At 53.9% G+C, this 115,092-nt stretch carries 104 protein-coding genes, 4 tRNA genes and 1 pseudogene (1 of these 109 only partly in view); 64 read left to right on the forward strand and 45 right to left on the reverse strand.

Annotation, left to right across the window (positions count from 1 at the left end; translation table 11 throughout):
* Positions 1–201 precede the first annotated feature (201 nt).
* From B7994_RS08270 to B7994_RS08280, 3 genes are all read right to left on the reverse strand, one after another.
* On the reverse strand, positions 202–957 hold the full coding sequence (locus tag B7994_RS08270; protein ID WP_088638000.1) for an EI24 domain-containing protein: 756 nt from the start codon (positions 955–957) through the stop codon (positions 202–204).
* A gap of 68 nt (positions 958–1,025) precedes the next feature.
* Positions 1,026–1,550 (reverse strand): hypothetical protein, encoded by a 525-nt coding sequence (locus tag B7994_RS08275; protein WP_088638001.1) that lies wholly within the window; start codon positions 1,548–1,550, stop codon positions 1,026–1,028.
* Between the two features lie 106 nt (positions 1,551–1,656).
* Positions 1,657–1,965, reverse strand: a complete 309-nt coding sequence (locus B7994_RS08280) for a hypothetical protein (protein WP_088638002.1) — start codon at positions 1,963–1,965, stop codon at positions 1,657–1,659.
* A 94-nt stretch (positions 1,966–2,059) separates the two neighbouring features.
* On the opposite strand from B7994_RS08280, the gene B7994_RS08285 reads away from it, so the two are divergent.
* Positions 2,060–2,133, forward strand: a tRNA-Arg gene (locus B7994_RS08285).
* Here B7994_RS08285 and B7994_RS08290 read toward each other — a convergent pair.
* Together B7994_RS08290 and B7994_RS14185 are read right to left on the reverse strand one after the other, a co-directional pair.
* The gene (locus B7994_RS08290) at positions 2,134–2,676 is read right to left on the reverse strand and encodes a TlpA disulfide reductase family protein (RefSeq protein ID WP_088638003.1); all 543 of its coding nucleotides are present in this window, start codon (positions 2,674–2,676) and stop codon (positions 2,134–2,136) included.
* Between the two features lie 133 nt (positions 2,677–2,809).
* Positions 2,810–4,201, reverse strand: a complete 1,392-nt coding sequence (locus tag B7994_RS14185) for a TonB family protein (protein WP_198957840.1) — start codon at positions 4,199–4,201, stop codon at positions 2,810–2,812.
* Positions 4,202–4,276: 75 nt separating this feature from the next.
* Here B7994_RS14185 and B7994_RS08310 point away from each other — a divergent pair, with 75 nt between their 5' ends.
* From B7994_RS08310 to B7994_RS08320, 3 genes are all read left to right on the forward strand, one after another.
* A complete protein-coding gene (locus tag B7994_RS08310) occupies positions 4,277–5,404 on the forward strand; it encodes a fibrobacter succinogenes major paralogous domain-containing protein (RefSeq protein WP_088638004.1) in 1,128 nt (375 codons plus the stop codon).
* Between the two features lie 185 nt (positions 5,405–5,589).
* Positions 5,590–6,711 carry a hypothetical protein gene (locus B7994_RS08315; protein ID WP_144063808.1) on the forward strand — a complete coding sequence of 374 codons (1,122 nt, stop codon included), beginning with the start codon at positions 5,590–5,592 and terminating at the stop codon, positions 6,709–6,711.
* 10 nt (positions 6,712–6,721) lie between these two features.
* Positions 6,722–7,060: a hypothetical protein gene (locus tag B7994_RS08320; protein ID WP_088638006.1), complete on the forward strand. Its 339-nt coding sequence runs from the start codon at positions 6,722–6,724 to the stop codon at positions 7,058–7,060.
* A gap of 466 nt (positions 7,061–7,526) precedes the next feature.
* Here B7994_RS08320 and B7994_RS08325 read toward each other — a convergent pair.
* The 5 genes from B7994_RS08325 to B7994_RS08345 form a co-directional block, all read right to left on the reverse strand.
* A tRNA-Pro gene (locus B7994_RS08325) sits at positions 7,527–7,600 on the reverse strand.
* 81 nt (positions 7,601–7,681) lie between these two features.
* Positions 7,682–8,173 carry a Smr/MutS family protein gene (locus B7994_RS08330; protein ID WP_088638007.1) on the reverse strand — a complete coding sequence of 164 codons (492 nt, stop codon included), beginning with the start codon at positions 8,171–8,173 and terminating at the stop codon, positions 7,682–7,684.
* Between the two features lie 32 nt (positions 8,174–8,205).
* Positions 8,206–9,069, reverse strand: a complete 864-nt coding sequence (locus B7994_RS08335; RefSeq protein WP_088638008.1) for a lauroyl acyltransferase — start codon at positions 9,067–9,069, stop codon at positions 8,206–8,208.
* A 42-nt stretch (positions 9,070–9,111) separates the two neighbouring features.
* Entirely contained in the window at positions 9,112–10,443 is a 1,332-nt protein-coding gene (locus B7994_RS08340; RefSeq protein WP_088638009.1) for a UTP--glucose-1-phosphate uridylyltransferase, read from the reverse strand.
* Positions 10,444–10,470: 27 nt separating this feature from the next.
* The gene (locus B7994_RS08345; protein WP_088638010.1) at positions 10,471–11,841 is read right to left on the reverse strand and encodes a hypothetical protein; all 1,371 of its coding nucleotides are present in this window, start codon (positions 11,839–11,841) and stop codon (positions 10,471–10,473) included.
* Between the two features lie 222 nt (positions 11,842–12,063).
* Between B7994_RS08345 and B7994_RS08350 the strand changes: the two genes are divergently transcribed.
* Complete coding sequence (locus B7994_RS08350) at positions 12,064–13,185, forward strand: hypothetical protein (RefSeq protein WP_144063809.1); 1,122 nt, start codon at positions 12,064–12,066, stop codon at positions 13,183–13,185.
* Positions 13,186–13,188: 3 nt separating this feature from the next.
* Here the strand turns inward: B7994_RS08350 and B7994_RS08355 are convergent, their stop codons facing one another.
* A complete protein-coding gene (locus tag B7994_RS08355; protein ID WP_088638012.1) occupies positions 13,189–14,337 on the reverse strand; it encodes a hypothetical protein in 1,149 nt (382 codons plus the stop codon).
* A gap of 123 nt (positions 14,338–14,460) precedes the next feature.
* Here B7994_RS08355 and B7994_RS08360 point away from each other — a divergent pair, with 123 nt between their 5' ends.
* Together B7994_RS08360 and B7994_RS08365 are read left to right on the forward strand one after the other, a co-directional pair.
* Entirely contained in the window at positions 14,461–14,844 is a 384-nt protein-coding gene (locus B7994_RS08360) for a hypothetical protein (protein WP_088638013.1), read from the forward strand.
* A gap of 59 nt (positions 14,845–14,903) precedes the next feature.
* Positions 14,904–15,509, forward strand: a complete 606-nt coding sequence (locus B7994_RS08365; RefSeq protein WP_088638014.1) for a LysE family translocator — start codon at positions 14,904–14,906, stop codon at positions 15,507–15,509.
* 2 nt (positions 15,510–15,511) lie between these two features.
* Here B7994_RS08365 and B7994_RS13920 read toward each other — a convergent pair whose 3' ends face one another.
* Together B7994_RS13920 and B7994_RS08380 are read right to left on the reverse strand one after the other, a co-directional pair.
* Complete coding sequence (locus B7994_RS13920; protein WP_144063810.1) at positions 15,512–16,723, reverse strand: hypothetical protein; 1,212 nt, start codon at positions 16,721–16,723, stop codon at positions 15,512–15,514.
* Positions 16,724–16,835: 112 nt separating this feature from the next.
* Entirely contained in the window at positions 16,836–17,795 is a 960-nt protein-coding gene (locus B7994_RS08380) for a bifunctional oligoribonuclease/PAP phosphatase NrnA (RefSeq protein ID WP_088638017.1), read from the reverse strand.
* A 146-nt stretch (positions 17,796–17,941) separates the two neighbouring features.
* Here B7994_RS08380 and B7994_RS08385 point away from each other — a divergent pair, with 146 nt between their 5' ends.
* From B7994_RS08385 to B7994_RS08400, 4 genes are all read left to right on the forward strand, one after another.
* Entirely contained in the window at positions 17,942–18,682 is a 741-nt protein-coding gene (locus B7994_RS08385) for a lysophospholipid acyltransferase family protein (RefSeq protein ID WP_233143125.1), read from the forward strand.
* Between the two features lie 272 nt (positions 18,683–18,954).
* A complete protein-coding gene (locus B7994_RS08390) occupies positions 18,955–19,524 on the forward strand; it encodes a DUF6363 domain-containing protein (protein WP_369832766.1) in 570 nt (189 codons plus the stop codon).
* 242 nt (positions 19,525–19,766) lie between these two features.
* A complete protein-coding gene (gene gdhA, locus B7994_RS08395; RefSeq protein WP_072801230.1) occupies positions 19,767–21,116 on the forward strand; it encodes an NADP-specific glutamate dehydrogenase in 1,350 nt (449 codons plus the stop codon).
* A 205-nt stretch (positions 21,117–21,321) separates the two neighbouring features.
* Positions 21,322–23,313, forward strand: a complete 1,992-nt coding sequence (locus B7994_RS08400) for a bifunctional diguanylate cyclase/phosphodiesterase (RefSeq protein WP_088638019.1) — start codon at positions 21,322–21,324, stop codon at positions 23,311–23,313.
* On the opposite strand, the gene B7994_RS08405 is transcribed toward B7994_RS08400, so the two are convergent.
* Positions 23,310–24,104, reverse strand: a complete 795-nt coding sequence (locus B7994_RS08405; protein WP_088638020.1) for a TatD family hydrolase — start codon at positions 24,102–24,104, stop codon at positions 23,310–23,312. The two genes, B7994_RS08400 and B7994_RS08405, sit on opposite strands and share 4 nt — an antisense overlap.
* Positions 24,104–24,574, reverse strand: a complete 471-nt coding sequence (gene greA, locus B7994_RS08410) for a transcription elongation factor GreA (RefSeq protein ID WP_088638153.1) — start codon at positions 24,572–24,574, stop codon at positions 24,104–24,106. Before greA ends, B7994_RS08405 begins: the two co-directional genes overlap by 1 nt.
* A gap of 95 nt (positions 24,575–24,669) precedes the next feature.
* Here greA and B7994_RS14455 point away from each other — a divergent pair.
* A pseudogene (locus B7994_RS14455) lies at positions 24,670–25,167 on the forward strand (DUF2062 domain-containing protein); the annotation flags it as partial.
* 99 nt (positions 25,168–25,266) lie between these two features.
* Positions 25,267–26,511, forward strand: coding sequence for a DUF1015 domain-containing protein (locus tag B7994_RS08415; protein ID WP_369832767.1), 1,245 nt, complete (start codon positions 25,267–25,269; stop codon positions 26,509–26,511).
* Positions 26,512–26,584: 73 nt separating this feature from the next.
* Here the strand turns inward: B7994_RS08415 and lexA are convergent, their stop codons facing one another.
* Positions 26,585–27,232 carry a transcriptional repressor LexA gene (gene lexA / locus B7994_RS08420; RefSeq protein ID WP_088638022.1) on the reverse strand — a complete coding sequence of 216 codons (648 nt, stop codon included), beginning with the start codon at positions 27,230–27,232 and terminating at the stop codon, positions 26,585–26,587.
* A 220-nt stretch (positions 27,233–27,452) separates the two neighbouring features.
* On the opposite strand from lexA, the gene B7994_RS08425 reads away from it, so the two are divergent.
* Positions 27,453–28,772, forward strand: coding sequence for a carboxypeptidase-like regulatory domain-containing protein (locus B7994_RS08425; RefSeq protein WP_144063811.1), 1,320 nt, complete (start codon positions 27,453–27,455; stop codon positions 28,770–28,772).
* A gap of 71 nt (positions 28,773–28,843) precedes the next feature.
* On the opposite strand, the gene B7994_RS08430 is transcribed toward B7994_RS08425, so the two are convergent.
* From B7994_RS08430 to B7994_RS08455, 6 genes are all read right to left on the reverse strand, one after another.
* The gene (locus tag B7994_RS08430; RefSeq protein WP_088638024.1) at positions 28,844–29,143 is read right to left on the reverse strand and encodes a hypothetical protein; all 300 of its coding nucleotides are present in this window, start codon (positions 29,141–29,143) and stop codon (positions 28,844–28,846) included.
* Between the two features lie 31 nt (positions 29,144–29,174).
* A tRNA-Pro gene (locus B7994_RS08435) sits at positions 29,175–29,248 on the reverse strand.
* A gap of 41 nt (positions 29,249–29,289) precedes the next feature.
* Complete coding sequence (gene trmFO, locus B7994_RS08440) at positions 29,290–30,618, reverse strand: methylenetetrahydrofolate--tRNA-(uracil(54)-C(5))-methyltransferase (FADH(2)-oxidizing) TrmFO (RefSeq protein WP_088638025.1); 1,329 nt, start codon at positions 30,616–30,618, stop codon at positions 29,290–29,292.
* The gene (locus tag B7994_RS08445) at positions 30,618–31,073 is read right to left on the reverse strand and encodes a hypothetical protein (protein ID WP_088638026.1); all 456 of its coding nucleotides are present in this window, start codon (positions 31,071–31,073) and stop codon (positions 30,618–30,620) included. The genes trmFO and B7994_RS08445 overlap by 1 nt, the downstream gene beginning before the upstream one ends.
* 13 nt (positions 31,074–31,086) lie before the next feature.
* Complete coding sequence (locus B7994_RS08450; protein WP_369832768.1) at positions 31,087–32,211, reverse strand: IMP cyclohydrolase; 1,125 nt, start codon at positions 32,209–32,211, stop codon at positions 31,087–31,089.
* A gap of 102 nt (positions 32,212–32,313) precedes the next feature.
* Positions 32,314–35,031, reverse strand: coding sequence for a CIA30 family protein (locus B7994_RS08455; protein ID WP_088638028.1), 2,718 nt, complete (start codon positions 35,029–35,031; stop codon positions 32,314–32,316).
* A gap of 191 nt (positions 35,032–35,222) precedes the next feature.
* Between B7994_RS08455 and B7994_RS08460 the strand changes: the two genes are divergently transcribed.
* From B7994_RS08460 to ribD, 7 genes are all read left to right on the forward strand, one after another.
* A complete protein-coding gene (locus tag B7994_RS08460; protein ID WP_088638029.1) occupies positions 35,223–35,984 on the forward strand; it encodes a Nif3-like dinuclear metal center hexameric protein in 762 nt (253 codons plus the stop codon).
* A gap of 128 nt (positions 35,985–36,112) precedes the next feature.
* Positions 36,113–37,033, forward strand: coding sequence for a M23 family metallopeptidase (locus B7994_RS08465; protein WP_088638030.1), 921 nt, complete (start codon positions 36,113–36,115; stop codon positions 37,031–37,033).
* Positions 37,034–37,105: 72 nt separating this feature from the next.
* Positions 37,106–38,518 (forward strand): lamin tail domain-containing protein, encoded by a 1,413-nt coding sequence (locus tag B7994_RS08470; protein WP_144063812.1) that lies wholly within the window; start codon positions 37,106–37,108, stop codon positions 38,516–38,518.
* Entirely contained in the window at positions 38,502–39,269 is a 768-nt protein-coding gene (locus B7994_RS08475; RefSeq protein ID WP_088638032.1) for a hypothetical protein, read from the forward strand. Before B7994_RS08470 ends, B7994_RS08475 begins: the two co-directional genes overlap by 17 nt.
* Before the next feature lie 40 nt (positions 39,270–39,309).
* Positions 39,310–40,602 carry a hypothetical protein gene (locus B7994_RS08480; RefSeq protein WP_144063813.1) on the forward strand — a complete coding sequence of 431 codons (1,293 nt, stop codon included), beginning with the start codon at positions 39,310–39,312 and terminating at the stop codon, positions 40,600–40,602.
* Between the two features lie 22 nt (positions 40,603–40,624).
* Complete coding sequence (locus tag B7994_RS08485; protein ID WP_233143126.1) at positions 40,625–41,077, forward strand: rhodanese-like domain-containing protein; 453 nt, start codon at positions 40,625–40,627, stop codon at positions 41,075–41,077.
* Positions 41,077–42,327: a bifunctional diaminohydroxyphosphoribosylaminopyrimidine deaminase/5-amino-6-(5-phosphoribosylamino)uracil reductase RibD gene (gene ribD / locus B7994_RS08490; RefSeq protein WP_088638035.1), complete on the forward strand. Its 1,251-nt coding sequence runs from the start codon at positions 41,077–41,079 to the stop codon at positions 42,325–42,327. Before B7994_RS08485 ends, ribD begins: the two co-directional genes overlap by 1 nt.
* A gap of 14 nt (positions 42,328–42,341) precedes the next feature.
* Here ribD and B7994_RS08495 read toward each other — a convergent pair whose 3' ends face one another.
* Both B7994_RS08495 and B7994_RS08500 read right to left on the reverse strand, forming a co-directional pair.
* Complete coding sequence (locus B7994_RS08495; protein ID WP_088638036.1) at positions 42,342–42,905, reverse strand: manganese efflux pump; 564 nt, start codon at positions 42,903–42,905, stop codon at positions 42,342–42,344.
* Between the two features lie 66 nt (positions 42,906–42,971).
* Entirely contained in the window at positions 42,972–43,772 is an 801-nt protein-coding gene (locus B7994_RS08500; RefSeq protein WP_088638037.1) for a hypothetical protein, read from the reverse strand.
* Between the two features lie 154 nt (positions 43,773–43,926).
* Between B7994_RS08500 and B7994_RS08505 the strand changes: the two genes are divergently transcribed.
* The gene (locus B7994_RS08505) at positions 43,927–44,577 is read left to right on the forward strand and encodes a hypothetical protein (protein WP_144063814.1); all 651 of its coding nucleotides are present in this window, start codon (positions 43,927–43,929) and stop codon (positions 44,575–44,577) included.
* A 3-nt stretch (positions 44,578–44,580) separates the two neighbouring features.
* Here the strand turns inward: B7994_RS08505 and tsaE are convergent, their stop codons facing one another.
* Both tsaE and nspC read right to left on the reverse strand, forming a co-directional pair.
* Complete coding sequence (gene tsaE / locus B7994_RS08510) at positions 44,581–44,991, reverse strand: tRNA (adenosine(37)-N6)-threonylcarbamoyltransferase complex ATPase subunit type 1 TsaE (protein WP_088638039.1); 411 nt, start codon at positions 44,989–44,991, stop codon at positions 44,581–44,583.
* A complete protein-coding gene (gene nspC / locus B7994_RS08515; RefSeq protein WP_088638040.1) occupies positions 44,988–46,115 on the reverse strand; it encodes a carboxynorspermidine decarboxylase in 1,128 nt (375 codons plus the stop codon). Before nspC ends, tsaE begins: the two co-directional genes overlap by 4 nt.
* A 105-nt stretch (positions 46,116–46,220) precedes the next feature.
* Between nspC and B7994_RS08520 the strand changes: the two genes are divergently transcribed.
* The 3 genes from B7994_RS08520 to B7994_RS08530 are packed head-to-tail and all read left to right on the forward strand — an operon-like array spanning position 46,221 to position 48,714.
* Positions 46,221–46,982, forward strand: coding sequence for a hypothetical protein (locus tag B7994_RS08520; protein ID WP_144063815.1), 762 nt, complete (start codon positions 46,221–46,223; stop codon positions 46,980–46,982).
* A gap of 8 nt (positions 46,983–46,990) precedes the next feature.
* On the forward strand, positions 46,991–47,974 hold the full coding sequence (locus tag B7994_RS08525; protein ID WP_088638042.1) for an iron ABC transporter permease: 984 nt from the start codon (positions 46,991–46,993) through the stop codon (positions 47,972–47,974).
* Positions 47,971–48,714 carry an ABC transporter ATP-binding protein gene (locus B7994_RS08530; protein WP_088638043.1) on the forward strand — a complete coding sequence of 248 codons (744 nt, stop codon included), beginning with the start codon at positions 47,971–47,973 and terminating at the stop codon, positions 48,712–48,714. Before B7994_RS08525 ends, B7994_RS08530 begins: the two co-directional genes overlap by 4 nt.
* Here the strand turns inward: B7994_RS08530 and B7994_RS08535 are convergent.
* The 3 genes from B7994_RS08535 to rho form a co-directional block, all read right to left on the reverse strand.
* The gene (locus B7994_RS08535) at positions 48,707–50,029 is read right to left on the reverse strand and encodes a sigma-54-dependent Fis family transcriptional regulator (RefSeq protein WP_088638044.1); all 1,323 of its coding nucleotides are present in this window, start codon (positions 50,027–50,029) and stop codon (positions 48,707–48,709) included. The two genes, B7994_RS08530 and B7994_RS08535, sit on opposite strands and share 8 nt — an antisense overlap.
* A gap of 12 nt (positions 50,030–50,041) precedes the next feature.
* The gene (gene proC / locus B7994_RS08540) at positions 50,042–50,848 is read right to left on the reverse strand and encodes a pyrroline-5-carboxylate reductase (RefSeq protein WP_088638154.1); all 807 of its coding nucleotides are present in this window, start codon (positions 50,846–50,848) and stop codon (positions 50,042–50,044) included.
* Positions 50,849–50,933: 85 nt separating this feature from the next.
* Positions 50,934–52,877: a transcription termination factor Rho gene (rho, locus tag B7994_RS08545; RefSeq protein WP_369832765.1), complete on the reverse strand. Its 1,944-nt coding sequence runs from the start codon at positions 52,875–52,877 to the stop codon at positions 50,934–50,936.
* Between the two features lie 208 nt (positions 52,878–53,085).
* Between rho and folK the strand changes: the two genes are divergently transcribed.
* From folK to panC, 3 genes are read left to right on the forward strand one after another with little or no spacing between them, the layout of a single operon-like run.
* Positions 53,086–53,595 (forward strand): 2-amino-4-hydroxy-6-hydroxymethyldihydropteridine diphosphokinase, encoded by a 510-nt coding sequence (folK, locus tag B7994_RS08550; protein WP_088638045.1) that lies wholly within the window; start codon positions 53,086–53,088, stop codon positions 53,593–53,595.
* Positions 53,595–54,245: a deoxynucleoside kinase gene (locus B7994_RS08555; RefSeq protein ID WP_088638046.1), complete on the forward strand. Its 651-nt coding sequence runs from the start codon at positions 53,595–53,597 to the stop codon at positions 54,243–54,245. Before folK ends, B7994_RS08555 begins: the two co-directional genes overlap by 1 nt.
* Positions 54,246–54,254: 9 nt before the next feature.
* Complete coding sequence (panC, locus tag B7994_RS08560; protein ID WP_088638047.1) at positions 54,255–55,106, forward strand: pantoate--beta-alanine ligase; 852 nt, start codon at positions 54,255–54,257, stop codon at positions 55,104–55,106.
* On the opposite strand, the gene B7994_RS08565 is transcribed toward panC, so the two are convergent.
* Entirely contained in the window at positions 55,107–58,151 is a 3,045-nt protein-coding gene (locus B7994_RS08565) for a CHASE2 domain-containing protein (RefSeq protein ID WP_088638048.1), read from the reverse strand.
* Between the two features lie 61 nt (positions 58,152–58,212).
* Here B7994_RS08565 and B7994_RS08570 point away from each other — a divergent pair, with 61 nt between their 5' ends.
* From B7994_RS08570 to B7994_RS08620, 11 genes are all read left to right on the forward strand, one after another.
* Positions 58,213–61,206, forward strand: coding sequence for a DNA translocase FtsK (locus B7994_RS08570; protein WP_088638049.1), 2,994 nt, complete (start codon positions 58,213–58,215; stop codon positions 61,204–61,206).
* 5 nt (positions 61,207–61,211) lie between these two features.
* A complete protein-coding gene (gene ispE / locus B7994_RS08575) occupies positions 61,212–62,081 on the forward strand; it encodes a 4-(cytidine 5'-diphospho)-2-C-methyl-D-erythritol kinase (protein ID WP_088638050.1) in 870 nt (289 codons plus the stop codon).
* A 97-nt stretch (positions 62,082–62,178) separates the two neighbouring features.
* A tRNA-Gln gene (locus B7994_RS08580) sits at positions 62,179–62,250 on the forward strand.
* 37 nt (positions 62,251–62,287) lie between these two features.
* Positions 62,288–62,926 (forward strand): 50S ribosomal protein L25, encoded by a 639-nt coding sequence (locus B7994_RS08585; protein ID WP_088638051.1) that lies wholly within the window; start codon positions 62,288–62,290, stop codon positions 62,924–62,926.
* Positions 62,927–63,068: 142 nt separating this feature from the next.
* Positions 63,069–64,607, forward strand: coding sequence for a PEGA domain-containing protein (locus tag B7994_RS08590; RefSeq protein WP_088638052.1), 1,539 nt, complete (start codon positions 63,069–63,071; stop codon positions 64,605–64,607).
* A 10-nt stretch (positions 64,608–64,617) separates the two neighbouring features.
* The gene (locus B7994_RS08595; RefSeq protein ID WP_088638053.1) at positions 64,618–66,447 is read left to right on the forward strand and encodes a fibrobacter succinogenes major paralogous domain-containing protein; all 1,830 of its coding nucleotides are present in this window, start codon (positions 64,618–64,620) and stop codon (positions 66,445–66,447) included.
* A 24-nt stretch (positions 66,448–66,471) separates the two neighbouring features.
* Positions 66,472–67,689, forward strand: a complete 1,218-nt coding sequence (locus B7994_RS08600) for an FISUMP domain-containing protein (protein ID WP_088638054.1) — start codon at positions 66,472–66,474, stop codon at positions 67,687–67,689.
* Between the two features lie 17 nt (positions 67,690–67,706).
* Positions 67,707–68,261: an aminoacyl-tRNA hydrolase gene (gene pth / locus B7994_RS08605; protein ID WP_088638055.1), complete on the forward strand. Its 555-nt coding sequence runs from the start codon at positions 67,707–67,709 to the stop codon at positions 68,259–68,261.
* 56 nt (positions 68,262–68,317) lie between these two features.
* Positions 68,318–70,921 (forward strand): hypothetical protein, encoded by a 2,604-nt coding sequence (locus B7994_RS08610; RefSeq protein ID WP_088638056.1) that lies wholly within the window; start codon positions 68,318–68,320, stop codon positions 70,919–70,921.
* Between the two features lie 20 nt (positions 70,922–70,941).
* The gene (locus B7994_RS08615; RefSeq protein ID WP_233143128.1) at positions 70,942–71,685 is read left to right on the forward strand and encodes a hydroxymethylpyrimidine/phosphomethylpyrimidine kinase; all 744 of its coding nucleotides are present in this window, start codon (positions 70,942–70,944) and stop codon (positions 71,683–71,685) included.
* Between the two features lie 22 nt (positions 71,686–71,707).
* On the forward strand, positions 71,708–73,072 hold the full coding sequence (locus B7994_RS08620) for an FISUMP domain-containing protein (RefSeq protein ID WP_088638058.1): 1,365 nt from the start codon (positions 71,708–71,710) through the stop codon (positions 73,070–73,072).
* A gap of 361 nt (positions 73,073–73,433) precedes the next feature.
* Here B7994_RS08620 and typA read toward each other — a convergent pair whose 3' ends face one another.
* Positions 73,434–75,269 carry a translational GTPase TypA gene (typA, locus tag B7994_RS08625; RefSeq protein WP_088638059.1) on the reverse strand — a complete coding sequence of 612 codons (1,836 nt, stop codon included), beginning with the start codon at positions 75,267–75,269 and terminating at the stop codon, positions 73,434–73,436.
* Between the two features lie 94 nt (positions 75,270–75,363).
* On the opposite strand from typA, the gene B7994_RS08630 reads away from it, so the two are divergent.
* The gene (locus B7994_RS08630; protein ID WP_088638060.1) at positions 75,364–75,813 is read left to right on the forward strand and encodes a hypothetical protein; all 450 of its coding nucleotides are present in this window, start codon (positions 75,364–75,366) and stop codon (positions 75,811–75,813) included.
* 76 nt (positions 75,814–75,889) lie between these two features.
* Here the strand turns inward: B7994_RS08630 and B7994_RS08635 are convergent, their stop codons facing one another.
* Complete coding sequence (locus tag B7994_RS08635) at positions 75,890–77,137, reverse strand: lamin tail domain-containing protein (protein WP_088638061.1); 1,248 nt, start codon at positions 77,135–77,137, stop codon at positions 75,890–75,892.
* Between the two features lie 154 nt (positions 77,138–77,291).
* Positions 77,292–77,783, reverse strand: coding sequence for a peptide chain release factor-like protein (locus tag B7994_RS08640; protein WP_088638062.1), 492 nt, complete (start codon positions 77,781–77,783; stop codon positions 77,292–77,294).
* 24 nt (positions 77,784–77,807) lie between these two features.
* Here B7994_RS08640 and B7994_RS08645 point away from each other — a divergent pair, with 24 nt between their 5' ends.
* From B7994_RS08645 to B7994_RS08660, 4 genes are read left to right on the forward strand one after another with little or no spacing between them, the layout of a single operon-like run.
* The gene (locus B7994_RS08645) at positions 77,808–78,509 is read left to right on the forward strand and encodes a hypothetical protein (protein ID WP_233143130.1); all 702 of its coding nucleotides are present in this window, start codon (positions 77,808–77,810) and stop codon (positions 78,507–78,509) included.
* A 12-nt stretch (positions 78,510–78,521) separates the two neighbouring features.
* Positions 78,522–79,406, forward strand: coding sequence for a hypothetical protein (locus tag B7994_RS08650; RefSeq protein WP_144063816.1), 885 nt, complete (start codon positions 78,522–78,524; stop codon positions 79,404–79,406).
* Between the two features lie 29 nt (positions 79,407–79,435).
* Positions 79,436–83,530 (forward strand): C25 family cysteine peptidase, encoded by a 4,095-nt coding sequence (locus B7994_RS08655; protein ID WP_088638065.1) that lies wholly within the window; start codon positions 79,436–79,438, stop codon positions 83,528–83,530.
* 2 nt (positions 83,531–83,532) lie between these two features.
* Positions 83,533–84,438 carry a hypothetical protein gene (locus B7994_RS08660; RefSeq protein ID WP_088638066.1) on the forward strand — a complete coding sequence of 302 codons (906 nt, stop codon included), beginning with the start codon at positions 83,533–83,535 and terminating at the stop codon, positions 84,436–84,438.
* A 76-nt stretch (positions 84,439–84,514) separates the two neighbouring features.
* Here B7994_RS08660 and B7994_RS08665 read toward each other — a convergent pair whose 3' ends face one another.
* A complete protein-coding gene (locus B7994_RS08665; protein WP_088638067.1) occupies positions 84,515–85,396 on the reverse strand; it encodes a YicC/YloC family endoribonuclease in 882 nt (293 codons plus the stop codon).
* 102 nt (positions 85,397–85,498) lie between these two features.
* Here B7994_RS08665 and thiS point away from each other — a divergent pair, with 102 nt between their 5' ends.
* The 4 genes from thiS to thiH are packed head-to-tail and all read left to right on the forward strand — an operon-like array spanning position 85,499 to position 88,441.
* Entirely contained in the window at positions 85,499–85,693 is a 195-nt protein-coding gene (gene thiS, locus B7994_RS08670; protein WP_173843363.1) for a sulfur carrier protein ThiS, read from the forward strand.
* Positions 85,693–86,343, forward strand: coding sequence for a thiamine biosynthesis protein ThiF (gene thiF, locus B7994_RS08675; protein ID WP_233143131.1), 651 nt, complete (start codon positions 85,693–85,695; stop codon positions 86,341–86,343). Before thiS ends, thiF begins: the two co-directional genes overlap by 1 nt.
* A gap of 40 nt (positions 86,344–86,383) precedes the next feature.
* Positions 86,384–87,151 carry a thiazole synthase gene (locus B7994_RS08680; protein WP_088638068.1) on the forward strand — a complete coding sequence of 256 codons (768 nt, stop codon included), beginning with the start codon at positions 86,384–86,386 and terminating at the stop codon, positions 87,149–87,151.
* A gap of 24 nt (positions 87,152–87,175) precedes the next feature.
* Positions 87,176–88,441: a 2-iminoacetate synthase ThiH gene (gene thiH, locus B7994_RS08685; RefSeq protein WP_088638069.1), complete on the forward strand. Its 1,266-nt coding sequence runs from the start codon at positions 87,176–87,178 to the stop codon at positions 88,439–88,441.
* Between the two features lie 3 nt (positions 88,442–88,444).
* Here the strand turns inward: thiH and B7994_RS08690 are convergent, their stop codons facing one another.
* Positions 88,445–89,281 (reverse strand): type II secretion system protein, encoded by an 837-nt coding sequence (locus B7994_RS08690; RefSeq protein ID WP_173843288.1) that lies wholly within the window; start codon positions 89,279–89,281, stop codon positions 88,445–88,447.
* Between the two features lie 142 nt (positions 89,282–89,423).
* Here B7994_RS08690 and thiE point away from each other — a divergent pair, with 142 nt between their 5' ends.
* Positions 89,424–90,056 (forward strand): thiamine phosphate synthase, encoded by a 633-nt coding sequence (gene thiE, locus B7994_RS08695; RefSeq protein ID WP_088638070.1) that lies wholly within the window; start codon positions 89,424–89,426, stop codon positions 90,054–90,056.
* Between the two features lie 54 nt (positions 90,057–90,110).
* Here thiE and B7994_RS08700 read toward each other — a convergent pair whose 3' ends face one another.
* Genes B7994_RS08700 through B7994_RS08710 form a run of 3 tightly spaced genes read right to left on the reverse strand, consistent with a single transcriptional unit; the run spans position 90,111 to position 91,965 of the window.
* The gene (locus tag B7994_RS08700) at positions 90,111–91,034 is read right to left on the reverse strand and encodes a M23 family metallopeptidase (RefSeq protein ID WP_088638071.1); all 924 of its coding nucleotides are present in this window, start codon (positions 91,032–91,034) and stop codon (positions 90,111–90,113) included.
* A complete protein-coding gene (locus tag B7994_RS08705; protein WP_088638072.1) occupies positions 91,031–91,402 on the reverse strand; it encodes a DMT family protein in 372 nt (123 codons plus the stop codon). The genes B7994_RS08700 and B7994_RS08705 overlap by 4 nt, the downstream gene beginning before the upstream one ends.
* Positions 91,399–91,965 (reverse strand): DUF4416 family protein, encoded by a 567-nt coding sequence (locus tag B7994_RS08710; protein WP_088638073.1) that lies wholly within the window; start codon positions 91,963–91,965, stop codon positions 91,399–91,401. The genes B7994_RS08705 and B7994_RS08710 overlap by 4 nt, the downstream gene beginning before the upstream one ends.
* Before the next feature lie 38 nt (positions 91,966–92,003).
* On the opposite strand from B7994_RS08710, the gene B7994_RS08715 reads away from it, so the two are divergent.
* A complete protein-coding gene (locus B7994_RS08715) occupies positions 92,004–92,729 on the forward strand; it encodes a glutaminyl-peptide cyclotransferase (RefSeq protein WP_233143132.1) in 726 nt (241 codons plus the stop codon).
* A gap of 12 nt (positions 92,730–92,741) precedes the next feature.
* Here the strand turns inward: B7994_RS08715 and B7994_RS08720 are convergent, their stop codons facing one another.
* Both B7994_RS08720 and metG read right to left on the reverse strand, forming a co-directional pair.
* Complete coding sequence (locus B7994_RS08720) at positions 92,742–93,515, reverse strand: hypothetical protein (protein WP_088638075.1); 774 nt, start codon at positions 93,513–93,515, stop codon at positions 92,742–92,744.
* A 108-nt stretch (positions 93,516–93,623) separates the two neighbouring features.
* Entirely contained in the window at positions 93,624–95,693 is a 2,070-nt protein-coding gene (metG, locus tag B7994_RS08725) for a methionine--tRNA ligase (RefSeq protein ID WP_088638076.1), read from the reverse strand.
* Positions 95,694–95,871: 178 nt separating this feature from the next.
* On the opposite strand from metG, the gene B7994_RS08730 reads away from it, so the two are divergent.
* From B7994_RS08730 to B7994_RS08740, 3 genes are read left to right on the forward strand one after another with little or no spacing between them, the layout of a single operon-like run.
* Positions 95,872–96,393 carry a nitroreductase family protein gene (locus B7994_RS08730; protein WP_088638077.1) on the forward strand — a complete coding sequence of 174 codons (522 nt, stop codon included), beginning with the start codon at positions 95,872–95,874 and terminating at the stop codon, positions 96,391–96,393.
* Between the two features lie 19 nt (positions 96,394–96,412).
* Entirely contained in the window at positions 96,413–97,492 is a 1,080-nt protein-coding gene (locus B7994_RS08735; RefSeq protein WP_088638159.1) for an ABC transporter permease subunit, read from the forward strand.
* Positions 97,485–98,537, forward strand: a complete 1,053-nt coding sequence (locus B7994_RS08740; RefSeq protein WP_233143133.1) for an ABC transporter ATP-binding protein — start codon at positions 97,485–97,487, stop codon at positions 98,535–98,537. The genes B7994_RS08735 and B7994_RS08740 overlap by 8 nt, the downstream gene beginning before the upstream one ends.
* On the opposite strand, the gene B7994_RS08745 is transcribed toward B7994_RS08740, so the two are convergent.
* The 5 genes from B7994_RS08745 to aspS form a co-directional block, all read right to left on the reverse strand.
* A complete protein-coding gene (locus B7994_RS08745) occupies positions 98,521–99,582 on the reverse strand; it encodes an acyltransferase (RefSeq protein ID WP_088638079.1) in 1,062 nt (353 codons plus the stop codon). The two genes, B7994_RS08740 and B7994_RS08745, sit on opposite strands and share 17 nt — an antisense overlap.
* Positions 99,582–99,752 (reverse strand): hypothetical protein, encoded by a 171-nt coding sequence (locus tag B7994_RS14190; RefSeq protein WP_198957841.1) that lies wholly within the window; start codon positions 99,750–99,752, stop codon positions 99,582–99,584. The genes B7994_RS08745 and B7994_RS14190 overlap by 1 nt, the downstream gene beginning before the upstream one ends.
* Positions 99,753–99,943: 191 nt before the next feature.
* A complete protein-coding gene (locus B7994_RS08750) occupies positions 99,944–101,608 on the reverse strand; it encodes a diphosphate--fructose-6-phosphate 1-phosphotransferase (protein ID WP_088638080.1) in 1,665 nt (554 codons plus the stop codon).
* A gap of 149 nt (positions 101,609–101,757) precedes the next feature.
* The gene (locus tag B7994_RS08755) at positions 101,758–103,968 is read right to left on the reverse strand and encodes a CotH kinase family protein (protein ID WP_088638081.1); all 2,211 of its coding nucleotides are present in this window, start codon (positions 103,966–103,968) and stop codon (positions 101,758–101,760) included.
* Positions 103,969–104,235: 267 nt separating this feature from the next.
* Entirely contained in the window at positions 104,236–106,023 is a 1,788-nt protein-coding gene (gene aspS / locus B7994_RS08760; protein ID WP_088638082.1) for an aspartate--tRNA ligase, read from the reverse strand.
* Between the two features lie 381 nt (positions 106,024–106,404).
* Between aspS and B7994_RS08765 the strand changes: the two genes are divergently transcribed.
* The 11 genes from B7994_RS08765 to B7994_RS08815 form a co-directional block, all read left to right on the forward strand.
* Complete coding sequence (locus B7994_RS08765; protein ID WP_088638083.1) at positions 106,405–107,007, forward strand: ATPase; 603 nt, start codon at positions 106,405–106,407, stop codon at positions 107,005–107,007.
* 7 nt (positions 107,008–107,014) lie between these two features.
* A complete protein-coding gene (locus B7994_RS08770) occupies positions 107,015–107,572 on the forward strand; it encodes a DUF2764 family protein (RefSeq protein WP_088638084.1) in 558 nt (185 codons plus the stop codon).
* Positions 107,573–107,589: 17 nt separating this feature from the next.
* Positions 107,590–109,347, forward strand: coding sequence for a V-type ATP synthase subunit A (locus tag B7994_RS08775; protein ID WP_088638085.1), 1,758 nt, complete (start codon positions 107,590–107,592; stop codon positions 109,345–109,347).
* On the forward strand, positions 109,340–110,641 hold the full coding sequence (locus tag B7994_RS08780) for a V-type ATP synthase subunit B (protein WP_088638086.1): 1,302 nt from the start codon (positions 109,340–109,342) through the stop codon (positions 110,639–110,641). Before B7994_RS08775 ends, B7994_RS08780 begins: the two co-directional genes overlap by 8 nt.
* Position 110,642: 1 nt before the next feature.
* Positions 110,643–111,275, forward strand: a complete 633-nt coding sequence (locus tag B7994_RS08785; RefSeq protein WP_073192090.1) for a V-type ATP synthase subunit D — start codon at positions 110,643–110,645, stop codon at positions 111,273–111,275.
* Positions 111,272–113,200, forward strand: a complete 1,929-nt coding sequence (locus B7994_RS08790) for a V-type ATP synthase subunit I (RefSeq protein WP_088638087.1) — start codon at positions 111,272–111,274, stop codon at positions 113,198–113,200. Before B7994_RS08785 ends, B7994_RS08790 begins: the two co-directional genes overlap by 4 nt.
* A 39-nt stretch (positions 113,201–113,239) precedes the next feature.
* Positions 113,240–113,695: a V-type ATP synthase subunit K gene (locus B7994_RS08795; RefSeq protein ID WP_083532182.1), complete on the forward strand. Its 456-nt coding sequence runs from the start codon at positions 113,240–113,242 to the stop codon at positions 113,693–113,695.
* Positions 113,696–113,713: 18 nt separating this feature from the next.
* Entirely contained in the window at positions 113,714–114,169 is a 456-nt protein-coding gene (locus B7994_RS08800) for a V-type ATP synthase subunit K (protein WP_072799628.1), read from the forward strand.
* A 111-nt stretch (positions 114,170–114,280) separates the two neighbouring features.
* Positions 114,281–114,496, forward strand: coding sequence for a DUF3791 domain-containing protein (locus tag B7994_RS08805; protein ID WP_073116476.1), 216 nt, complete (start codon positions 114,281–114,283; stop codon positions 114,494–114,496).
* The gene (locus B7994_RS08810) at positions 114,493–114,978 is read left to right on the forward strand and encodes a DUF3990 domain-containing protein (protein WP_088638088.1); all 486 of its coding nucleotides are present in this window, start codon (positions 114,493–114,495) and stop codon (positions 114,976–114,978) included. Before B7994_RS08805 ends, B7994_RS08810 begins: the two co-directional genes overlap by 4 nt.
* Before the next feature lies 1 nt (position 114,979).
* Positions 114,980–115,092, forward strand: the 5' portion of a protein-coding gene (locus B7994_RS08815; RefSeq protein ID WP_073054022.1) for a hypothetical protein. Its footprint extends 103 nt past the window's final position; 113 of the gene's 216 nt are visible here — the first part of the coding sequence; it begins with the start codon at positions 114,980–114,982; its stop codon lies beyond the right edge, outside the window.

Genomic DNA, 115,092 nt, shown 5'->3' on the forward strand with positions numbered 1-115,092 from the left:
TCGATGCATGCAGCAGATGCTTCCTTGAGTGCCTGTTCCGGCAAGACCGACGGTCATGCGCTAAAGTTATAGACTTTATTTGCCATTGTTGTGTTCCTTTTTGTTTTGCCCCGCATGGTTTACGGGACTCTTAAATTACGCGCGTAAAAATAGCAAAATACGCCATGCTCGGCAATGGTCTACAGGTGCTACTTGTCGCCTCTATTTTCCCTTTATCTCGATTTGTGAGATTGTCGCGGCGACTGCCGAAACGCCCCCGATAAAGGCTGCGATAAATGTCCCGCAGAACAGGTATAGCGGTAGTGAATACACTGCCCCGTTCGCAATAGCCAGGTACTTCAACTCGCTTGTGCCCTTGAGACTTTCCTTGACGGAGTACCGCCAGCGCTCGAAGGTATAGTCCATGAAACCGCTCCCGAAGTAGTAGGCGTTGATGATGAAGATGAGGCAAATCGAGATGACGCTCCCGACGACGGGAATCAGGTTCAGGAGCAGGCACAGTGCGGTCAGCAGCAACTGCTTGGCAGTGTTCCTGATGGCGATGCGCAGTGCCCTCCAGATATCCTTTACGGTCTGTTTTGCATCGAAGGGGAATTCCTTCCCGGTGAGGATAGTTTCGGTCTTTTCCGAAAGCATCGTGTATATCGGCGACATCAGGACGTTCACGATGGTCCCGCCGATGAAAATGAAGACGATGAAGAAAATGATGGGGAGCACGATCTTGATGGCAACCATCGCGGCCTGGATCCAGCCGTTCATGTTCTCGGTGTGCCGCTCGATGATGCCGTTAATCCAGTCCCCGATGCCGATACCCGAGAATATGAGCGCGAAGACTACGATGATGTTGAATACGACTGGCAGTGCAAGGTACCTGCCGAGTTTGTTTTTCCATATCAGGCGAATTGCCTTGGGGTAGGAGGTGAGTCCGCTTACGACCTGTTCCTTTATTCGAATCATTCCTGGAAATCCTTTCTTATAAAAAATGCCCCGCAATGCGGGGCGAAAAATGCGCCTTTGTGGCTGTACTACACGCCGAGCGCCTCGATGGCGGCCTGGTACTTCTTGAGGCGGAACTTCGTCTTGAGTTCACGACGTTCCTGGCGCTTGATGTACTTGTCTTCGAGGAGCACGTTCAGGATGGCGCTCTTGGCCTTTGCCGCAAGCGGGTTATCCTTGAGGGTTTCGACGAAGCGGACGAAATCCTTCTCGCGGGCTTCGTATGTAGCCTCTTCGGCCGGGACTCCCTGCGCCATGAGGTTACAGCTGTATTCGTCAATCCAGCCCTGGTTCTTGTGATAGGTCATCCTTTCGATAAGGTCGACTACGTCTTGAGGAACGCCCATCTGGGAAATTTCTTCGGCGCTTTTCTTGGTGGCACCGGTGGTAAGGTCCTGCAAAATGGCGAGGGTCTGAACGTCCTCGGGTTCGCCCTTGTTCTTGAGGTAGTCGGCGACATTCTTCAAAAAGTCAATGTAGGGGCCGCCGGCCTTGTCTGTCTGGTTCTTGTGGACTTCGGCGGCGATTTTGTAGGCTTCTGCGAAAGAGAGCATGATTTTTCCTTGTGATTAAAAACTTGTTAGCCCTGTGGGCTCTTGCACAATATATATAAAATATGCCGGTGAGTTTGGTGGAATATCGTCCAAAATGGAATGTTTGTCAGATTTCATCTATTTTGAGAGGTTTTCCCGAGAAGGTCTTGATGTAGATCTCGTTCGTGATGCTGCCCTTCCAGTTGTCCGGAATCTTAGTTCCATCGACAAACTTGCCAATGTCCTCGATAGCGCCGGCGAGGCCGCCTTCTTCCTGTAACGGAATGTTTTCGGTGGTGCGGGTCTTGCTCAGGCTGAGTGCGGTATTTAGGACCATGGCGTTCTTGAGCTTCGTAAGCGCTTGGGTCTGTGCCTGTATCGCTTCGGTCTGCGCCTGCATCATTGCCGCAAATTTTTCGAACTGTTCGTCAGTCATCAGCAATTCCTTTGGAGAATGTTTCCTCTCTTAATATAACATAAATACAAACCGTTGAAGAAATCCGTAAAATTTTTTATATTACCCCCCGCACGCTCGAGTAGCTCAGTTGGATAGAGCATCTGCCTTCTAAGCAGAGGGTCGTGGGTTCGAATCCCGCCTCGAGTATTACTTCTTTATCTTGTTCAGCATTGTCCGGAGGTGGTTCATGTGCGCCTCGTCGAGAGATTCGTAGCGGTAGAACGTGCCGTCGGGCTGTACAAGATAGAGCACCGGTACGTACCCGTTGCCATAGATAGGTCCGAACTTCTGCGAGCCGTCCTGGAATACCGGTATGACGACCTTGAACTGGTCGATGAACATGCGAATATCGTTTTTCTTGATATTGCCGCCGATGGCGATGGCGATTCCTGTGACACCTGCGGACTCGTATTCCTTCATGACACCCTGGACTTCGGGAAAGTGCTTCTGGCAGTGCGGGCACTTGGGACTGAAGTAGTAGACAATCAGGGGGCGCTTGGCGAAGTGGCTGAACAGGATGCCTGGGTCGCTCACGCCAGAAAGCGGGAGGCTAAAGTCCATCTTCATGGGGGAACCCGTGGAATCCTGCATGAGAGGGACGTCCGCTGACTGTGGTTCGGGGGCTAGCTGGGCAAAGGTCGCTGATGCGGCGATAGTCAAAAACGCGAGAATACGTGTTGCAAAACGCATAGAAGAAACTCCTAGATGGGAAAACCGCATTTTTTGGTTTCCACGCCATGTAAAATACCAAAAAACACGGAAAAAAGTGTCACGGAGGTCCAATAAAGTGCGTTTTTTTTCGAAAAAGAGGCCTAAATCACATTTATTCCGAGAAGACAAACGGGATTGTCACCGTGGTGTTGCCGGCACCGGCCGCACCAAAGTTCCATTCACTGACTTTCTTCTTGATTTCCTCGTCAAACTTGGCGTTGTTCGACGTAGAAGACTTGATTGACATCGAAACGACCTTGCCATCCGGGCCAATCGTGAACTTCAGGACAACCCTGCCCTCGAAACCGGGATTTTTCTCCCTGTACTTGTTGTAGATGTTCCTCAGCGAGGGAGTGCGGTGTTCCACGACCTTCATGACATCCGCCGCGGAACGGGGGCCCTTGGCCTTGACTTCATTTTCCTGCGCAGTCGCGTGGCCATCGGCGATACCACCGCTGCCGTTGCTGGCCGAAGCCTGCTTCTCATCGTCCTTGAAACTGAACGGGACAATGATGGTCTTGTTGTTGCTTCCCGGAATTTCGCCGAAGTCCCAGGTACTGACAGCCTGCTTAATCTGCTGGTCAAATTCGAGTTCGTTCGTTGTAGTCGACTCGATAGAGATATCAATGATTTTTCCGCTGGCAGCAATAGTGAACTTAAGCGCAACCTTACCCTCGAATCTCTTCTTGTTGTCTTCCATGTACTGCTTGTAGATGTCGTCGAGTTCCCCGTAATGCTGGTTCATGACCGCATCGAGAGACTTGCTGGACCGGATGGCGTCATCCTCGTCTTCCTCGAAATTGCTCTCGAAGCCGCCAAACAGCGGTGCCCAGTAATAGTTGTAGAGTTGGTCGGGATCCACATAGGGAACTTCGTTGTCGCCCTTCCAGGCCTTGTACTTGGTCACCTTGATGGTACATGTTTTCTTGTCGCCCTTCACGTCGATGTAGTAGCGGTGCGAAACCGCGCCAATCGTCCCGTACCCGGCATAGAGCATGGCGATGTGCCTTTCCGTCACGATTCGGCCCGCCATGGGGTCGGCCTTGGTAAGTTCCACACCCCTGCCCGCGAAGGTCCTGATAACCGCGTTGTAGCACGCGTCGTGGGGCTGGTTGTAGGTCCTGGTGAGGTACTGGTCGTAAAGTGCGGGGTCGTTCAGCTGCATGGTCTTTGCGCAGCCGGTGAGGATGGCGAGTACGGCTCCAAGGATAAGTATAGATTTCTTCATGGCGAGTCCTTCTTGTGTCTGTACTCTCCAAAATAATAAAAAGAAGGGGAAAAATTTCGAAAATAGGAAAAAAATCCGGCCTTGCGACCGGATTTCTGTTATTTCGTCAACCATCGGCGGGTTGCCGTCATCATATAGCGTGCTCTTCGTGACCTTCCCGCCTTCGACAGTCCATGTCCTAGTAATCAGGCCGACGGCCGTTACTTCGAACTCGGTCATGGCAGTAGCATCGGAGGTGTACCAGCAACCCTGATATGCACCGTTCGGTTCCGGCACGGAGAAACAATCTCCGCCAGAAGGAGTGTCCGCATCTTTTTCGGTTTGGGTCTCAATATATTATATATTTGTGTTATGACGAAAAGACTTGTTTACATCTTGGTTGCGCTTTTGGCGGTCTCTGGGTTTGCGGCAACGCAAGAATCTTTAGTTGACAAGCGTGACGGGAAAAAATATAAGACAGTAAAGATTGGCGACCAGACCTGGATGGCGGAGAACCTTAACTACGGGATGCAGGATAGCTATTGCTATAATGACGACGAATCAAATTGCAAAAAGTATGGCCGTTTGTACTCTTGGAAGGCTGCACTATATGCTTGCCCAGTAGGTTGGCACTTGCCGGGCAATATTGATTTTAAAACATTGTACGAATCTGCCGGCGGTAAACAGGTCGCAGGCAAAAAATTAAAGAACAAGGAAGGCTGGAACAATAACGGCAACGGCACAGATGATTTTGGGTTCTCGGCGCTCTCTGCTGGCGCAAAGGACAACAATGGACGTTACATCGTTGAGGGCTACCTCACGCTCTTCTGGGGTTCTATGGAGAAAGATTGCGACAAAGCGTTCGGCTTGCTGTTGAACTTTGGCGCCGACAGTGTGAACCTGGAATTCGGTAGTAAGGATTTCAGGTGGTCAGTCCGTTGTATAAAGGACGAAACTGTTGTTTCTGCAACCGAAGTGACCGTGGACTCGGTGACTGATTCTCGCGATGGTCAAACCTACAAGACTCTTAAAATCGGTACGCAGACTTGGATGGCGAAGAACCTGAACTACAAAGCGGACTCTAGTTTCTGCTACGATAACGAGGAAAGCAACTGTGCCAAGTACGGTCGCTTTTATACATGGCAAACTGCTTTAAAGGCTTGTCCGAGCGGTTGGCACTTGCCGAGTAAGGCAGAATTTGAAACATTGATCGGATCTGTTGGCGATAAGCAGGTCGCAGGCAGATATTTTAAGTCCAAGGAAGGCTGGAACTATAGCGGCAACGGCACGGATTCTTTCGGGTTCTCGGTACTCCCTGCTGGCTATACGGACGACAAAGGAAAATCTGGCCGGGAGGGCTCTAGCGCGTTCTTCTGGAGTTCGGCCGAGAACAATAGCAGCAAGGCGTACTACATGAGCTTGAGCTGCTTCGGCCTCAATGCGTCCTTGAGCGACACCGGTAAGAACATCGCGTTCTCGGTGCGCTGTGTGAAGGACTAGAAAGCTCTGTTTGATATAATATAAAACCTAAATTCGGAAAAACTGGTCATGCCCGCCATTGTGCGGGGCTTTTTTGCTATTTTATCCTACAAATAGTTTGATGTGAATTTTATTCTAGGAACAATAAAAAAATGCGTATGAAATTTCCATTGTTTGTTCTGTGTAGCGTAATATTGCTTTCATTCGTGGCCTGCACAACAAATGAGAATGCTGAAACTCGGTCTCCTGTTGAACTTGCTCGTAACTATCTCTTGGAAAAAGGTGCCGAAAATCCAACGTTGTATGAGGAAAAATATCTGCCGTTTTACGATTATATAGCAAGAGATGCCGTTGATGGCAAAATTGAAGATTTTACAACTAAGTATGATGTTTATTCTCTTGAAAAACTTTGCTTAAGAAATGAGACTTCTTATTGCAGACAAATTTTTCTTACAAATGGCTCTGTTGCCTTTGTGCCTTTTTACTCGCCTGAAAATTCAGAGAAAAATGATTCAAATGTAACGATTGTTATTGTTGATAAAAAAGAACAGTGTGTACATGGAGAAATACGAAATTATCGTAAAAAAGGTGATGTTACTGAAAGCTATAGAGTGTGTAAAAGCCCGGAAATGATTAATGATGAAAAAAATGCTAAGGTACAAATGTATGTTTTTATAGCTGTATTATGTCTTGTCGTGTGCTATCTGTTGTTTTCTTTGACAAAAAAATTAATAGCCTTTATAAAAAAAGGCAAAAGATTTGAGTCGCTAAATCAAAATTTAAAAAGTTTCTTGAAAAGAAAAAAAGATTCATTTGAACAGAATATTCCAAAAAATGAAATAAAAATTAAAACGTTTATTACGGTCCTTTTTGCTTTCTTATTGCTTGGTTATTACCTTTTTTGTGGACATGGGCATGAAAAAAGTGTTATAAACAGGTATCCTATTTTTTGTAAATCACCTTATAACAAATCATATTTCGACCATAGTCGTGCATGTAAAATAGATGGAAATGTGCTATATACTGAAATGGATTCGTTGGATGTTCCCTTCTTGCATTTGTTTGTCTTAGACTCCTATGGAATATACGAAACGCACCACCTAAAGTGTATAAATAAAAATGGAGAAGATGTAACTATATTAACTTATAAGGAAGACTATGTGTGGGGTATGCGTGAACGAAATCCTGTCCGTTTTTGGATAAATGAATCTGCCGATTCGGTTAAAATCCTTTATGATCCGGAGCCTATAGGTGGATTTGTTGTTGAAAATAATCCTTTTTCAAAGAACTTTGTGATTGAAAAGCAAGATATGAACGATTTAAAATAAAGGGGGAGTTATGAAAATCTGTAGTCTGTTAATTAACCGTTTTTTATCCTTGACCTCCTCTTTGCTTTTGCTCCTGTTCTCGTTATCTGGAATTATGGATTTTATCCATGGCAGAATAGATTTTTTATCCGTTTTAAGCGGCTTCGCATCGGTCCTCTATTTTGTCGCAGCGGTATTGCTGATATTTGATTTCTTGAACTTGGAAATGGCAATAGTTAAAAAAAGGGTTTGGATACCATTCTTTTTTATTGGATTTGCGATAAAAATATCCCCTTTTGTTTTCGTTATGGTATATTCTTTTCTCGAATCTATTTATGATTTTTGTCGTCATGGCGGAGCTTTTTACTAAATAAAAGGGAAATTGAACTTCTGTGCTTTTAATGGAATGCTGACGGCTCTGTCGGGTAAAACTGTACACTTGTGCACGGCTGGCAGAATTTTCCCGTTTCGTAAGCCCCTAGAAAATTTTTTTTAGCGTCGTAATCGATTTTTTTACACTGAAATCGTCATTTGGTGGTCGGCAGCGAGTTCGCAACTATACGGCCTGGCCCGACGAAGTCATTCTTTTTTAGAATAATGAATGGCATTCCTATCAGAATAGGCTCTGCTCTTCCTATCGGAATAGCGAGATAAGACAAAAGTTTCACGGTGTTCAACTTTTGCCCTTCGGGTTACGCCTGGCGGCGTAATCTCTAAATCGCCTAAATTCACTGCGTTCAAATGGCGATTTAGTCGAACTCACTTCGTGAGTTCTCATCTCGCGTTATATTCCGAAATAAAAAGAAAACCACCCTGATGGGTGGTTTTTCTTTTTATCGGAATAGCGAGATTCGAACTCACGACCTCTTGCTCCCGAAGCAAGCGCTCTACCAGGCTGAGCTATATTCCGGTTTGGTGGGCACAATTATAGATAAAAAGTGAATGTTTTTAAAGGGGTTGGGGGCGAAAAAAATGAAAAATTGCCCAATTTTTACTTTTTGCGGGCGGTTTTCGAGGGCTTTTTGGGGGCGGGGCGTGCAGGTGCGTCGCTGTTGGCTGGTTTTCCGATGATCAGGATGCTCGAGCCGGCGTTGTCGGGTTCGACCTTGTACAGGCGGATGCGGTTGCTCCATTCGGACCTGACCTTGCGGTCGATGATGCGTTTCACGTTCCCGTAACTAGGGTTTCCGCCGCCGTGGATGACCCGGAGCACCTTGAGGCCTGCGATGGTGAGGTCATCGATGCGCCGTTCGACGGCTTCCGCGGCTTCGTCAGCGGTCATGCCGTGCAGGTCAATCTCGTCTTCGGGCATGGGGAGGTCCCAGGCTGCGGGGTTGCGGCGCATCTTGCGCCCGCGCATCATGCGCACGGGCCTCGCGGCGGCGTCTGCTTCCGCCTGCTTCTGCATCTGCTCGTCCTTGTCTTCCATGCGGTGGTTCATTATCCACTGCATCTGGAATTCTTCTTCAGCATTCAGGGGCATCTCAATTCCTCAACCCAAATATAGAAACTGGGCTAGGCCCTAAAATTCCCATGGTAGTTCCAGCTCCACTGGTCGGGGTGCTCGGCTATCCAGTGCTCGGTTTCACGGGCGATGTCGCTCACGAGGTCGCGCCCCTGCGCACAATATTTCGGCGGGTAGAACGTCTCGAAGTGGATGACGATGCGGCGTTCGGGCGTGTTTTCGGTCCAGGTGCGGAAGGTGACGATGCCCGCTCCCATCCGGTTGATTTTCTCGATGAGCCGCAGGTAGAGTGTGGTTTGCCGGCCGAACAGTTCGACGGTGTTTCCCTTCGTGTTTTTCCCCTGGTCAAAGACCATCGCTAAAATTCCCTTGGTGCGGAAGAGCTCGCGGATGAGCCTGCCAGTTTCTTCGGGGTGGTATTCGGTGAGGTGCGGATCGCTGCGGAGCTCCCTGAGCACTTCGCGGAAGGCAACGTCCCCGACGGAATCGGTGATGAGGTGGACGTGCTCGCTGTAGCGGCAGAGGATGCGGTGCATCAGTTCGAAGGAACCCTGGTGGATGCTGATGCCGGCGATAGGCATCCCGATTTTTGCGCATTCGGCGACGGCGTTCTTGATGATGTCCTCGTTCTCGAACACGATGCGGCGTTCCACGCTTTTGAAGCGGGCGAGGCCGCGGTACGAATCGAGCGCGTTCCAGTAGATGCCCTTGAACACGTCGCGCGCAGTCACGTTCTGCTTCAAATATCCCCTTGCCGCGTCCAAGTGCTTTACGACACGCCCGTAGGCGCGCTCGGTGTGGAGCGCCTTGTATATGGGGAATGCGATGGTGAAAAGGAATGAGTAGAAAAAGTCCGGCAGCCGCAGCAGTACGTGCAGCGCAACTTTATATATGCCGAACTTTATTTTCTGCATTGGAACGGTGATGCCGCAACAAGTGCGGCATGACAACTGGCGCTATTCGTCGAACTCCAGGATGTTCTTGCCGAGTTCTCGCTCGAAAAGCCTGCGCGAGAGATTTTCGCCGGCGTAGCTGATGGTGGGCGACACTTCGTAAAGTTTGTTGGGCTTCACGGCGATGTGAGCCTTCACGAGCCATTCGCGGTGGAGCTTGCCGATCATCGTGCGGGCTGTCTTCGGGCTGTCCGTGCCTTCCGCGTTCTTGACCGGGCTAAATTCCTCCTCGCGGATGACGCCGAAGGGGAGCATGGAGCCGAGCTGCGGGAAGGCGTCGAAAAGGAACTGCTCGAACTTGAAGCAGTTTTCGATGCCGCATACGGTCTTGCGGGCGGTATGCCACGGGAGCTTACTGGTCTGCAGCTTGCGAAGCCCGCTCACCTTGAACAGGTGGATTGCGAGGTTGCCGCCGTCGAAGACGAGGCTTCCGTCCGGGTTCGTCATGTCGCGGTATTCCTCGGGCAAGTCGCTGTATTCGACCACGCCGGGCTTGTTGTTCTGGAAGGCGAAAATGCCCACGCGTTCTTGCGCGTTCGCCTTGTGCACCACCTTCGATGCGCTGGAGGCCATGCCGTTGTCGGCGAGTGCCCCGATGAATGCGGGGTCGCAGATGCGGCAGAGCGCGTTGTCGACGCTGTAGAGGAACACGTATTCTATGCCTTTTTCGACGAGCCATGCGAGCGAACCGCTCTGGGCGAGCGCGCGGAAGCAGCCGCCGTTACCGTCGGGTACGAGTGCGAGCCTGTCGCCATCGAGTACTGCCTTGCCGTCGGGCGTGAGCGCGCAGATGGTGCCCTGCTCAAAGAAGCGGATGTTGTCGCGGTCCATCCCGAAGAAGTTGTGTTCGGTAAAGAAGTTGACGGTCGCCTCGTGATTCAGCGGACTCGTCATGATGCACCACGGAATCGGGTGGCCGACCTGTGCGGAAAGGTTCTGCAGGCGTTCCGCCTGAAGTTGGAAGAGGCTCTTGTGACTCGGGAGCCCGATGTCGAACATACCCTTGGGGCCGTCGAAGCCGAGGCGCGAACCCTGGCCGCCCGCGACGAGGAACGCCGCCACCTTGCCCTTCCCGAGCAGCATCTCGCCGATTTCCTTCCAGTAGTTGTACTTGAGGTCATCTTCGGCAATGCGGAAAGGCATGGGCTTCAGGTCGGCGGAGACGTTGTCCGCCTTGCTCGCGTTCGATTTTTCGGTATAGAGCGCCTTCAGTTCTTCCCAGTCCTGGCTTGCGATGTCGCGTTCGAGGAGCTTGCGTGCATCCCCGGAGAGTTTTTCAAGGTGCGCCGCCAAATCCTGCTGGCCGGCCGCGTTCAGAGTCTCGATAATATCCATGCGCTTTAATATAGAAACGTCAATGTCTCATTTCAGCGGGTTGGCGACCTGTTTTACGTCGAAATTCCTGAAGTTGTCCCTGAATTTCCCGTTGGAATCAATCACTTCGGCTATTGCGGAATCGATGACCGATGTGTCTTTAGGGAATTCAAGATTGCTCGGGACAAAGACACGGTACTCGCTTAAGCTTGATGCGGGTTGCCCGGCAAATTGTGCAATGATTAACAGGGAATCGAAGTTTTGTAGGCAGTTTTCCCCGCAAATATCTTCCATCGCATAGGAGAACTGCTTGTAGAAGATGCAGTCCGAGCCGTAGCAGGATTCCTCGTCAAGGATGGTTTGCAGGTTTTGCGGCTCTAGCCTAAAGCGCGTGTATTCGCCGTTGTTCTTGACTCTTCCGTAGAAATAATTCACGATATGGCGCCCACTAACTTGGACTCGGAGCGAATCGTCTATGGAGACAGCCTGTATGGAGTGGATTTCGCATTCCTGGAAAGTAATTTCCTTTTCACCGTAGGTCAGTTTTTCAACCTTGGCGGGAACAAGGCCGCTTTGATAGACAAGGGCGCATTTTAAGGTGGCCGAAGTATCCTTGCCGATAAAGTCGATGATGTGGGGATTGTCGTACAGGTATGCCTGGGCGTGGGATGCTTGGACGAGCGAGCGAACCTCCGGGTTGATAAAACTGAGATTCACCCGTAGCGTATCAGCCCCCTTTTGCAGGTAGCAGTTGGATTGGAGGCTGTCGCCGTATGCCGCCAAGGCCGATGACGAATAGTCCCATACAAAATCGAAGTTCGGGTGTATATATGCGAAAAAGTTGTCGGTGCAGCTGGAGCGTGTGCTGATATCGGGAGATGCGGTATTGTAGAATGCGGAGGGCTCGCCGGGGATAAAGTGGATTGTCTGCGAAATGTTGGCACACTTGGTGGAATCCATCTGGATTGTGAGCACGTGTTCCTGGGTGTAGATTGTTTCGGGAACCTTGATTCCCAGGTGGTGCATGGCGCGCGGGTCCGACGTCTCGTAGGTCTCGGCTTGGGCGCCATCCCAGAAGGCGGTGATGTCGGAGAGGCTGCAGTCCGTGTCCTTGCGTAATTGTGGGTTGTAGTAGATGTCGGTTACGCGGGACTTGACTTCGATGGTGTCTTCGTGATGGTTGTTTGCCCAGTCATGGAAAAACGCATTCGTCTGTATCGGGCACTTCTGCAGCCCCGCGTTTTCAACATAGAAGCATACGTCCGGTTCCCATTCAAGGGTGCTTTCCAGTGCAAGCAGGTCCTCGTAGGCTTTCTTCTGTTCTTCCGTCAGTTCAGGCTCGCTGGAGGAATTGCCGGAATCGCAGGCGGCAAGTATGCTAGCTAGTATTGCAGATAAAGTTGTAAAACGGTATTTCATACAAATAAATATATGTTTTTCCCTATGCTGCGAACCTTTGATGACCAATATTGTTCAAAGTCTTGATAAAGCCCTCTTTTTTTATGATAGAAGTATCGAAATTTCAAGAAATAACGCGAAATCGGCTCCGTTTGGGCTGATTTTTTGAATGCGGATGCAAAATTGTAAACTTTCCGTTACTCTTTGGTAAAAAAAGCTTATATTAGGGGAATGGAGGCCCGCATGAATTTTTTAACTAGAATCCTTGCTCTTGGCGCCGCTGCGCTTGCGCTTTCGGCGTGCAGTGTCGCGCGCGTCAACAACTTCGAGTTTGGCGCATCGGAGGCTCCGGAAGTCCGAGGGCCGTCTACCTATATCGAGCCCAATGAGAATATAGCCCGTGTATCGGCGTCGCTCATTGCTGCCGACGAGGACGAGGTCCTTATGCCGGTAAAGAGCCGCAAACTAGATGAAAGGGTGGCGGTCAAGTTGTCTGATGTGACGGTATCGACTGCGCCCAAAAAGGTTCAAGAGAATTATGCCCGTCTCGATATCGGGGGTTACAGCTTTGCCGCTTCGGTAGATTTCATTTTGAAGTGGGATGCCATTTTCTTCCAGTTGGGTCTGGCGTACTACGACGGAGCCTATTACTATGCTTCATTGGGCACGAACCACAAGTATTACGAATATGGCGTGTTCGTCGGAGAATTCCATCAGATTACCCGCGTCAAGTATTATGGCTATTGGTGCAGTGTGGACGGCTGTACTCAGGATGACAGGGACGATAAGTACGAGTCGACGCAGTTGCGCATGCTTTCGGATGTGTTCTTGGGTGGCTATGCCGGATTACATTTCTGGCGGCTTTCTCTCAACTATACCTTGAGCCTGTACACGCCGAGCCTGGATGTCCCGGACCTCTCCTATACCATGCCGATGATTGTCTCGAACTACCTGTCGGCCGGAATCAAGATTACAGATAACTTAATGGTGCGGGGAGGCGCTGTGGCGAGCCTTGTCCGCACGTGGAGTAAACCCCATCTGGGATTGAAGTTCTCCATTGATTACAATATTGGCGAGTCCAAATCGTCGAAAAATAAATATGAAAGTAGCGAGGAAGCGGAACCCGCGGCAAAATCAGAAACTTTTGCTGCGCCCGCACCTACGGTAGAAACTGAAATTCCTGCGGAAACGGAACCTGCAGCGGAAACTGAAAGCGCTACAGAATCGGAACCGACGACGGAAGCAGAAACTGTGGCAGAATCTGAAACTGCGGCAGAGGCTGAACCTGTGGCAGAAAATGAAACTCCTGCAGAAAACAGCGCGGAGGAGCCTGCCGAGGCCCAGACGGAAGAATCTGCAGAATAGCTTTTAGCGCAGACCGAAGAATATCACCATGCTCACGATAAGCGCGAAGATGCTTATCAGGTGCATGCGCCACACGATTTTCGAGTTCATCAGGGGCTTGCTGGGGAACTTGCCTTCCCATTTTTTCTGGTAGTGGTGGTGGAGCGGTGCGCACAGGAATATGCGCTTGCCTGTACCGGTAGTCTTCTTGGTGAACTTGAACCAGAGAATCTGGAGGAGCACGGAGCAGGCTTCGGCGATGATGATGATGCACACGATGGGGAGGAACAGCCCCGCCTGCACCAGGATGAACATGATGCCGATGGTGGCGCCAAAGCCCACGGAGCCTGCGTCGCCCATGTAGATTTCGGCCGGAGGGCTATTGAACCACAGGTAGGCGAGCAGTGCGCCCGCGATGGAGAGCGCTATCGGGAAGAGTTCGTCACAGCCGGGCAGGTACGGCACGTGCAGGTACGTACTGAAGATGAAGTTGCCGCTCACGTAGGCGACAAGGCCCACGAAGATCATGCTGGTAAGGATAGGCACCGAGACAAGGCTGTCGAGGCCGTCGGTAAAGTTTGTCCCGTTCGCGCTGGCCGCGATGACGAACGTCATGAAGGCGACAAAGATCCAGTTGGGGAGGTGGATCTGGAATACGTCGATGGGGCAGAAGGGGATGGTCAGGTCGCCCTTGAGCTCGGGGATGAACTTGTAGCAGAAAATCGCGACGATGAAACTGAATAGGAAGTAGAGGAACAGGCGTAGGCTGCTGGAAATACCGTCCGCCTTGTCCATGTAGTCGGCGGCCTTGAGCTTGCCGAGCTTGATGAGGCGCTTGGCACGGACTTTCGCGATGTCGTCGATGGCGCCCACGGCAGAAAATGCCGCGAGAATCACGAGGGTCGATATGGTGTAGCCGTTCATCTTGCAGACGAGGAGCGAGACCACCTCGACGACCACCACCAGGAGGAGCCCGCCCATAATCGGGGGGGATTTGGTCTTGCCGTCCTTGTCGAAGTCGCTGGTGGCATCGAGCCCCTGCAACAGTCGGATGTACTTGGGCATGAAGAACAGCACGAGGATGATGGAGAGCATGGCGGCGACGCCTGCACGGAAGAGACGCCCGTCGAAAAGGTCAATACTGGTAATGTGATAAAGCCAATGACAGAGCATAGTTATCAAAATCTCGGGGCTAGATTCCCGTTAGGTTTAAAGTTTCGGGTCCCATACACACCAAAAATAAAATTTTGGGCGGGACTTGGCATTGGATGGACTGAAATTTCTACATTATGGGACATGAGTGAATTGCGTATCGACTGCCCCCATTGCGGATCCACCTTCAACGTCATGCTGGACGGGGAACCCTCGTCCATGATGGTCTTTGCCTGTGCCAAGTGCAAGACCCCGCTGATGTATTGCGGTGGGGTGACTTCGGAACTCGACCGCGATGAATTTCAGAAACTGCGCGAGCGGCTGGTACGCGTGCTGAACGGCGTGATGAACCGCGAGGGGTCTATGAGCGAGGTTGCTGCCTCCCTCAAGCACCTAGTCGAGGACTCGAACGCCCTGGCCGAAAGCAGGCACGAATCCGAGAAGCCGGTGATTTCGGACGATGCTCTCGAAAGTTTGCAGAAGGGCCTCGCCGAACTCGACGTGGACAGTTTCCTCGAGAAGATGTAATGTTTCCTTCGTGTCATCCTGAGCGGAGGGCGCAGCCCGTAGTCGAAGGATCTACTTAGATGTTTAACTTTTTCATAGCAGCTCTCGTGGTGGCGCTTGCTCCCGGCCCCGACAACTTGTTCGTGCTCGCTCAAAGTGCGGCACACGGCGCAAGGGCGGGCTTTAGCGTGATTTGCGGGCTGTGCACGGGCATTTGCGTGCAGACAGTACTCCTGATTGTGGGAGTGTCTGCGCTGATTGCGGCAAGCCCGATTGCGTTCTTTGTACTGCAGTGCTGCGGGGCGGCGTACCTGCTTTACCTCGCGTACAAGAGCTTTCAGGTCCGTGCCGGCGTCGTGAAACTGGACGATGGCGCGGGTCTTCCGTTCCGCAGGCTCTACCTGCGCGGCATCATCATGAACCTCACGAACCCGAAGGCGGTGCTTTTCGCGCTTTCGTTTATCCCGCCGGCGGTCGACATGAGCCGCGACATGAGTCCGACACTCCAGATGGTTGTCCTCGGTGCGGAATTCGTGACGGCGACCTTCATCGTGTTCGGCTCCATCGCGCTACTTGCGGGCGCCGTGAAGAAATTCATGCTCAACAGCCCGAAGGCGAACCGCAACCTCAACTGGTTCAGCGGCTGCGTGTTTATCGCCCTCGCGGTCTTGCTGTTCGTTGTTTAACGTTACTTGAGTTGCGTCGTGATGTCGATTGTGCCGCCACGGCCAAACTGGTCCATGTAGGTCAGCTTCCACGTGAACGATGCCGGGGTTTTGCCCGAGGTGTTGATGAGGCGTACTGAGAACGTTTTGGCGAGTTCGGGGAGGAACCAGCCTTGGCAAGGGCCTGTGGCGCCTGTTGGCGCGGGGTTATAGGATTGCGATACGATGCCGCAACCCTGATCGTTTACATAGGTGTCGTATTCTATGGAACTCTTGCCGAAGCCGGATTGCCTGACATAAAATGTTTCGTCAAATAGTTTGTAGCCGTGTTCAGCGCGCTTTTCGGAGTCGGCGATGTTCGCCTTGACGGTGTCCAGTTCCTCCTTAGGGAATAACATGGAATAGGGTTCCGTTACGCGCTCCAATTGGTTGAACGTGAAATTGGCGTCTAGGTGCAAGACAATGCCTTCGGGGAGCCCGCTTGCTCGCATTTTGTAGTTGCTGACAAACTGTACCAGCGTGGTGCAGGTTGCTGCCGGAAGTGTCGAAAGCTTGCTCTTGATGTCATCTATGTCGAATTCAGGGATGTCGGCATAGGGAATGTACGATGTGAGGGCGCTGTCGCCCAGGTTGATGTCGATGAGCCTTGTCTCGTCGGTGCTGCCTTGGAAATACTTGGAGTAGTGCTCGTCATTGGGGAACATTCCTTCGCTATGGAGGCTAATGTACCCTCCGACATATTCTATGCAACTGCTTTGACGGCACGTAAAGGATCCGTCTGTCTTGATGTCGCAACCGCCCTGGTCAAAATAGCCCGTGTCGAGCGCTCCGTTGTCGACAGGGTAGAGCAGGCGGTAAATCTTATGGCGTTCATCTTGGGGTTCGTCAAGTAATTTGCTGTAACTGCTTGATGAACGTGCAATCGGTTCGAAAAAAGAGGAATCGGCGTTGCTGCCGTCTGCGGAACTGGAAGGATTTTCTGCCGAACTAGAAGGGTTTGCTTCAGAACTTGTGGGATTCTCTGCCGCACTAGATAAAACTGCTGCAGAACTGGAGAGGCTTGAACTGAAATTCTGACTTGCGGAACTCGATGTCGCAGTACTAGAGATTTCGGAACTTGAAACCTTGGAATCCGAAGAACCTTGTGCAGAACTGGTGACTTGATCGCTTGAACTTTCACCTGATGCGTCAGGTACATCGCTTACGTTGTCGGAGCATCCTATTAGAACGCCCATTGTAAGAATGATTGTTGCCGGTAGCTTGTGTATGAATTTGCCCTTCATGAAAGGTCCCTCCTTCTTGTTTTTAATATAATCAAAAATGGGAGGGACTGACCGTAAATTTATTTTAGAGCTGCTTTTCGATCAGTTTCAGGATTTTCTCGATGGCCACTTCGGGTGCGTCGCTGGTATCTCCGCCGGCGGCACGGGTGTGGCCGCCACCGCCGAACTCGCGGGCAATCGCGTTCACGTCTACGATGTAGTTGCTGCGCAGGCTAATCTTGTACTTGCCGTTTACCGGATACAGGAACAGGGCCACTTCGGTGCCGCCGACTTCGCGCACGGTGTCGATGACGTTGCTGAGTTCCACGGGCGAAACGCCGAAGCGGTCCATGTCTTCGGGGGTGATGTGGGCGTAGACCACTTTACCCCCGAGTCCGAGCTTGCAGTTTTCCATCACGAACCCAGTCACGAGTGTCTGCTTGTAGGTGCGCGTGTAGTAAGTCTCGTTCACGATTTTCGCAAAGTCGATACCCTTCTCGATAAGGTCGCCGACCACCTGCATGGTGCGCTTGCCGGTGCTGCTGAACTTGAAGGCACCCGTGTCATGCACGATTCCCAGGTACAGGCTGTTTGCTGTCTCGCGGCTTACCTTCGCCTTATCGATGTTCACGTACACCACCTCGCATGCGGAACTCGCCTCGGGTTCCACGATGTTCATCGTGCAGAGGTTGAGCGGGTTAGAAATGTGGTGGTCGATGTTTATCGTCTTTTTCGCGGCACGGATGCATTCCGCGCCGTTCGCCCCCACGCGCTCGAAACTCGGCGTATCCATCAGGAAAGCGAGGTCGTAGGGTTGCCCGCCGTTGCAATCTGCGGTGTAGGCTTCGCGCGCATCGCTTGCCCCGCGAAGAATCTTGTAACTCTCGGGGAACTTTTCGAGGAACAGGTTCGCACGGATTCCAGGGAAGTTGTCGCGGATATAGTTGTATATTGCCGTGGTGCTGCCCACGCAGTCGCCGTCCGGCCTCACGTGCCCAAAAATCGCCACCGTCTTCGCTTCGCCCAGAAATTCGTCAATCGTCATGTTCAATCCTTTTTGCGTGGAATATAATAAAAACTGTAGGAACACTTCTGCGCAAATATCCATAAAAAAGCGGTGTTCATCCGCCTTTTCGGTTGTATGATATCAAAAGGCGCTTTGAATGGACAGATTTTTGTTATATTTGGCGCGTGATTGAAAAGAAGAAAAAGAATCCTTTGTTTGAACTTTTCATGAGATTCGTCATGGTGGTCGTGATATACACCGTGCGCGTTTACCTGTTTGTGGCCTACCGCCCGAAGATCGAGTACGTGGGGGAGACGGTGAAGTCCCCGCGCCTCAAGACTCCGTCGATAATCATTGCGAACCATACGAGCATGCTCGACCCGCTCATGATGCTTGCCATATTCTTTTACAAGAAGAGCATCGTCGTGGCGAAGGACCAGGTGGAAGACCCGCATTTCAGCTGGGCTCTCACTCGCGTCAAGTGTGTAATTCCTTGCGACCGCTTTAACCTGGATACCGAATGGGCGCTCCTGGCCAAGCGCGAACTCGAAAAGGGCAATTCGGTGATTATTTTCCCCGAAGGCAAGTGCCGCTACGATGGCCTGCTGAACGAATTCAAGACTGGTTTTGCTTTTTTGGCCCGCAGTACCGGCGCTCCTGTGCTTTCCGTGGGGCTTGAAGGCGTCTATAAGATTGGACACCGCACCCGCGTGATTGTAGGCGAATCCGAAAAGATTGAGCGCGTGAAAGGGATTCCTTCCTCGCAGCATCTCGCGGAACGCAGCGAATACTTCCGCCAGAAGGTTTGGGCGCTTAAGCAGAAGGCTCTCGGCGTTGCCGAACCGCCTGCATTGCCCGTGGCCGCAGAAACTCCTGCTGAACAGATTCCCGGCCAAGCCGGGAATGACGATAGGGGGAATACGTGAAGACGGGTTTGGTGTTGGAAGGCGGCTCTCGCCAGACGATGTTTAGTGCCGGTGTGCTCGACACCTGGCTCGACGAGGGTATCGATTTCAATTACGTTGCCGGCGTTTCTGCCGGTGCGCATGCCGCGGTAAACTTCGTTACGCGCCAGCAGGGGAGACTCAAGTTTATTGTACTCCCGACCCGCCTGCAAGAGGGCAAGAAGTGGGCGAGCAAGTTTATCGGCGTGCAGAAGGAATATCATGCGCTGAACTACCTCTCGGCGGACGGCAAGATGCCGCTTGATTTTGAGGCTTACAGTAATTCCAATATCGAGTGCGAGTTCGGGCTTACCTGCTGTGAGACGGGCCGTGCCGAATTCATGTCCGAGAAAAACGACAAGAAGCGCCTTCTCGACATAATAAGCGCGAGCTGTGCCCTGCCCATGATATTCCCCATGGCGCCGCTCGATGGCAGGCACTATGCCGATGGGTGCATTACGGTGCCGATTCCCTTCGAACGTGCCTTCGAGAAGGGGTGCGACAAGGTCGTGGCCGTATCGACGCACTATCCGGGCGAGGCGGTGACGGACTTCCGCAAGTACCGCGCCATTCTGAACCCGATGTACAAGCGCAAGTATCCGGACCTGTTCCGTGCGCTCATGGTACGTCTCAAGCGCTATGACAAGATGTTCATCCAGATGGAAAAGCTCGAGAAGGAGGGCCGCCTGTTCCTGATGCGCCCGCTTATCGAGTTGTGCGATCAGTTCGATACCGACATGGATAAGATGAACGAATCTTATGACCACGGCGTCGAAATGGCAAAGCGCCGCATGGACGACCTGAAGGCTTTCTTGGAAATTTAAGTAAAATTTTCGTTACAAAATAAAAAGCAAAGCCTTGACTTACAAAAATGTAGGTTTTGACTTGTTGCCCTAGCAAAATTTGACGAAAAAAGGCAATTTACAAAACTTGCAAAAAACTAACTTACAAAAATGTAAGTTTTTGAAGATTTTTGCCCGTTTTTCACTATTTGTCATGCCCCTTTGCTATCTTTAAACCCGTTAAAAACTTTAACAATCTAAACTCTCAACGGAGATATATAAAAATGGCAATCAAGAATGCTTACCTTCAGAAAGTCTATGACAAGGTCGTCGCCCGTGATCCGGACCAGGCCCTCTTCCACCAGGCTGTCCGCGAATTCCTCGAATCCCTGGACCCCGTCCTCGAACAGGACAAGTCTTGGGAAACCAACGGCGTTATCGACCGTCTCGTCGAACCGGAACGCGTGATTACCTTCCGCGTGCCTTGGCTCGATGACAAGGGTAACGTTCAGGTGAACCGTGGCTACCGCGTGCAGTTCAACTCCGCCATCGGCCCCTACAAGGGCGGTATCCGTCTCCGTAACGAAGTGACGCTTTCCATGCTGAAGTTCCTCGGCTTCGAACAGATTTTCAAGAACAGCCTCACCACGCTCCCCATGGGCGGCGGCAAGGGCGGTTCCGACTTCGATCCTAAGGGCAAGAGCGACAACGAAGTGATGCGTTTCTGCCAGTCCTTCATGACTGAACTCTGCAAGCACGTCGGTGCCGATACGGACGTTCCGGCTGGTGACCAGGGTACTGGCGCTCGCGAAATCGGTTACATGTTCGGTCAGTACAAGCGCATCCGCAACGAATTTGTGGGCGTTCTCACCGGTAAGGGCCTCTCCTACGGTGGTTCTCTCGCTCGTACCGAAGCTACCGGTTACGGCCTCTGCTACTTCACTCGCGAAATGCTCAAGGACCTCGCTAACGACTCTTTCCAGGGCAAGACCGTCGTGATTTCCGGCTCTGGTAACGTTGCTCAGTTCGCTTGCCAGAAGGCTACTCAGCTCGGTGGCAAGGTCGTGACCATGTCCGACTCCAACGGCTACATCTACGACCCGAACGGCATCAACCTCGACATCGTTCTCGACCTCAAGAACGTGAAGCGCGCTCGTATCAGCGAATACGCCAAGCTCGTCCCGGGTTCTGAATACCACGAAGGTTCTAAGGGTGTTTGGACGGTCAAGTGCGACATCGCTCTTCCGTGCGCTACCCAGAACGAACTCGACCTCGAAGGTGCCAAGGCCCTTATCGCTAACGGCGTGAAGGCCGTTGCCGAAGGTGCAAACATGCCTTCTACTCCGGAAGCTATCGAAGCCTTCCAGAAGGCCGGCGTCCTCTTTGGACCTGCCAAGGCTGCTAACGCTGGTGGCGTTGCTACCTCCGGCCTCGAAATGTCCCAGAACTCCGAACGTCTCTCCTGGACCTTCGAAGAAGTGGACAAGAAGCTCGAAGGCATCATGAAGAGCATCTACGCCGCTGCTTCCTCTGCCGCTGTCAAGTACGGCCAGAAGGGCAACCTCGTGATGGGTGCAAACATCGCCGGCTTCCTCAAGGTTGCCGATGCCATGAAGTGGCAGGGCGCAGTGTAATTTCCGAAGGAAATTACCACTCTAAAAAGTCTCCGGTCAAAAGCCGGGGGCTTTTTTTTGACTTTTTGGGCCTTTTTTGTACGCATCCAAGTTGGAATACTCGTTCTTAGAGTGTGTTTTTTTTCTTAAATAATGTTTTTTTGGATTTGGAATAATCCAAATCGTAATTTTTAGGTTATTTTCAGAGGGTATTGGTATACCTAGTATGAAATTATTCGATGAGCACATTGTCCTGCGTTTTGCGCTGTTGTTCGCCTGTTTTCTTTTTGCGGCGTTTGTCCCGGAAATTCTGAATCTTTCGAACAGCGTTCTCGGGTTTATCCCGTATTTTGCTGCGATTATCTTCGTTGCCTACATTTCGCTTTTCTACAAGTTCCCTGTCGAGGGAACGCGCCGTAAAATCCGCAACGACGTGGTTATCCCCACAACGGTGGGCGGTGAGCCGGTCCGCGATTTCGAGAAGGACCTGAACGAGCAGAACGAACTTCACCAGATGATGATTGATGTCTCGCAGGAAGGCTTCTGGACGTTTGACGTGCCGACAGGGAAGGTGTACTGGTCGAATCGTGTTGCCGTGCTGCTTGGCGCAAAGGGCGTACTCGAGGATTCTCTTTCTGCTCTCCAGTCCTATGTGATGGAAAAGGACTGGGAGAAGTTCAAGAAGGTCGTCATGAAGTCCCTGGACGAGGGCCGCGATTTCTCCGAGGTGTTGCGACTCTCCTCGCCTTCGAAAAATGGACCTTCCGAAATTGTTGTCGCTGGCCGAATGCAGATGGATGCCGAGAATCGGCCTATCCGCGTCATTGGTTCCATCAGCCAGTCTCTCGACCGTTCCAGTTCCGAGCGAGAGAAGTATTTCTATGCCTACCAGGATGCCCTTACCGGAGTGTACAACCGAAAGTTCTTCCTCGAAAAGCTCAAGGTCGATGTGGAACTTGCCGCACAGAAGCCGGATTATTTCTTTGGTGTCGCCTTGTTGGATATCGACAGTTTCGGTGCAATCAACGCTTCCTATTCCATAAATTTCGGCGACAATGTGCTCAGGGTCGTTTCGGAAAGGATCAAGGCGTCGGTTGGCGAGAATGACGTGGTGGCCCGCATCGGTCCCGATGTCTTTGCGGTCATTCTGCATAACATCGAAGGCGCCGATGCTCGCGATAACCTTCTTTCCATTGTGAAGCAGATTCACTCGAAGGTCAAGGCCCCCATTCAGCTCGATGGTCAGGAACTCTTTATCAGCGTGTCGATGGCGGTCGTCGTGAACAGCGATGTAGACTGCGTCGAGGATGTGATGGCGAGCGCGAACGCGGTGTTGCGCAACCTCAAGAAGACGGGTAGCCATGGCGGTATCCAGTTCGTGACGGGCGGTATTCGCGAGAAGGCGATGAAACTCTACAAGCTCGAGTATGAAATCCGTCGTGCTATCCAGGCTAAGGAATTCGTGCTGATGTACCAGCCCATCGTCGACATATCCAATTCTGACAAGATTGTGGGCTTCGAGGCGCTTGTCCGGTGGAACAATTCCGAGCAGGGAATCATCTCCCCGGCAGAATTCATCCCGCTGGCAGAAGAGACCGGGCTTATCGTCCCGATGGGTGCGCTTATCCTGAAGATGGCGTGTATCCAGACGAAGAAGTGGGTCGACATGGGGTTCACCGATATCCGCGTGGCGGTGAACTTCTCTGCACGGCAGTTCGCGATGGAATCCATGGTCGAGGACGTGAAGCGCGTTCTTGCGGAAACGAACCTGAATCCGCGCAACCTGAAACTCGAGATTACCGAGTATACGGCGACATGCGAGGTGGAAAAGGCCGCGGACATCATGCGCAAGCTTTCGAATATGGGGCTGCAGATTTCGATAGACGATTTCGGAACGGGTTACAGCAGTCTTTCGTACCTCAAGCACCTGCCGGTGCATACGCTCAAGATGGACAAGTCCTTCGTGGATCACGTGGCAGACGACGAAGAGGATGCCGCATTTGCGAAGATGGTTATCGGGATTGCGAAGTCGCTACACCTGGAACTCATTGCGGAAGGTGTCGAGACTGCAGAACAGCTCGAGTTCCTGCGCAGCGAAGGCTGCCATCATATCCAGGGATTCTATTTCAGCATGCCGCTTACACCCGACGATGCGCTTGAGTACATGAAGGCGCACTACGCGGGGGGCGTGGCGCCCGCTGAGGCGGTAATCGCCTAGATACCGTAGCAACGGCGCGTATTTTCACGACAGAGCCTGTAGATTTCTTCTACGGGCTTATTTCTTGTCTCGGCGAGCGTTTTAGCGATGTAGGGGATGTAACCGGAATGGCAGGGCTTGCCGCGGTAAGGAACGGGCGCCATGTAGGGAGCGTCGGTTTCCAGGAGCAGGCGTCCGTCGGGGACGATTTCGGCGGCTTCGCGCACGTTGGCCGCGTTCTTGAACGTGATTATGCCCGTAAATCCTATGAATATGTTGGCATCGAGGGAGAGGAGATGCTCGGCGAATTCGCGTGTGCCGGTAAAACAGTGAACGTGTATGTTGACGCCTTTCAGCTGGGCGTTGCCGAGGATGGCGAGCGCATCGTCATCGGCTTCTCGCAGGTGGAGTACGAGCGGTTTCCCGCTATCCAATCCGAGCTGCAGGTGTCTTTCGAACAACTTTGTCTGCGCTTCGCGCGTGTCGGCCCCGTAGTGGTAGTCGAGTCCGAATTCCCCGCATGCGACACATTTGGGGTGCTTAAGTAGTTCGAGCATTTTTGCTTCGTCTTCGGATGTCTCCGTTTCCACGTATTCCGGGTGGATGCCGTAGGCGGCGTATACGTTGCTGTATTTTTCGGAAAGTTCCCGGGCGTAGTTGAAATCTGCCGGGTCGCATGCCACATGGATAAACGCCTCGGGCGATTTTATGGCTGGGTCTTTATCGTGGGGGAGGCGTGCGAGCAGTGCATCGAAGGTTTCTCCGGCGTGTCGCTCATAGGAGTCTATGTGACAGTGCGTGTCGATGAACATCACTCGTACCGGACTTCCAGAATCTCGTACGTGATGGTTCCGCGGGGGGCCTCGACCTGCACGGTTTCGCCTTGCTTCTTGCCGACAAGAGCCGTGCCGATGGGGGATTTTAGGCTGATGCGGCCCTGCAGCGGGTCGATTTCCTTTTCGCCCACGATGCTATACTGCTTTTCTCGCTTGGTTCTCTTGTCGAGAAGCCTGACGCGTGCACCGAACCGGATGGAGCCGTCTTCGGTGGGCTTTGTCTCGATAATCTGCGCTCCGTCGAGGATGCGGTCGAGTTCGCGCAGCCTGCGGTCGATTTCGCGTACGCGCATGCGTCCGTAGGTATAGGCTGCGTTCTCGCTACGGTCGCCTTCGGCCGCAGCCGCCTGCACCTGGTTTATCATGGCGGGCCGCTCCACGTACTTGAGCTGCTCCCATTCCGCCTTGAACTTTTCAAAGCCTTCTTTCGAAATCATGTGCTTCATGCCGCAAAAATACAAAAAAACGCCGTTTTCGTGCGTGAGAGAAATCATGTTTCCCTTTGCAGATCTGCTGAAATTTTTTATCTTTGAGCGCGCCTATGAAAGTAAAAGATGATTCGCCGCGGAGAAGGCAGGAGTCCAAGTACAAGCGGCTCAGCCGTATCTACTATAACCGCATGTTCCCTCGCAGGCAGGATGCGCTGAAGGTTGCATGGTCGGTGTTTATCGGTGTATTTATCGGCGTGTGGCCGACCATCGGTTTTGCCATTATCCTTACTGTTGCTCTCTGCGCTTTGTTCCGCCTGCCCAAGGTTCCGGGTGTCGTGGCCGATTTTGTCGCCAATCCCGTGACGCAGTTCGGTATCTTCTACCCGTCGGGTTACTATATCGGTTGCAAGATTGTCGACCCTGATCCGATCAAGTTTGACTTCTTGGGTGAGTTCGAACGCATGTCTATTCGCAACTGCCTGGAAATCCTGAGGAACCTCTGGGAAAATGCTGCCGGACATCTGCTCGCATTCATGGTGGGAATCACGATTGTCGCGGCCATTACGGGTTTTGCGTTCTTCTTCCTGGCCTATTTTGTGGTCAGCTACCGCAAGAAGAAGTGGATTGAAGGTAAGACCGGCTATATCCATAACCTCATTTCTGAGGACGAAGTTTTAATCAAGGAATCACACAAAGGAAAGAAGCCCATGATGCATATCTATCCGTTCAAGGCCCTTCGCCCCGTCAATCCTGCCGAGGCCAAGGACATTTCCGCTCTCCCTTACGACGTGATGAACCGCGCCGAAGCCAAGGCCATGGCCGAGGGCCTGCCGCATTCCTACCTGCGCGTGACCCGCGCCGAACTGGAACTTGACGACAGTGTCGACGCTTACGACCCGAAGGTCTATGCCCATGCCCGTGCGAACCTCGAGAAGATGATTGCCGAGGGCGTCATCGCGCACGACAAGAAGGACTGCCTCTATGTCTACCGCCAGACGATGAACGGCCGCGAACAGTACGGCCTCGTTTGCACCGTGCCTGCCGCTGACTACTTCAACGGCATCATCAAGAAGCACGAACTCACCCGCGCCGACAAGGAAGAAGACCGCCTGCGTCATGTGCTCGACACCAACGCCAATACCGGTCCGGTGTTCCTGACTTACCGCGACAACGGCCAGTTCGACCTGTTCGGTGCCGTTACCAAGCGCAAGCCCGTCTATGACTTTGTGAGCGACGGCGACGGATTCGGCCACACCGTGTGGATTATCGATGACGATGCCGAGATTGCCGCCATCCGCAAGAGCTTCGAGGAAGTGCCCGTCAGCTACATCGCCGACGGCCACCACCGCAGCGCTGCCGGTGCCCGTGCCGCTAGCTACCGCGCCGAGCAGAATCCGAAGAACACGGGCGAGGAAGAATACAACCGCTACCTGGCCATCCTTTTCCCGAGCACGCAGCTCAAGATTCTCGACTACAACCGCGTGCTGAAGGACCTGAACGGCCGTACGCCGGAACAGCTCATGGACGAACTGAAGCTCGTGTTCGACATCGAGCAGCTCGCCGAGATGCAGCACCCGGCAAAGCAGAACCAGGTGAATATGTACCTGGGCGGCAAGTGGTACGCCTGCACGTTCAAGGACAAGTTCCTCAAGAACCTGGGCCCGGTCGACAGCCTCGACGTGGCCTTGCTCCAGAAGCTCGTGCTGAAGCCGATTTTCGACATCGACGACCCGCGCACCTCCAAGCGCATTGACTTCGTCGGAGGCATCCGCGGTCTCGGCGAACTCGTGAAGCGTGTCGACAGCGGTGAATGCGCCTGCGCGTTCGCGATGTACCCGACTACGCTCGACCAGCTCATGAACATCGCCGATGCGGGCGAGATCATGCCGCCGAAGAGCACCTGGTTCGAACCCAAGCTGCGCGACGGCCTGCTGGTCCACACGCTCGACTAGTAAAGGTCTTTGACGGAATTAGAAAAGCCCTGCCGTTATCGGCAGGGCTTTCTGCATAAAAGGACTGTTTCGCTTAGTTCACCTTGCGCATCACGCCGATGACGCGGCCCGCGATGGAGAAGTCGTTGCCCTTGTTCACGATGATGGGGCGGTACTTCGGGTTTGCAGGCCTGAGTTCGATATGGTCGTGCTGCGGCTGGTAGTACTTGACTGTCGCCTCGTTATTGACCTGCGCCACGATGATTTCGCCGCGTTCGGCGGATTTCTGCTGGCGGGCGAAGATGAGGTCGCCGTCGAAGATGCCGGCGTTAATCATGGAGTCGCCCTTGACGCGGAGCGCGAACACGTCGGAACGGCAGGCGAGGAAGTCGCGGTCGATTGTGACGGTGCCTTCGAGGTTCTGGACGGCAAGAATCGGCGTACCGGCGGCAACGCGGCCGACAATGGGGATCTCAATCGTATTGCTCGGGGCGGCTTCTGCAGTCGAGGCGTCGGTATTGACGATTTCGATACCGCGGCTCAGGCGCGGGGAGCGGTTGATGTAGCCCTTCTTGATGAGGGCGGCGAGGATGGAACGCACGCCGTTCGTCGAGGAAATCTCGAAGTGGTTGCCGATTTCGCGGACGGTGGGCGGCATGTGGTTCTCTTTCGCGTACTTCTTGATGTACTCGTAGATTTCAAGTTGACGGTCTGTCAATTCCTTGCGCTTGCTGTTTTCCATTTTAAACCTCGCAATGTAATTTATACTTCCTAAATATAATGCACAATTGGGCAATTGTCAATAGGTTCACTGCACAAAATTGCATTTTTTTTTCATGGCCCAGCCAAGTCTGATTGATTTCGGACCTTTTTTATGCGTTTTTACTACATTTCTTCATATAAATTCAATTGATGCGACAGGAGACGTTATCAAAATGGGCTTTTTCAAGAAATTATTCGCTTTGGCCGTAATTGCTGCTCTTGCCGGTTGCGGCGACGATTCCAGCGACAAGGGTGTTGCTGCAACAGACACTGACGATCACATAAGTGCAAACGATAGTAGCTCCTCGGGCAAGAACGGCGCAAAATCTTCCAGCAGCATAAGCAAGGACGCCCGCTCCTCCAGTAGCGGGAAAAATATCGGCAGCAGCTCGAGCAGCGAGAACGGTTCCAGTAGCAACGACTACGAACACGGATATATCGGCTTCATGGACGACCGAACCGTCGACTTGATTGCAAATGAACCGGTCCGCATTTGGGCTCCTACGGCAGACGGCCTCAAGCTTATCTCGACCGACACGCTCGACAGCGAGGGTAAACTTGCGCTGAATGCCTCCTTAAGCGGGTTCCATCTTGTCGAAATACGCTACGACGGCCTTGCCGCCATGAGGTGGCTCAACTTCAGTGACAACATGGAAAGTGGAATTTACGCGACAAAGCCGGCTGCCATGGTAACCGGAGTCATCAAGAACAGGGGCGTGGGTATCGAGGGCGCCAAGCTCAGCATTCTAGATATCGAATCGCAAACGAACGCCAACGGTGAATTCGAAATCGACGGCCTTCCTGACGGTGTGCATTTTATGACGGTCGAGTATAGCGGTGAATTTCGCATTTACCAGGTGCAGGTTTCGCGTACCGTAGGGTTCAGGGAAGAGCAGATCATGAACCAGATTGAATGGGACAATGGGGTCTATACGCTCCTGACCGATTTCGAGGATTGGCAGAGCGGTCGCACCGTTGTTGGCAATATGTTCGATTTCGTGGGTCCGTACTACTTCTTTACCGACTCCTTGAATGGTGGCGGTAGCCGCTGGATTGGCAAGGGTGAATTCGCCAATGCCGACAAGTTCCGGAACGACGACGTTATGGGTACTTGCATGTACCTCCACGCCAACATTGACGAAGAAACCGAAGATCATTTTGCGGGTGCCGGATTCCTTTTGGGCGAAGACGAGCGCGATGTCAAAGACAACAACTACGCTTTCTTTGACATTAGCGGTGCTACAGGGCTTTCGTTCGATGCGAAAGGTTCTGGCAGTTTGTTCCTACAGATTGTATCGCGCAAGGCCGACGGTAGCAGCGACTATATTTCGCCGAACTCCATAGAACTCACTGAAGAATGGAATACTTACACGTATTCCTTCGAAAAAGTTAGTTCCAGGCTTACCGCAGCTTCAGCCATAAACTTCATGTTCAAGGAAGATGCCGAAATCTACATTGATAACGTAAGGCTCGACGGGCTTGTAGCCACTACGTGGCCAAGCCTCGGCAAGAAATTTTAAATAGCAAAAAGAGACCCTCAAGGGGCCTCTTTTTATATCGGGGTAACCAGATTGCAAAATGTCGCTTTGCTCTATTTTGCCCTTCGGGCTTGCGCAGGGCGCAAGCTCAAAAACACCTTTGCCTTCGCTTTGCTCAGCGGTGTTTTTGTCGAACTGACTTCATCAGTTCGATCTGGCCCTAAGATATAAAAAGAGACCCTCAAGGGGAACCTTTGTTCATCGGGGTAACCAGATTGCAAAATGTCGCTTTGCTCTATTTTGCCCTTCGGGCTTGCGCAGGGCGCAAGCTCAAAAACACCTTTACGTTCGCTGCGCTCACCGGTGTTTTTGCCGAACTGACTTCGCAGTTCGATCTGGTCCCCGTAATACACAAAAGACCCCCTGATGGGGGTCTTTCGTGTATCGGGGTAACCAGATTCGAACTGATGACATTCTGCTCCCAAAGCAGACGCTCTACCAGGCTGAGCTACACCCCGAGTGCGACAAATATAGTAAATGTCGCTGAAAAGTGGGACTTTTAAATCTTTCTTTCTGCAATCCACTTGCGGACGGCTTCTTCGGCGCGGGCGGCAAGGATTTCCTTCTTGTTCTTTTTCTTGAGGCCTTCGTGGTGGGGGAGAAGCCCAAAGTTGAAGTTCATGGGCTGGAAGTTTTCGTTCTCTTCCACAAGGCGGTTCATGAGGGATGCGATGCAACTTTCTTCGGGGAGCGGGTCTGCGTGCCCGTGCAGAATCGTCTGCGCCATGTTCCAGGCGGCATACCAGCCGGTGGCGACTGCTTCGGTATAGCCTTCGCTGCCGGTAATCTGGCCTGCAAACCACGTGGGCGGGATTCCCTTGGCGCATTCGAGGTCCGGGCGCAGGCGTAGCGTAGCGTCCAGGAACTTGGGCGATTCGATGAAGGTGTTGCGGTGCATGCAGCCGAGGCGAGCGAACTTTGCGTTGCGCAGCGCGGGCACCATCGTGAAGATTTCCTTCTGCGTGCCCCACTTGAGGCGCGTCTGGAAACCCACCATATTGAACAAAGTCTTCTGCTTGTTTTCGGCGCGGAGCTGGATGACCGCGTACCACAATTTTCCGTTGTTGCCGAGTCCGAGTCCGATGGGGCGCATGGGGCCGTGACGGAGCGTCTCGTAGCCGCGGCGGGCCATTTCTTCGACGGGCAGGCAGCCTTCGAACAGTTCGTTCTTCTCGAAGGGTCGCGGCTCCACGGCTTCGGCCTCGCACAGTTTGCGGACAAACTCGGCGTAGGTCTCCTTGTCGAGCGGGCAGTTGATGAAGTCTGCCGTCTCGCCCTTCTCCCAGCGGTTCATGTAGAAGGCGTGGTCGAAGTCGATGCTGTCAGTCTCTACCACAGGGGCGATGGCGTCGAAGAAATGGAGGCGCTCGCTACCCAGGCGCTTGAAGATATCGTCGGCGAGCGCGTCGCTGGCCAGCGGCCCCGCCGCAACGAGGGTAGGGCAGTCGCCTTCGAGGCTTGTCACCTCTTCGCGGTGTAGCGTGATGTTTGGGCTCTCCGCAATCTTCTTCTCGACCGATTCGCTAAAGATGTCGCGGTTTACGGTAAGCGAATCGCCTGCGGGCACGGCTGCTTCGCGGGCAGAATCCAGCAAGAAACTCCCGAGCATCGTGAGTTCCTGCTTTAAGAGCCCGTGGGCGCTTGTAATGCCCAAAGCCTTGAAACTGTTGGAACAGACAAGCTGCGCCAAGTGTCCGTCTTTGTGGGCGGGCGTAGGCTTGACAGGCCGCATTTCGTACAAATCGACCTTGAACCCTCTAGAAGCAAGCTGTAGCGCGGCTTCGCAGCCTGCGAGGCCGCCACCAATAACACGTACGCGTTCGTTCATCAATTAGCCATCATCTTACGGTAGCTCTTGGCATTCCCGATCCAGAGCTTTACCAGCAGTTCCTCGAGCGATGCGGTCGATACGCAGTCCGGGTCGGCATCCTGGATTTCGTCAGAAATCAGGTTCGCCTGAGTCAGGTTCAGCATACCGTAATACATGGCTTCCATAAGCTGCGAAGCAAATTTCGGGGAGAGGTTCGCGACGTAGTCCATGTCGTTCAGGGGCGGCAACTGCTTGTTGTCGGGGCTGAATTGGTCGAGGTTGTCCATGGTCCACATGTCGGCAGCCTTGCCCATGTCGGGGGTGGGCGCTATCTTCTGGAGTTTTTCCTGATAGGCCTTCCATTCGACATCGGTAGTCTTGCCTGCCTTGCGTACAGACTTCAAGAAGGACAGGACCGCGTAGTAGAGGTCCTTTTCCTTCTGGTTTACTTCTCTTTGCGTCGTCGGAGCCATTGCAACCTTTGACTTAGTGGCGGAAGTGCCTCATGCCGGTGAACACCATGGCGATGCCGAACTCGTCACACTTTTCGATGGAGAGGTCGTCCTTCTTGGAACCACCCGGCTGCACGATGTAGCGCACGCCAGCATCGTGGGCGGCTTCTACGTTGTCCGGGAACGGGAAGAAGGCGTCGGAACCCATCACGACTTCGCCGAAGACCTTCTTTTCGAGAGCCTTGAGGCCGGCTTCATTGATGAGCTTGCCGCTTTCATCGAAGAACGCCTTGGCTTCTTCCATGCGGGCGACGTTGTCGCGCACGCGCGGCTGGCACAGGCGGAGGTTAGAGTCAATACGGTTGGGCTGACCGGGGCCGAGGCCCATCACCTGGAAGTAACCGGGCTTGTATTCGTAGCCCATCACGATGGCGTTACTCTTGGTGTGCTTGGTCACGAGCCAGGTAAAGCGGGCGAGGTCTTCCTTGTTCTTCGGGAACTGGGCCTTCGTCACGCATTCAAACTTTTCGTAGGTGTCCACGTCGCGGTCCTGAACGAGCATGCCGCCGATGACGTGCTTGTACACCTTGCAGTGGGTCGCCTTCTTGATTTCGCCGACTTCGAGCAGACGGATGTCCTTGGACTTGTTCTTGAGGAACTCGAGGGCGTCCTCGTCGAAAGCCGGAGCGAGGAGGATTTCCACGAACTTGCCCTTGAGGAACTCGGCAGTGTTGAGGTCGACCTTGCGGGTCACGGCAATCACGGAACCGAATGCCGACACCGGGTCACCTGCCCAGGCGGCTTCCATGGCTTCGCGGAGGCTTTCTCCGGTTGCAAGTCCGCACGGGTTCATGTGCTTCACGATCACGACTGCGTTGCCGTCGCTGAACTCGCGGGCCATTTCGAGGGCGGCGTCAGCGTCGACGATGTTGTTGTAAGAAAGTTCCTTGCCCCAGAGCTGCTTGGCGGTGGCGAGGCTTGCTTCGGTGCAGGTCGGGTCGCGGTAGAAGACAGCGGACTGGTGGGAGTTTTCACCGTAGCGCATCGGCACGGGGTCAACGAATTTGAGAATCAATTCTTCGGACATAACATTTCCTTTGTGTTTTTCTTTAATAAATATAGTTTTTTTTGATGTATCCCGTGAGCAACAAAGCCCCAGTTATTAAACTGGGGCGGTTGCGAGAGCGGTATCAAAAAGCCCCGTGGCATGGTGCCAAAGGGCTTTAATGCGGCTCGTTAGAACCGCTTGCTTTATGCTGTATTACTTGAGCGTGATGCGGGCGGACTTGGTTGCCTTGCCTGCCTGCACGCGCACGATGTAGCTGCCAGCCGTCAGGTTCTCGAGAGAAACCGTGTGGGCTCCAGCCTGCATGGTTTCGGAGAGGCTCTTCACGGTGTGGCCGGTCATGTCGAACACCTGCACCTTCACGAGGCCGGACTTCGAAGTCATGATGCTCAGGTCGTGACCGCGGGCGGCGAGATTGAGGCCGGTTGCGGCATGGGCGATGGACTTGATTCCGATGACCTGGTCGACGCACTTGAGGTCGTCCACGTAGAGGTAGTTGAGATCCGGCTGCAGGTCTGAGTTCTTGTAACCAATGACTTCCCAAGCCATCTTCTTGATGCTGGCCTTGTTCAATTCGATCTGCTCGCCCCAGGACGGCTGTCCCAGTTCATCCCATGTGATCACGACAGTCTTCCAGTCTGCGGAGTCAAGCAGCTTGCGCTGGTGATAGGCATAATCCTGAACCTGACCGTCCTGAATCTTGAACGTATGGCGGCTTCCCTTGTAACGGTAGGAAATACCCTTGCAGGCACTCATGTCGAATCCAACAGAGGTGTCAGCCATCATGTTGAGACCAAGAGCCACGAACGGAGCTTCTCCGTATTCAGCCTGGTTCCAGACAATGCCTTGCAGGCCGACAAAGCCCTGTGTGCCGTTGGTCGGGTCAGTCGAACCCGGGAACACGACGACATAGCCGGGGAGGGCCTGGTCGTAGACGTTCGTGATGCTGGAAAGTCCACCCGGGTCCTTGTCGGTGTAGGCGTACCAGGTTCCGGTCGTGTTGAGGACTTCGTCGCCGTCTTCGACGTCGTCGATGACGAGGAGGTCGGTAATTACGACAGTGGAGGATACTGGCGGAACGGTGACAGAGGAAGAGCTGGAGGTCGGGTTCGTGACGCTGGAACTCGAGGTAGTCGAAGAAGAGGAATTTACGGAGGAGGACGATGTCGTCGCGGTCCCGGAAATGGCCGTGATGCTAACGCCGTCGCAACGGACGTCATCGACATAGAGATAGTCGTAAAGCGGCTGAATTTCAGAAGCTGGACGGTCAACAACACCGTTCACTTCCCAAGCCAGACGTTTGGCCTTGCCCAGGTTCGCACTCAGGTCCATAATCTGCGGATTTGCCCAGGTTGTATGTTGCTGGAACATATCCATGGTCAATTCAACGGTTTTCCATTCGCCGGAAGCTTCCGCTTCGGCAAAGTGGAAGTTGTAGTTGGTAATCGGAGAGATCTCGACACGGAAGTTATGGGCTGCGCCTTTGTACTTATAAGAAATTGTGGAGCAGTTCGCAAGTTGAGCGAATTCTGAAGTATCCTTCTTGAAGTTCAGGCCCATGGCGACATACGGAGCCCAGCGGTATCCACCCTGGTCAATGTAAATCCCTTCCAGGGCAGCCATGTACTTGGATTCATTACCTCCCTTGGCGGAGACGACCACATCATAGACTTCTTTGTCAAAGTCATTTGTCCATTTCTTGTTGGAAATCTTAGTTGATCCTGTGCCGTCGGAACCTTTTTCATCGGAATCTGCCCATGCCGACCAGAAACCGCCCGTATAGGTGTAACGGTCGCCATCTTCAAGGTCGTCAATGATATTAGTCTTTTCTCCGTTTGTGACACCCTGGGAGAATCCGGATTCGGCAGAAGAAGAGCCGAGGCTGTTTCCAAGACCGCAATCCTTATAGCTGTGGCTGCCGGCGAGGAATCCCTTCACCATGCTTCCGGAAGTAGAATACTTAAGTCCCTGGTTCAGGGTGAGGGTCGTAAATGCTGCGGACTTTTCGTTGATGGCTGAAGCAGACCAGTTTGCCCAGGAAACGCCATTCTGGTTCATCCAGTTCACCCAGGACTGGCTTTCGCCTTGGTTCGGGTCGCCATCGCCAGAGGCGTTGACCGTGCCCCATTCAGAAGCGAATACAGGAATGCCTGCATCCATGGCATCCTTGGCGCGTTTCGGGTAGTCTCCGCTGGCTGAGTGCGATGCGGCATAGAAATGGAGCGTGCAGGCGAAATTCTTCTTGGAGTCCTGAATGCCTGCAGTGGCGCACTGTTCCGGATGGCTGGACCATTCGGGGCTACCTACGAGAATCAGGTTGTCGGAATACTTGCGGATGATGGGAATCACCTGGTTTGCATGAGAAGCGACCGTACTCATTTGGGCGCCATTCGGTTCGTTCCACACTTCGAAAATTACGTTGTGGGTCTTGCCGAATTCCTTAGCGGCCCATTCGAAGAACTCCTTGGCTTCGTTTGTGTAACCCTGGGCACTTTCGATGTGCCAGTCAAGGATGATATAGATATCGTTTTCGACAGCTGCATAGACCATCTTCTTGACCATGGCCTTCTGGTCATTTGCGCCACCCATGGTATAGGAACGTCCGTGGCTATCGAACTTCTCGTCGGCAACGCCCAAGGCGAAACGGAGAACTTCGATTCCCATGTCCTTCACCATAAGGCCCATGGCCTGGGAAGTGTAGTACACAAGTGCGCTATCTGCAGCGGAACTCCAGAAAAGGCTCATGCCCTTCACCTGGACTGTTGAACTGGAGTACTGCGGACAAGTGCCAGACAGTTTGCTGCCGTTGGCCTTGAGGGCACCATACGTGCTTACAGGACCAACCCTGCCCGGAACTACGGCCATGGCTGCCGTTGCTGCAACGAGCATCATTGTTGCTAGAATCTTTTTCATTTGACATCCTCTGATTTTTTTGGTTTACACCGTCCCGCCTAAAAAATAGATTACTCTGCGGAAAAAACACGTAATATTATAAATACAATCAATCTAGCCCTTTTACCAAGCACAATGTAAACTTGTTTTTTACCATGCGCGGGGCCTTATGTCGCGCTTTTTGTTATATTGAGCAGCAAAGGGTTTGTTCCATGAAAATAACAGATTTTTCTACCTGGCTGGCTGGCCTGCTTGAACCGCAGGCGTTCAAGGATTATTGCGTGAATGGCCTCTGTGTGGAGGGTTCCCCGGAAGTGACCCGCGTGGTGACGGGGGTGTCTTTTCGTGATCGCCTGATCGATGCCGCCATCGAAAACAAGGCCGACTGCATCATCGTGCACCATCCGAACGGGTTCTGGAATGGCGAAAACCGCGTGCTTGTCGGCAAGTTCGGTGAACGCATGCGCCGCCTGATGCAGAATGGCATATCGCTCTATGGCTACCACTTGCCGCTGGATGGGCAGCCGGAATTCGGGAACAACGCCCTTATCGCGAAGGCCTTTGGTCTCGTAAACCTTGCTGGGTTCATGCGCGAGGGGGAACGTGATGTGGGTGTCGTGGGGGAATTTGGCAAACCTGTTCCACGCGAAGGTCTTGTGGATTTGGCCTGCGGGGTCTTTGAAAACGGGGTGCAGGCTTCGCTCCTTTACGGTAAAACGGAAATCCTGAAGGTCGCCATCTGCAGCGGGGGCGGAGCCTCGGGTGTGGATGAAGCCATTGCTCTAGGTGCTGACGCCTACATTACGGGCGAAATCAAGGAGCCGACAGCCATCGCCGTGGAGGAGGCCGGCTTCAACCTGCTAGCCTGCGGGCATCACCGCACCGAGATTTTCGGGGTGAGGGCGCTCGCGAAAAAGATCCAGGACGAACTGGGTATTCCCGCGATGTTTGTGAATATCGACAATCCCATATAGTACGGGAACTGTGTTTGTTTCTTACAATTATCTTACGAACGGCTAAAAATGCTCTTTTTCGCCCGAAAAGAAGGTTTTACCTTTCTCAGGGTTGATTTTTTTGAAGGGTATTTACTATTTTCACCCCCGTGAAGTTCATCAAGGCGAACATACACTACCAGAATTCCTCGAAGTCGGTGACCCTCAGTCTGCCGGAATTTTTGTTCCGCGGCCACAAGGTTATCCGTGCGTTCGTGGTTGTGGGGCTCCTGCTCCTGGTGGTGCAGCTTGCCGCGACCCTGGTATACGACGGCGTGCTCGGCCATGTGCTCAAGGCCCGTATCGACCTGGATAAGCAGATGGCCCAGATCGAGGGGACGCTCGAGTACCTGGACGGAACTTCGACGGTATTCTTCAAGGACGAGCAGCGTGTACACTCGAAGTTCGCCCTGACCCCTCCCGACGAGGAGGCGCGTGAGATGGGCACGGGTGGCTTTATCGGCCCCGATTCCCTGCTCATCCGCGAGACATCCCCGGTCTTTGAGCGTATGGCGCTCCTGCGCGAAAATGCGGGCCGCATCCAGAACAAACTGGAAATGAACAGCGCCGCCTTCGCCTCCCTTTCTGAATACGTGGGCCAGCAGCAGTCCCGCTGGCGCTACATTCCCTCCATTGCCCCGACTAGCGGCCGTTTCGGTTCTCCGTTTGGCCCGAGAATTCACCCCGTGACCGGCGAAATCGGCCGTATGCACCAGGGTGTGGATATCTCCAACGAGCGCTGGACTCCGATATTTGCGACTGCCGATGGTGTCGTCGAACAGGCGAAGAACAGCCCTTCCTTCGGTAACTACGTGGCCATCAACCACGGAAACAACCTGAAGACCCGTTACGGGCACATGCAGATGCTTCTTGTAAAGCCGGGCCAGCTGGTCCGCCGTTACCAGATTATCGGTTACATGGGATCTACAGGAATGTCTACCGGCACCCATCTCCATTACGAGGTCTGGGTCGGGGACCGTCCGGTGAATCCCGTTGCCTACATACTTCCAGGCGACTACTCGGTCGACTGATATCCCGTTTCGCTCCAGTTAGGCGGCGTTCCCTTGGGACGGCGTGCGGGATAAGCCCCTTCGGGGGATTACATGAAATTATTGCTTTGTCTCGCGGTCTCCGTGACTGCGTGTCCGCTCTTTGTCGAGTTCTTCCCGGACCCGGTGGATATTGGAGATAAAGAGGGGGAGTTTGTCGAGGTTCGTCTGGATTCGTCCTTTGCGGCGGACTCGATCTTTTTTTCTGTAGACGCCAAGGCGGCGTTCGCCGTTCCCTACCCGGAGGGAAGTCGGCTGATCCTGGTGCACGACAGCGCATTTTGCCCCTCGAAAGACGATGTTGCCTGTGCGGTGATGGCCGTGTCGCTCCCGAACTCGCGTGAAAGTTCCTGGAAACTGGAGGCGGGAACCTGCCTGGATTCTGCCCTGTTGCCCACCCCGAAGGCGGGGAAGGCTTTCCAGAGGCGCGGGGAGACCGACGACTGGGTGCTTGCGGCTGCGACTCCGGGCTATGCGAATGCGGATTACGAGAGCGGCATACGGGATTGCGGGCTTGCCTCTGTGCGCATACGGCAGGAGGGGGCGGATTCGTCGGTCGGTCGCGTATTCCATGTGGAGGGCTGGCTCACGGGTTGCCCGGGTGCCGACCTGCGGGTTAGGTCGCAGGACTTGTCGGCTGGAGTGTGGTACGAGGATTCCATTGAGGTCGTTGAAAGTTTCCGCCTGGAGCTTATGGCTCGCGGGAGCCTCTGGCTGCACCTCGCGCTCCCCGATGACGAGTACCCGCTGAACAATGTGCTGGATACGCTCCTGCTTGTGGAGGGCCGCTCGCCCCTCGTTGTATCGGAGGTCCATCATTGCCCGCCGGAACCTGTCCCCGAATGGGTGGAAGTCTATAACGCCTCCCGCTCGCCGTTCCCTCTATCGCAGTTGCACCTTTGCGGTAGGGGTGGTACCTGGGGTGGAGCCCTGGATTCCATATCGCCCCTGCAGGCGATTCTCGTTACGAAGGATTCCGCGGAACTGAGGGCGCATCTCGGGTTTGCTGACGTGCGCATCGTGCAGGCACCGATAGGCTACCTCAACAACACGGGAGGTTCGCTATCGCTCTGCCTTGGTTCGCAGGTCGTGGACAGTGTCTCGTGGAGCAAGGGAATGGCGTCGTGCCCCGACGGGTTTAGCCCGTTGGCGGGGGCTCCGGAAAATACCCCAGGCTTTGTCCCGAAGGCGGGTAGCAGGGCCGAGGAACCCTTCACGATGACTCTTTCATCGCGTGTAGTCCGTACGAAGGGTACGCCTCTGCGGGTCCGCGTGGAGGCTCGTGACGATGTGGCGCTTCGCTTGCTGGATTCCGCTGGCCGGGAAATCTGGAAGGGAATTGCTCCCGCAGGTTCGTCCGTCTGGATCGAGGTGCCGGTACGGGAACGTGCCCGGAAGGGCGTGAACTATGTTGCCGCAAGGCTCGGCGATTTCGAAAAGGTGGTGGGAATTGTTCTTCGTCCGTAATTATTCTCGCGTAGTCATTTTCGTCATGGCGCTCTGCTCGTGGGGCGCCTGCTACGATTCTCCTGTCCCGGAGGGCTTTGGTGTTTGGGGTGCCCCGGAAGGGTTGCCTGGCTGGAATACTACTCCGGCAAGGCTTCCCAGTACCACTGTCGGCGCCTCGGGCTACATGCGTACGGGCGATGTCGGCGAATGGGCGCTTTCGGCTGCGGGGGAGTGGCAGATGCGCCGTTTCAGGGGAGCATTTCTCTATGGCTATTACGCTCTTGATTCGCTGTACAGACAGTCCGGTGCGATGCTTGAGTTTTCCCTTTTGTACGGAGCTGTCCTTGCGGGGGCTGGTGCTGGCGTATATGCGGAATGGCTTCCGGGCGATGCCGCATGGCTACGGTATAGGATCAAGGCCGGACTTTCCGGCCGGGCTTTTGGTTTTACTTTGTCTGTGCTATGGTCCGGGTTTACGGACGAAATTCCGGATTACCCCTGGGCGTGCCTATACTGGGAGCCTTCCGGAATATTCTCCGCCTTCGCGCAGACGGACTGGAATACGGTCTCTGTCGGTACGCTTCTCCATCTTGCATGGGGAAATGTCGAAACTTCTTACAGGTTTCCCGGATTTGCCTTTGCCTTCGGGGTCAGTTTCGGCATTGGCGGGTTTTCTGCCGGCATAAACCACGGCTCGTCGGGCTCAATGCCCGGCTGGAACAGTGTATGGCTCGAGAAAAGGTTGAAAAAACGCGAGAATTTCGACTGACCCGTATACCTTTGCCCGTTATTTTGTTTATCTTGGGGGTATGGACAAAACGCTTCCTGTTGCTGACCTGGGGATGGACTGGGTCATCGTTCTTGCTTTCCTGAGCGTCATCTTGCTGGTGGCGTTCTGCATTTCGGTTTTCTTGCTCCGCGAAGGCATCCGCAAGCAGCAACTCTACGAGTTCTTCCCCGGAAGCGTGAACGAGTTTATTGTCGTGTTTTCGCGTAGACTCGAATTTATTTACGGCCTCCCGATGTACATGTCCGACCCGCTTTTCCGTTGGCTTAGTTCCGGCAGTACGTTCCAGGACCTGCTGGGGTCGAAGGACTGGGCGAGGATGAAGTTGTACTTTGACGAGGTGGAAAAGCACCAGAACATGTCCTTTGTCTTTTCGCACGAGCTCGAACCGAGTACGAACGGCGAGAGGGGGCGTACGCAGTGGTACGAGATGAAGACCGTGCTGGAATACGTCTCGGTTCAGGAATTTCACTATGTGTGCTTTATCAAGAACATATCGAAGGAAAACGAGAACCGCAAGGAACGCGAGAGGATCCAGGCGCGCCTCGACAACCTGTTGCAGAACACGGGAGACTTTCTCTGGAATTATGAGGTGGAAGACCGCCGGTTCAAGCTGCTGACACCTCTTATGGATGAGGAACACCGCGTGGTGCCGCAGTCCACGGGGTATGTCGATATCCGCAAGATTATGCCGGAGTCCGATATCGAACTCCTGAATTCTATCCTGAATGCCCGCGTGAAGGATTACCATACCTTTGGTTCCCGCGGCGACCCGTTCGAGACCATCAAGGTCCGCCTTTACGGGCCCGACAAGACGCTTGTCTGGTATTGCTTCCGCGGCCGCCTCGTGACTGACGAGGAGAACAGGCTCGTATTGCAGGGCTCTGCCCGCCGTATGGACATGGTGCTCGACAACCCGGTTTTCGGTGACGGAAGCGACAAGGATTCCATGCTTTCGGCCGCACTTTCGTTCCCCGACGTCCGCATTTTCTGGGTGGACAGGGATTTCAATATTCAGGGCTGCAACCAGTCTTTCGCGACGGATTTCCAGATTATGAATCCGAAGGATATTTACGGGAAGTGCCTCGATACGGTCGTGAACCGGAAGATTCTCCCATATATGACGAAACTCATTTCGGATGTTTTCGACAGCGGGCGTAGTACCGCATGGAAGGGAAGTTTCTTGCAGTCCGACAAGTTGCTGATGTTCAATGCCGTTCCCATCAGGTCGAAGGACAACATGACGCATACGGCGCTTGGCGTGTACATGCTTTTGGACAAGAGCGATTTCTCGGACGAAGTTATTGAAACCTGATTTTTGATTAGAAGAGGACTATATGAAAAAAGCATTTGGACTAGTAATTTGCGCGGCTTTCATGCTCATGGCCTGTAATGAGGCCAATGCAGAAAAGAAGGCCGCTCCGGTACAGAACGCAAAACCCGCTGCAGAGCAGCCCTCTGCCCAGCAGGCCGCTCCGGCACAGGAGGCCCCGAAGGCCCAGATTACGAACATCGACTGGGCGAAGGCTCTCGAGATGCAGAAGGCTGGCGCCGCCCTTATCGACGTGCGCACTCCGGGTGAGGTTGCTGAAGGCACCGCTCCGGGTTCCGTGAACATCCCGCTGCAGGAAGCAGCCCAGCGTATCGCCGAATTCCCGAAAGACAAGGACCTGCTCATTTTCTGCCGCAGCGGAAAGCGTAGCCTTGCCGTTTCGCAGTTGCTGATCGATAACGGATTTGAACGTGTGTTCAACGTGGTCGGTGGCTTCATGGCGTTCCCGAAGAACTAATGATTACAAACTACATGCGGCTTGCGCTAGAGCAGGCGTTTTTCTCCATCGGGGTTAGTCGGCCTAACCCTGCCGTAGGTGCCGTTGTCGTGAAAGACGGCATCGTGGTGGGGAGGGGGCGGACGCAGAGCCCCGGGAACGCGCATGCCGAAGTGATGGCTCTGCGTGACGCGGGCGAACTTGCCCGCGGCGCGGCCATATTCGTGACTCTTGAGCCCTGCTGCCACTATGGCCGCACGCCCCCCTGCACCAAGGCGATTATCGACGCTGGTATAGCGAAAGTCTTTTTCGCGCATGCAGACCCGAACCCTCTGGTACGCGGCAAGAGCCGGAAAGTTCTCGAAGATGCCTGTATCGAGGTCCACGAAGGCGTGGACGCCTGTATCGCTGCCTGTGTTGAAGAAATCCCGGAAGGTTGCGGTGATAGCGCGAGGAACGGTTGCCGCGTTTTCGGCTACGGGACAAAGTCCGCGCAGTTTAATGCGTCGCACAATAAAGCGCTTTCTGAAATGGAAATCGAAGGCAGCTCTGTCTTTGCTGAAATTGAACATTACTTCGAAGCGTACGATTACTTTGTCACCAACAAGAAAACTTTTGTCGAAGTAAAGTCCGCAGTTTCGGAATGCGGGTTTATCGCATGCCGCGATGCACAGGGCTTCAAGCATCCGCTTAGGATTACGGGCCAGGGAGCCAATTGCTGGAACCATGAACTGCGCGCCATGAGCGACGCCATCCTCGTGGGGACGGGAACGCTCCTTGTGGATAACCCTTCCCTGAGTGTCCGGTATGCGGCGGGAAATAGCCCCGTAAAGGTTGTGTGGGCCGGTCATCATGTATTTTCTACGGATGAAACCTGTAATCTGAAGGTGTTTGCTGAACAAAGTGCCGATGGCACCAGGCCGACGCTTGTCTATTCGCTTGTGGATCAGCCTACGTTGATTTCTATGGCCGAGTGCATGCGCCTGCATGCGGAATCGTTTGCCGGTGCATGGAGTGAAATGCTGCAGGACCTGTATCGCCGCGGGATGCACCGCCTTATGGTGGAACCTGGAGCCAGGCTTGCCTCGCTCCTGTTCGAAAACGAGGGGGCGCCGCTGTGGAACCGCCTCGACCTTTGGCGTTCCACCGATCCCTCTGTCGATTCTTCTATCGAAGGTGTCGCGATGCCGCAACTGCCTGACGCATGTGTTGCGCGTGAATCCGCGATGATTGGCCCCGATGTGCTGACGGTCTTTTACCCATCCGCCTAAAGGCGCTGAAAAAACTAGAACAGCATCTTCACGCCGATTGCAATCAGTATGATCCCCGCGATAATCTCGGGAATTTTTGTCTTGAAGCGCCTTGCGGCATGGCGCCCGAGTTCGTAGCCTACAACGCCCATGATAAAGCTTGCGAGTGCGATTGCCGATGTGGCAAGCACCATGTTGGCCTTGATGAAGGCAAACGAGATGCCGACAGCGAAGGCGTCGATGCTTGTTGCTACCGAAAGGAGCAATATGTTTGCGATGGTGAGGTTCTTTGCGGCGATTTGCTCACCTTCGGCTTCACCCGCATCCCCGTGGATGGCGCTCCATATCATGCGCCCGCCCAGTATGCAGAGGATGGTACAGGCAATCGGGGTGCCGATGGCATCGAACCACCGGTCGGCAAAGCTCCCGAGGAAGTACCCGAGGAGCGTCATGCCGCCCTGGAATACGCCGAAACTCACCGCCTGGAGCATCGCACGGCTATAGCGGATGCCCGACTTGGAAAGCCCTGTGGCGATGGCGACCGCGAAGCAGTCCATCGCCTCGACAATCGCGATAATTATGATTTCTATAATACCCATTCTCTAATACATCATGCCCGTCGGGTCCTATCGGCCTTTGGCCTCCAGGATGACAGGGGTTCTTATTTATCGCGTAAATTTATACCTTCCGAGCAAGTCGAAGTACCTTGCCTTCGGCGAAACCTTTGCTGGTGTGCAGCGCTTCTGGATTGCCGTGGTCCCTTCGTCTTTCACAAAGAAGAATTCGCGCAAGTAATATCCCGTAGATGATTCTTCTAGATATTTTAGCATATAACCGTTATCTGTATTGATTATCTCTATGGTCTCATATAGTTCTGGCTTGTCGTCTTCCATTCTGTATTCGTAGCATTTTAATTCATTTGTGGAATCGCCAACCGTAAAACTTATTTCGGGTCTAGAATTTTCAGAATCATAATCAAAAACATATTTTTCGAATAAAGTATCGTTTGAGAAAAAAAATTCTTGAAAGGAATGGTCTTGTTCATCCAATGCGGATATATACGAGTCCGTTATTTTTACTATAGTGGAACTTTCAAATTCTCCATCGGAATAAATTTTCTCTTTAAGTACGATTGTATCACCCGAAGCTTCTTGAAAAAAGACAAATTCTGAACCTTTGCCAGAAAGTTTTGTTTCATCGATATTCCAATAGTAATGAGTAGTTCTGAGGCTTTCTCCGTCCATAGGGTCCATAACTAAGCTATCAAGTTTCCCGTTGGTATAATACAGTTTATGGGACCAGGGATTTTCTTTATAATAGTTTTCCATGAAATAAGATGAGTCGTGATAGGCTTCACCTTTTTTGATATCCAATGATCCCTTGGAAAGTTTAAACACCGCCTCCGTACAGGAGTTTGCTGCGGCAAACCCCGCTAAAAGCAGTAGGCAGAATAAGAAATTCTTCATTTGTGTCTCCTTTGAGGCTCAAATATAGAACCTTTGGCGCAAATTGGGCGCGAATTGTGCTATATATCACGTTGGAATGTGCGCCAGGCCTTTCGGTTTCCCCCTTCTTTCAATAAAAACTTATTTTATTGAAAATTCTTCGCGGAGGTTCACGATGAAGCATTTCATTTGTAATCCGATGGCATTCGTGCTCCTTGTCGGTTCGCTCGCTTTTGCTCAGGCCGATCTCGCCGAGCCTAGCGCTAATGAAGAAGCGGCCTTTGCTGAATTGGAGAGTGAAACCGGGGGTGCCGAAAATTCCGGGTATACGGCCGATGCGACAGTGAAGGAATCTTCGCCGGTAACGGAGGCGCCCGCAAAACCGAAAGAGGAGACCTGGGAGGATGCCTGGCAAAAACGCCGGTATAATGTCAGTTTCTTTGTGGGATTTTTGCCGTTCACTGCAATTATTGAGGCTTTTGTCCACGATGAGGACGAGGAACCCGATGTTACGGCGTATTCAGTAGCGGTGGGCTGGGAACTGTTCTATTTGATGGAAGTCAGCCTTATGGCAAACTATACGACTGTTGCCGGACATGCGCTGTTCACGGTTACGCCGAGAATCAAGTTGAATTATTTGAATTTCAAGTACTTCAGACTATATTCCTATTTTGGCCTCGGCGGTATATTCTGGGATGGTGGAAGCTACCTTATGTTCAATTTTGCTTTGCTGGGTGCCGAAATCGGTGGGCCGATTTCCTTGTTCTTCGAACATGGCTGGGGCCAAGTTGGCATGCTCACGATGGGCGTTAAGTTCGCATTTTAGCGCTTAGCCGAATGTCTCGAGTGTCACTTCGCGTTCGTTTTCCGAGACAATCTCAATATTTATCTTATGCGTGATGTCGCCCGTTTCGCCCTCGAGGCGTTCGGGCCATTCTATTAGACTGATTCCTTTTGCAAGGTAGTCGTGGTCAAAGCCGACTTCGTACAGTTCCGTGCCGGGTTCGAGGCGGTACAGGTCGAAGTGGAATATTGTCGGGTCGTTCGGGTATTCGTGCAAGATGGTGTAGGTGGGGGAGCAGACTGCGCCCTCGAAGCCGAGTCCTTTGCAGATGCCGCGGCTCATCACCGTCTTGCCGGCACCGAGGTTGCCGTACAGGGCGACCATGTCGCCCGCCTTGAGCGACTTGCCGAATTCAACGGCCCAGTTGTAAGTCTCTTCTTCGCTCTTGAAAATCACAGCTTGTCCTTGAACTGCTCGTACGTGAACTTGTGCAGCAGGTGGAACTTGCCTTCCAAATCGAACTTGCCGATGCTCGGGTGCCTTACCCCGTTGAAGAACGTGGTCTTTACCATGGTGTAGTGGATCATGTCCTCGAAGATAACCTTGTCGCCGACCTTGAGTGGATCGTCGAAAGAGAAGTCCCCGAGCTGGTCGCCGGCAAGGCAGGAACAACCTGTTAATTTGTATGTAAATTTCTTTTCGCCGGGCATGCCGGAGCCCGTGACCATGGGCCTGTAGGGCATTTCCAGGCAGTCGGGCATGTGCGCACTGACCGAGACGTTCAGGATGGCGATGTCCACTTCGTTGTGGACGATATCTTCGACCGTGGCCACGAGTTCGCCCGTTTGCCAGCCGACGGCTTCGCCGGGTTCCATGATGACTTGCACGCCCGGGTGCCTTTGCATGAAATCCTTGAGGATGCGTACGAGCTCGTCGCGGTGGTAATCCTTGCGTGTAATGTGGTGACCACCGCCGAAGTTCACCCATTTCATCTGGTCGATGTACTTGCCGAAGTGCTTCTCGAACGCCTGCAGCACGCCTTCGAGGGCGTCGGCGTCCTGCTCGCACAGGGCGTGGAAGTGCAGTCCCTCAATCCCGTCCAAGAGTTCCGGTTTGAACTCCTTTTCGGTGACCCCGAGCCTGGAATACTTGCCGCACGGGTTGTACAGGTCCGTCTCGACGGTCGAAAATTCAGGGTTCACGCGGATGCCCGCGCTTACTCCGGCCTTGAGGGTCTTCTCCCTGAAGCGCTCCCACTGGCTAAAGCTGTTGAAGCTGATGTGGTCGGCGAGCGAGAGGATTTCGTCGATTTCGTCGTCGGAATAGACAGGCGCGAATACGTGGACTTCCTTGTTCATCTCCTCGCGGGCGAGCTTCGCCTCGTTCAGGCTCGATGCCGTGGCTCCGCGCAGGTACTTCCCGATGAGGGGGAAGGACCTCCAGAAACTGTACCCCTTGAGGGCGCAAATGATGTGCACTCCGGTCTTTTTCTGGATATCGTCCAGAATTTCCATGTTTTTGACGAGTCTTTTTTCGTCCAGGACGAAGCAGGGACTGGGGACTTGGGTGTAATCGAGCATGCCACAAATATAAAATTGTTGGACTAATTTGTGTAGTATGCTTTTTTTGCCGTTTTTTTTGGATTTAGGGGTCTTTTTTTTTATCCTTTAACTAAATTTATTACGATGATTTTGTCTATACATAAGTGCTTTTTTGCAGCGTTCATATCCCTAGCATGCGCCGGGGTGTCTTTTGCTCAACAACCTGTCGATTCTGTTGTCGCATCCCGTGGGGCGCAGGCGACTCTCGACGAGATGATTCAACACAAGCTGGATTCACTGAACAGCGCTAGCCAGTCCAGTGCGCCGAAGCTCAACTCCGATAGCCTTGCCAAGGTGAAGGCGGACAGCGTGCGCAAGATGATCCAGGCTGGCAAGTATGTCCAGCGAGCCAAGTATGACAAGAGTAACTTCGACCACTGGAAGGTCGATACGCTTTTCCAGAAGAAGGTGAAGGACATGGTCTACGGTGTGTGGCGCACCCCGATTGTGGCTCATGGTCATGCCTTCCGCGATGCAGAACTCGTGTTCAATATGAACGATACGCTCGATGGCGCAACCCGCACGTATTCTTCGGCAGACCGCTACCAGAAGACGGGCGACTACGCCTACAAGGCTCGCTACCGTTTTGATAATGATACCTCGATGGTTACCCGTGAGGTGTTCCGCGACCGTCAGGTTATCCGCTGGGACTACGTGACCTTCAGGGTCGCTGGCGATACGCTCAAGCACAACCTGAAAAAGCTCGAGTTCCGCGACCTGAACGACAACTGGCTCAACGCCCTCCAGGGGTTCGAGAACGTTCCTCCCGAGAACTATATCCGAGACGAGAAGGCTTCCGTAGACTTGAAAAAAGACGACAAGTCTAAGGCCAAATCCAAGAAATAGGGACGCGCATGAAACGCATCGCACTCTGCTTCGGAATGATTTCCGTTGGTGTCTTGGTGTTTTTTGCGTGGACTTTGGTATCCGGTCCGGTGGATGTTTCCCTGCGCGATTTGGCGCTTGCGGTTCTTGATCCGGACAATGCTGAACCTTTCCATTCCAGAATTTTGTGGGAACTGCGGTTCCCTCGTGCCATGGCAGCCGTGCTTGCCGGTGTGGCGCTTTCGGTCTCGGGTCTCTGCCTGCAGACCGTTTTCCGCAATCCCCTCTGCGGGCCATATGTCCTGGGCATCAGCAGCGGAGCGAGTCTCGGCGTGGCGGTAGCGCTTCTTGCCGGGTTCGGTTTCGGAGCGCTCGGGGTTCTGGGGGCGGCCTCTATCGGTGCGATCCTTGTAACCCAGGTGGTCCTGGTCCTTGCGTCCAGGTTCAGGAATAGTTCCGTCCTCCTTGTGGCTGGGCTTCTCGTGGGCTATTTTGTGAATGCGCTCGTGAACGTGCTTGTGTCGGGGGCCGATGCCGAGAGCCTGCAGGTGTATGTTTCCTGGGGGCTCGGGAGTTTTGGGCGGCTCACGCTTGGGGCTGTTCCCGGCTTTGCCATTGCAGTCCTTGTCGGGCTTGTGCTGGTGGTGAGTTCGATGCGCTACCTGAACGCCATTCACATGGGCGATGACTTTGCGCGCGGGCTCGGCGTGCGTGTTGGGCGTTCGCGCATCTGCGTGCTGCTCGGCTCGAGCATCCTTGCCGGTGCTGCGACTGCCTACTGTGGCCCGGTGGCGTTTATAGGTATTGCCGTCCCGCACTTGGCCTTTATGCTTTTCCGCACAACGAACCACCGTGTGCTATTGCCTGCGGCATCGCTGTGTGGCGCTCTCCTTGCGCTTGTCGCTGGGCTTTTCCCGGTGTCGGTGCCACTCAATGCGGTGTTGAGCATTATAGGCGTTCCTGTTATTTTGTATGTACTCCTGCACGGCAACCGGAACGGGAGGGCTCTATGATGAACGTGCTTGACGTGCGTGGGTTACAGTTCGGGTATGCAGGCATAGACAATGCGTTTGCGTCGGCGTTTGATTTCGGTTTGGAAGCGGGCGAGGTCGTTGCCCTGATGGGCGAGAACGGTTGCGGCAAGAGCACGCTCCTGAAAGTCCTCGCTGGCCTGTTGCCCCCGCTTGCAGGCAATGTCGAAATTTGCGGCAAGGATGTCTACGACCGCAAAGGTGGCTGGAGCCTGATGGAACTTTCGAAGAAGGTCGCGCTCGTGCGCATGGGCGTGCAACCGCCTGACCGCATGACAGTGCTAGAGTTTGTTGGCCTTGGCCGCACGCCTTATTCGGGAATTCTCGATGGCCGGAGTAGGGAAGACGAGCGCGTGATTGTTGAATCGATGCGCCTGCTCGACGTTGAAAAGTTTGCAAGTCGCCCGGTCGCGGAACTGAGCGACGGCGAACGCACCCGAGTGTACCTGGCCGAGGCCGTGGCCCAGCAGGTAGACGTGATGCTCCTGGACGAGCCGAATGCGTTCCTGGATATCCCGCGTAGCCATGCGCTGTTCCGCACGCTCAAGGAACTTGCGGTTTCGCGCAAGATGGGCGTCGTGGTGTCGACACATTCCATAGAGTATGCGGAAACCTATGGCGACCGCATTATGGTCGTGAACGGCGGGCGTGTGCGTGTGTCGCCTGCCGGCAGTGCGCGCGCCGAAGGCCTTTTGGATTGGGCGTTCGCGCCTGCTACTTGAGATTCTTTACATTGATGCCGAGGCGGGAGAGCCTGTTGTACAGCGTGGTACGCAGTAGGCCCATGCGTTCGGCGGCGAGGCTTATGGAGCCGTCGCATTCGCGGATTTTCGCCTTGAGGAACTCGCGTTCTTCATCCAGTTGTTTTTCCTGGAATTGTAAGTAACTTTTGATTTCGGAATTTGCCGTGCCTTTGCCCTGGTATTGCGGGTGCGAGGCCATTTCCTCGATTTGCAGGTCATCTGCCGTAATGGTGCCGGGGTCGGTGAAGCAAAGTGTGCGCTGGATGACGTTTTCGAGTTCGCGGATGTTGCCGGGCCAGTCGTGCGCCTCGAGCTTTGCGAGGGCGTCGGACGAGAGTGTGTACGGTTCACCTGCGGGTGCGTACTGGCGGATAAAGTAGTTGGCCAAATCTTCGACGTCTTCCTTGCGTTCGCGCAGGGGTGATAGCGATACCGGGATAACGTTCAGCCGGTAGAAGAGGTCTTCGCGGAAGCGTTTTTCGGCGATTTCTTCGCGCAGGTCGCGGTTTGTTGCCGCAATAATGCGCACGTCGATATGGCGAGTCTTGTTGGCGCCGATGGGGCGGATTTCCTGGTTCTGGATAACGCGCAGCAATTTGACCTGGGCGTGCAGGGGCATGTCGCCGATTTCGTCCAGGAATATGGCACCGCCGTTTGCGTCTTCAAAGAGCCCGATGCGTTCGTTCTGCGCTCCGGTAAACGCGCCGCGCGTATGCCCGAAGAGTTCGCTTTCGAAAAGCGTGTCGGGAATGGCGCTGCAGTTCACGACGACGAACTTGTCGTACATGCAGGCGATGGCGCGGGCCACGAGATCCTTGCCGACGCCCGATTCTCCCTGGATGAGTACGGGGCCTGTGTGCAGGATGGCGCGTTCTACCGTTTTGCGGAGCTTCTTCATCGATTCGCTTTTGCCTACGAGGTGGCTCATGCGTTCGGTGAATATGCGGCGTGCGCTCTGGATTTCCTTGAGCTTTGCAATCTTGCTCATCAGGTGCAGGCGAAGCGCCTCGACCGAGAGCAAAATGTCGTAGAGGTTGCCGGGAATGCCGGAATATTTTTCCGGATTTTCTGCGTAGGCGAGGATCATTGAGTCAGGGGCGAGAGAACGCACGCGCGCGAGCGCGGCGATACTTTCGTCCTGGAAGGAATCCAGGTCCCAGATAACTATAGATGCGATTGGAGTATTGGGTGTGGCGTCGCTATGTGTTTCTACCGAATAGTCCACAGAGGAAAGAACGTCCAGGATGAACGAGGACGTGTCTGTTTCCTTTGTGAAGAAGTCGATAGAGGACATCGCGTGCAGCGCTTATTTCCCGAGTTCCTTGCTGCGCTCGGTGCCTGCGACTACGGCCTTGATGAGGCTCGAGCGGAATGCGCCTTCTTCGAGGGCGTTCACGCCTGCAATCGTCGTGCCGGCGGGCGAGCATACCATCGCGCAGAGGTCGCTCGGGCTCTTGCCCGACTGCTTCACGAGCTCGACGCTGCCTTCGATGGTACCGAGGGCGAGCTTGAGGGCCACGTCGCGGGTGAGGCCGGCTTTCACGCCACCGCGGGTGAGGCCTTCGATGAATTCGAAAACGTAGGCGGGGGCACTACCGGAAAGTCCGGTGACGGCGTCCATCAGCGATTCGGCGACGCGGCAGGTGACTCCGATGTTCCCGAAGATTTCTTCGGCAATCTTGAGCGTGTCTTCGGAGACGCCGTCTGTGGCGAGTGCCACGGTGCCCTTGCCGACGGTGAGCGGTAGGTTCGGCATCACGCGGAGCACCTGGTTCTTGGCGCCGAGCACGTCGGTAAGGCTCTTGCGGGCAACGCCGGCCATGATGCTCACGAACGTCTTGGTACCCTTGATGGCCTTGACGGCGTTCTTCCATTCGGCAGCGACCAGCTTGAAGATCTGCGGCTTCACGCAGAGGAAGGTCACGTCGGCCTTCTTGACGCCTTCGGCGAAGTTCTTGACGCGCACGCAACCGAGGGCGTTTACTGCTTCGGCAGCCTTGTCGCTCGGGTCAAAGAAGAAAATGGATTTCGGGTCGGTTTTGGCGTTCAGGAGCCCGCGGAGGATTGCCCCGCCCATGTTGCCTGTGCCTGCAAAGAAAATTTTCTGTTTCATGTTCATATCCTTTTAAAACCTTTGTGCTATACGAAATGCGTAATAACCAATTAGTCATTTCACATTCCACATTTCACATTTGAATTTATCCGTTCATCGAGTAAAGGAAATCCTTGTTGGTTTCGAATACCTTGAGCTTGTCGCGCATGAATTCCATGATTTCCACTGTGGTCATGTCCTGCAGGTAACGGCGCAGGATCCAGACGCGGCGCAGTTCCTCGTCGGTAAGCAGGAGCTCTTCCTTGCGGGTGCCGGACTTGAAGATATCGATGGCCGGCCAGATGCGCTTTTCGGCGATACGGCGGTCGAGCACGAGTTCCATGTTGCCTGTACCCTTGAATTCTTCGAAAATCACTTCGTCCATGCGGCTGCCCGTTTCGATAAGGGCCGTGCCGATGATGGTGAGGCTTCCGCCGTTCTCGATCTTGCGGGCTGCGCCGAAGAATCGCTTGGGGCGCTGCATGGCGTTCGCATCCACACCGCCGCTCAAGATCTTGCCGGAGTGGGGGATGACAACGTTGTTCGCACGGGCAAAACGCGTGATGGAGTCGAGCAGGATTACGACGTCGTTGCCGTGTTCCACGAGACGCTTGGCCTTTTCAAGTACCATGTCGGCCACCTTGATGTGGCGCTCGGGCGGCTCGTCGAACGTAGAGGCGAGCACTTCGGCCTGGACGTTCTTGCCCAGCTTGGCGGCTTCGTCCTTGAGGCGGTCGATGAGCTTGCGCATTTCGGTCACTTCTTCGGGGCGTTCGTCGATGAGGAGGATCATCAACTTCACTTCCGGGTGGTTCGTGGTGAGCGCCTGCGTCACGTTCTGCAAAAGGACCGTCTTACCTGTACGCGGAGGGGCGAGGATAATGCTGCGCTGGCCCTTGCCGATAGGCGTGAACAGGTTCATGATGCGCGTGCCGTATTCGTCCTTTTTCCATTCGAGATTCAATTTCTCGACCGGGTGAATCGGGGTCAGGTATTCGAATGCCACGCGGCGCTTCGTCTTTTCGGGAGATTCGAAGTTCACCGTGTCGATGCGCATCAGGGCGAAATACTTCTCGCCTTCGCGTGGTTGGCGAACCTGGCCCGTGATGGTGTCGCCCATCTTGAGGTCGTAGCGGCGGATGATGTTACGGCTGATGTAGATGTCGTCAGGGCCGGCGAGGTAGTTGTGGTCGGGGTTACGGAGGAACCCATGGCCGCCTTCCGGAATGATTTCCAGCACGCCTTCGGTGTAGATGGGGCTGTCTTCGCCGGAGATGGCGCTCAGGATGCTGTACACGAGCGCCTGCTTGCGCATGCGCTTGAAGTCCTCGATGCCGAGTTCTTCGGCGCGCTGCTGCAGTTCGAACATCGGGAGCCCGCGGAGTTCGCGCCACTTGGCGCGTGCGGCGGCCACCTTCTCGGGGTCAGGAGGCGGCAACTGGATGCTTTCGTCAATGAAATCGTCTTGCGGAAGGTTCCTGTTATGGCGGTTCTTGAACTTATTGAACTTGTTGAACTTGTTGTTGTTCTGGTTGTTGTTGTTGTTGTTGTTGTTGTTGCGCTGGCCGTTTTGATTATAGTTGTTGCCGTTGTTATTGCGCTGCTGGTTGTTCTGGTTGTTGCCGTTGTTGTTCTGGGGGTTGGCATCAGCGGCGGCGGCCTGGGCGCCAGCATCGCCTGCGTTGGCGGGCTTCATTTCGGGCGCGGTAGCATTTTGTGCGGCCTCGGACTGGCGAGCCTCGTTCTGTTTCTTTTCGGTGCCGTTGGCTTCGCGCGGGGTTACGTCTGCTTTCTTCTCGCTAGCGGCTTCTGCCTTCGGGGCGGGTGCTTCGGAGGGTGCGACTTCTACTTTGGGGGAATCTTCGTGGGCGGCTTCTTCGCCGGCCTGCTTCTTGGGGCGTCCACGGCGCTTGCGCGAGGAATCCGCTGCGTCCACGCCCGGAATGGGCTTGGCTAGGTCGCCCAATTTTTCATAATCTATCGATGCGTTAATATCAATGCTGTCGGAAAGGAGTTGCGGCTCTTCCTGAACCTTCTTTTGTCTAGGCACGTTTCGTTCCTTTGGCTATGAGTGAGGTGTTTAAACTTTTATTTTCTTGAAAAATGTAAAAAGGGAATAAAAAGAAAAATCCCTTCGATTTATTTATGAATTGGAAATAAGGATTCCCTTGGAATCGTTCATAAAATACAAAAAAATTCCCACTTTGTCAAAAAAAAGTGTGCCTCCAAATGTTTTTGAAAAATGCTATATTAATAATGTGGATTCATTAGACCGCGTTTTTGTCGCACTGGGCAGCAATCTTACGCCGCGATTCCGTAGGCTAGCCGAAGGAAGGGATATGCTTTCGCGTATTTCGTCGGGTGGCTGGATGGAAAGCCCTATTTACGAGACTCCTCCGGTAGGACCGGAAGGACAGGGCCCGTATTTCAACCAGGTCGTGAGCTTTTGGTACGATGGCGATCCGAAGCGCCTGCTCCATTATCTTAAGGGGGCTGAACTTGTGCTCGGTCGCAAGCCCCGCGGGCACTGGAATTCCCGCGAGATAGACCTGGACCTGCTTTACTTTGGTAACAGGGTTATGGCCGGACGCCCGACCATCCCGCATATCGAAATCCCGAACCGCCAGTTCGTGCTCGTTCCGCTGAACGACATCGCTCCCGATTGGGTCGACCCGCTCAGCAACTGCACCATGAAGGACTTGCTTTCGCAGCTCCTCCAGAAAGAAGGGAAAATCGAATTCCGTACCATCACAGCGGAGGAACCGTAATGCTTACTGACAAGGGTGTACATTTTCTCGCCATTGAAGGTGTCATCGGGGTTGGCAAGACCTCGCTTGCGCGTATCATCGCCGAACGCTGGAATGCCCTCTGTATCGAGGAGAATTACCAGGACAATCCGTTCCTCGAAAAATTCTACGAGAATCCCGAACCCTACGCGTTCCAGACCCAGTTGTTCTTTTTGCTGGAGCGCCACAAGCAGTTGCAGCATTCCGCGCTCCAGAGCGACCTGTTCCACGACTTGCTCGTGAGCGACTACACGTTCGACAAGGATGCCATCTTTGCCGCCCAGAACCTTTCGGATAGCGAGTTCGCCATGTATGAGCAGGTATCGAAGGCCATCGAGCACGAGATTCCTCGACCGGACATGGTCGTGTACCTGCAGGCGAGCATCCCTACACTCCTTTCGCGCATCAAGAACCGTGGCCGCCCGATGGAAAAATCCATAGAAGGCAGCTACCTCAAGGGCTTGCAGGCCCGTTACGACCTGCATTTCTGGCACTACCCGCATGCGCCCGTCCTTATCATCAACACGGATCACATCGACTTTGTGCATAACGAGAACCACTTGAAACTGGTGCTCGATGCCATCGAATCGTGTCCCCGCCAAACGACTTATTTTGTTCCAGAAGGTAATTAAGAAGGTTATATGCAAATCATAAAGTCAATCGAAACTCTTCGCGAAACGCTAAGACCGCTTGCGAAAGAGGGTAAAACAATCGGTCTCGTTCCGACGATGGGTGCGCTCCACGAAGGTCATGGCGCCCTCATCAAGGCCTCGGTGAAGGATTGTGATATTACGGTTGTCAGTGTGTTTTTGAATCCAATCCAGTTCGGCAAGAACGAAGACCTGGACAAGTACCCCAAGCGCCTCGAGGCCGATGCCAAGCTTGCGGAATCCTTGGGTGCAGATTTCGTGTTCGCTCCGACCGTGAAGGAAATGTATCCGGATGGCGACCCGCTTACCATGGTTCGCGACGAAACCCTCGAAAGCCTTTATTGTGGCGCCTACCGCCCGGGCCACTTCCGTGGCGTGTTGACTGTTGTTTCTAAGCTGTTCCTCATCACCAGGGCAAACCGCGCCTACTTTGGCGAAAAGGATTACCAGCAGGTGTTCCTCATTGAACGCATGGTGAAGGATTTGAACTTTGATATCGAAATCCACCGCGTGCCAATCGTGCGCGAGGCTTCGGGGCTTGCACTCTCGAGCCGCAACGAATACCTCTCCGAAGAAGAACGCGTGCAGGCTCTCGGCATTTCTACTGGCCTGAAGGAAGCGAAGGCCGCTTTCCTCGCCGGCGAAAAGGGCGTGGCGAAACTTCGCGATATCGTGGTGAAGTCGATTCTCTTGAACCGCGGTCAGGTGCAGTTTGTCGAGGTCGTGAACCAGAAGGACTTGCAGAAGTTCTCCGGCGTGCTGAAGTCTTCGGACAAGGCCGTCATCCTGGTTGCAGCCTTCTTCGGCAAGACCCGCCTTATCGACAATATCGAACTGAATTAATTATTTACTTGTTGCTGTAAACACGCCGTCCCACGTTTCGCCCGGTGCCACGGGCGGGTTCTCGCGGTAGGCGATGCAGCGCTGGATATACACGAGGCTCGGACAGGTCTTGCTTCCCGGGTCGCGTTCTGGCAGGTGCGGTTCAAATTCGAGGCACTGCGTGAAGAGTTCCTGCGCCTTGTCCCAGTCCATGGCGAGGTAGGCCTCGCGCGCCTGTTCCCAGATTTCGACTAGTTTGTTCAAGGTGTCGCTGTTTTCGCAGTCGGATTTTGCAAGGAGTTCGAATGTCTTTACGGGCAGGCTCTTGCCCACGACGCGTATGGTGTCGAGTGAACGGTAGATGAACAGGCCCGGTTCGAGATGCTTCTGCGTGTCTTCGCTAATTTGTATGTACGCTCCGTATTGCTTGGCGGCACTCTCGAGTCGGGCGGCAAGGTTCACGGCGTCGCCCATCATGGTGTAGTTCTTGCGCATGGTGGATCCCATGTTGCCTGTCACGATATCGCCAGAGTTGATGCCGATACGCATGTGCATGTCGTGCACCACCTTCGGCCACTTGTCGCCTTCCGATGTCCATTTCTTGCGGAGTTGCATGAGCTTGCTCTGCATGTCGCATGCTGCGCTGCAGGCGCTCTGCGCGTGGTTCTCGAGCGGCATGGGCGCTCCGAAGAACGCGATGATGGCATCGCCTTCGTACTTGTCGAGCGTTCCCTTGTTGCTCAATAGTGTGTCCGTCATTGCGGTGAGGTATTCGTTCAAAAGGTCCACGAGTCGGCTCGGGTCGCCAATCTTTTCGGAGAATGTGGAGAAGCTTGCGATGTCGGTAAAGTATGCGGTGATGTTTGATTTTTCGCCGCCTAGGGTCGGCATAATCTCGTTGTTCACCATTTCGTCAATCAGTTCGGGAGAGATGTATTGCTTGAATGCTCCGTCGAGGAATCGCTTTTCCTTGTTTTCGTAATAGAACTGGACAATCAATGCGGCTATGTTGGTGAGCAGCATGGCGAGCAGTTGCTTGGAACAGCCGATGTAGAGACCATCCTGGAAGTAACGGAAGGCGACAAAGGTGTAGGATCCCATGAGGAGTACGGAAATTGCGATGGATATGTAACTCTTGATGAAGAGGCCGAGCGCCATGCAGAGTATGGCAAGCAGGATGACTATAAGCTGCTGGTTCCTTTCTGCCAGGTTTACGATGTAGTTGTCGTTCAGGATGTTTTGGATGATGGTCGCGTGTATGAGCACGGCGGGGTTGTTTTCTTCGTGCGGGCCCGGCACAAAGTCGAACAGGGCCGGAGCGGCGGAACCGAGGATGAACACCTTGCCCTGGTACATGGCCTGGTCGTGGCGGTTCTTGGTGACATCGTAATAGGAGAGGTGCTGGAACGGGCGGCTTTCCTTGTCCGTATTGAATCGCCCAATATAGTTCACGAGGTAGCGGCCGTAGTTGTCTATGGGAACTCGCTTGATTGGCCCGAAGCGGAATTCCTCGCCGGGTTTTAGGCTGTCGACCTTGCTTTCGTCTATGGCCATGATATCACGGATGACCTTGTCGTTCATGATGGCGAGGTTGGTAAGCCATTTTTTCGAGGTCTTGTCGTAACGGAGGTCGGTGTCGATAGAAAGGTGCTTGGGCTCGTCGATGGGGAAGCGGGAGAGGGAATCGCTGAAGTAGCGGATTGTATTGAGTACGCTTGCCGTGACGATGATTTCCTCGTCGTTGTTCGTGTCGTTGATGATGAACTGGACGTTGGATTCGCTTTCGTTTTCCCTCGTGACGGTTATACCTTCCATGATTTCCTTCTCTTCGCCCTCTTCGATGGTGAAAAAGGAATCGCTGGGAATGGTATTGGCAATGTCGATGAGCAGTTTGGATTCGGTTGCGTCGAGTGACTGACCGTCAAAGAGCGAGAAGAGAATTTCTCCATCCTTGTTCTTGGTGGCGATGACCTTCTTGGTAACGTCTATGATATCGTCGGAGGCGCGTTCCTGCGCGTCCTTGCGCTTGAGGAACTTGCGGAGCTCGAGGAACATCGGGTAGCTGAACTGCGGGTAGGTCGCATGGAACGTGCCTGCCGAATCGCGGTAGATGCCGAACGGCTTGCCCAGCTCGATGTAATGGCCCATCTTGATCTTGACGTTTTTCGGGTCCTGGTGGAACAGGTGGAGGACCGTCATCAGGGACATCGTGGAATACACGCGGCTTGGGACATCTTCGTAGGCGTAGGGGTTCGGGTAGCGGTAAAGCATGGAAACGTGGCGGACCACGCCGTCGTCGTCGGGGTAGGCGTTCACGGAACCCATATATGCGCCGGCATGGGCCAGTTCGGGATAGATGTTGTCAAGCAGGGTCTTGGGTTCTACGTGGGTAATGGAGTCTACCTGCGAGTTTTCGAAGGTAGAACCGAAGCCGAGTTCCTCGGCACGGTCGTATGTCGCGAGCTTTTCCCACACGGACTTGTGGCTGAACGAGGTGGAGTCGTCCATCATGAAGCACGTGATGGCGTTCCCGCTTTTCTTGATCTCCTTGATCATCAGGGAGTCGAAATTGTAGTGCGAGCGGATGTCCGAGAAGAGAGAATCCCACTGGCGCGTCGTATCGATCGTGTTGAGGATTCCGATGGTCTGTTCCGCCTTTTTCTGGCCGAAGTCCGCGCTCTTGAACAGAATATCGAAGCCTATCGCCGACGCTCCGCCTTCGTTAAGGTTCTTGATGACGTTCGCGTGGATAGACCTGTCCCATTCGTTGTAGTTGCCTAGCTTGGTGAGTGCATTCTCGTCGATATCGACAATCATGATGTTGGGCTCGAAACTGTGGCTCATGGACACCTTGCCGTCTTTTTCGAGCTTTTCGAAGGTCTTTCCAGTCTTAATCTTGAAGAATTGGTCGTAGAAGAAGTTTTCCATGTCTTCGGCGGCTGTACGGGCAACATCGATATAGGGATCCTGCGCATTTCCCAAAAGAAGGATGAGGAAAAGGATCATGCTGGTGATGACAACGCCGACAACAATCTTCTTTATCTTTTTCAAGATTTTTTTGTTCATACTTTAAGTATAATAAAAGAATAAATGTATATTTCGGGAGGATTTGCCCTAGGAGCGTATTTTGGCTGCACAGAAAAAGAAAAATTCAAGAAAAACGAGTACGAAAACCAGGGAAAAAGCCCCTGTTGAATCCGATGTCCCATTTTTTGTAGTGCTCGGCGGGTGGTTCCTGGTCGCTGTCGGGCTTGTCCTGCTGCTCGGATGCGTGAGTTCCGTGTATAGCGGCTCGGAAGGGAACTGGCTTGGCCCCTATCTGGGCAAGATTGTTCCCGAACTATTCTCGTTCATATTTGGCAAGTTGCCCGTGGTTGTCTTTACGGTCGCGCTTGTGCTCTGGGGTCTGTTCCTTGCAGTGCGACAACTGCGCGAACGCCTGCTCAGTTTTGCCATCGGTACGGGGTTGCTGACGCTCGATCTTTCATGCCTCCTTTCCCTCAAGAACTACGGCGAGGCCCAGGTGAGCCGCGACGTGATGATGATGAACGGTGGTATCGTTGGGCAGTTCTTTAGCCAGAACATTGCAATTCCCGTGTTCGGAAAGGTGTCGTGCATGGCCCCGCTCCTGGTTTTGCTTGTGGTGCTGGCCCTGATTCTTGTTCTTTCGTTCGGGCTCCGCCCGAGGCATTTTGCGTTTATTGCAAAGGGAATGCGCTGGTTTGTGGGGCTGTTCCGTAAGAAGCCTGCAGAAGAAGAGCCCGAAGACGACGAGTCCGAAGATGACGATGATTCCCGCGAGAGTTCGGCTGAATCCAGACGCAAGGGCATCACTTTCATGGACGATGATACCATCTTTAATGAGCCCGATGGCTACAAGCTTAGGCATCGTGGCAGATTGAAGCCCTTTAGCGCGCGCAAGAACTGGATGGAATCGCCCGACCCGATTTCGCGTGCCGGAGATTTTGATGATACGATAGAACAGGCGCGTGGAGCCTATGGGACACGCGGCCTTGATCCGGATATGCCGACGGATGTTGGGGACGCTGCTCCTGCAGAAACGGCTGCGCCTGAATTTTCGGGCGAGGATCCCGAAATTTTACGTCTGGAACAGCAACTGCGTGAAAATTACAGCAGAATGAGCGCACTCGAAATCAAGGAAATCCGCGACAAGATTGCTGAGATTCGCCGTGCCCGCGAAGAAATCAAGTGGGAGAGCGAACGCAAGGGAAACCTCGTGGTGAAGGGCGCTGTACGTGGACAGCCCAGCGAGGAAATGCCTGCCGCTGCACCGGACGACATGACACGGGTTGCCGGGAATGCGACCGTTGCTGCGGGCGCAACTGTTGAAAGGACGGTTGTTGCCGGCGAAGAGACGCGTTTGGCTCCGGACGATGTAAATGCGGAAGACTTGGTTGCCGGAACTGCAGTGGGTCGTGAAGGCGACGTTGTCGGTGGTAATGACGATGATGACACGTTTATGCCCGAGATTGTCTCGAGCGACGAGGTGGAGCAGGACCCGACATACGAGGCCCCGAACCAGATTGGAACATCCTCTTCGGGCACGACGTTTACGGGCGGTGCCGCAAATGGTATTCCGCAGCCTGATCCGACGGTACATTACGACCCGTATCGCATTCCGACGGTGGACGAAATTCTCGACGCGCATGACCCGCAGCCTGCAGATTATACTGTGGAAGAACTCAACGCGATTGGCCGCATGCTCGAGGAAAAGCTCGAGAACTTCAAGGTGAAGGGGAAGGTGGTCGGCTGCGAGACCGGCCCCGTGATTACGCGTTTCGAGGTGGAACCGGGCCCAGGCGTGAAGGTGTCTCAGTTCAGCGCCTTGCAGGATGACCTCGCGATGGCCCTGAAGGCCGTCTCTATCCGCATCCTTGCGCCAATTCCCGGAAAGGGCGCCGTGGGTATCGAGATTCCGAACCGCAAGATGCAGACCATCTTCGGGCGCGACATCTTCGAGAGTGAGGCGTTCAAGCCCACGCCGGACAAGATTATCATGGCCCTCGGCAAGGATATCTCCGGCGAGCCGTTCTCGATGGATTTGGCGAAGGCTCCGCACCTGATGATTGCGGGCCAGACCGGTTCCGGTAAGTCCGTCTGCATTAACGCCCTCATGGCGAGCATGCTTTTGAGCAAGACACCTGACGAACTCCGCATGATTCTCGTGGACCCGAAGGCGGTGGAACTCAAGATGTACGAGAACATCCCGCACTTGCTCGCGCCCGTGATTACCAAGCCCGAGGTTGCCATCCAGGCGCTGCAGTGGCTTTGCTACGAGATGGACCGCCGTACCGAGGTGCTTGCGAAGGCGAAGGTGCGTAACCTCAATGGTTTCAACGAGAAGTTCGATGCCGGCTTGCTTCCCGAAGATGTGCCCGATACTGACCGCGGCCATCGCATGGCGTTTATCGTCGTGATTATCGACGAGATGGCTGACCTCATGATGGTCGCCGGCAAGGAAATCGAGAAGAACGTGAGCCGCCTTGCCGCAAAGGCGCGCGCCGTGGGTATTCACCTGGTGCTTGCGACCCAGCGCCCGTCGGTGAAGGTGATTACCGGTAACATCAAGGCGAACCTGCCGACCCGTATCAGCTTCAAGGTGGCGTCGCAGGTGGACGCGCGCACCGTGATGGACCATGCCGGTGCCGAGAAGTTGCTTGGCCGTGGTGACATGCTGTTCAAGGCAGTGAACGCACCTGACCCGGTTCGCGTACACGGCGCTTTCCTGAGCGACGAGGAAGCGGAAAAACTTGCCGACGCCTGCAGCAACCAGAACGTGTGCTACCCGCAGCTCGAGACCTTCGAGGTCGAGGAAGCCGGCGGGGAAGGCGAGGACGGCGAAGAGAATGCCGCCATGAACGAGAAGAAGGACAAACTCCTGTTCGAAGTCGCCAAGTGGGCCATCGAATGCGGGAACGGTCTTTCTACATCGGCCGTGCAGCGCCACTTCAGCGTGGGCTACAGCCGCGCGGGCAAGATCGTGGACCAGCTCTATGGCATGGGCCTGTGCGCCCGCAGTACCGGCAACTCCAAGCCCCGCGCGATGCTTATCGGCATGGACGAACTCATGCAACTCGAACGCTCCGGCGCTTTTAGATAATCACTATGAAAGAATTTGCTCCTGCAAAAATCAACTTGTTCCTCGATGTCATCCGTAAGCGCGATGACGGCTATCACGACCTTGGAACGGTGTTCCAGACGGTCGATGTCGGCGATACGCTTGAGTTCAGTTCACGCGATGACGGCGAAATCCATCTGGAATACAGCAACCCGCAGGAATACCCTATGGAATCGGACCTCGTGTACAAGGCCGCAGTCGCATTGCGCTCGCATGTAGGTAATAACGATCTGGGTGCAGATATCTTTCTGGACAAGATAATGCCGCTCGGTGCAGGCCTTGGCGGTGGTTCTGCCGATGCAGCAGCGGCGCTCCGCGCGCTGAACCGCCTCTGGGAGTTGCGCCTTCCGCCTGCCGAACTGGAACGCATTGGTGCGAAACTCGGGGCCGATGTGCCCTTCCTGGTCAGAGGCGGCACGGCATTCGCCGAGGGCATCGGCGAGCAGCTTTCTTTCTTGGAGCCGCTAGACTTGCCTGCTGGCAAGGTCCTGCTCATCGCGACCCCGCACGACAGCGTCCCCACGAAGGATGCCTATGCGGGAGTCCCCAAGTCCGGGCCGGACCGCTGGGAGAACTACAAGGAGTCGTGCGTGGGGAACAAGGCCGCCCGAGAAGCCTTTATCCTCGATCCGAAGTCGCTTTTCAATGCGTTCGAGGTTTCCGTGTTCCCAAAACATCCGCTCGTCGCCTCGATGAAGGAAAAGTTCCTCGACCTCGGGGCTGAGGCCGCCCTTATGAGCGGCTCCGGAGCGTCCGTTTTCGGTATCTTCGCAGATAGGTCTTCCGCCCAATCCGCCGCCGAGGCCCTTCAGCCGTACTCCCGCTACCTCGCCCTGACCAAATTCTGGCATACATAAAAAAATATTTTATAGCCTGAAAATGGCCCTTTTTGCGCAGAAATAAACAAGTTCCCTTTAAAAAATCCCCAAATTTTTTTATATTTGCCCCCACCATTGGGGTATCGTCAAGTGGTAAGACAACGGATTTTGATTCCGTTATTCGTTGGTTCGAATCCAGCTACCCCAATGAAACTTTTAACAATAAACCTCAATTGGAGTCTAAAATGGAACTCACAAAACTCGCAGCAACCTCGAGAGTGCTAGGCAAGAGCCGCGACAACGCCCGCCTTCGTAAGGCTGGCCAGATCCCGGCCGTCTATTATGGTAAGGGTCAGGAGTCTGTGAACATCAGCGTTAGCGCTATCGATGTCCGCAAGGTTCTCGCCCCGGGTAAGCGTTACACCCTTCTCGACCTCGAGATCGACGGCAAGGCCGGCAATCCCGCTGTCATCTACAGCTACCAGAAGGATGCCATCACTCAGGCAATCACTCACATCGACTTCATCAAGATCGGTGAAGACTCCAAGATCAAGGTCCGCGTGCCGGTCAAGCTCACCGGTCTTCCGGTCGGCGTCAAGACTCAGGGCGGCGTGTTCTCTCAGGAATCCCGCTACCTCATGCTCTCCGCCAAGCCGGCTTGCATCCCGACTCTTCTCGAAATGGACATCTCCGATTTCGAGACGAACGTCACGTTCTATGCCAAGTCCTTCAAGCTTCCGGAAGGCTGCGAACTCGCTAGCCTCCCGCGCACGGTGATCTTCACGATTACCTCCAAGTCCAAGAAGAAGGACGATGCCGCTGATGCCGCTGCCGCAGTTCCTGCTGCCGCCGCCGCTGCTCCGGCTGCCGAAGAAAAGAAGTAATTTTTTGCTCGGTTTTACAAGGGGACCTGCCAGACTCTGGCAGGCCCTTTTTGCATGAAAAAGACGTTTCCCTAGGTGTCTAAATATCACACGGGAACTAGGCGGTGTTGCTTTATTGCAAAAAAAAATTTATTTATTGAGTATGAGCCGCCTTATCAATGTCTTTCTCGTTTTGGCCCTCTTTGCGGGAACTTCTTTCGCAAAGTATGTCGCCGTCCTAGAAACAGTTTCCGATAGCAAGGATGTCGTTTCGGTGCAGGAACGCCTGTATGTGACCAATATGCTTCGTGAACTGGCTGTACAGCAGCTTCCTGCTGAACAGAACTTTACCATCATGACCCGCGAGAACATCCAGGAGATGTTGCCGCCCGGGAAAACGATCGAGGATTGCGAGGGAACCTGCCTCGTGGAGACAGGCAAGAATATTCAGGCCGACTACGTGGCTCAGGCGCGTGTCAGCAAGGTTGGCTCGAAACTCGCTATCAGCGCGGAAATATACGAGACTGCCGGAAACAAGCTTCTTGCTAGCTTTAATGGGCTTGGTGCCGATGTGGATGCGCTTTTGGAAGTTGTCAAGACGAAGGCTCCCGATTTTTTCAAGAAGGTCCGCGGCGGTACGAAGGGTATCATTCGAACTGGATTTGATGGCGCAGAGAACCAGTCTTTCGCAATTCATGTCACGACCAATCCGCAGGGCGCCGCGCTGAGCATTGATGGCCGCCCGGTGCCGAAGTGCACGTCGACTCCGTGCCAGGTCCTCCTCGAATCAGGCGAACACCGCTTCCTCGCCGTACTCGACCAGCACGAGGATGCCGAAGGGGTTTTCTCGATTACTGGCAACGGTCAGCAGATTTCGCTAGACCTCGTGCCTCGCTACGGAACTCTTGTCGTCGATCCCGTGCTATCGGCCGGTGGAACGCTTGCTGAATTCAAGATGACGGTCGATGGCAACGAACAGGCTCCCGGCACGATCAAGCTGGATCCGGGAATCCATGCCGTGGAACTTAACCACCGTTGCTACAAGCCCGTATCTTTCAAGGTCGGAATCTACAAGGGCAAGGAAGAATCATTCAAGGATGCTCTCGTGCCGGTTGCTAGCGGTATCTCGCTTTCGGCAAGCAAGTCATCGGGCGAACCCCTCAAGCTCCCAGTGTTTGTCAACGGCAACTCGGTTGGCGAGACCCCGTATCTGGGAAGTGTTCCCCTGTGTTCGAAGATTGAAATAGGCGAGGGTTCCTCCAGGACAGCCCTGGACCTTACATTACTTCCTGGGGAGACGGTCGATTACGAATACGTCGTGCAGGAATCCAGCGGCCTCGGTAGTGTTTCGGGTGGTGCGCCGCTGAGGAAACGTCGCGGTGTCGCCCAGGACAAGACGGAATCGAAACCTGAACCCGGAACGAGCATCCCCTCGAACGTGAATACGAGTTCTTCTACCGACCTGATTGACCATGCGGCCTGGCTTCTGCCGGTATCTGCAGCGTTGCTGGGTGCAGGCATAACGCTGGGCATTCTTTTCAATAATTATGCAGAAGAGTGCTACCAGGCTGCGAATGCCGAAAATTATCAGGAAAAAATGGACGAGGCCAAGACAAATCAGACCATTCGGAATATTGGCTGGGGATTGACTGCGCTTGGAGGTTTCGGTTTCGCTTTGGGTGTGACTTTCCTCGTTTGGTAGGAATATTGAAATGCGTACGAAGACTTTTTTATCGATGTCGTGGCTTTTTGCCTTGGTCGCGCTACTGTTGTGCGCCTGTACTGACTATGCCCAGAAAATCAAGGACGAATTTGATCCGGATGATGCCAGCATGGCTGACAATGAGATTAAGGATACCTTGTACGGATACATGACAGACGGCCGTGATGGCCGTGGATACAGGACAATTAATATTGCAGGCCAGATATGGATGGCGGAGAACCTGAATTACGAAGTTGGGGATAGCTATTGCTATGAGGACAATAACCAGAATTGCGATACGTATGGTCGCCTTTATAAATGGAATGCTGCTTTGAATGCCTGTCCCGCCGGTTGGCACTTGCCTACAAGAATGGAAATTGAAACGCTGATAGGGAATGTTGGTGGCATGTCTACGGCCGCGACAATGCTGAAGTTTACCAAGGGTTGGGACGATAATGGTAATGGCTTGGATCCCTTTGGCTTCAGCGCGTTGCCTGCGGGCATGCTTGGCTATGAAGGATATTTTGATGGAATAGGCTTTACTGCGGGGTTCTGGAGCTCAACTGAAGGGGATAACGATACCCTTGCGAACTACCTGATCATGCGTAATGACTATGAAGAGGCTCGTCTGAATCAAGGGAGCCGGAATTACGGTTATTCCATACGCTGCCTTTATGGAGAAAGCGACCAGTCTTCAAGCAGTTTGGGGCCCGAGTCTTCATCCAGTCAACGCTCGTATGGGGAATTCTTTGACGATCGCGATGGCCGAACCTATAAGACTGTAGAAATTGGCTCGCAGACATGGATGGCTGAAAACCTCAGATTTGAAATGGATGATAGCTACTGTTATAACGATGAAGAACTCTACTGCATCGATTACGGTCGCCTCTATGTTTGGACTGCGGCACAAAATGCTTGCCCGGAAGGCTGGCACCTGCCTTCGCCAGAAGAGTTTGATACTCTGCTTGCAACGGTGGGCGGGGATGCAGGTTCTGCGTTGAGGATGGAATACGGCTGGAACTTTGCCAATCCCATCGATAATTCCTCTGGCTTTTCTGCGCTCCCTGGTGGATTTAGGGGCAATGACGGTAATTACTCCGATGAAGGCTCAAAGGCGTTCTTCTGGAGCAATTCCAAGGTATCAAATGGCACTTCTGGATATAATCTGGTAATAACCGACAATGGCGATGCATTGATACGTAATAACTATGATTCTGCTGATGGAAACAGTGTCCGTTGCATTATGGATGGCGAGGGTTCTCGTTCTTCCAGCAGCGCGGGATCCTCGTCTTCGTCTGTTGTCTTTTACCAGGATGAAGACCTCTTTGACGATCGCGACGGACAGACCTACAGGACCGTAACCATCGGCTCCCAGACCTGGATGGCGGAGAACTTGAATTACGGAAAAGAAGACAGTTTCTGTTTTGAATATGAAGAAGAAAATTGTGAAAGGTATGGACGTCTTTATCCATGGGAATCCGCACAATCGGCTTGTCCCGATGGCTGGCATTTGCCCTCACCGGAAGAATTCAGTACGCTGATTGATCTTGCGGGTGGGAAAGCCGTGGCTGGAGCACGCCTTAAGGCCGTAGATGGCTGGGAAGATGGTGCGATCAGTAGCGATGACTATGGCTTTACGGCACTCCCTGCCGGCCGCCGTGGATATTATCAAGATTTTACCGATAAAACCCTGGGTGCCTATTTCTGGAGTAATTCCAGGGTGCAGAACAGCACTGCTGCATATAATATGGATCTTCGCTTTGACACCGACAGTGCTATGGTGCGTGACAACCCCGATGCACATGATGGAAACAGTGTTCGCTGTGTCAGGGATCAATAGGTAGGTTGTAGAAGGTTCTGATATATGAAAAACTTCTTCGGCGTCATAGTTTCTTTTTCCGTTGCCGCATTGCTATGCGCCTGCACCGACTATGCGCAGAAAATCGAAGATGAGTATGGCCCAGAGGATTCCAGCGGGAAAGATGGTGTTTCTGGTGAAATGACCGACTACCGTGATGGCCGGACCTACAGGACTGTTACTCTCGGGGGTCAGGAATGGATGGCGGAAAATCTGAATTACAATACCCCAGCAAGTTTGTGCTTTGTTTATCTGGAGGAAAACTGCAGTAGTTATGGCCGCCTTTATGGTTGGCCGCTAGATGGAATTTGCCCTGATGGGTGGCATGTCCCTAGTGAAGCGGAATGGAGAACTCTTTTCTATTATGTAGGCGACAATTCGGGAACAAAGCTCAAGTCTACGAGTGGCTGGAAGGTCGGCATGAGCGGATCAGATGATTATGGTTTTTCTGCCATGGCTGCTGGAGCCGCCAGCTATGTCGATATGGAAACATACCGCGAATTGAATACCGATGCAAAGATCGATGTCCTGATAAAACCTACGGCGTATCAGAATACGGATAGGTGCAATGAGTATCATGCCTGGTACGACTGTGGAGACTTCTTTGTCGAAATCGTCAATAATGAGTCAAGTGCATTCAATAATCTTGAACTCCATTTCTATCTGGGGGCGACTCCTGCTCTGGAAAAGCCCATCAGTTTAGGTGAACCCCAAGTCAGCTTTGGAGAACAGACCGTAGATGAGAACGGTGAATGTTATTTGCCGATCCACATCGAAAGTTCGATCCCTGCTGGAGGTCGTATTGTTTTCCAGATAAAGTGGCCTTCGGCGACCTATGCGGATTTTATCAATGGTTGGTCTCTTTTGGAGCATAAGGGTGAAGGAGCCTTCGTTGAATTTGACGGAATCGACTTGTCGCAGGCACCATACTTCACGGGAGACGAAAGCCAGCGGAATGAGTTGAACTCACAGGGCTACGAGGTCGATTCATATACGCTGGATCCCTATATTCCTGTTTACTATAATGGGGCGCGTATTGCGGGGTATGGTCCATATTATGAACCGATCCTTTTCTTTAGCACGGGTGAATTCGCTGCTTTCTGGACCTCTTCCGCCAAAATTTATCCTGATAGCATTTATTACGCCGATTTGTCTAACGAATCTGCAAGCATTGTGGAAGATGCTTCGGATGGATTTCTTTCTGTCCGTTGCGTCAAGGATTAAATTTCTAAATTTGAGCCATGTACATTATCGTCGGTCTCGGAAATCCTGGTACTCAGTACTCTAACACGCACCACAACGCGGGCTTCATGGCGGTCGAAAAACTTGCCGACCCGAACAAGGACTGGAAAAGCGAACACAAGGCGCTCACCATGAAGGTGAACATCGCGGGCGAGGAATGCCTGCTCGCCAAGCCGCAGACGTACATGAACCTCTCGGGCGAGGCCGTGCATGCCCTTATGACCTGGTACAAGGTGAAGGTCGACCACCTGCTGGTCTTCAGCGACGACATTAACCTGGACGTGGGCCGCATCCGTTGCCGCAAGGACGGCAGTCACGGCGGGCAGAACGGGCTCAGGAACATCATCGAGCACGTGGGCGACAAGTTCCCGCGTATCCGTTTTGGCGTGGGCAAGTGCCCCCCGAAATTCGATTTGAGCAACTGGGTGCTCGCGAAGTTCTCTCCCGAGGACCGCCCCGCCTTCGAAGAGGCCATTTCCAAGGTCCCGGCGCTTGTTGAATGCTACTTTAAGCTTGGCATGGAGAAGTGCATGGAACGCTATAACGGAAAATAGTATAGCCGAGCCGCATTTTTTGATGTATATTTGGAGTAAGTGGAAAGGAGAAAATTTTGAATAAGCTTTTTATTGCATTCATCTTGTTGGCCGCTTTTAGCGCCAACGCACTTGTTACCCCGCAAACGCCCAAAAAAGATTCCGACGGCTGTTACCTTATTACTAATGCCGCGGAACTGTATGGCTTTGCCGATATGGTAAACTCCCGCGACTCGTCCGAGAAAACCTGCGCACGGCTTGATGCCGATATCACCATCAACAAGAACCTGCTCGATCCCGAGAAGGTCGCCGAGGCTGCTCGCGATACGGTCGATACGATTCCCCCTGCGCCATCTTGCCTGGAGTCGGAAGATCCGTGCGAGCTGGAAAAGTGGGTCCCCATAGGAAAGTCGAAAAATGTTTATTATACCGGAAGGTTCGATGGTCAAGGCCACACGATAAGTGGCCTGTATATCGATATGCCCGAGCGCGATAGCGTGGGCTTTTTCGGCGTGGCAGCTTACGGTGCTACAATCGAGAACTTGAATATCGTGGATTCCTATATCCGTGGGCGTGGCGATGTAGGCGGTGTGGCCGGCTACCTTCGCGGACGCATGTATAATAGCAGTTTTTCCGGAGTTGTCGTCGGTAACGGCTTTGTCGGCGGTGTAGTAGGCGGGCTCTACGGGTATCTTCTCTATTGTCACAACGACGGTTATGTTCGTGGCACGTCATATGTGGGCGGTGTGGCCGGCGGCGGCACGAGTGCTACGCTGGACAAGTGCTACAACACAGCTTCCGTTTTTGGAACCAGCGATGTTGCTGGCCTCCTTGGATATGGCGGTAACATAAGGTATTCCTACAACATCGGTCTCGTGAAAGGCTATAACTTTATTGCCGGTTTGATAGGCGAGGTGTTCGGGTCATCGGATACCGTTACGCATTCCTTCAATTACGGGAAAGTCATTGCAGGCTTGAACGGAAGGGATATTTATGGTGAGCAGACTTTCAGCAGTACTTACACGAACTTGACGAATAACTATTCCGTAGAGGGGGCGCGTCCGAAACAGTATTCGGGCATCCTGGATTCGGCGACGTTTGCGAGCGATTCCCTTGTGGATGCCTTCAACCGCATTGCCTTCGGGCTTTGGAAAAAGGGTGACCGGCATCCTGTTTTCGACGAAGCGGCCAAGCCCGAACTCAAGGACAGCGTGTACCAGATAAAGACACCCGCGCACTTGCTTTGGTATGCGGACTACGTCAACTACATGTTTGCCTACCCGAACACCAGCGCCATTCTTCTCGACGATATCGTGTTCAACAAGAATGTCATCGCTTCTGAATGTGTCCAGATGAACTACCCCTGCGATTTCCCCCAGTGGATTCCGATTGATGGTATAAGGTCGCTCCCGGATTACTACGGCTATACGGGAACCTTCGATGGCAATGGCCATTCCGTTTCCGGCCTCTATGTGACATCGTATGCATTTACTAGCGGCAAAATGTTGGCCATGTTTAACGACATTGACGATCGTGGAGTCGTCAAGGACCTGGTGCTTACGGATTCGTATTTTGGCGATGAACACCTGAACATCATCGCGTACGAAAATGACGGCCTGATTAGCGAATGTGCCGGCAAGTATTACGTGGACGGTACAAAGTATGATTGGGGCGCCGAGAGGGTGATTGCCGAACACACTTATACGGAATTTTCTGATTACCGCGATAAGATTGTCCAGAAATATGTGAATAATGACGGCCTCTGGTTCGATGGCAAAAGGCTCGCATTTACCAAGAGGGAATTCTGTTACTACAAGGATTCTACCGAGTGTCTCGATGAGGGCCATTTCTCTGTGCTAAGTGCACTAGGTGGCGAATATCCCAGGGTGCTGTTCCCGTATAAGAGGATGGCGTCCCCTCCGCGGTTTGTATCCCGTACGGATGCCCATCAGGTGACCATGGATAGCCTGGGCTACTTCGCGTACAAGTACAGGGCCTTTGTCAATGATACCATCTATTCGCAAAGCACTCCGAAAGAGGTGCATATGTTGCCGAATCGTTATAACTCCAGTTTCCCGGACCTTGAAGGATTCTGCCTGACCTATACCTCCGATCACGACATGTATTTCTCGACAAGCCAGTGCGGTGTGGTGTTGCCAAAGACTAGCGAACCGAAAACCGTGAACCTCCAACTGAAGGACTTTGAACGGACGGACAAGAGCGGGAAGGACACCACGAACTGCCGCGAAGCGTTGAAATCCGTGGGGTACTTCTATTTCGGGCACCGCGATACAGTGGATATCGAGGGCGTCGCGCGCATCTTCGAACTTGGACCCAAGGGAACCTGCAAGGGCGAGAAGAAAATCGCCGAGAATGAACCTGGGTTCTGCTATGACAGGGCCCTCAAGAGGAATTTCTGCGACAACCCGGATGACCCGATTATTCAGGCCCAGGCAAGCCGCGTATTGCCGGACGTGGACGTGACCCTTGCGGGCAAGACGCTCCTGTTCAAGGGTTTTTCCACGGGTGCCACCTACGACTTCGTGATGCTCAATGGTGCTATCGTCAAGAAGGGCTTTGCCATGCCGGCGGTAGATGTTTCGGATATCCGGGCGGGTGTATACGTAGTGCGCGTGCGCGACGGTGCCCGTAGCCTTGCAAAGAAGGTTATGCTGCGCTAATTTTTATTTATTTTGTTGATATGTCCAGTGAAAAAATGACATATGCGCTTACTGTGGCGGGCTTTGACGGCTCCGCCGGTGCGGGCTTTGTTGCCGACATCAAGACGATGGCGCACTTTGGCGTGTACGGCCAGGCGGTATGTACGGCGCTCACGCAACAGAACGAAGAAGAGTTTGTCGCCCCGGGCTGGGTCATATGGGACCGCATCGAGGCGCAGCTTGAAACGCTCTTTAAAAAGCATAAGTTCAAGTACGTGAAGATTGGCCTCGTGGAGAAGGCGCGCACGCTCAAGCGCATTGTGGATTTTGTCCGTAATGAATCTCCGGACGCGTTTATCGTGTGGGACCCGATTGCGAGTGCTTCGGCGGGGTTCCACTTTATGCGCGAGACCGACAAGTTTATCCCCGTAATGAAGTCGATTGACCTCGTGACTCCGAATCAGGACGAGTTTGCCTACCTGGGGCTCGGGCTTGCGCAGTCCCGCGGCGAAATCCACATGGGGCAGGACTTTGCGGTGCTGCTGAAGGGCGGGCACGCTCGGGGCAAGGAATCTGTCGATACGCTGTGGTACAAGGACGAACTGTGCAAGTTCAGGAGCCCGCGGCTCCCCGGCAAGGGCAAACACGGCACGGGCTGCGTGCTCTCTTCTGCAATTCTTGCGAACGTGGCGCTCGGACACGACCTGCCAGAAGCCTGCCAGATAGCGAAGAACTACATGGACGAATTTCTCCAGAGCGGGGAAGGCCGCCTCGGGTTTGTCTAAAAGGATTTTTTTAGGAGGAGTTATGAAGCGTTTGGGAGCTTTTTTCGCAATATTGTTTTGCCTTGTCGCCTGTGATGACGACGAGTCGTTTATGACAAGGCCGAGTGACGATAGTGAACTTTCGTCGTCTAGTAAGAAAGACGGGTCTTCGTCGAGCGGGAAAGGCAAATCCTCCTCTGCCGAAAAGGATGCTTCGTCTTCGAGCAAAAAAGCGGGCTCGTCGAGCAGTTCCAGCGAAGGTAAATTGGCTGAAGTGTCTAGCAGTTCTCTTGAAAGCTGCGAGGAACTCAAGGCAAGGCTACTTCCGGAGGGCGTGAAGTATGGAACCATGACTGACGAACGCGACGGCCATGTCTACAAGACCCTCTATGTCGGGGATTATATGTGGATGGCCGAGAACCTGGATTACGATTACAAGGTGGAAGGGGACTCCAGCGAGGGCAGCTGCACCACTAGGTGTTGTGAGATGCTAGGCCGTTCGTACCAGTGGAAAGATGCGATTGATTCTGCCGGTGTATTCTCGGGGGACGCCGCCGGTTGCGGCTATAAGGCGACTTCGAGACAATGCACGCAGACAGAACCTACGCAGGGAATTTGTCCGGAAGGCTGGCACTTGCCCAGTTCGTCTGAATGGAACCGCTTGTTTGGATATGTAAGTTCTTCGCGCCTAGGCCTTGAAGGGAACTATTGGACGTCGTATGACGCTTCGGGTGAGGAGGCTACTGCGGTATCCGCGAGGGATACCTCCAGAAAACTTGAACTTGACGATAAATACCATTACAAATTTATTCGCTGTGTGAAAAATGACTTTGATGCAACCACCTGGAACTGGCTGGTTTCCAAGGAAGAACGCTTTAATCCGGATATAGAGTATGGCGAGCTGAAGGATGAACGCGATAATCAAGTCTATAGGACCGTGACGGTGGGTGAGCAGACCTGGATGGCGGAAAACCTGAACTACATTGACACAAATAACGTCTCATATTGTTACAACTGGAATCCCAGAAGTTGCAGCGTGGCCGGTCGCTTATACCGCACTTTCAATAGGGATTCGACATGCCCTGCAGGGTGGCGTATTCCGAGCGAGTCTGACTGGCGGATTCTTTTTAATTCTGTTGGCGGGGAGAACAGGGCGAGCATGGCGCTGAAAACTGCTCGCGGATGGAACGGCATTGACGAGGTGGGCTTTAGTATACTCCCTGCAGGGTACCAATATTATTCATCCGGATATGGTTCATCGGGCCCCGTGTTTGCAGGAAGCGGCGAAGTAACCCAATTCTTGCCGAATGTCGTGGTGCGGAATAGCGGGCTGCATTTTGAATACAACCCGACTGCAAATGAAGGCTCGTACATTCGCTGCATTAAGGTGGAAACTACGGAAGACTAGCAAAGTTCAAGCGCTCGTCCGTGAACAATAAAGCCCCGCAGTGCGGGGCTTTTGAAATTTAGCGCGAGAGTCGTTCGCGAACGGTCGTCCGTGAGCAACAAAGCCCTCGGGTGTTAACCGAGGGCGGTTGACGCCTTTGGCGTCCGCGGCTTCACTCGGTCATAAAATTATGCAAGCATAATTTTGCGACACTCGTTTTGCACGCTTTTGCGAGAGTGAGCGCCAACCGGAGTAATTCAATCCCCGAGTTTAGCGCGAACGGTCGCCTGTAAACGGAAAAGGCCCGTATTAACGGGCCTTTGCAGTGAGAGCGAGCGCCATTCGGAGCAATTTAATCCCCGAGTTTGGCGCGAGCGGTCGCTTAATCGTCGTCTTCGGCGGGGCGCTTGGACATCTGCTTGCGCTTGATCGGGTCGAGCTCGTTCTTGCGGAGGCGCAGAATTTCCGGCGTGACTTCGATGCATTCATCTTCGTTGATGAAGGTGACGCATTCTTCCAGAGTCATGCGGCGGTACGGGGTCAGCTGGATCATGTCGTCAGCAGACTTGGAGCGCATGTTGGTGAGGTGCTTGCCCTTCGTGACGTTCACGGTGATATCCACGTCGCGGTTGTGTTCGCCCACGATCATGCCCGGATAAACTTCCGCACCCGGTCCGATGATGAGGTAGCCGCGGTCTTCCAGGTTGGAAAGCGCATAGCTGGCGGCTTCGCCCGGTTCCTTCGCGATGAGCACGCCGTTGATGCGTGTCGGGATTTCGCCTTTGTACGGCTGGTATTCCTTGAAGAAGGACTGCGTGACGGCGTAACCCTTGGAGAGCGAGAGGAGGCGCGGACGGATACCGATGAGGCCACGGCTCGGCACGATGAACTCGAGCGTCACGCGGTCGTTATCGTCGGTGACCATGTTCACCATTTCGCCCTTGCGCTGCTGGATTTCCTGGATGCAGGCGCCGCTGAATTCGCTCGGGACTTCGACCTTGAAGTCTTCGACCGGTTCCAGGAGCTTGCCGTTTTCGTCGTTGTGGAAAATCACCTGCGGGCTACCGATGGTGAACTCATAAAGTTCACGACGCATGTTCTCGACGAGGATGGTGAGGTGCAGAATGCCACGGCCAGATACCTTGAACGTGGAGGCGCCGTCGACCTTCTCGACGAGGAGGGCGGGGTCGGCCATGTGGGCGCGTTCCAGGCGTTCCTGGAGCTGGTTACCCGTCATGAACTTGCCACCGTACTTGCCGGCGAGGGGCGAGGTGTTCACGGTGAAGATCATGGAGATGGTCGGCGGGTCGATGTGAATGCGCGGCAGGTGCTTCGGGTTGTTCGCGGCGCTGATGGTATCGCCGATATCAAACGTGTCGAGGCCTGCGATAAGCACGATTTCGCCCGGGCCTGCTTCGTCGACCGGCTTCGGGGTGAGGCCTTCGTAGCGCAGAATCTTCTGCGGGCGGACCGTCTTCACGGTGCCGTCGGTAAAGGACTGTGCATAGGTCTGGTTCGGCTTGAGCACGCCCTGCTGCACACGGCCCACGGCCAGGCGGCCAAGGAAGGTGGAGTATTCGAGAGAGGCAATCTGCAGGAGCGGTTCGCCTGCCGGGTCGCCCTTCGGGGCCGGAATGCGCTCGATAATCTTGTCCATGAGGATGCTGAAGTCGCCGTCCGGGTCTTCCATCTCGGCCTTGCAGATGCCCTTGCGACCGGAACCGAACACCTTATCGAAGTCAAGCTGTTCTTCGTTGGCGTCGAGTTCGCAGAACAGGTCGAACACCTTGTCGAGGGCTCCGTGCGGGTTGCAGCCGTCGCGGTCGATCTTGTTCACCACCACGATGGGGATGAGCCCGAGTTCGAGAGCCTTCTGCGTCACGAAGCGGGTCTGGGCCATCGGGCCTTCGAATGCGTCTACGACCAACAGAACGCCGTCCACGGTACCGAGAACGCGTTCCACCTGGCCACCGAAGTCGGCGTGCCCCGGGGTATCGACGATGTTCACGCGGTAGCCCTTGTACATGACGCTCGTGTTCTTGCTGAGGATGGTGATGCCGCGTTCGCGTTCCAGGTTGTCGGAATCCATCACGCGTTCGTTGACTTCTTCACCTTCGTGGAAGGTTCCACACTGCTTGAGGAGCTGGTCGACGAGGGTGGTCTTACCGTGGTCAACGTGGGCGATAATGGCGACGTTTCTGATTTTAGATTGATCCATGGACTGCCTGTAATGGTTGTAATTTTTGCGCGCAAATTTAGCAAAATGAGCCTTATATGGCAAGTTCAGACGAATTTTTACTATATTTACAGGCATGGCAAAAGAATTTGACGACTTTGAAAATGATGAAATGGATGAATCCGCCAAGGAATTCTTCCCCGAAGAAGAAAACCTTGCCCCGGTTGTTCGTGATTACAGTGAGCGCCGTATCCTGATCTGGGAAGACGACGACGTACGCCGCAATGCATGCCTCGAGGTGCTTTCTGACCTGCTGGTGGGCGCCACCTTCAAGGCGGTGAAGACCGAGGCCGAAGCCATGGAACAGATCGAGAACGATGACTGGGATACCTTCGTGGTGGATTTCTACACCGAAGGCGTTTCGGCAAGCGATTTCGTAAAGTGCGCGAACAACTATCCGGGTTCCATCCTCGTGGCCATCAACATGGCTCCGCTCACGCTCCCCGATGAGCGCGACCCGGCCAAGACGGAACTGTTGCGCCGCCTGTTCGACATCGAAAAGCCTGTGACGCAGTTGCACGGCTAGTCCGCTCTGCCAAAGAATTTACAGAATTTGAAAAACGGGTTCGCCATTCCGGCGAGCCCGTTTGAATATTTGCGAACTAGTCGCAGAAGGTCGCGATGCCCGGTGTAGGTGTGCCCAGACACCAGTTCTCGGGATTTTCGCGGTCGTCCCACGCGCCGATGTTCAGGTGCGAACTCCTTGTCGTAGAACTGGAGTTGTTTAGCGGTGCGGCACTCAGGTGCAGCGAGTCCACCTTGCCGTAATAGACGGAATCCATGATTTCTCCGTCGCAGTGCAGTACGATGGAGGCTGCCGTCGAACCGTTGCTCTTGAGGAACGTGGGCATATTTTCGGTATGGCGGTATTCCTCTGGCGTGTTCGGGTTCGTGTCGTTGCCGAGTACGAGTGCCTCGCGCGGGGGCAGCACGAGCGATTCGATGATTGCGGATTCCTTCGGGAGGGTACTTTTCCCGATGGAACATCCCGTAATTTCGAGCGTGTCGTTGCTCCCGTTGTAGATTTCCACGAAGTCAAATGCAGTGGAGTCGCTCTTGACCGGGTTCACGAGGAATTCGCTGATGACCATGTCGCCTTCTGCGGGCGCCCTGCGTGCTGCGGGGAGTTCCAGCGGGAATACCATCTCCACTCCATCGGAAAGCTGTAGCGACACGCTGATTTTTGCACGGAGCGAATTAATCTGTAATTCCGGGACGGGAGTGTTCTCGTCGATGTGTACGCTGTCCTCGATGCTGTAGATGGCGTTACCCGCGGCATCGCGCAGGGTGAGCGTAAACGCATAGTCCACTCCGAGTGGGAGCATGTCGCTTGTGAATACGGCTGTAGAGCCTTCGATGGCCATCGGGTATTCGAACGTATCCGATTCGGATTGCAGCCTGAGCAAGCCTGATGTGATTCCTGTGGGGTTGCCGAACCCGAGGGGGATTTCTACGTAGATGAATCCGACTACCGCATGCATCGGAATGGAAACGTTCGCGATTTCGCCAGCCGAAAGCTTGGTCTCGACTTCGCCTTTTTGCATGAGCGATCCGTTAGCATACAGCTTCGCCACGAATTTCCAGTGGTCGTGCGGGAATAGGTCCAGGTTGAACCCTGTTTCCTTGGCCCCGAGCTTCATGTGGAGCGTATCCGCGCCATAGCAGTCGACAACGATGCTGTCGGTGAGGGGGACTGCCGTGTGGCTGAGTCGCAGCGCGACGCTTGCCGTTTTTGTATCGGCGGTGCCGACGGGGGAGTTTTCGCGGTCATCGCTTCCGCAGTGGCATAGGGCGAGGGCGCACATGGCGACGGCAAGTGCTTTTGCCTTTTTCTTGAATGCAGGACTCATAAAACCTCCTTGTATGGTTGGTCCATACCCTTAATACGGTTTAGGAGGCAAAATCAGCCTTTTTGATACTCTTTTTTTGTAAAATGGTGCTTAATCGTGCGGATTAAGCACGCTTTTTGTTTGTTGAGCGGCAATTCAGGAACGATGTACCCGCCTAGAGTTTCAGCCGGGATTTTCCTCCGGCGACTCTCTGGTTCTGCAGTTTCTCGGCGCAGGCCTTGTCTTGCCGGAGGATTTTCACGAGCGCGCTGGGCGAAAGTCCGAACGCGGCCGCAGCCGCCTTCGTGTCGCCGGCCTTTGTTGCCATGATGTCGAAAACGTGGGCGACGAACAGCGGAAACAGCGCGTTGGAGGGCTGTATATGGCCGTTGCTCCCGGGGAAGGGTATTTCGGGGCCTGCGGGCGTTTCGCGGACATTCAGGGCGATTGCCATCTGCATGCGGTGCAGCGCATGGGTCTTGTTTTCCTTCGCGCTTCTCGCTTCGCACGATTTGATTTCTAAATTGTATTCACGTAGGCAAAGTTGTACGCCTGTGTTGGTCTTGTTGCGGTGTTGACCGCCGGGGCCACTTCCCTGAAACGCTTTCTGCGTGCAGGCGGCAAGCAACTGGTCCAAAGACATTCTTAGGTAGGTATCGCGATGCATATCCTGAAAAATAAAATTGTTGCAATGTTCTCGCTTGCGCTTGCTTTCGGAATTACCGCCTGTGCGGGCACTGCTGGGCAATCGGGTGACGGAAAACCGGCAGAATCGGGGGCAAGCGCCCAGGAGAAAAATGCCCAGTACGAGGGCCAGCTGCAGGACAAGCAGGCCATGCTGGAAAACATGTTTAACGGGTTCCTTTCTGCCGTGCGCAATGGTTCGGATGCCGAGACCCTCTACGGTTTCTTGACCGATACATCTGAATACTGGCTCGATACGCTCGAGAACCACGCGAAGGTCTACAATTCCGAGGCCCTGGATACTTGCCAGTTCTACGAGGCGTATACCATAATCCTCTACCGCCTTTACGAACGCGAACACCTGTGGGAAACGGACGAAGACCGCATGCTCTTTATGATGCTCAGCAAGAGCGGCATGCTCGACCGCTTCACGAATTTGCCGCTTGGCCCGATGAAGGTGAAGAACGACCGTGGAAGCATCGGCCTTGCAAAGAGCCCGGAAGTGCCCATCATGATTTTCGAATGGGATGACCAGAACTGGAAACTCAACCTGCCCGAAACCGTCCCGCTCATCACGAAGGGTATCGAGTCTATCGCCGTGAAGAAAAACTGGAATGGCAAGAAACTTGCTCTCTACTGGATCGAGAAGGAATACCACATGACGTATTCCAGGCTTGACGAAAGCTTGCTTGAACCCATCGGTTTCTAACGGGGGCCTTTGATGCGGCTCTTTACAGCATTTCTGTTGCTTGCCTTTGTCGTGGGCTTTGCAAAGCCTGCCCAGAAACCGGTGCCTGCGAAGGGTTCTCCGGCTGCCCCCGCCAGGCTGATTGGTGCGGTGGATTCCCGTACGGAATTCCCTGGCGCGAGAATGTTTTCCGTGCTGGATTCTGTCGGCGGTACGGGCACCTGGATGGAATGGGATGTGAACGGCATCCGGGACCCGTCCGTGATGTACGTGCTCGACCCGCTTCTCAAGTCGGCAAACAAGCCCAAGATGGTCTGGGTTATCTCGGAGCGTGAAAAGCCCCTCATGGCGGTGTTGCTCCCGAAAGGGGCCGGCGAGGTACTTGCCTTTTATGAACTTGCTGCCCTCGACGCAAAGCCTGTCCCCCTGCAGATGAACCGCGTGCTCAGCCCCGATGTGGTGTTCCGCGACTACAGGCAGGTGAGCACATCCGAATTTGTCCACCTGGACAGACCTTCACTGAAGGCTACGGCGACGGAGAAGTCCATTCGGTTCACGTACACGAATCCCGATGCGAGTCCGCTCCGTTTTGACAGCGACTTCACGAAAAAGACTGTCGTCGAGAAGAAGAACGAGGTCCGCAACTACCACGACTTTTTCGAGTACGAGTATGTGCTGATGCTGCGCGCCTTCGTTCAGTCGACCCGCGGGCTTTTCAACTGGCAGGCCTGGCACTGGTACATGCCCGCTTTCAATGCTCGCGCCATGATTTCGGACAAGGAACTCGAGGCCATACTCTCGAAGGGCGTGCCTCCGCAGTCCATCACCATTTTCAAGATGAAGGCGGAAGGTGGTCAGTGGGTTGAATTTAAGACTAGCGGCAATGGTTTTTACGAAATGGTAATCACGAATCCTTAGTTTTTAGGAACCTGAATTTGTATTTTTAGATGGTGAAGTTCTTTTTATACATAATTGCGATACTCCTTTTGAGCGTGTCTGCCTCGGCATCGACGGTGGTGGAGGATTCCCGCTCGCGCTTTGTGCTCGATGACGGTGTGTACGATACGTCTGTCTACGGCTGTTCCGATGAACGCGGTACGGAAATTCCGGGCAACCGCTTCATTCCCGAAAATTCGTTCGTTGACGATAATAGTGATGTCCCGTTTCGCTTGTACCGTGTGGCTGTCCCCGCGGGTGCGACTCCGCGCGTTTCGCTTTCGGTAAAGAAGACTAAAAACCTGAAAGGGAGCCCCTGCAAGGGAGCCAAGCTGAAGTCCTCGCCGGTACATGCCTCGTCGCCGTATTTGCGCGATGGCCTGTGGATTGTCGATATCCGGGTGCCGCTATACGAAAAGTCGGGCGCTTCGCTTAGGCTCCGCACGCAGTTCCGCCTTACGGTCGACTTTGCCGTGACTGGTTCGGGAGTGAATCCTGGCAAGCGTGCCCTGTCACGCGTGGTAAACGGTAAGGGTGCTTCATCCTTCGGGGTCTCGCGCAATGCTTACCGCAAGTCGCTTCGCCGTATGGGTGTGTCGGATATCTCGGACGTGCATTTCCTCGCGAAGTTCCTTGTGGGCGACAGGAACGTGGCTACTACAAGCGAGGATGGCCTCTATGCGGTGGATTTCAAGACAATCAAGAATGCGCTCCTGCCGTACCTGAGGCAATCCGACCTGGATGGAATTCCCGTCGAGAAGTTGAGGCTTTTCGGTGCGTCTCCTGATACGATGTCTGCCAAGGTTCCTGGTCCTGACGTGATTGTTCCGGCCCACCTGTTCGAAATTCCTATCGAGGTGCGTGACCATTCCAAGAGTAGGGGTTCCTCAAGCCCGGATGGCACGTTCAATGACGGCGATTCCATCGTGTTTGTGGGTTACGGATCGTCATTCTGGAAATATGCGGATAGCCTCTACTTCCATTCCACATCGCCGTATACCTTTTTCCAGCAGTTCCAGCTAGGCTGGAGCGAGACTGGCAAGGGCTTGCGCTTTGCCGATAAGATATCGTACACCTCCGATGGCGCGAAGGATATCCCGCTTATGCGCTACGTGCGTGCCGAGCAGGATGTCTACTTGAGGGATGCCTATTACGGCAAGCCGCTGGACTGGGACAAGACGACGGGTAAGGAATGGTTCTGGATATGGCACTGTAGGTTCGATACGACGAAGGTCCCGTCTTCTGACCTTATGAGGGATTCCCCGCAGGTGAAGGATTTCCCGGGATTTGTTGATGGCGGTAAGACGCAATTGCAGGCCACGTTCGTTCCGTACCGTTCTGTCTGGGAAGCGAGTGTCGAACGCGATAACGACCAGATTACAGATTACGAGATGTCCGGTATGAGCCTGGAGGAGCGTGTCGCTGCAATCCGGTTCCGCTTTACGCTTAATGGCAAGGAGTATTCGGACGAGTCTGCGGTTGTGGGCCCCGATGGCGGGTTTGTGTTCGATGACGTGCCGCTCAAGGGCTCCGAAAACGAGTATTCCCTGACGATACTTCCCAACGAGAAGCAGTATGACCGCTTTGACGGCTACACCGTGGCCTATCAGTGGAATCCTGTGGTGGATTCTGCTGAATGGTATTTGCCCGGCAAGGTTTCGGGCAAGGTCCGCTTGCCGGTGCCTAATGGCGTGAGTCTCATGAAGTTCGTTGACCTTGTTCCCGTTGGAATCCTTGCGAATTCGGGAAAGTATGCCATAGATAGTGTTGTCGCCGGTGAGGATGTGCGCTATCTTGCCTTCAGGGAAGGCGTTTTCAGGAATGGCGATGGCCGCAACATGCTCGCGGTGGAGGGGCTGCCTGAAAATCATCGTGAAGTGCTTTCGGATATATCGAAAATCAGTTCTAAGACCGAATACCTGATAATCTCTGCTCCGGAATTTCTTGATGGTGCTGTCGAACTCGGTAAGTTCCGTTCGGAAGGGGATGCTGTTTCCAAGTATGCGACGACGGTGGTGAATGTCGAAGATATCTACAGGCAGTATACGGGCGGCTCGCTTTCGCCGGTAGCCATAAGGAACTATATCGCCTACGCCTATTCCGTTTGCCCCGATCTTCAGTACGTTCTCCTGCTTGGCTCCGGTCACTATGACTACCGCGGGGTTATTGCCAAACTGGGCAAGAATTTCATGCCTCCTTTTGAATGGGAAGATAACGTTACCGAGGATTTCTTCGCTGTGCTTGATTCGGGCGAACTGGTACGCTATGGGAACTATGACCTGGATGTGTCTGTCGGGCGCCTGCCGGTCTCTACGGAATCTGAACTCTACGATTATATCGAAAAGGCGAAGGATTACGAGATGGTCGGCCGCTTTGACCATTCGGACTGGCGAAAGACAATCCTGCTTGCGGCGGACGATGCGAAGAATGGAACGGTGGTGGACAGAACTCCGCATACGAAATCCCAGGAAAAGGTCGCGAAAGCGATTGACGCCTTGGTTAACGAGCTCGATTTCCGCTGGAACCAGAGAAAAGTGTACCTGCTGGATTATGAGGAAGATGCAGCCGGGCAGAAGAAACAGGCGACAGAGGACTTTTTGAATATTCTCAACCAGGGCGCCTTGATGACGACGTATTTCGGCCATGGCTCGAAAACGGACTGGGCGGCGGAAGGGCTCCTAAAGCCAAGCTACCTCTCTAGGCTATCGAACAAGGGTCGCTATACGATTCTCAATTCGTTCTCCTGTACGGTAGGCCGGTTCGACCAGGGAGATGCCAGGTCCCTGTCCGAGGAATTCCTGATTGCGCCCTTCAAGGGATCGATTGTCTCGGTCGGTGCCGCTCGAGAGACTTTCTCCACCTACAACGAACTGTTTGGACGGAACTTCATGTTCACGCTCCTGCGTAACGATGGCATATCGATGGGCGACGCCTTCCGTGCGGCAAAGAACGAAGCCTCGGCCTCCTATTCTAGGGCTCGCTTCAATAACGAGCACTACGTGTTCATCGGCGAGCCCGTCACCAAGATGCTCAAGGCTGATTTCAATGTGTCGCTGGACCAGAAACTTGATACGCTCAGGGCTCTCGACAAGGTGAAACTTTCCGGTTCTGTTTCGGGAATGGATAACGGCTTCATTGAACTTTCCTTGCGCGAGAGCCGCAATAGCAAGCGACTCTATATCGGGATTGAGGGTGTGGAAGAAGATACGCTCGATGTGTTGTACGACGGCGCCTTGATCTATTCCGAAAAGGTTCCCGTTGTTGGTGGACGTTATGAGACGGAATTCGTAACTCCGCGCAAGATATCGTTTGGCGATACCGCGGTGGAACTCAATGCGTGGGCCTATTCTAACGATGTCCGTGACATTGGCCGCTTCAGGCTTGGCGGTATCGGTATTTACGGCTTTTCCGCCTACGCCGACTCCATTCATGATTCCGATCCGCCCTCCATAAAGATCCAGAACTGCTATTCTACAGGGTCGGAAGCCTCGTTCTCTGATGAGGAGACGGTGAAACTGCAGGCTCCTGCATGCTTGCAGGTTGTTGTCGAGGATTCTACGGCCATCGATTTCCGCGAGCAGGCGGACGAGGGAATTTCCATAGAGGTCGAAGGGGTCGAGAATCCGTACCATCCGTATCCTTTCCTGGAGCAGTCATCCAAGAAGGCTGTATTCCGCAAGTCGTTTACGCTTGAAAGCTATCCGGAAGGCCATTATGTATTCCACGTACGGGCCATGGATGTGCTTGGAAATGTTGCTGTGAAGACTGTCAATCTGGACATTACCGAAGACATGAAGGCGGGCCTTGCCGATGTGTTCAACGTTCCCAATCCGGTGGGGAAGAAGGGCACTACGTTCTACTTCAAGAACCTTGCCGTGGACCGTGAGCCGACTGTGAATATCTTTATCTACAACCAGCATGGCCGCCTGGTGAAGGTCATCAAGGATGCCGTTTCGGGCGTGACGCACTGGGACGGCAAGGATAACCATGGTCGTAAATTGGCCAACGGACTGTATCATTATGTTGTTCGCAGTGAAGTCCCTGCTTCGGGTAACTTCAAGGCGAAGACGTGGACTAAAAAACAGAAATTGTTGATTTCGAGGTAATTATGGATTTGAGAGAGAAACCGGGGAAGGTGCAGAAATTTTTGGAACTGATGCTGCGCTTTAGACTGATTGCCCTGGTGGTAATGGTTGTCGTAACGGTTCCCATGTTATTGATGAATGTGAAGGGGTTCCTTGTGAGCGGTTGGCAGGGCTTCTTTTCTGTTCCGGTTGCCGCCTCCGAGGCCTTTGGAATGTGGCTTTCGGGAATTCAAGGCGTTCAGAGCCTGTGGTCTTCGGCTCAGTTCCTTGTTGCTGCGGGTGTTGCCTGTGTTGCGATGCTTTTCGTGTTTGGCGGTGTCCGCGCCGGGGTGGCATCGATTGTTTCGACATTGGCAGGCTTTGGCATCTTGATTTTGCTGGATGGCGATGAGAGTGTCGTTCTTCCGATGTTCGGCATCCTCGCACTGGTTTCCCTTGTGCTTTTTATCTTTGTCAAGAAGTCCGTTGTGTGTGCGCTATTCCCGTTTGTCTTGTGCAGTTTTTTCATTCCCTGCCTGGTGGATTTGAGCCCCTGGATTCTTAGCGAGAATTCAATTGAATTTTGGCTGGCAGCATTTGCAATGTTTGCGCTTGCTAATTCCATGGCGTTTGCTGTTGTTGCCGGTAAGCATCTGGGTGCCGGGGTCCCGCAGGCTGGTGCCCTGGTGAAGGCAGCCCGGCAGATGGTTGTGCCTGTGCTTGTCGGTGCGCTGCTGCTGGTAGTGGCCCTTGCGGAAACGCGGGTTGCAACGCCGGCTATGCCGGTTGAAACGGCGCATACGAGCTGGCTGTTCGTTGTCGTACGCTATGTGGCTCTTGTAGTTTGGTTCTTCGTATTCTTCTTTCCGATTTCGTCCTTCGCTCCGTGGGCTCGCCTGCGTGCAGGTAGCCGCCGCGTCGAGATGAAGGACAAAAAAAAGAAGAAGTAATATTAAACGAAAAAAAAGTGGCGGGTCGATAACCCGCCCTTGCATGTGTCATCCCCGGCTTGACCGGGGATCTTCTTTATGCGATATTCAGCGACTGCTCCCTAATGCACTCGATCTCATTCTTGAGTTCGATGGCGAGTGCCGCAATCTCTGCGCTTTGGCATTTTGTCCCGAGGGTATTCGCCTCGCGGCCCATCTCCTGAAGGATAAACCCGAGGTTCTTGCCCTGGGCTCCGCCCTTCTTGAGCGCGTCGAGGAACAGTTTGTTGTGGCTGTGGAACCGCGTGATTTCTTCGTGGATATCGAGCTTGTCGGCCATGATGCAGGCTTCCTGCAGCAGGCGCACGTCGTCGATTTCGCTATCCTTCATGAGCGCGTTGATACGTTCACGGAACTTGACTTTCCATGTCTCGATGCGCTGCGGGTCCAGTACTTCGATTTTCGCGAGCACGTCTTCAAGGTGAGCGACTCGCTTTGTGAGGTCGGCGGCGAGGTTCGCACCTTCCTTTTCACGCATGGCGATGACGCCGTCCAAGGCCTTGTCGAGTTCTGCCTTCAGGTGCTTTTCCCAGGCTTCGTTGTCGGCATTGGCGTCGGTAAACTGCAATACTTCGGGAATGGCGAGCACGTGTTCTAGCTTGATGTCGCCGGCAATGCCGTACTTGGCCTGCATGGCCTTCGTGATTTCGACGAATTTTGCGACGGCCACGTCGTTGTAGCATACGGGGATATTCCCGAGATTTCCTTCGCCGAGCGTGATGCTCATGTTCACCGAGCCGCGGGCCAGCTTGTCCTTGATTTGGGCCTTGAGGTCGTTTTCGAGATAGGCGAAGTTTTTAGGAATCTTGCTCGAGATTTCGAGGAATCGGCTGTTCACGCTGCGGACTTCGATAACGCAACTGACTCCGTTCAGGGTGGATTCGCTCTTTCCGAATCCGGTCATGGAAATAATCGACATGCCCTAATAATAAAAAAATTTTCTACCATGTATCGGCCGCTTGATATCGGCTTTCATTTATTTCGCCTGGGCTGGGTTCATCCGTTTGCTATATTTTTTCACATGGTAACTATCAACGGACAAAGTGTAGAGGCTGCGGGCAAGTCGGTTGCGCAGTACCTTGCCGAGGCGGGGTATAATGCTGTGCGTATCGCGGTAGAACGAAACTTGGAAATTGTGCCCAAGGCGAAGTATGCCGAGACGGTTCTTGCCGATGGCGATGTTGTCGAAGTTGTGAATTTCGTAGGTGGCGGGTGATGCCTGTCGAAACACAGATGCGAGAGCCTTCCCGCGAAGAAATGCTTGCCGCGCTCGAAAAGCGCCAGGGGGCCGATGCCGTGCGCAAGTTGCAGGCGGCGACGGTCGCTGTCTGTGGTCTTGGCGGACTCGGTTCCAATATTGCGATATCCTTGGCTCGGGCCGGTGTCGGCAAACTCGTTCTTATCGATTTTGACTGCGTCGACGTGACGAACCTTCATCGCCAGCAGTACAAGGCATGCCAGGTGGGCCTCCCGAAGCCCGAGGCGCTTCTCTCGAACCTGAAAGAGATTGCTCCTTACACAGAATACGAGACGCATTTCGAGAAAGTGACTGAGGAGAATGTGTCGACGTTGCTAGCCAGGGCAGACGTGATTTGCGAGGCGTTTGACGTTGCCGAAGCGAAGGCGATGCTCGTGAACGCGGTGCTTGAGACGATGCCAGATAAATACCTAGTTGCGGCTTCCGGAATGGCTGGCTACGATAGCGGTAATTCGATTACGGCCCGCAAGGTGACGAAGCGTTTTTATGTCTGCGGCGACGGCAAGAGCGACGTGAATGCGGGAATTGGCCTGATTGCCCCGCGCGTGATGCTTTGCGCCGCCCACCAGGCACTGACAGCTATCCGCCTGATCCTCGGGCTGGAATAATTCTATATTTTCCCCCGAAAAATTTCATAAAGAAGGCTTTATGGACGACAAACTTGTTATCGGTGGTCATGAATTTACTTCCCGCTTTATCCTGGGTTCTGGAAAGTATTCACTGAAATTGATTGAAGCCGCGGTGCGCGATGCGGGGGCACAGATTGTGACCCTGGCGGTGCGCCGGGCGAACACCAAGGACCACGAAAATATCTTGGATTACATTCCGAAGGGCGTGACGCTGTTGCCGAACACGTCCGGCGCCCGCACCGCCGAAGAGGCGGTCCGCATCGCGCGTCTTTCCCGCGAGCTCGGCTGCGGTGATTTCGTCAAGATCGAAATCATGCGCGACACGAAGTACCTTTTGCCCGATAACTACGAGACCATCAAGGCGACCGAAACCCTCGCGAAGGAGGGCTTCGTGGTGATGCCGTATATGTACCCGGACTTGAACGTGGCGCGCGACCTCGCTAACGCGGGTGCCGCAGCCGTGATGCCGCTTGCAGCCCCGATTGGCAGCAACAAGGGCCTTTCCACGCGCGAGTTCATCCAGATTCTGATTGACGAAATCGACCTGCCCATCATTGTGGATGCGGGTATCGGAAAGCCCTCCGAAGCTTGTGCCGCGATGGAAATGGGTGCTGCCGCCATCATGGCGAACACGGCGCTTGCCACTGCGGGCGACTTGCCGCTCATGGCGCAGAGTTTCAAACTTGCCATCGAGGCGGGTCGCAAGGCCTACCTCGCAGGCCTTGGGCGCGTTCTCACGCGCGGCGCTTCCGCGTCCGACCCGCTCACGGGTTTCCTCCGCGATTAACGGCTATCTGTCGTAGGCATAAAGATGGAAAGCGAAAGAAAAGACAATAACTACCTGTTCGATTCCGGGAACCTTTCGGAAGGCGCTCTCGCGAAGAAGCACCGCATAGAGACGGACCCGAGCGCCCGCACGAACATCATGGATTACCTGCCCGGCATGGAAATCATCCAGTCGGACATCGCCGACAAGGTCCTCTCCGAATCCGAGAATTACGATTACAGCAAGTATACCGGCAAGGACGTGAAGCGCGCCCTGGAACACGAACGCTGCACGCTCGAAGACTTCAAGGCGCTCCTTTCTCCGGCAGCCGCTCCGTACCTTGAGCAGATGGCCGCGAAGGCGAAAATCGAGACGAGCAAGCACTTCGGCAACAACGTCTATTTCTTCACGCCGCTTTACATCGCGAACTACTGCGAAAACTACTGCGTCTATTGCGGGTTCAACTGCTACAACCATATCAAGCGCATGCAGCTCACGATGGAGCAAATCGAGCACGAGATGAAGGTCATCGCCGACAGCGGCATGGAAGAAATCCTGATTCTCACCGGCGAAAGCCGCGCCAAAAGCAGCGTGGAATACATCGGTGAGGCCTGCAAGCTCGCACGCAAGTATTTCCGCATGGTGGGCGTGGAAGTCTACCCGGTCAACGTCGACGAATACCGCTACCTGCACGAATGCGGCGTGGATTACGTGACCGTCTTCCAGGAAACCTACGACAAGGTCCGTTTTGAACAACTTCACCTGCTCGGTCACAAGCGCGTATTCCCGTACCGCTTCGACTCGCAGGAACGCGCCTTGATGGCGGGCATGCGCGGGGTGGCGTTCTCCGCACTCCTCGGCCTCTCGGACTTCCGCCGCGACGCGCTCGCATCGGCACTGCACGTGTATTATCTGCAAAAGAAGTACCCGCATGCCGAAATGAGCTTAAGCTGCCCGCGCCTGCGCCCGATTATCAATAACGACAAGATTGACCCGCTCGACGTTCACGAGAAGGAACTCTGCCAGGTGCTCTGCGCCTACCGCATCTTCCTCCCGTTTGTGGGCATTACGGTTTCGAGTCGCGAAAGCAAGGAATTCCGCAACGGCATTGTGAAAATCGCTGCGACGAAGGTTTCTGCCGGCGTTTCGACGGGCATTGGCGACCACGAAAGCAAGTACAGCGGTCACGACGACGGGGAAGGCGGCGACGAGCAGTTCGAAATCAACGACTCCCGCAGTTTCAACGATATGTACGGCGACATCTCGGGCGAAGGTTTACAGCCCGTCCTGAACGATTACCTTTACGTGTAACGGCTAGTATTTGTAGTTTTTGCAGCCGATATCGCCATAGGTCGAGAAGCAGACTCCGTGCTCTGAGAGAAGAGCGCTACCTTCTCCATTCGCGGTGCTTAGCTTTCCACCATTTGGAAGCAGGGCTACTTCCACGGAATGGCTGTGCTCGTTGCGTCCGCTCCACTGGACGCTCATCGTCAAGCGGTAATTTGTTTTATTCGCTTTGCTACCCGAGCCTTGAGATGTTATCCCGTCTAAGCCAGAGGACTTTCCCTTGTTTAACTCTCTGCTGATAAACATCGGTTCCTTGGGAAAGGTCCGGTAATCTGAGTTGTTGTTATAGGGCACGGAATAGTAAGTTTCTCCGTCCTTTTTCCAATCATTATTGGTTCTGGCAATAAGAATGTCCGCAACACCATTAAAGCCGGATTCCTTTAGGGCATTGTACCATGTTCCGCTATTCCCAACCAAGGAACTCATTTCCGAGTTGGCTGTGACACTGGAGTGCTTTCCTTGTACATTGGTGGGAAGATCCGGACGTACTTCTACAATGAACAATTGTACGCCGGATTCACTTTTCAGGGCTTTTTTCAGTTTTTCGAGATTTTCTTGAGCCTTGTCTCCGGTCTTTACAAATGCGCTATTGAACAGAGCGCTTTCATCTTCAATCAGAGCTCTGTTCAACGCCTCTCTCAGGTAGTATAGTTTGAGGAGGTCTACCTTTTCTCTTGATTTTTCAACCATGCCGAAAATATTCGGAACCGCGACAGCGGAGATAATGCCCATGACGGTGATGACGACCATGAGCTCAATCAAGGTAAAGCCATGTTTTTTATTATCTTGCTTTTGCATAAGCATAGTGTACGTCCTTTGCAAAAACTAACCGTGTATACAGAAAAAATAGTTCTTTTTTTACGAAAATAATGCGTTTTTTTTGAAAAAAAGGGATTCTTTAACAGAAATCACAAATAAACCGCCCATTTTTCTATTTTTTGTATACATGAAAAATATCGATACGACCCTTTACTTTATCACCGATAGCACTTGCGTGCCGGAAGATCGTTTTTTACCTGTGGTGGAGGCCGCATGCAAGGGCGGAGCGACAATCATCCAGCTGCGCGAAAAGGACAAGTCCACTCGTGAATACATGCAGCTTGCAAAAGCGACGCACGAGATTACGGCACGTTATGGAATCCCGCTTATTATCGATGACCGTGTGGATGTCGCGCTTGCCATTGGTGCCGAGGGCGTTCATGTGGGGCAGAGCGACATGCCTGCGTGCGATGCCCGGCGTATTCTTGGTTTCGATAAAATCATTGGGGTTACTGCAAAGACGGTTCCTCAGGCGCTTGAAGCTTATGAACAGGGTGCCGATTACCTGGGGTGCGGCGCGATTTACCCCACGACAACTCACGTAAAAACGGTCATCACCCCGGTGGAGACGCTCAAGGACGTTGTGAAGGCTGTTCCCATCCCAGTAAATGCGATTGGCGGACTCAACAAGGACAACATCTTTGTGTTGAAAGGGTCCGGAATTGCGGGCATTTGCGCTGTCTCTGCAATTATGAAGGCCGCCGACCCTGAAACTGCAGCTCGCGAACTCAAGCAGGCGTTTGTCGCTTTAAACAGCTGATATTTATCCTCGCAACTTGTACAATCGTCATCCTCGCGTAGGCGAGGATCTGTGTCATCTGCTTCCGATGAGGCGTTGCCCGACTTTGAGCGGGGCGCCCGGCTTCAGGTTGTTTATTCGGCAAAGGGCATCGACAGAAATATTGAACCATGCGGCGACTTTACCCTGCGTGTCGCCCTTCTTGACGGTGTAATGGTTCTCTTTCTTGAGTTTGCGCTGCATGTTGTAGTGCGCGTTTATGATTTTCTTTTTCGGAACGTGCTCTACTCCCGGTTTTAGTTCCCAGTTCGGGAAGTCTACGATGGTTTCGGGGTCGATGTTGATTTCGCCGTAACGGATCTCGAAATGAAGGTGCGCGCCGGACGATTTTCCGGTATTGCCCGCCAGCCCGACGATATCGCCGGGGTAGACCTTCTCGCCGACTTTTACGAGCCGCTCCGAAAGGTGACCGTATAGCGTTGATAGCCCGTTTTCGTGCTCGACCATCACATAGTGTCCATACCCGCCCTGGTTGTATTTCGAGACGACGACCGTTCCCGGGAATGCCGCAACGACAGGCTCGTCGCGGATGATGCTCACGTCGACGCCACGGTGCAAGCGGTGGTCTCGAATGCCATACCTGGAACCGAGCGGAGCCTTGTGCGTAATGGGGATAAGCATGGTTGAAAAGTCGAAATAGTCTTCGCTTTTCTTTTCCTTGACGACAAGTTGTGGCGATTTATTCTTCTGCTCGCCGACAACCTCGAAATCGACCCCCTTCTTGTCAAGGAGAATCGCCTTGGTAAACGCCTTGGGGTCGTTGGCTTCGATGATTACCTTGTTTGTATCGACTTGGGCGGTCTTGGGTTTCTCGACCTTGGGCTTGGCTTTTTTCTTTGTTTTTGCCTTTGCTGCATCTGCGGACGAACAGAAGCACGCAACCGCAAGGATTAGCGTGACGATGAATGAACCGCGGATCTTTGGGGGCAAAAGGCTCATTTGAGGAAGGCGAAGAATACCGCGCCGATGATGAGGACGAAGGCAACAATGTGGTTCCACTGCAGTGCTTCGTTATTGAATACCGTTGTCGCGATGACGGTAAATACCGTGATGGAAATGGCCTCCTGGATGACCTTCAGCTGCATCAGGTTGAAGGGCCCGCCGTTGATCTTGCTCCCGATGTTGTTCGCGGGAATCATGAAGAAGTACTCGATGAGGGCTACACCCCACGAGGCCAAGATGACGAGGATAAGCGGCCAGTCGGTAGAGATGTGCATTTCCTTGAACTTGAGGTTCCCGTACCATGCTGCAGTCATGAACACGTTGCTGATGATGAGGAGGATTACGGTAAATATTCCGGCTTTCATTGTTTTGCTCTCAATCTATATGGTTTGCCCGTACTCATCTGGTAGGCGAGACGGGCACGTACTTGTTCTAGATACTGGATGTATTTTTCGCTCTGGTAGTCACGGTAGGTCCATTCGAAGGCATGGAAATGCCCGTCCTGGAAATACAGCGTGGGCTCCACGAAGATTCCGCGCTGCATGTATACGCGCTGGCGTTGGTCCTTCGTTGTCGCGAGGAAGAACTGCCCGAGGGTCATGTAGCCCGGGTCCAGGTTTACGGGACGCAGTCCCGGAGTGCCGTTCAGCCTGGCGATTTCGAGTTCGATATCGTTGGTCCAGAGTTTTATGTCGACGATGGTCTCGCGCTCCACGAGAGGCTCGTAGCTGAAGAATGCACGGACGGGAGCGTCCCCGATTTCGTCGACATAGTAGTTTGTGAATGTGAAGGGGAACGGATTAAGGTTCAGGTCTTCTTCGCCGAATCTTTCACGTAAGGTTGTGCGGACAGCCTCGACAGATTGGGCGTCCTTTGCGAGGATTCCCACGATAATCTTGACCTTGGCCGGTGTCCTGAGTTCGCCCATATGCGCTAAATTAGTAATTTTTTTATATGCGCTTTTATATGCTTGTCCTCTTTGTTCTCTCGTCCATGGTCTATGCCGGAGCCCCACGGGTTGTGCCTGCAATTCTCGATTCTATCCCGCACGAAAAATCTCACTTTACGCAAGGAATATTCTTTGACGGCAAGGAAATCGTGGAAACTACGGGCCAGTATGGAGAATCGGGCCTGTACCGCCGTACGCTTGATGGCAAGATTCTTGATTCGGCGCGCCTCGCGGACCGCTATTTCGGTGAAGGTTCCATTGCCGTAGGCGAAGATATCTTCTACCTCACGTGGAAATCCAAGAAGGCTTTTATCTACAACCGCAAACCTTTCCGGCCGAAGGGCGAGTTCCGCATACCGACCGAGGGCTGGGGCCTCACATACTGGCAAAGCGCACTACTGATGAGCAACGGCAGTGATGAACTTTTACGGATAGCGCTCGGCGCTTTTAACGTATTCGACGCGATTCGCGTAACCGATGGCGGCAAGCCCGTGAAGATGCTCAACGAACTGGAAATTGTCGGGAATACGCTATATGCGAATATCTGGCAGACAGCGCTGATTGCCGTCATTGACTTGCCCAGTGGCAAGGTGCTGAAGTATCTGGACTTTGCCGAGAAGGCGCGCAGTCTCTACAGGAGTAATCCGAACATTGACGTGCTGAACGGCATCGCCTATGACGGAAAGTATCTGTGGGTTACAGGCAAATACTGGCCGCAGATCTACAAGATTGCGGTACCGTAGAGAGGGCTCTTCCTATTTGATGGAAGAAGCCGACTCGTAGACAATGACGTTGCTGTAGGTGAGCGCCAGGGATAGGCGGGGCTTGTGCGTGTTGAAGTCGAGTAACCCGTAGTGCGCGTCAAGGGATATGCGGTGTTGGCCGGTACGGAAGCTTACATAGGCTCCGAGGCCAATTTCTACGTTTCCGAAGTCCTCCTGCTCCCCGAAATTGCTGAAGTTGAGCCAGAAGTTGCGGCATATATACTGTTCGAAACCGATGCGAAAGTAGTCACCGATGGGGAGTTGCTCTATAAACGATAGTCCTCCGCTGAATAGTTGTGTCCAGGCGTCAAGGAAGGAACCTAGTTCAACGAGGTCGATGTCGTCTTCATCGTCGTAATAACTGGCGGAATAGGAATAGTCATCATCGTCGTCATCGTCGAAACATACTCCTGTTGCGCAGATGGCACCGACCGTGATGCCGAGCCATATCGCGGAAACCCAGCTGCGCCAGCCGAAATACTTGTCGGCGTAACCGAAGGTCACATAGGGCGATGGTAGGAGGCCCCAGCCTCCTACGTAACCGCTGCGCCTTGCTGTCGTGGTTTCAAGGGCGATGGGTATGTTCCATTCGTCACCCGACAAACTGAAATTGATCTTCTCGGCACGGGCGGTAAGCACGCGCACCTTCTCGTCGTTCTGTCCCTGTTCTGCCGCTTCCATGAAACCGGACGCTGAAGGCGGGTGCATGGTGCATCCGCTGAGAGCGATAAGGAACGCGAAGATTGTCAGGTAGAAGTATCTCATGCCCTTAATATACCGCCACTTTGTTCAAAGCGTATAGCCGCATTTTGAAAAAACGATGAAATGCGGGTATGCGCAGATGGAATGCATTGCTCTAATTTGGAATAGAACTTAATGCACCCCATTCCCGTCCTGCACATCGCAGGTCACGGGCTTGCCGTTCACTTCGAGCGCGAGGGCGTCGCAGAACACGGCGCCACCCTTCACGGAGAGCGCAATCTTCTCGAAGTCCTTGACCTTGAGTTCGCGGGGTTCGCTGGGAGCCACGCCCTTGAAGAGGGCGCGGTCGCCGGGCTTAGCGTCTTCAGGCACGGAGACGAGGCGGCAAGTGTGTGCTTCGTTGTCCAGGTCGCCCGCAAAGAGCATGCCCTGGCTCATGATACCGCGGAGTGCGCTCGGCTTGAGGTTCGCGAACAGCAAAATCTTCCTGTCCTGGAGTTCTTCGGCCTTGTAGCTGCTCTTGAGGCCGCTGCAGATGGTGCGGAGTTCGCCTTCGCCGGCGTCCACCTTGAGCACGTAGAGGCTCGTGGCGTCCGGATGGTCGGCTACTTCCTTGATCTGGGCCACGCGCATGTCCATGGCGGCGGGCACGTCGGCGGCCATCAGCGGCTTGTTCTGCTTGGGCTTCGGCTGGGCTTCGGGCTTCTTGACTTCTTCTTCAATACGCGGGAAGAGCGGCTTGCCTTCGCCGAACGCTTCACCACCCTTGAGGATTCCCCAGGCGAGGTCGTCGGCGCTCTGGAACTTGCAGCCGATCATGGCGAGGCCTTCTTCAGCCTTGCCCGGAATCACCGGCCACAGCAGGCTGAGCGAGAGGCGTACGGCTTCGGCGGACACGTAGAGCACGGTCGCGAGTTCGCCCTTGAGGGCGGGGTCCTTCGCGAGTTTCCACGGGGCCTTGACTTCGAGGTAGCGGTTGATGCTACGCACAAGCTGCATGATGGTCTCGATAGACTGCGAGAGGCGTGCCTGCGGCAGGCCTTCCTTGATTTCGGCAATCACCTTGTTCGCGAGGTCGATGACTTCCTTCTCGGCGTCGCCGATGGAGGTCGCTGCGGGGAGCTTGCCTTCGAAGTTGTTAAGCACCAGGCGGTGTACGCGGTTCAGCACGTTACCGAGGTCGTTGGCGAGGTCGCTGTTGATGCGGCGCACGAAGGCGTCGTGCGTGAAGTTTGCATCCTGGCCCACCACCATTTCGCGGGCGAGAAAATAGCGGAACGCGTCGATGCCGTACTTTTCCATGTAGTCCATCGGGTTCACGACGTTGCCTGCGGACTTGCTCATCTTTTCGCCGCCGTTCACGAGCCACCAGCCGTGTGCCAAGATGTGCTGCGGGAGCGGAATGTCAAGAGCCATGAGCATCGTCGGCCAGTACACGCTATGCGTGGTGAGGATGTCCTTGCCGATGAGGTGGTAAGTGGCAGGCCAGATCGGCGTGCCGTCGGCATAAGTCTTGTGGAAGGCGGTCGAGGCGCTCACGTAGTTCAAAAGCGCGTCGAACCACACGTAGGTCACGTAGTCGGTGTCGAAGGGCAGCGGAATGCCCCAGCTAAGGCGTGCCTTCGGGCGGCTGATGCAGAGGTCATTCAGCGGCTGGCGCAGGAATCCGCGGATTTCGTTCCAGCGGTAGTCCGGCACAATCCAGTCCTTGTGGCTTTCCAAGAAGTCAATCAGCTTCTGCTGGTAAGAACCCATCTTGAAGAAGTAGTTCTTTTCCTTGAGCCATTCCACCGGGCGGTGGCTGATGGGGTCGCACTTGTTCTCGTCGAGTTCGTCTTCGCTGAAGAAGCGTTCTTCGCCTACAGAGTACCAGCCCTCGTATTCCTTCGAGTAGATTTCGCCCTTGTCCCAGAGCTTCTGCAGGCATTCCTGCACAAAGGCCTTGTGTTCGGGCATCGTGGTGCGGATAAAGAAGTCGTTACCGATACCCATCTTCTTCCACAGGTCTTCGAACCGGTGGTAGTATTCGTCCACGTGTTCCTGCGGGGTCACGCCGCGCTTTTCGGCGGCACGCTGCACCTTCTGGCCGTGTTCGTCGGTACCGGTCAAGAAGAACGTCTGATAGCCCAGAATCTTGTGGAAGCGGGTGAGGATGTCCGCGAGGACGGTGGTGTAGGAGTGCCCGATATGCGGGGCGTCATTCACGTAATAAATCGGCGTTGTAACGTAAAAATTTTTCATGGCCTCAAATTTAGTAAAAGGCGAGTGCAGCGGCAAAGCGTTTACGCTTTGACATTGCCGAGCCGTACTAAATGCGCCCCGAAGGGGCGCCAATTTAGTAAAATTTGTTAGTTGAGGAACGTCATGGCGGGCTTGACCCGCCATCTAGATTTTATATTTCATAAAAAAAGAGGTCCCTATGTCTTTTATGGATTTGGCCAAGAATCGCTATAGCTGCCGTGCCTTTACCGCCCAGGCGGTAGAACCCGAAAAACTCGCCCAGGTGCTCGAGGCGGGCCGCCTTTCCCCGACTGCAATCAACGCTCAGCCCGTGACCGTGAAGGTCATCAAGTCTCCCGAGGCCCTAGAAAAGATTCGTGGCATCACCCGTATGGCCTACAATGCCCCCGTGGTCTTGATGGTCTGCTACGACGAACCCAACTGCTATACTGCCGAAAAGTACAACGACAACTTCAACAGCGGCGTGATGGATGCGAGCATCGTCACCACCTCGATGATGATGCAGGCAACCGACCTTGGCCTTGCGACCCTCTGGGCCCGCGGCTTCAATGCATCCTACATCGAGAGTGCATTCGAATTTCCGGACAACTTAAAGCTTGCCTGCCTCCTGGATATCGGCTATGCCGACCCCGAGAACGGAGGCCCGTCGCCCAGGCACCCCGTGCGCAAGAGCATGGAAGAGTTCATGAGCGAAGTCTAATTTTATTATATTGCGTCCAGTGAAAATTCGTATATCCACAGAGACCCTGAACCGAGTGAAGCGATTCCGCAAGAACAAGCGGGCGTTCTGGTCTTTGGTGGTACTCTTGATTGTATATTTGCTTTCGCTCACGAGCCCGTGGACGGTGAACGACGAACCGCTCTTTTTGCGCTATGGTGGCAAGACGTATTTCCCGGCGTTTGTGCGGTACAGTGATGCGGACTTTGGCGGGGAATACCAGACGGAAGCCGATTACGCGAAACTATTTGCTGCGGTGCGTGAGTGTGAGGAAGATGCCGCCGAGGGCTTTACCCGTGCGGGCGGTTGTCCCGAAATGTGGGTGATTATGCCCCCTATTGCGCACGACCCGCTGAAGGCCGATTTAAGCGAAGATGGTGCACCTCCGTTTGCACCGAGCGCGAGGCATTGGCTCGGTACAGACAGTAACGGGCGTGATGTGCTCTCGCGTTTAATCCACGGCTTTAGAATCTGTATCAGCTTCAGCCTGCTCTTGACTCTTCTCGGGACATTCCTCGGAATTGTCATCGGTGGTATTCAGGGCTACCTAGGCAGGTTCTGGGATATCGGAATGCAGCGTATGATAGAAATCTGGTCATCGTTGCCGATGCTATATGTGGTGATCCTTATCGGGAGCATCTATGGTCGCAGTTTTTGGCTCCTGATTCTGATTATGGCGGCGTTTAACTGGATTTCGCTTAGTTACTACATGCGTGCTGAATTTCTGAAACTGCGTGATATGACCTATGTGCAGTCTGCGAAGGTTCTAGGAATGTCTCACCGCCACATTTTCTTTAAGGAAATCCTCCCGAACGCGATGACGCCCGTGGTGACGCTTTTCCCGTTTACGCTGATTGGCGGTATCGGGAGCCTTACCTCGCTCGATTTTCTGGGATTCGGCCTGCAACCGCCCACGCCCAGCTGGGGCGAACTCATGAGCCAGGGACTCAACAACTTGTATGCCCCGTGGATCTCGGTAAGCACGGTCGCCGCCTTGTTTGTGACGCTGCTTTTGACCACGTTCGTGGGCGAGGGCGTGCGGGATGCCATGGACCCGAAGTCGGGAGATAGGTATGTGTAATACTTCGCCGGTTTTGCAGGTGCGTGACCTTTCGGTTGCTTTCGGGTACGACAAGAATGGCTGTCCGCGCGATGGCATAAAGCCATTGCAGGTTACGGACCGCGTCTCGTTCGAGATCAGTGCGGGTGAGTTCTTCGCGCTGGTAGGTGAGTCGGGCTGCGGCAAGAGCGTGACCTCCATGAGCATATTGAGACTGTTGCCTCAGCCGAGTGCTCGTATTGTCGAAGGCTCCGTGCTGTTCTATGGCTCGGGCGAGTCGCACAAGAATGCCGAACCCGTTGATCTTGTGAAATTGCCGCTTGCCGATTTGCAAAAGGTTCGCGGGTCCGAAATCGCGTGCATATTCCAGGAACCGATGCAGGCGCTGAATCCTGTCGTGACCATCAGGAAGCAGTTGCTTGAGGTGTTCAAGTTTGGTGGTGCCAAACTGGGTGCGGCCGACCCGCTGGCCGCAATCCGGGAGATGCTGGCTCTTGCAGGCTTCAACGACCCCGACCGCGTGCTGAACGCCTACCCGCATGAACTTTCAGGCGGCATGCTCCAGCGCGTGTGTATCGTGATGGCGCTGCTCCCGAAGCCCAAGCTGATTATTGCCGACGAACCGACTACAGCTCTCGACGTTACGGTGCAGGCGCAGGTCCTTGCGGTACTCAAGGATATGGCAAACCGCACGGGTACCGCGGTCCTGCTTATTACCCATAACATGGGGATTGTCTCGCAGTACGCGGACCGCGTGGCGGTGATGTACGCCGGCCGCATCGTAGAATGCGGCCCCGTGCGGGACGTGATCGACAATCCGATGCACCCCTATACGCAGGGGCTGCTGGCCGCCATCCCCGAAAACCACAGCGACATGCGTACAATGAAATCTATCCCAGGTAGCGTACCGCATCCGCGTGATTTTGTGGCTGGCTGTCGCTTTGCTGACCGCTGTGAAAAATGCGTGTCATTACCGGCCGAGTTGCAGGCCAGGTGCCGTTCGCAGGAAATCCCGCCGAAAGTAGGTGGCGAGCATTTCGCGCACTGTTTTAAAGATATTTCCTAATTCCGGGAACACGCCGGAACAGATAAACTAGACCGAGCGAAATCCCGAAGAACAGTAGGGTCATCAGCGGGACTGTCACCAACGGGTGCGGAATCAGCATGGAAAGTTTGAATCCGTAAAACATCCGGATGAATAGCGGGTGGATGATGTAAACTCCCAGCATGCATTTCGAAATATCGATGAGCCGCGATTGCGTCGACGTCCTGTCCTTAAATTTTTCGTGGAAAAAGCAGAAAACGCCTACTGCCATCAGGAACGTCGTTGGCCTGAAATTCCCGAAGAAGAACTCGTTCGGGGCATCGCGCAGTAGGCTGATGTACGTGGAGTAGAAAAAGGCGATAACCCACGAGAGAATTGCTCCCGCGTACACGATGCGGCGGGCCCTTTGCCCGATTCCATGGTGCGCGATGTAGAAGCCGGTCAGGTAAAAGCCCGCAAAAGTCGTGCAGCCGCGAATACCGATATTCTTATAGAGTGTAAAGTCGAACCATTTACCGAGCAGGTGGCTGACCGTCGGGAAAACGAGCCCGAAGGCAAAGAATATCGCGATGACATAGAGCACCATGTGCTTGCTCGCATGCTCGGTAAACACGCGCAGAGCTGGCGTAATCAGGTAAAGCCCTGCAATCGCATATAGGAACCACAGGTGCGTCGCCGGCGTCGTGAAAAGTAGTACTGGCGCAGAGACCACGTTCAAAATCGTCTCGCCGATGCCCGCACCGGTCTTGAACCCCACACAGAGCGCATCGACAATGCCGTAAAACATGACCCAGAATACGATCAGTGCGAGAATCCTCACGAGATTGTGCTTCAGCACTTTCTGGGGTGTGTGCGGGTACTTGGGCGAGAGCATGAACGCCCCGCTTATCATGATGAACACGCCTACGCCGAAACGTGAAAGGCTGTTCATGAAGTTGAGCACGAAGAAGTCGGGAGTATCTACCGGGGTGTCGTACCACGCGGAAGTCACCGTATGCTGGAAAACCACGACAAGCGCCGCAAAGATGCGTAGCCATTCGGCGTAAATCTCCCGCTGTTTTTCCATTACTTGAGCCCGTATTTCTCGGCGACTTTTGCTCGGTCCTCGTCGGAAAGGCTCTTCAAATAGGCCTTCCAGCCGGGGCAGAAGTTGATATGGAAGCGCCAGAAACGCCCGAGCAGCGACTTGGGATTCTCGTCGTATTTGGCCCGAAATTTGCAATCAGCACACGCCATAATGTAGCTCCTTGTTTATAAACATAAAAAAATCCCTCACATTTTTGCGAGGGACTTTTCAATGCTTGGAGATCCCCGCCTTCGCGGGGATGACATTGGGTGAATTGACGCCTTCGGCGTCCGCCCTACGGCTCAAAAATAAAAGAGAAGTCCTTTGGACTTCTCTTTTGCTTTATTCGCCTTGTAGGCTATTACTTCACCTTGAGGGCGCCGCGTTCGAGCTTGATCGTGAAGTTCGTAACGTCGCACACTTCGCTCGGACCCCAGTACTGGATCGGACCCGGGTAGGTGTAGGATTCAGTCTTGGCCCAAACGTCGCGGTTCTTGGCGAAGAACTTGAACGGAGCGCCGTTCAGTTCAACGAGAGCCTTCTGGATCACCGGCTTGTCGGCACCGTGACGACGTTCGATGTTCATCATCATGGTGATAGGAATGCCACCGGCAGTCCACTTTTCGATGCCCTTCGTGAGGTCACGCACGGAGCTCATGTAGCCGTTCATCTTGTTGAAGGCGAGCACGGAGGCGGTGAAACCGAGGCTGTAGCAGTAGTCGGCGTCGAAGTTCGACGGAGCGGCGCAACGGCCTTCGTAACCGAAGAAGTGGTTGAGAGCGCTGAACTTGCCCTTGAAGTTCTTGCGGCTCTTGAGTTCCTTCTTGACCATCTCGATGATGAGCTTTTCGGTTTCGATGAGGGAAACCTGCACGTTGCCGTGGCTGTCGCGGTCGAGCATCAACTGGCCCTGAGTGGTGGAGGGGAGGCTCTTGAGGACTTCAGCAGAAGCCTTAGAGATCCACTTGCAGAGCAATTCCACCTTGGCGGCGGTGTCGAGACCTTCGACTTCCTTTTCGTGGTGGGCGAGGGCTTCAGAGAGTTCAGAGATGAGCACGCCGACATCCGGGATGAATTCGAGGAGGCCTTCCGGAATGAGAGCCACGCCGAAGTTCTTGCCGGCAGCGGCACGGGCAGCGACGATGTCTGCAACGTACTTGATGACCTGCTTGAGCTTCATCTTCTTGGCCTTGACTTCTTCAGAAATCAGGCAGATGTTCGGGTGGGTCTGGAGAGCGGCTTCGAGAGCGATGTGAGAAGCGCTACGGCCCATGAGCTTGATGAAGTGCCAGTACTTCTGGGCAGAGTTGGCATCGCGCATGATGTTGCCGATGAGTTCGGAGTAGGTCTTCACGGCGGTGTCGAAACCGAAGGAGGTTTCGATGTATTCGTTCTTGAGGTCGCCGTCGATGGTCTTCGGGCAGCCGCAAACAACGCAGGTAGCGCCGTGTGCCTGGAAGTATTCACCGAGAACAGCAGCGTTGGTGTTGGAGTCGTCACCACCGATGATCACGATAGCGTCGAGCTTCTGAGCCTTGGCAACAGCCATGCACTTCTTGAACTGTTCTTCAGTTTCGAGCTTGGTACGGCCGGACTGGATGATGTCGAATCCACCAGTGTTGCGGTAGGCGTCCATGATCTTTTCGTTGATCACGATGAACTTGCCGTTCTCGAGGCCGGACGGGCCGCCGAGGAAGCCGAGGAGCTTGGAATTCTTGCTGATGCTCTTGATACCGTCGAAGATACCCGCGATCACGTTGTGTCCACCGGGAGCCTGGCCGCCGGAGAGCACCACGCCTACGTTGAGGGCCTTGCCGGCAGCGGCCTTGGTGGCCTTCTTCATGCCGATGTACGGTGCACCGTAGGTGTTCGGGAACAGGGCCTTGATCTTGGCCTGGTCACGGACGGACTGGGTGGGCTTGCCCTTCACGAGAGCGACTTTGAGAGCACCGTCGCGGAGAGCGGCGGGGAGTTTCGGCTGGTAGGCCTTGCGGGCCTTGCCGAGGACGGACAGATTGTCAGCCATTGTTTCTTCCTTTTGAATTTTCGCGCAGCCAAAACCGCGCGGTCATGGGTTAAAAAATTACGCGAGTAAATATAGTAAAAGGCGAGTGCAGCGGCAAAAGAAAACCCGGCAAATCAGCCGGGCTTCTCGAGGAGGTGAATAAGGGTCTGTTATTTAAAGTTCGCGGTAATGTTCGTTTGGCCGTTAATCTGAATCTTGCGCGGGTTCTGCGTCTGGCCATCAGACCAGTTCGAGAAAACAGACCCGTTCGACGGAACCGCGGTAATCTCCATTTCCATGCCAGTGAAGAACTTACCCTGATAATTGCTGCTCGGGAGTTTCATGCCTTCTACGAGCACGGAGCCGCTTCCGCTGACGTTGATGCTCACGTTGGCTTCGCCCGAGAGGCCGAAGTAGTTGGCCATTTCCTGCCTAAATGTCTGGGTGCGATTCTGGGCGAACCTCAGGATGTCAGCGCCAGAAGGCGACCAGTTGTACTTGGCCTGGTTGCGGGGCCAGCGCTGTTGGTCGCGGGACTGTTCGGAACTCGGAAGCATGTTGAGCTGGTTCTGCACAGCCTTCTGGACCTTTTCGTAGGTCAGGTAGTCGTTCAGGAGGATACAACCCTGGTTGATAAACAGGCGCTTGAAATCGGGATTTTCCAAAAGCTTTTTCAGCATGTTGCCGATTGTGGTATTGCCTCCCGAGCTCCAGCCGCCCATGCCGCCTATATCCCAGTTGCCCATGCCGCCGGGTTGCTGGCCACCAGGCTGCTGCTGACCGCCCTGGTTCATGGTGGCGCTGCCGAGCACCCACTGGAACATGTTCTGGCTTTCGGTGTCAAATCCCATGATGCCCGGGGTAAATCCGTAGCCGTGGTCCACGTCGAAAATCATGAACTTGAACGGATAACCGTTCTGCGGGCTGCCCCAGGCGCGGATGTTGTTGTTCGGCCAGTCTCCGTTATGGATGTACATTTCGGCAACCATGTACTGGGCAAAACTGCTGACGTTCATCTTTTCTTTAATCTGCGCATAGGACTGGTTGTTTTCGCCTGCGAAGTTTCCGCTGGTAATCGAGTTTGTCAGCTGGCTGAATTCAGAACTGGATGCTCCGTTGGTTCCGCTGGGTGCCCATCCGTTGACGCATCCCTGCTCGCCGTTGGAGCAGTTCTTGACAACGTTGATGCTTTTGGAATCAATGCCGTAGTTGGTCTCGACAAAACTCCTGTTCAGGCGTTCGCGCAAGTCGTGGATGCCGAAGTATTCGCCGTTGTAGAACACAACCACCTGGAGGCTGCGCTGGTAATCCACGTCGGTACCTTCCATGAGGCTCACCAGCATGGGGTCGCCAAAGTAGTCGGTCCAGAAACGGTTACCGTTGTTGCGCAGGTTGAAACTCTTGATTTTCTTCGCTTCGGGGCGAGTCTTGAAGAATGAATATTTTAAAACCTTGTCGCCGTAGTCGTCGTTATCCATCTTGATGGCGACACTCTTCTTGGGCTTGTAGCGGCTGTAGTTACCGATAATGGAAATGCCTGCGTCGATTTCCCAGGTCTTTTCGGTGGAGGAACTGCCCTTTTCGAAGTATTCCACGTGTACAGGGAGTTCGTCGTCCTTCCAGAAGTTCGCCTGCTTGCAGGGCTCGGTACATTTGGGATTGTTGGTGTCATCGCCGCCGACATCAAAACTCCATTGACTCTGCGGGTTATTGGTCAAGTCGCCGGTTGCGTAAAGGCCTGCGCTTGAATCGAACATGTCGTGATGGTTTACGGTTAAAGCCACCACCGGTATAGAGACGTTCTCGTTAATAAAGTAGGTCTGCGTCGTGGTATCTGCCGGCTGTCCATTCACGAATTCGGAGCAGCGTACTACGGAATTCTGCGTAATCTGCTTGGGCTGAGTAATCTGTTCCGAGTTCTGGGTGGGGAAGGAGCCGTCAAAGGTGCACTTGATCTGCCCGCCCTTCTGCGGGGTAGGCGGATCGATGGTCAGGTTCTTGTAGAAACCTGCCTTCGGGAGGAAGGTCTCCTTGGCTTTGTGGTTGTCGTCGTATTCCTTGAGCCCGCTCGAGGAAGATGCGATGGGGTTAATTGCCGATGAACTGGAAATGCCGGGCAGAATCGCTGAACTTGATGAAAGACCGGGAAATACGGAACTGGATATCTGCGGGTTCGGGATGGTTGTGGAACTAAGCGGATTTTCCTGCCCTTGGTTCGGGTCGCCCGGCTGGTTATTTGGGTCGTTGGGGTCGACTACGGGAATGGAGTCCTGTATGCTGGCATACGGGTCGATTGGGTTAGTTCCGGTTGGCTCGTCGGAGCATGCCGTAAAGACGGCCGTGGCAAGGACAACGGGGAAAAGAAGCACTTTTCTTTGCATACATTCTCCTGATGATGTATAGCATTTGCACACACACCGACACACACCGGTCCTTAAATTAATATGGTTTTCCCGTTACTTTGTCTTTGTTAAGGGATTATTTACATGTTTTTCGGGGTGAAAAGTGCCATTTTTGATTAAAATCACGCATTTTCAATGGTGGGCGAGACTAAATGCCCCGATAAACAAAAAAAAGGATTAAACGTCTATAAAATAGACCGTTTAATCCTCGATTTTGACGCTTTACAATAAAGGCTACGTCAAAACTTATTTGGCCTGCTTGGGCATCTGCACGGAGATGTGGATGTCCTGCAACTGCTGGAGGTCCACTTCGCTCGGGCACTGGTCCATCGGGCTAGAAGCACTCGTGTTCTTCGGGAACGCGATGTAGTCACGGATGGATTCTTCACCTTCCATGGTAGCCACGACGCGGTCGAGACCGAAGGCGAGACCACCGTGCGGAGGAGCGCCGTACTTGAAGGCGTCGACGAAGAAGCCGAACTTGGTGCGAACCTGTTCTTCGGTAAGGCCGAGCAGGCGGAACACCTTTTCTTGGACTTCCGGGTTGTGGATACGGATAGAACCGCCACCGATTTCCACGCCGTTCAGAACGAGGTCGTAGGCTTCGGCGTTGCAATCCTTGAGGTTGCCACCGAGCATCATGTCCAGGTGTTCCGGAAGCGGGTTGGTGAACGGATGGTGCATGGCCATGTAGCGGCCTTCGGTGTCGCTGTATTCGAACATCGGAAATTCGGTAATCCACACAAATTCGCGCTTCTTCGGGTCGCGGAGGCCCTTGATGCGGGCGACTTCCAGACGGAGCTGGCCCATAGCCGTAGCAGCAACCTTTTCCGGACCGGCGATGAAGAACATCATGTCGCCGCACTTGGCGCCAACAGCGTCGCGCAGTTCGTTGAGCTGTTCGGTCGTGAAGAACTTGCCGACCTGCGTTTCCACTTCGTCGTTTTCCTTGACGCGCATCCACACGAGGCCCTTGGAACCGTACTTGCCCACGTAGGCTGTGAGTTCGTCAATCTGCTTGCGGGTGAAGTCAACGCAACCCTTGGCAGCGATACCGCGGATCTTGCCACCGGCGGCAACGCAGTTCTTGAACACGCCGAAGTTGGACTTTGCACCGATTTCGGACACATCGTGGATTTCGAGGTCGAAGCGGAGGTCCGGCTTGTCGGAACCGTACTTGAGCATGGCTTCGTGCCACTTCATACGGCGAATCTTCTTGGGAGGTTCGAAGTTCCAAACCTTACCGAGAACTTCGGTCACGAACTTGTCGAACATTTCCATGACTTCGTCCTGGTTGACGAAGGACATTTCAACGTCGATCTGCGTGAATTCCGGCTGACGGTCAGCGCGGAGGTCTTCGTCGCGGAAGCACTTGGCAATCTGGAAGTAGCGGTCCATGCCGGCAATCATCAAGAGCTGCTTGTACTGCTGCGGAGACTGCGGAAGGGCGTAGAACTTGCCCGGGTTCACGCGGGACGGCACGAGGTAGTCACGGGCGCCTTCCGGAGTGGACTTGCAAAGGCACGGAGTTTCGATGTTTTCAAAACCGTTAGCGTAGAAGAAGTCGTACACGGCCTTGAGGAAGCGGCTCTTGAGGAGGAGCTTCTTCTGGATCCACGGGCGGCGGAGGTCCAGGTAGCGGTACTGCAAGCGGAGGTCGTCGTTTTCCTTGCATTCTTCGTTCGGGTCGTTAATGGCGAGCGGAGAAGTGAGAGCGGCGTTCAGGATTTCGAGCTTGTCGGCCTTGACTTCGATTTCACCCGTAGCGAGCTTTTCGTTGGTGTTGCCTTCTTCGCGGGCGTAGACCTTACCAGTCACGTAAATAACGTATTCGTTACGGAGCTGTTCGGCGGTCTTCAACACGTCGGCGTTGTAGTCGGGGTTGAAAACGATCTGGGTCTTGCCATACTTGTCGCGGAGGTCAACGAAAATCACACCACCATGGTCACGGCGGCGATCCACCCAACCGGCGAGTGTTACGGTCTGGCCAACATCTTCCTTGCGAAGCTGGCCGCAGTTATGTGTACGTTTCATGGTTGTATCCTTGAAGATAATTTTTCGGGCGTAAATATAGTAAAAACGTGATTGTTATCTCTGAAAAACGTTTATGTCATCCCCGCTATACGATACTTGGCAACTTGTTGCCATAGTAGAGTTATCCTCTTTGGGGAGAAGACGGGGATTTCTTTTGCATTGCATTTTTCACTTTTTTGTTTTGTAAAGTCAGATTTTACACAATCTGTGCTTTTTCGTCGGGAAAAAATGCTTTTTTGTCTTTTTTTTCAAAAATTTTCATTTTTTTCTGAACTTTTGGCAAAAACTACTTGTATATTACTAACGAAATTTTCTGGATTAGGGCTAGCAGGGCCGTTTTTTGTCATGTAGTCCTGTCCGGATTCGTAATTGGAGATATATATGGCAGAAGACTTGCAATACCTTATGGAACGCATCCAGAAAGATGCTGTCGATAAAGCAGAAAACGAGGCGGCGGCTATCATTGCCAAGGCCAAGGAAAAGGCGGCCGATATCGTGAAGGCTGCCGAGGCCGAAGCGTCCGCCCGTCTGGAAAAGGCCGACAAGGACGCCGAAGCGTTCACGGAACGCAGCGAACGCACCCTTGAACAGTCCGCCCGCGACCTCCTGCTTTCGGTAGGCAAGAATCTCGAAAAGATGATTATGGACCTGCTTAACCTCCAGGTGGAAAAGTCCCTGGACGAATCTACGGTCAAGGCCATGCTCTTGGCAGTCGCCAAGTCCTACAATTCCGACATCGAGGTGGATTTCTCCGATGCCGATGCCCGTAAGCTCAGCTCCTTTGTGATGGGCGAGTTTGCCAAGCAGCTTTCCGCCGGCGTGAAGGTCGAAAGCGACAAGGGTGTCAAGTTCGGCTTCCGCATCAAGCTCGATGGCGGCAAGGTCACCCACGAATTTACAGAAGCTGCAATGGCCGACGCTCTTTCGGCCCTGCTCCGTCCGCAACTTTCCCGCGTTGTAAACGCCGCTGCCCAGGCCAAGTAGGATCGCGATGAGCTCTCCTTCTTACCTGATGGCGTCTCTTCCGATGCTCGAGATGGGCGACGTTCCGCCCCTCACCATGGAAGAGTTCCGTCACCGCTGCATTGGCGTGCTGTCCGAGCCGGAGCTTCTGGCCCTGGACGCCGTTCTCGACGACGGTGAATGCGAAGAATGTGACGACGAGTTCGTTCGTGCCTACAAGGCCCACGAAATTCAGATGAAGAACGTCTCGGGCAGGCTCCGCGCGGCTGCGTGGGGCCCGGATGTCCGTTTTACGGACAAGTCCTTCCCGGGCTACGATGTCACTTTCGCGAAGATGATTCAGGACGCGTTTGCCAAGTCGAATCCTATGGAAAAAGAGCAGGATATCGACAAGGCCCGTTTCTGGCTTGTGGACTGCCTCGCCGGTGTAGGCGAGGGGACTGTCAAGCATGTTTACGCATATGCGATCAAGCTGAAAATTTGTGAACGCTGGGCCCGCCTGACTGAAGAAGCCGGCGACAGCGCTGTTTTGAATGTTATTAATGCAAACGACCCTGCATACGCCTCTACGGCGGAGCAGGAATGACCGGAGGTCCATTTTCAATGGCTAGTATCGGAAAAATCATCGGCGTGAACGGAAACTTGATACGCGTCAAGTTCGAAACCGCCGTGTCCCAGAACGAAGTGGCGTATGCCAAGCTTACCCAGAAAAACAAGGACGGCAAGTCCGAAGTTATCCCCCTCAAGAGCGAAGTCATCCGTATCCGCGGTGACTACGCCGAACTCCAGGTGTTCGAAGACACCACGGGGCTCAAGACGGGTGACGAGGTGGAATTCACCGGCGAACTTTTGTCCGTAGAACTTGGCCCCGGCCTCTTGACTCAGGTCTTTGACGGTCTGCAGAACCCGCTCCCGAAGCTTGCCGAAGAATGCGGCTTCTTCCTGCAGCGTGGTAAGTATTTGAAGGCGCTCCCCCGCGACAAGAAGTGGGCATTTACCCCGGTCGCGAAGGTGGGCGATGTGGTGGTCGCGGGCGATACGCTCGGCACCGTGCCCGAAGGCGTGTTTACGCACCGCATTATGGTGCCGTTCCGCCTGCTCGGCAAGTGGACTGTGGAATCGGTCTCTGCCGCTGGCGAACATGTGGTTGAAGATGTGGTCGCCAAGCTCAAGAACGACAAGGGCGAAACCCAGGACGTGACCATGGTGCAGACCTGGCCGGTGAAGATGCCGATCAAGGCCTTCGAAGAACGCCTCCGTCCGAGCAAGCCTCTGACCATGCAGCAGAGAATTATAGATACGTTCTTCCCCGTGATGCAGGGCGGTACGTTCTGTACGCCGGGCCCGTTCGGTGCCGGTAAGACCGTGCTCCAGCAGCTCATGAGCCGCTACGCCGACGTGGATATCGTGATCTTGGCCGCTTGCGGTGAACGTGCAGGTGAAGTGGTGGAAACCCTCCGCGAATTCCCTGAACTGATTGACCCGCGTACCGGCAAGTCCCTCATGGAACGTACGCTGATTATTTGTAACACGTCTTCGATGCCGGTGGCTGCTCGTGAAGCTTCCGTGTACACGGGTGTGACCCTCGCTGAATACTACCGTCAGATGGGCCTGAACGTGCTCTTGCTCGCTGACTCTACTTCTCGTTGGGCTCAGGCTCTGCGTGAAATGAGCGGCCGCTTGGAAGAAATCCCCGGTGAAGAAGCCTTCCCGGCCTACCTCGAATCTGTGATCGCCGCCTTCTATGAACGCGGTGGTGTGGTTCGCCTGAAGGATGGTTCTACTGGTTCCGTGACGATTTGCGGATCTGTTTCTCCGGCAGGTGGTAACTTCGAAGAACCCGTGACCCAGGCTACCTTGAAGGTGGTGGGCGCATTCCTCGGCCTTTCCCGTGAACGTTCTGACCAACGCCGCTTCCCGGCTATTCACCCGCTGGATTCCTGGTCCAAGTACGAGGGCATCATCGATTCCAAGAAGGTGGCTGAAGCCCGTAGCATTCTTGCGAACGGTGTGGACGTGAACAACATGATGAAGGTGGTGGGTGAAGAAGGTACCTCCATCGATGACTTTGTGATTTACTTGAAGTCTGAATACCTGGATGCAGTTTATCTGCAGCAGGACGCCTACAACGAAATCGACGCCGCTTGCTCTGCCGAACGCCAGAAGTACGTGTTCGACAAGGTTTACACCATCCTCAAGACCCCGATGAAGTTTAGCGAGAAGGACGTCGCCCGTACGTTCTTCCTTAAGCTCACTCAGTCGACGAAGGACTGGAACCGCGTCAAGTTCGATTCCCAGGAATTCAAGGACCTTGAACAAAGTATTTTCGCTTCCGTGAAGGAGGTTTCCGCTAATGCATAATGTGGCATACCATCGTATTGAACGCATCGCCGGTTCCGTGATTACGCTCCGTGCCGAAGGTGTTGCAAATCAGGAACTTGCCCAGGTGACAAGTTCGTTCGGAACATCCCTTGCCCGCGTGATCCGTATTGACGGCGACATGGTGGACTTGCAGGTGTTCGCAGGTGCCCGCGGTATTTCCACCGACTCCGAAGTGCGTTTCCTCGGTGAACCGATGAAGGTCCCGTACAGCGAAGCCTTGCTCGGCCGCGTGTTTAACGGTGCCGGCAAGCCTCGCGACAACGGTCCCGAAGTGGACGGCGAACGCATTACTATCGGCGGCCCTTCCGTGAACCCCGCAAAGCGTATCATCCCGAAGACGATGGTGCGTACGGGTATCCCGATGATCGACGTGTTCAACACGCTCGTGGTTTCGCAGAAGCTCCCGATTTTCTCTATCGCCGGTGAACCCTACAACGAACTCTTGGCCCGTATCGCATTGCAGGCCGAAGTGGACGTGATTATCCTCGGCGGCATGGGCCTCAAGCACGATGACTACCTGTACTTGAAGGACTTCCTCGAAAAGAACGGTGCCTTGAGCCGTACGGTGATGTTCATGCACACCGCCTCTGACCCGATCGTGGAATGCTTGCTCGTGCCGGATGCTTCCCTTGCCGTGGCTGAAAAGTTCGCTACCGAAGGCAAGAACGTGCTCGTGCTCCTCACCGACATGACGAACTTTGCAGACGCCATGAAGGAAATCGCCATTACGATGGAACAGATTCCGTCGAACCGTGGTTATCCTGGCGACCTTTACTCTCAGCTTGCCAGCCGTTACGAAAAGGCCGTGGACTTCGAAGGTTCGGGCTCCATCACTATCCTTGCCGTTACGACCATGCCTGGCGACGACGTGACCCACCCGGTTCCGGACAACACCGGTTACATTACCGAAGGTCAGTTCTACCTGCGTAAGGGCCGTATCGAACCGTTCGGTTCTCTGTCTCGTTTGAAACAGCAGGTGAACGGCAAGACCCGTAGCGACCACCGCACCATCATGAACACCATGATCCAGTTGTACGCAAGCTACAAGGAAACTTTGGAAAAGCAGTCCATGGGCTTCAACATGAGTAACTGGGACCAGAAACTGTTGAAGTACGGTGTGCGCTTTGAAAAGGAAATGATGGACCTTTCCGTCAACATTCCGCTGGAAAAGGCTTTGGACCTTGGCTGGGAAATCCTTGCCGACTGTTTCGCACCCGAAGAAACGGGTATTCCGACCAAGATGATCAACGAATATTGGCCCAAGAAGGGGTAATATGGCGAAGGTCAAGTTAACTAAAAACGCCCTCAAGGCGGAACGCGACGCATTGAAGCGCTTCCAGCGCTATCTGCCGACGTTGCTGTTGAAAAAGCAGCAGCTGCAGATGGAAATGCGCACGCTCCAGGAGAGGGTGATGGCAAAGCGAGAAGAGGAGGACAAGCTCCGCAAGAGCATGGCTTCCTGGATTTCGCTGTTTGCCGAACCCATCGAATGGTCAAAGTACCTGTCGGTGAAGGAAGTGCGCCAGGGCGAAGGTAACATCGCCGGTGTGAAGATTCCGACATACGACGGGGTAGACTTTAATATCGCCATTCCGGATTTCTTCACCACGCCCGTGTGGCTGGACGACGGTATCAGAAGCCTTCAGGGCCTGATCTCGCTGCGTCTGGAACGCCGCGTGCTCGAGCGTCAGTACGAACTCCTCTCGAAGGAACTGCGTACCACGAGCCAGCGCGTGAACCTGTTCGAAAAGGTGAAGATTCCCGAGGCGAAGGAAAATATCCGCGTCATCAACATCTTCCTGGGCGACCAGCAGACCAGTGGCGTTGCCCGCAGCAAGCTTGCTAAGGGTAAGGCTACCGCTCGTACCGCTGCTCAGGATGCACTCGCGAAGGAGGCCGCCGCATGATTACTCCTATGAAGAAAGTGACGGTGCTGACGGTTGCAAGTGCAGTTGAAGAGACGCTCCAGGCGCTCCGTACGCTTGAAATTTTGCACCTCACGCCTTTGCAGGCGGCAGCAGGCGCCAAGCTGAACAAGGCCCGCGGCGAAATGAACCGCGTGCAGAAGGCCTTGGAAGTGGTGCCCGAGAAGGCCCCGAAGGGTGTGACTCCCGTGAAGGATGCCGCTCCGGCAGCAAGCCTTATCGAAGAAATCCAGAACCTGGTTGCCGAAAGCAAGCAGGCGGAAATCGACAAGGAACAGGCTGAAGAGGAACTCACCAAACTTTCCATGTTCAAGAACCTGGACCCCACAACGGCAGCTGCCTTGCAGGCGAAGGGTATCTATGTAAAACTGTACCAGCTCCATGACGGTAAAATCCCGTTCGAACTCGATGGCGAAGGTTCCATCGAAGAATTCGGCGAGGATGAAAACGGTAGGTATGTGGCTGTCGTGAGCAGGGGAGAAGCCCCTGTCGCCGTGAAGGGTAACTTCACCGAACTCACGATGCCGCAGAAGTCGCTTGCCGAATACCGTGAAATGGAAGCGAAAGCCAAGGAAACGCTTGCCCGCGTTGAAAAACGCCTGGGTGAACTTTCGGGCGTCAGGGAATCTATCGAAGACAAGCTCCTCGAAGTGGGTGACGACTACCGCATGGTCGAAGCCGAAGCCTCGATGGTGGGCGACAAGAACGTCGCCGCCGTGCAGGGCTTCTGCCCCGCACCGCGCGTGGGCGAACTCGAAAAGGCCGCCCGCGAGCACGGCTGGGGCCTCCTGGTGGACGACCCAGCCGACGGCGACGATATCCCGACGCTGTTGACCTACAGCAAGCTCAGCCGTCCCATGCAGTTCCTGTACGACATCATCGGCATTTCGCCGGGGTACAAGGAAGTGGACGTGTCGGCCGTGTTCCTTTGCTTCTTCAGCATCTTCTTTGCGATGATTGTGGGGGATACCGCTTACGGGTTGCTCTTCCTCGGTCTGGCGCTCTTTGCACGCAAGAAAATGCCGAAAGCGAACCCTGCTGGTTTCCACTTTATCTACCTCATGAGCATCGCCACCATCGTGTGGGGTGTCATCAACGCAAGCTTCCTTGGACTTTCTCCGGCGCTTGCGGGGTGGACGTATTACTTGGACATCACCAACTACGGCTGGTTGCCTGAACCGCTGAAGAACGCGATGCTCTGGATTCGCACCAGTGCACCGACTGACCCTGCGAAGTTCGAAGCCTACAAGGCCTTCGCCCAGTCGATCACGATTCTGCCCGAAAGCTTCGTGCCCAAGGCGGCGGGTGCCTCCCAGATGCAGCATATCCAGCTGTTCTGCTTCTGCATCGCCGTGGTCCATCTGAGTATTGCCCATATTTGGAACGTGTGCGTGCGCATCAAGCGCAAGGATTCCACGTTCATGGCGCAGGTGGGCTGGCTTATCGGCTGCTGGGTGATGTTCTTCCTGGCCTGCCAGATGGTGCTCGGTATCGATATGCCGAAGTTCGTCATCCCGATGTTCATCGTGGAAGCGGTGCTTCTGGTGCTCTTTACCGTGCCGCCCAAGAGGCTCAAGCAAGACTTCATCAGCATCCCTATGCTGGTGCTGGACGTGGTGAACAGCTTTACCGACGTGATCAGTTACATCCGTCTGTTTGCCGTGGGCATGTCCGGTGCGGCCATCGCCGAGGCGTTCAACGACATGCTCTCGCCGCTGTTCGGCTCTGCTGTCGGTATCGCCGGTGCGGCCTTCCTGTTGCTCTTTGTGCATGGCCTGAACATCGCGCTTGCGGTCATGGGCGTCGCCGTCCACGCCGTACGTCTTAACACACTCGAATTTTCAAATGGACTTGGCCAGGAATGGAGCGGATTCGCCTTCGCGCCCTTCGCCAAGCAGAAAAATTAAACCAAGGGATAATTCCCGCTACTTAATGAGGAAAAAACAATGGAACCGAATACAATGGTGACTCTCGCTAAAATGGGTGCTGCAGCTGCGCTTGGCATTGCGGCTATGGGCTCTGCCCTTGGTTGCGGAACGGCCGGTATGTCCGCCATCACGATGTGGAAGAAGGCTTATGCCCAGGGCAAGTCTGCTCTCTTCACACTCCTGGTGTTCGTGGGTGCCCCGATTTCTCAGACGATTTACGGCATGTTGCTCATGAACTTCATCCTGAGCAAGGCTGCTGAATCCGGCTTTACCAACTGGGGCGGCTGCCTCGGCGCCGGTATCTTCGGCGGGCTTGGCATGATGGCTTCTGCCTGGTACCAGGGCAAGTCCGCTGCTGTGGCTTGCGACGCTCTCGGTGAAACCGGCAAGGGCATGGTGAACTACCTGATGGTGCTCGGTATCGTGGAAACCGTGGCCCTGTTCGTTCTCGTGTTCTCCATGATGGTGCTTTAATCCAGCGAGGTAACACGTATGGATCAAGCTCAACTTTTAACGCTCGCGAAACTCGGCGCGGTGGCGGCCTTGGGCCTTGCCGCGGTGGGTTCTGCGCTGGGCTGCGGGACTGCCGGCATGGCGGCCATCGGGGCCTGGAAGAAGGCGTATCTCAAGGGTAAGAACGCGCTGTTTACGCTGCTCATCTTCGTGGGCGCGCCGATTGCGCAGACAATCTACGGCATGTTGCTGATGATGTACATCCTGAACAAGTCCCAGGCGGCTCCGGCCAACTGGGCGGCGTATCTCGGTGTCGGCATCTTCGGTGGCATCGGCATGATGGCATCTGCCTGGTACGTGGGCAAGTCCGCTGCGGACGCCTGCAACGCCCTCGGCGAAACCGGCAAGGGCCTGGTGAACTACCTGATGGTGCTTGGCGTCGGCGAAACCGTCGCGCTGTTCGTCATGGTGTTCTCCATGATGCTGGTATCGTAGGACGCTTTGTCATCCCCGCGCAGGCGGGCATCTCCTTTTCAAGAATAGCGGGGCATTGCCCCGCACCCTTTTTTTTATAATTGGACTGCGAAAAACAATTAGGATTAGACCATGGTTCAGGAATCTTTTGAATTTGTCGTGTATATGATTCACGCTTGCGCAAACAAGTGGAATCGTTTGCCGTCTTTTGTGTATCGAAAGCTGGCTGAATCAGGCTGTATTCAGAAATTCCTTGTTCCCAATTACGAAATTTTGCATACGCAGAGCACTGATTTCGTCGTCAGCGATATTGAAGAATATCTGAACGTCCGTAAGGTGGCCATATGATCGTCTATCATGGTTCGAACGCTGTTGTTGACAAGCCGGATGTTGAGCATTCTTTTCGACCGCTTGATTTCGGAAAGGGATTCTATGTCACGACGGTGCGTGAACAGGCTGTCCGTTGGGCGCACAGGAAAATCGATATTCTAAAGGATGGGAACCTGAAGCCGATATTGAATGTCTATGACATGGACGATGTCCCTGCCGCACTCTCCGTTAAGACGTTCCCCGATGATTTAGAGGAATGGATTGATTTCGTGTGCAAATGCCGCGATGGTTCCTTGGAATATGCCCAATACGATGTAATTATGGGCAAGGTCGCAAATGACAAGGTTTTCCGTGTTGTGGATATGTATCACTCCGGTATCTGGGATATGCCGCGGGCATTGAAGGAAATAAAGGCTTATCCGACTTACGACCAGATCGCCTTTATCACGCAAAAGGCTATTGATGCGGTCCTGAAATACAAGGGTTGCGAAGAGGTGTAAAATGGTAGACGAAGATGTTCTGGAAAAAGTCTATCAGGAACGCCTGGAAGAGCGCATTATTGCGCATCTTGCGCAGGTGAAGAACTGTTCGCTAGAACAGGCGATGGATATGTA

Origin of the sequence: Fibrobacter sp. UWR2, from assembly GCF_002210285.1 — a bacterium.
Classification (GTDB): Bacteria; Fibrobacterota; Fibrobacteria; order Fibrobacterales; family Fibrobacteraceae; genus Fibrobacter.

What these genes read in the sequence shown, in the direction of transcription:
- B7994_RS08600 (WP_088638054.1), top strand. Translation starts at nt 66,472, where the DNA reads ATGAAAAACTTCTTCGGCGTCATAGTTTCTTTTTCCGTTGCCGCATTG.
- B7994_RS13920 (WP_144063810.1), bottom strand. Translation starts at nt 16,723, where the DNA reads ATGGGCGTTCTAATAGGATGCTCCGACAACGTAAGCGATGTACCTGAC.
- typA (WP_088638059.1), bottom strand. Translation starts at nt 75,269, where the DNA reads ATGGATCAATCTAAAATCAGAAACGTCGCCATTATCGCCCACGTTGAC.
- B7994_RS08590 (WP_088638052.1), top strand. Translation starts at nt 63,069, where the DNA reads ATGAGCCGCCTTATCAATGTCTTTCTCGTTTTGGCCCTCTTTGCGGGA.
- B7994_RS08335 (WP_088638008.1), bottom strand. Translation starts at nt 9,069, where the DNA reads ATGCAGAAAATAAAGTTCGGCATATATAAAGTTGCGCTGCACGTACTG.
- B7994_RS08280 (WP_088638002.1), bottom strand. Translation starts at nt 1,965, where the DNA reads ATGACTGACGAACAGTTCGAAAAATTTGCGGCAATGATGCAGGCGCAG.
- B7994_RS08480 (WP_144063813.1), top strand. Translation starts at nt 39,310, where the DNA reads ATGGACAAAACGCTTCCTGTTGCTGACCTGGGGATGGACTGGGTCATC.
- B7994_RS08505 (WP_144063814.1), top strand. Translation starts at nt 43,927, where the DNA reads ATGAAGCATTTCATTTGTAATCCGATGGCATTCGTGCTCCTTGTCGGT.
- B7994_RS08320 (WP_088638006.1), top strand. Translation starts at nt 6,722, where the DNA reads ATGAAAATCTGTAGTCTGTTAATTAACCGTTTTTTATCCTTGACCTCC.
- B7994_RS08630 (WP_088638060.1), top strand. Translation starts at nt 75,364, where the DNA reads ATGGCAAAAGAATTTGACGACTTTGAAAATGATGAAATGGATGAATCC.
- B7994_RS08660 (WP_088638066.1), top strand. Translation starts at nt 83,533, where the DNA reads ATGGATTTGAGAGAGAAACCGGGGAAGGTGCAGAAATTTTTGGAACTG.
- B7994_RS08700 (WP_088638071.1), bottom strand. Translation starts at nt 91,034, where the DNA reads ATGAGCCTTTTGCCCCCAAAGATCCGCGGTTCATTCATCGTCACGCTA.
- B7994_RS08585 (WP_088638051.1), top strand. Translation starts at nt 62,288, where the DNA reads ATGGAACTCACAAAACTCGCAGCAACCTCGAGAGTGCTAGGCAAGAGC.
- B7994_RS08705 (WP_088638072.1), bottom strand. Translation starts at nt 91,402, where the DNA reads ATGAAAGCCGGAATATTTACCGTAATCCTCCTCATCATCAGCAACGTG.
- B7994_RS08640 (WP_088638062.1), bottom strand. Translation starts at nt 77,783, where the DNA reads ATGCATCGCGATACCTACCTAAGAATGTCTTTGGACCAGTTGCTTGCC.
- B7994_RS08415 (WP_369832767.1), top strand. Translation starts at nt 25,267, where the DNA reads ATGATGCATATCTATCCGTTCAAGGCCCTTCGCCCCGTCAATCCTGCC.
- B7994_RS08740 (WP_233143133.1), top strand. Translation starts at nt 97,485, where the DNA reads ATGTGTAATACTTCGCCGGTTTTGCAGGTGCGTGACCTTTCGGTTGCT.
- B7994_RS08310 (WP_088638004.1), top strand. Translation starts at nt 4,277, where the DNA reads ATGACGAAAAGACTTGTTTACATCTTGGTTGCGCTTTTGGCGGTCTCT.
- B7994_RS08635 (WP_088638061.1), bottom strand. Translation starts at nt 77,137, where the DNA reads ATGAGTCCTGCATTCAAGAAAAAGGCAAAAGCACTTGCCGTCGCCATG.
- pth (WP_088638055.1), top strand. Translation starts at nt 67,707, where the DNA reads ATGTACATTATCGTCGGTCTCGGAAATCCTGGTACTCAGTACTCTAAC.
- B7994_RS08595 (WP_088638053.1), top strand. Translation starts at nt 64,618, where the DNA reads ATGCGTACGAAGACTTTTTTATCGATGTCGTGGCTTTTTGCCTTGGTC.
- panC (WP_088638047.1), top strand. Translation starts at nt 54,255, where the DNA reads ATGCAAATCATAAAGTCAATCGAAACTCTTCGCGAAACGCTAAGACCG.
- B7994_RS08620 (WP_088638058.1), top strand. Translation starts at nt 71,708, where the DNA reads ATGAAGCGTTTGGGAGCTTTTTTCGCAATATTGTTTTGCCTTGTCGCC.
- B7994_RS08360 (WP_088638013.1), top strand. Translation starts at nt 14,461, where the DNA reads ATGAGTGAATTGCGTATCGACTGCCCCCATTGCGGATCCACCTTCAAC.
- B7994_RS08785 (WP_073192090.1), top strand. Translation starts at nt 110,643, where the DNA reads ATGGCGAAGGTCAAGTTAACTAAAAACGCCCTCAAGGCGGAACGCGAC.
- B7994_RS08380 (WP_088638017.1), bottom strand. Translation starts at nt 17,795, where the DNA reads ATGACGATTGACGAATTTCTGGGCGAAGCGAAGACGGTGGCGATTTTT.
- greA (WP_088638153.1), bottom strand. Translation starts at nt 24,574, where the DNA reads ATGAAGCACATGATTTCGAAAGAAGGCTTTGAAAAGTTCAAGGCGGAA.
- B7994_RS08750 (WP_088638080.1), bottom strand. Translation starts at nt 101,608, where the DNA reads ATGGCTGACAATCTGTCCGTCCTCGGCAAGGCCCGCAAGGCCTACCAG.
- B7994_RS08790 (WP_088638087.1), top strand. Translation starts at nt 111,272, where the DNA reads ATGATTACTCCTATGAAGAAAGTGACGGTGCTGACGGTTGCAAGTGCA.
- nspC (WP_088638040.1), bottom strand. Translation starts at nt 46,115, where the DNA reads ATGCTCGATTACACCCAAGTCCCCAGTCCCTGCTTCGTCCTGGACGAA.
- B7994_RS08780 (WP_088638086.1), top strand. Translation starts at nt 109,340, where the DNA reads ATGCATAATGTGGCATACCATCGTATTGAACGCATCGCCGGTTCCGTG.
- B7994_RS08795 (WP_083532182.1), top strand. Translation starts at nt 113,240, where the DNA reads ATGGAACCGAATACAATGGTGACTCTCGCTAAAATGGGTGCTGCAGCT.
- B7994_RS08765 (WP_088638083.1), top strand. Translation starts at nt 106,405, where the DNA reads ATGGCAGAAGACTTGCAATACCTTATGGAACGCATCCAGAAAGATGCT.
- B7994_RS08715 (WP_233143132.1), top strand. Translation starts at nt 92,004, where the DNA reads ATGCTTGTCCTCTTTGTTCTCTCGTCCATGGTCTATGCCGGAGCCCCA.
- B7994_RS08745 (WP_088638079.1), bottom strand. Translation starts at nt 99,582, where the DNA reads ATGGAAAAACAGCGGGAGATTTACGCCGAATGGCTACGCATCTTTGCG.
- B7994_RS08710 (WP_088638073.1), bottom strand. Translation starts at nt 91,965, where the DNA reads ATGGGCGAACTCAGGACACCGGCCAAGGTCAAGATTATCGTGGGAATC.
- gdhA (WP_072801230.1), top strand. Translation starts at nt 19,767, where the DNA reads ATGGCAATCAAGAATGCTTACCTTCAGAAAGTCTATGACAAGGTCGTC.
- lexA (WP_088638022.1), bottom strand. Translation starts at nt 27,232, where the DNA reads ATGGAAAACAGCAAGCGCAAGGAATTGACAGACCGTCAACTTGAAATC.
- thiF (WP_233143131.1), top strand. Translation starts at nt 85,693, where the DNA reads ATGCCTGTCGAAACACAGATGCGAGAGCCTTCCCGCGAAGAAATGCTT.
- B7994_RS08730 (WP_088638077.1), top strand. Translation starts at nt 95,872, where the DNA reads ATGTCTTTTATGGATTTGGCCAAGAATCGCTATAGCTGCCGTGCCTTT.
- trmFO (WP_088638025.1), bottom strand. Translation starts at nt 30,618, where the DNA reads ATGAACGAACGCGTACGTGTTATTGGTGGCGGCCTCGCAGGCTGCGAA.
- B7994_RS08525 (WP_088638042.1), top strand. Translation starts at nt 46,991, where the DNA reads ATGAAACGCATCGCACTCTGCTTCGGAATGATTTCCGTTGGTGTCTTG.
- B7994_RS08535 (WP_088638044.1), bottom strand. Translation starts at nt 50,029, where the DNA reads ATGTCCTCTATCGACTTCTTCACAAAGGAAACAGACACGTCCTCGTTC.
- B7994_RS08645 (WP_233143130.1), top strand. Translation starts at nt 77,808, where the DNA reads ATGTTCTCGCTTGCGCTTGCTTTCGGAATTACCGCCTGTGCGGGCACT.
- B7994_RS08555 (WP_088638046.1), top strand. Translation starts at nt 53,595, where the DNA reads ATGCTTACTGACAAGGGTGTACATTTTCTCGCCATTGAAGGTGTCATC.
- B7994_RS08495 (WP_088638036.1), bottom strand. Translation starts at nt 42,905, where the DNA reads ATGGGTATTATAGAAATCATAATTATCGCGATTGTCGAGGCGATGGAC.
- B7994_RS08460 (WP_088638029.1), top strand. Translation starts at nt 35,223, where the DNA reads ATGAAAATAACAGATTTTTCTACCTGGCTGGCTGGCCTGCTTGAACCG.
- B7994_RS08470 (WP_144063812.1), top strand. Translation starts at nt 37,106, where the DNA reads ATGAAATTATTGCTTTGTCTCGCGGTCTCCGTGACTGCGTGTCCGCTC.
- B7994_RS08810 (WP_088638088.1), top strand. Translation starts at nt 114,493, where the DNA reads ATGATCGTCTATCATGGTTCGAACGCTGTTGTTGACAAGCCGGATGTT.
- B7994_RS08365 (WP_088638014.1), top strand. Translation starts at nt 14,904, where the DNA reads ATGTTTAACTTTTTCATAGCAGCTCTCGTGGTGGCGCTTGCTCCCGGC.
- aspS (WP_088638082.1), bottom strand. Translation starts at nt 106,023, where the DNA reads ATGAAACGTACACATAACTGCGGCCAGCTTCGCAAGGAAGATGTTGGC.
- metG (WP_088638076.1), bottom strand. Translation starts at nt 95,693, where the DNA reads ATGAAAAATTTTTACGTTACAACGCCGATTTATTACGTGAATGACGCC.
- B7994_RS08690 (WP_173843288.1), bottom strand. Translation starts at nt 89,281, where the DNA reads ATGCTTATGCAAAAGCAAGATAATAAAAAACATGGCTTTACCTTGATT.
- B7994_RS08650 (WP_144063816.1), top strand. Translation starts at nt 78,522, where the DNA reads ATGCGGCTCTTTACAGCATTTCTGTTGCTTGCCTTTGTCGTGGGCTTT.
- B7994_RS08330 (WP_088638007.1), bottom strand. Translation starts at nt 8,173, where the DNA reads ATGCCCCTGAATGCTGAAGAAGAATTCCAGATGCAGTGGATAATGAAC.
- B7994_RS08270 (WP_088638000.1), bottom strand. Translation starts at nt 957, where the DNA reads ATGATTCGAATAAAGGAACAGGTCGTAAGCGGACTCACCTCCTACCCC.
- B7994_RS14190 (WP_198957841.1), bottom strand. Translation starts at nt 99,752, where the DNA reads ATGGCGTGTGCTGATTGCAAATTTCGGGCCAAATACGACGAGAATCCC.
- B7994_RS08800 (WP_072799628.1), top strand. Translation starts at nt 113,714, where the DNA reads ATGGATCAAGCTCAACTTTTAACGCTCGCGAAACTCGGCGCGGTGGCG.
- B7994_RS08345 (WP_088638010.1), bottom strand. Translation starts at nt 11,841, where the DNA reads ATGAAATACCGTTTTACAACTTTATCTGCAATACTAGCTAGCATACTT.
- B7994_RS08400 (WP_088638019.1), top strand. Translation starts at nt 21,322, where the DNA reads ATGAAATTATTCGATGAGCACATTGTCCTGCGTTTTGCGCTGTTGTTC.
- B7994_RS08355 (WP_088638012.1), bottom strand. Translation starts at nt 14,337, where the DNA reads ATGCTCTGTCATTGGCTTTATCACATTACCAGTATTGACCTTTTCGAC.
- B7994_RS08485 (WP_233143126.1), top strand. Translation starts at nt 40,625, where the DNA reads ATGAAAAAAGCATTTGGACTAGTAATTTGCGCGGCTTTCATGCTCATG.
- thiE (WP_088638070.1), top strand. Translation starts at nt 89,424, where the DNA reads ATGAAAAATATCGATACGACCCTTTACTTTATCACCGATAGCACTTGC.
- B7994_RS08350 (WP_144063809.1), top strand. Translation starts at nt 12,064, where the DNA reads ATGAATTTTTTAACTAGAATCCTTGCTCTTGGCGCCGCTGCGCTTGCG.
- B7994_RS08390 (WP_369832766.1), top strand. Translation starts at nt 18,955, where the DNA reads ATGCCGCTTGATTTTGAGGCTTACAGTAATTCCAATATCGAGTGCGAG.
- B7994_RS08770 (WP_088638084.1), top strand. Translation starts at nt 107,015, where the DNA reads ATGAGCTCTCCTTCTTACCTGATGGCGTCTCTTCCGATGCTCGAGATG.
- B7994_RS08615 (WP_233143128.1), top strand. Translation starts at nt 70,942, where the DNA reads ATGTCCAGTGAAAAAATGACATATGCGCTTACTGTGGCGGGCTTTGAC.
- B7994_RS08680 (WP_088638068.1), top strand. Translation starts at nt 86,384, where the DNA reads ATGGACGACAAACTTGTTATCGGTGGTCATGAATTTACTTCCCGCTTT.
- B7994_RS08530 (WP_088638043.1), top strand. Translation starts at nt 47,971, where the DNA reads ATGATGAACGTGCTTGACGTGCGTGGGTTACAGTTCGGGTATGCAGGC.
- B7994_RS08500 (WP_088638037.1), bottom strand. Translation starts at nt 43,772, where the DNA reads ATGAAGAATTTCTTATTCTGCCTACTGCTTTTAGCGGGGTTTGCCGCA.
- B7994_RS08340 (WP_088638009.1), bottom strand. Translation starts at nt 10,443, where the DNA reads ATGGATATTATCGAGACTCTGAACGCGGCCGGCCAGCAGGATTTGGCG.
- B7994_RS08275 (WP_088638001.1), bottom strand. Translation starts at nt 1,550, where the DNA reads ATGCTCTCTTTCGCAGAAGCCTACAAAATCGCCGCCGAAGTCCACAAG.
- B7994_RS08775 (WP_088638085.1), top strand. Translation starts at nt 107,590, where the DNA reads ATGGCTAGTATCGGAAAAATCATCGGCGTGAACGGAAACTTGATACGC.
- B7994_RS08720 (WP_088638075.1), bottom strand. Translation starts at nt 93,515, where the DNA reads ATGAGATACTTCTACCTGACAATCTTCGCGTTCCTTATCGCTCTCAGC.
- B7994_RS08665 (WP_088638067.1), bottom strand. Translation starts at nt 85,396, where the DNA reads ATGTCGATTATTTCCATGACCGGATTCGGAAAGAGCGAATCCACCCTG.
- B7994_RS08445 (WP_088638026.1), bottom strand. Translation starts at nt 31,073, where the DNA reads ATGGCTCCGACGACGCAAAGAGAAGTAAACCAGAAGGAAAAGGACCTC.
- B7994_RS08520 (WP_144063815.1), top strand. Translation starts at nt 46,221, where the DNA reads ATGATTTTGTCTATACATAAGTGCTTTTTTGCAGCGTTCATATCCCTA.
- B7994_RS08290 (WP_088638003.1), bottom strand. Translation starts at nt 2,676, where the DNA reads ATGCGTTTTGCAACACGTATTCTCGCGTTTTTGACTATCGCCGCATCA.
- B7994_RS08755 (WP_088638081.1), bottom strand. Translation starts at nt 103,968, where the DNA reads ATGCAAAGAAAAGTGCTTCTTTTCCCCGTTGTCCTTGCCACGGCCGTC.
- thiH (WP_088638069.1), top strand. Translation starts at nt 87,176, where the DNA reads ATGGAAAGCGAAAGAAAAGACAATAACTACCTGTTCGATTCCGGGAAC.
- B7994_RS08405 (WP_088638020.1), bottom strand. Translation starts at nt 24,104, where the DNA reads ATGTTCATCGACACGCACTGTCACATAGACTCCTATGAGCGACACGCC.
- proC (WP_088638154.1), bottom strand. Translation starts at nt 50,848, where the DNA reads ATGAAACAGAAAATTTTCTTTGCAGGCACAGGCAACATGGGCGGGGCA.
- B7994_RS08655 (WP_088638065.1), top strand. Translation starts at nt 79,436, where the DNA reads ATGGTGAAGTTCTTTTTATACATAATTGCGATACTCCTTTTGAGCGTG.
- B7994_RS08805 (WP_073116476.1), top strand. Translation starts at nt 114,281, where the DNA reads ATGGTTCAGGAATCTTTTGAATTTGTCGTGTATATGATTCACGCTTGC.
- ribD (WP_088638035.1), top strand. Translation starts at nt 41,077, where the DNA reads ATGATTACAAACTACATGCGGCTTGCGCTAGAGCAGGCGTTTTTCTCC.
- B7994_RS08455 (WP_088638028.1), bottom strand. Translation starts at nt 35,031, where the DNA reads ATGAAAAAGATTCTAGCAACAATGATGCTCGTTGCAGCAACGGCAGCC.
- ispE (WP_088638050.1), top strand. Translation starts at nt 61,212, where the DNA reads ATGAAAGAATTTGCTCCTGCAAAAATCAACTTGTTCCTCGATGTCATC.
- thiS (WP_173843363.1), top strand. Translation starts at nt 85,499, where the DNA reads ATGGTAACTATCAACGGACAAAGTGTAGAGGCTGCGGGCAAGTCGGTT.
- B7994_RS08565 (WP_088638048.1), bottom strand. Translation starts at nt 58,151, where the DNA reads ATGAACAAAAAAATCTTGAAAAAGATAAAGAAGATTGTTGTCGGCGTT.